Source organism: Sedimentitalea sp. XS_ASV28, assembly GCF_041224545.1.
Taxonomy (GTDB): domain Bacteria; phylum Pseudomonadota; class Alphaproteobacteria; order Rhodobacterales; family Rhodobacteraceae; genus Sedimentitalea.
Genome location: NZ_JBGFGP010000167.1, coordinates 1 through 81,220, shown reverse-complemented (window position 1 = coordinate 81,220; position 81,220 = coordinate 1). Strand labels below are relative to the sequence as shown.

The window sequence follows — 81,220 nt, the reverse complement described above, 5'->3', positions numbered from 1 at the left end:
GTCCACCACCTCGTCCACCAGACCGGCGGCCTTGGCTTTTGTCGGTTCGACCATCTTGCCTTCGAGCAGGAAGGGCGACGCGCCCATCGCACCCAGCTTGCGCACCAGCCGCGTGGTGCCGCCCGCGCCGGGAAAGATACCAGGAAGAGTTATCGACTGGGTCCACCCGGGGCGGACCGACCGCAAGCCGGCGGCTTATGCGTGACAGATGGAAAGCGGCAGCTTTATTTTTCCGGTCCCAGAGCAGACAGACCCTTGAGAATGTCGATGGCATAGGCCAGCTGGTAATCCTCTTCGCGCAGTTGGGCAGATTTCTCGGCCTTCTCGCGGTCTGCTTCGATCTGGCGGATTTCGTCTTCGGACAAGCTGTCATTGTTCAACCGCCCGCGCAGGTCCGCTTCCGACCGGATGCGCGCTGCGACGCTGGTCTCTTCCTCATCCTCGCTTTCGGGTTCCCGGCGGGGCTGGGCCACGACGATATCGGGAGAAACCCCGAGCGCCTGGATCGAGCGGCCCGACGGCGTGTAATAACGCGCGGTGGTCAGGCGCATGGCCCCGTCACCCCGCAGCGGCATCACGGTCTGCACCGAACCCTTGCCAAAGCTCTTGGTGCCGACGACAATCGCCCGGCGATGGTCCTGCAGCGCACCCGCAACGATTTCCGAGGCCGACGCTGAACCGCCATTGATCAGGACGACCATCGGCTTGCCCTCGATCAGATCGCCCTCGGTCGCGTTGAACCGCTCTCCATCGGCGACATTGCGACCACGCGTGCTGACGATCTCGCCCTCGTCCAGAAACGCATCGGAGACCGAGATCGCCTGAGTCAGAAGGCCTCCGGGATTATTGCGCAGATCCAGAACCACGCCATTGATATTGTCGAGGCCGCCTGCCGCTTCGATCTGCTCTTTCAGGCCCGCTTCGAGGTTCGGGGTTGTCTGATCGTTGAAGGTTGTCACCCGCAACACCACGCTCTCGCCCTCGATCCGCGTCCGCACGGCAGTGAGCTTGATGGTGTCGCGGATGATGGAAACGTCAAAGGGTTCGCTTTCGCCTTCCCGTACCACGGTGATCACGATCTCGGACCCCACGGGGCCGCGCATCATGTCGACCGCCTTGTCCAGCGTCAGGCCAAGCAGGCTCTCGCCATCCACATGCGTGATGAAATCGCCGGCTTCCATGCCGGCCTCGTCCGCCGGAGTTCCGTCGATCGGAGAGACGACCTTGACAAAGCCCTCTTCCTGCGTGACCTCGATCCCGAGTCCGCCAAATTCACCGCGGGTCTGAACCCGCATCTGGGTTGCATCGTCCGGCGACAGATAGCTGGAATGCGGATCGAGCGAAGTCAGCATGCCGTTGATCGCGGCCTCGATCAGCTCTGACTCGTCAACCTCTTCGACATATTGCGCGCGAATACGCTCGAAGATATCCCCGAACAGGTCGAGTTGCTCGTACACGTTTGCACTGCGCCCGCTTTCCTCTGCCACCAGCGGACCAGCGATCTGTGTCGTCGCCACAACCCCCGCAAGAGTGCCGCCCAGGGCAGCCATCACGAATTTCTTCATGTTCGTTTATCCATCCTTATCGGTTCGGAACCACGTTGCCGGATCAACCGGCCGCCCGCCCTCTCTGACTTCCATATAGAGCGCTTCTGAGTGCAGAGTACCAGTGGCATCACCGCTTAGTGACAGAATTGTGCCAATTTCCGGGGCGTTGCCGCCCATGAAACCGATTGGCGTCCCCGCAGATATCACATCTCCCGCGCGTCCCAGCACCTCCCGAAGACCGGCGATGACGATCAACATATCGGGCTGCGGCTCAAGTATCACGGCGTTTCCCATATCCAGCAACGGTCCGCGATAGCGTATCGTCGCAGAGACGGGCGATGTGACCAGGGCACGCGCGCGGGCCAAAACGATCACGCCGTCTTCGTCGCCGGCCTGTTGCATCTCGCCCTCGACAGGCAGGTCCAGCGCGCCCTTGCGACCGCTCGCGTCACCCGGATAGGGCGCAATCGGTTGCGCCGCAATCTGCGAAAGCCCGTCGACAAAGCCGTCAAGCGTATCAACCGATGAAACCAGGATCGCCGTTCGGACAGGGTCTTCGACGAAGTGGACAGGCAGGTCGGTCCGTTCTGACATGACCGTTGCCAGCATCGCGCGGGCCCGCTCGCCCCCTGTGAGCGCCTGTTGCAGGACGTCGGCGGCCTGCCCTTGCGCCCGTTGCAGGCTACGCAACTCATCCAGAGCGATCCGGAGCTCTGCCGCGCGTTCAGACAGCACCGGTTTGATCTCGGCGATCAGCATCTGCGCCCGCGCGGCACCGACCGGACCGGCCGGATGTGTCACGGTAAAGACCGGCGGCGCGGCTTCGGCGGCCTGCAATACCATGAGGAACCGCGCGATTTCTGCCTCTTGCACCACAAGCGCCTGAGTGAGTTGCGCCTCGCGGGTTGCCGCGGCTCGCAATCCGTCACCCATCGCATCCATCCCCGTTTCATAGGCATGGATCGTCCGCACCAGCGCCCCAACCGGGTCCGGGGCGCTTTCTGCCGCGTCCAGCGAGCGACCCGCCGCTTGCAGCCGCTCGATCGCCGCCGTCGCCGGATCGGTCTGTGCCGCAATTGCCGAGCCACAGAACATGCCGACACAAAGAGCAAGACGCAGAATCATTTGAGCAGGCTCTTGCCGGTCATTTCGGACGGTTGCGGCAACCCCATCAGCTCAAGCAGCGTCGGCGCTAGATCGCACAGGCGTCCGCCCTCGCGCAGCGCTGCACCCTCTGGCCCGTTGACCAGCACCACCGGCACCGGGTTGAGCGTATGCGCCGTATGGGGGCCGCCGGTCTTCGGATCGACCATCGTCTCGCAGTTGCCGTGATCGGCCGTGACGATCATCGCGCCGCCCTCCTGGCGCAGCGCATCGACCACCCGGGTCAACCCCCGATCAACGGCTTCGCAGGCCCTGATCGCCGCATCCAGATCCCCGGTATGCCCCACCATGTCCGGATTGGCATAGTTGGTGACAATCAGGTCATAGCCCGCGTGGATCGCCTCGACAAACTTGTCAGTCACCTCGCCCGCCGACATCTCGGGCTGCAGATCATAGGTCGCAACCTTGGGAGATTTCGGCATGAAGCGATCCTCGCCCTTTTCGGGCTGTTCCTTGCCACCGTTCAGAAAGAACGTGACATGCGGATATTTCTCGGTCTCCGCGAGCCGGAACTGACGCTTGCCCTGCGCCGCGACCCACGCGCCCAGCGTATTGACGATATCGGCCTTGGGATAGACGGTGGTCATGTAGGTGGCGTGCCTGTCCGAATAATCGACCATGCCCAGAAACGCCGCAAGCGCCGGGCGCGGGCCGGTGTCGAACCCGTTGAAATCTGGCTGGCCGATCGCCGCGAGGATTTCGCGGGCACGGTCGGCGCGGAAATTGAGACAGAAGAAACCGTCCCCCTCCTGCAGCCCCTCATAGCTGCCGATCACCGATGGCAGGATGAACTCATCGGTTTCGCCGCGCGCATAGGCATCGGTCACAGCATTTTCCGCAGTCGCCGCGACATGCCCCCGCGCCCGGATAATCGCATCATAGGCTCGTTTGACCCGCTCCCACCGGTTGTCGCGATCCATCGCGTAATAACGTCCCGAAACCGTGACGATCCGCACCCCGTCGGGCATCTTGTCTGATAAGATGCGCAGATAGGCCTCGGTGGATTTCGGGGCAACATCGCGCCCGTCGGTGATCGCATGCAGCACGACCGGCACGCCGGCATCGGCAATCGCCCTGGCGGCGGCGGCGATGTGATCGAGATGCCCGTGCACCCCGCCATCCGACACCAGCCCCATCAGGTGCGCGGTGCCCCCACTGCGCTTCATTGCTTCGATGAAATGCAGCAATGCGCGGTTCTCGAAGAAACTGCGGTCTTCGATCGCCAGATCGATCTGGCCAAGGTCCATCGCAACCACGCGACCGGCTCCGATATTGGTGTGACCCACCTCGGAGTTGCCCATCTGTCCGCTGGGCAGGCCGACGTCGGGGCCATGGGTGGTCAGAGTCGCGCGTGGCCCGTTCTGCATAATCGCATCAAAGGTCGGAGTCTCGGCCAGCCGCGGGGCATTGCCTTCGGTCTGATCCGACAATCCCCAACCATCGAGAATGCACAACACAACGGGTTTAGGGGCAGGCATGAGGTGGCTCCGGCGTTCTGAACATCTGGCGCCTTCTAGCGCCTGCATCCGGCGGGGTGAACCGGTAATCCGGCGAGAGTGGCAAAACCACGAAATACCAACAGCCATGCGGCATGGTTCCGCCAATTGTCCGGCACCCGCCCCCCTTGCGGATACCCTCGGGCGGTTTATGATCGAAACAGTTTCATCCGCAACAAGAGGCCGACCACATGGGGCTGACCCTCAGCGAATTCCTGCCCTACCGGCTGAACTGCCTGTCCGAAGCGATGAGTCAGGAAATCAAACCGATCTATCGGGATCATTTCGGTCTGAACCGACCTGAATGGCGTGTGCTGGTCGCGCTTGCCGATCTGGGAACGGCCACCGCCAAGGAAATCGGCGTCCACAGCGCACAGCACAAGACGCGGATCAGTCGCGCGGTCCGGGCGCTGGAACAACGCCGGTGGCTGACCCGGGATCCGGACCCCGAGGATCGCCGCTCGGAAATGCTGAGCCTCACGGCGGCGGGACATCGCGCCTATTGCGACCTGGTCGGCCCGATGCGCGACAGAGAGGCCCGCATTCTCGAGCGGCTGAGCCCGGAGGAGCGACAAGCACTCGGCGAGGCGCTCGGCGCACTGGAAAGGGCGCTTGGTCTCGCACCGACGCGTGGCACCGATCCGTAGCGCGTCATTTCACGAACAGGGCGCGCCGCGTGTTGCAAAAGCACTCGTGGCCCTCCTCGGTGATCCGGATCGGCTCGGTGATCTCCAGACCTCCGTCGTCGAGCCATAGCGCCGGCATGAAGTGGAATGTCATGCCGGGTTCCAGCACCGTCATGTCGCCGCGCCGGAAAGAGATCGTGCGTTCACCCCAATCCGGCGGATAGCTGATGCCGATGGCATAACCGCAGCGGCTGTCTTTGGTGAACCCTGCCTTGTTGAGTGTCGCATTGAATGCATTCGCGATGTCTTGTGCGTGGTTCCCCGGACGCGCCATTTCGAGCCCTGCGTCGATTGCATCCAGAACCGCCGCTTCCGCATCGCGGTATTTCTGCGGCACCTTACCAAAGAACAACGTGCGCGATTGCGGGCACTGATACCGGCGGTGCGCCCCCGCGATCTCGAAGAATGTCGATTCACCCGAAACCATGGGCCGGTCATCCCATGTCAGGTGCGGGGCGGTGGCATCCATGCCCGAGGGGGCCATTGGCACGATCGCAGGGTAATCGCCCCAATATCCATCCGCGCCCCGAATGCCCGCCGAATAGATCTCGGCCACGAGGTCGTTCTTGCGCATCCCCGGTTCCGCGACATCGAGAATATGCTCGTGCATGGCCTCGACGATCCGCGCGGCGCGCTGCATGTATTCGATCTCGCGCTCGGACTTCACGGCCCGTTGCCAGTTGACGAGCCCGGTGGCGTCCTGAAACGACGCTTCGGGCAGATGGCTTTCAAGCGTGCGATGCGCCGCCGCCGAGTAATAGTAATTATCCATCTCGACACCGATCCGTGCCTTGGCCAGCCCGAGTTCATCAAGCAGGCGCGACAGATCCTGCATCGGATGCTTGTCCGGGTTCTGAACATAGCTGTCGTCATAGCCGCGGATACAGTCGTCCTGCATGAACACGGTGCGCCGCGCCCCGAGCGCATCCATGCCCCGCCCCCACCACACCGGTTCCCCCTCTTGCGAGAGGATGACGCATTGATGCACGTAGAACGACCACCCGTCATAGCCGGACAGCCATGACATGTTCGACGGATCGCTGACCACGATGGCATCGAGCCCCATCACCGTCATCTTGGCACGGGTCTTGTCGATCCTGCGCAGGTATTCTCCGGTGGTGAAATTCGCCTCGAACGTGGTCATGCGCCGCTCCTGTGGCTGCTGGATTGTCGTCGGACGACCCTCCGCCCGAATGTTCATCCGGTCAAGCCCGCTGCCGCGCAATCGACAAACGGCACCGAGATGTTTGCACCGCTGCTTCACTGTGCCTAACACTTGCCATCGGAACGTCCGAACCGACGCGAAACCCGAAAAGGAAAGATCATGCTCAGAAACGACCAACTGGAACAATGGGACCGCGAAACGTTCTTTCACCCTTCGACCCATCTGGCGCAGCATGCGCGCGGCGAAACCCCGACACGGGTCGTGACCGGTGGCGAGGGCTGCCACATCACCGACCGCGACGGCAACCGGCTGCTCGATGCCTTTGCCGGGCTTTATTGCGTCAATGTCGGCTATGGCCGTCCCGAAATCGCCGAAGCAATTGCCGAACAGGCGCGCGAACTGGCCTATTACCACGCCTATGTCGGGCATGGCACCGAAGCGTCGATCACCCTCGCCAAAATGATCCTCGACCGCGCGCCCCAAGGCATGAGCAAGGTCTATTTCGGCCTGTCCGGTTCGGACGCCAATGAAACCAACGTCAAGCTGATCTGGTACTACAACAATATCCTCGGCCGTCCGGAAAAGAAGAAGATCATCAGCCGCTGGCGCGGCTATCACGGCTCGGGGCTGATGACCGGGTCGCTGACCGGGCTGGATCTGTTTCACAGGAAATTCGACCTGCCTCTGGCACAGGTGATCCACACCGAGGCTCCGTATTACTTCCGCCGGCCCAAGGCCGAGATGACCGAAGAGGCATTCACGGCGTATCTGGTCGCGGAGCTTGAGGCGCTGATCGACCGCGAAGGCGCCGACACCATCGCCGCCTTCATCGGCGAGCCGGTCCTGGGCACCGGCGGCATCGTACCGCCGCCCGCCGGATATTGGCCGGCTGTGCGCGACGTGCTCGACAGGCATGACATCCTGCTGGTCGCGGACGAGGTCGTGACCGGGTTCGGACGGTTGGGAAGCATGTTCGGGTCCGATCACTACGGCATCCGGCCCGACCTGATCACCATCGCCAAGGGCCTGACTTCGGCATATGCGCCGCTGTCGGGTTCAATCGTCGGAGACAGGATGTGGAGCGTTCTCGAACGGGGCACCGACGAGAATGGCCCGATCGGCCACGGCTGGACCTATTCGGCGCACCCAATCGGAGCCGCCGCCGGGGTGGCCAATCTGAAGCTGCTCGATGATCTGAACCTGATTTCCAATGCCGGGGAAACCGGTGCCTACCTGAACCGGCAGATAAAAACCGCGCTGGCCGATCATCCCCATGTGGGTGAGATTCGCGGCGAGGGCATGCTCTGCGCCGTCGAACTGGTCGAAGATCGCGAGGAGCGCCGGTTTTTCGACCCGGCGCGCAAGGTGGGGCCGTCGGTCGCGGCGGCAATGGCGAAGCGCAACGTGATTGCGCGCGCGATGCCGCAAGGCGACATCATCGGCTATGCCCCGCCCTTCTGCCTGACGCGGGACGAAGCCGATACGATCGTGACCGCAAGTGTCGAGGCCCTGACCGAAGTGCTTGGTTAACGCCTCTGGAAGGCAATCATCACCAGCGCCAGCAGCGATGATCCCACCATCAGCAAAAGCGACACCGCGTTGAGCAGCGGTGTCGACCCTTCCTTGAGCCGGTCGAACATCGTGATGGTCAGGGGCGCATCCGAGCCGACGAGCATCAGCGTCGTGTTGAAGTTTTCGAAACTCATCAGAAAGGCGACAACTCCTGCCCCGATCAGCGCCGGTGCAAGATAGGGCAAGGTGATCGTGCGGATCGCGGTCAACCGGTCCGCCCCGAGGTTCAACGCCGCCTCTTCCAGCGTGCGATCGAACTTCTGCAGCCGCGCGGAGATCACCAGCGTCGCGATCGTCGTGACAAAGGAGAACTGCCCCAGCACGACCAGCACCAGCCCGGGGCGCAGGATCTCCGCGTCATACTGCATACGATCCCAAAGGCTGTTTGCGACATTCGAGGAAAACACCAGGATCGAAATGCCCAGCACGATGCCCGGAATGACCAGCGGCAAGAGCATCAGTACGTAAAGCACGCTGCGTCCCCGGAACTGGTAGCGGTTGAACAGGAAAGCGTTCGCCGTACCCACCGCGACCGACAGACCCGCCACGCAGACCCCGACCAGCGCCGATGTCCCGATGGAGCGCAGGATGCTGCGGTCGTGAAAGACCCCGATCATCGGGCGTTCGTCACCAAAGAACCAGTTCCAGGTAAAGCCCTCCCACGGCAGCGACGGGAACTGGCTGTCATTGAAGGCAAATACCGCGACCACGGCCAATGGCAGCGCGAGATAGAAAAAGAACAGCGCGACATAGGCATTGTAGAGCAGCCGCACCGCGCGGGGTCGGGGAATGGACGGTATCATCAGGACCCCATCGTCTTTTCGAGAGTCTGACCGGTCAGGCGCAGCGTCGCCCAGACGATCAGCGATGACAGGATCAGCAGCATGAAACCAAAGGCCGCGCCCAGCTCCCAGTTGAAGCGTACGATGAACTGCGAATAGATCAGTTCGGTAAACCACAGACTGTCCTTGCCGCCCAGCATCGTCGGCGTCAGGTAGTTGCCCAGCGACAGCATGAACACCACGATACTGCCCGACACGATACCCGGCATGGCATGGGGGATCACGATTTCACGCAAGACGCTGCCGCCGGACCCGCCCAGGTCATAGCCGGCCTCGATCACCGCATCGTCGAGGCTTTCGAGCGTGGTCACAAGCGGAACCACCATGAACAGCATCGAGGTATAGACCAGCCCCACCATCATCGCGACGTCGTTGTAAAGCATCTCGACCGGTCCATCCGCCAGACCGACCCATTGCAGCAGGGAAGAAAACAACCCGGTTTCCCGCAACAGGATCATCCAGCCGAACGTGCGCACCAGTTCGGAGACCCAGAACGGCACGAGGCACAGCAGGAAGAGCACAGACTGCACCCGCCCCTTGGCGATCTTGGCGATATAATAGGACACCGGAAAGGCAATGATCAGCGTCACAACCGTTGCCAGCATCGACATCATCGCGGTGCGCAAAAAGGTCCACATGTAGATGGGTTCGCCAAAGAAGCCGCGATAATTGGCAAGGCTGGTCGCGTATTCACCCACTCCGACACGCTCGCGCAGCGACAACAATGCCATGTCGATATGCGGGATGATGATGAGCAGGCTCAGCCACAGCACCAATGGCGTCAGGAGCAGGTAGAACCCCAGTTTCGTTCCCTGCGCCATCGTTCAGGACCCGGTCGCGAAACAGGCGGTTTGATCCCCCGACCAGCCGATATGCACCGGCGCGCCCTTGGTCAGGTCGGCAAATTCGCCCGATTGCGGCAGCGTCACCTCGATTTCCTGACCGCTCTCGCCGCGCACCAGAACACGGCTCGCGGCCCCGTTGAACAGAAGGCTGCTGACCTGTCCGCTCAGCCGATTGTCGAAATGGGCAAGATCGGCGGCATCCTGCGCGACCCGAACCGCCTCGGGGCGCAGGAAGATCTCGGCGGCGCTGCCGGTTGCGAGCGGCGCGCCCTGTGTCGCGCCCGCAATCAGCATTCCATCCGCCGTACGAAGCACGATGCGGTTGCCGTCGGCGCGCTCGACCGTCCCGCGCCACCGATTGCTGTCTCCGACAAACCCCGCCACGAACGCGGTTTTCGGCCGGTAATACAGGTCGCGCGCGCTGCCCACCTGTTCGAATTGCCCGGCATTCATCACCGCGATCTGATCCGACATCACGAGCGCCTCGGACTGGTCATGGGTGATATAGACAAATGTTGTGTCGAACTCGGCCTGAAGAGATTTCAATTCGATCTTCATCCGCTCGCGCAGCTTGAGATCGAGCGCGCCAAGCGGTTCATCCAGCAGCAACACATCGGGCTCCAGCACCATGCAGCGCGCGATCGCAACGCGCTGTTTCTGGCCGCCGGACAATTCGTCCGGCTTGCGGGTCTCGATCCCCGGCAAGCCGATGCGATCCAGCACCTCGCCGACCTTGCGGGCGATCTCCGATTTGCTCATCCCCTTGCGGCGCAACCCGTACCCGATGTTGTCAGCGACATTCATCATCGGGAACAGCGCGAGATGCTGGAACACCATATTGACCGGTCGCTTGTTCGGCGCGACGTTCAGCATGGACTTGCCCTTGATCCGGATATCGCCGCCGGTGGGTTCAAGGAACCCCGCGATCATCCGCATGATGGTGGTCTTGCCACAGCCGGAGGGACCGAGAATCGAAAAGAACGATCCCGGCGCAACCGAGAAGGAGACCCCCCTGACGGCGGTGGTTTCGTCAAATCGTTTGGTCAGGCCCTGGCATTCCAGATCTGGTGTCATGTTGGTTACTGCTCGCCTCAAATGACGGCGGCACCCGCAAGCCTGCGGATGCCGTCCCGGTGTTTCATCGCTCAGTTGGCGGCCTTGATCCGGTCGAGCACGCCACCTTCAATGGCTTCCAGACCGGCGGGCACCGGGGGATACCACTTGATGTTGTCGATCGCCTCGGGCGGAAAGCTGTTCTGGAACCGCGCCTTGAGCGCGTCGGACGCGAATTCATCCGCGCCCAGTGAGGCGGTGAAATTGCCGGATGCTTCGGTGATCTTTGCCGAAACCTCGGGGCGCATCACGAAGTTGATCCAGTCATAGGCCGCATCATCCGCCTTGCCCTTGGCAGGCAGCACGAATGTATCGATCCATCCCAGAGCCCCCGATGCCGGAGCCACGAAAGTCACGTCCGGATTGTCGGCGTTCAGCTTCCAGCCGCCGGTGTCCCACGCCATTGCCGCCACGACTTCGCCAGAGCGCACGAGACCCATCAGTTCGTCGCCACCGCCCCAATAGGTCTTGACGTTGGGCTTGCAATCGATCAGCGCGGTTTCGACCTGGTTCATGATGTTTTCGTAGGCAACCGGGTCGCCATAGGCCGCGAACGGATCCATTCCCATCGCAAAGGCGAACCCGATCAGCGTCGGACGCTTGAGGCGATAAGACACCTTCCCCGCAACCTCGTCACTGCACAGATCGGTGTAATCCTGGACCATCCCGGCCTTGACCGTATCGAGCACCAGCCCGCTTGTGCCCCAGACATGCGGCACGCCATAGACCTCATCGCCAACAGTCGTATTTAGTTTGGTTGCGGTCAGCATCGATTCGATGAATTGCGAAGCGTCGATTCGATTCAGGTCGATCGGCTTGTAGATACCGAACTCGGCCTGCGGACCGGCAATACGGTCCTGGCTCGGCTGGGCAAGATCAAAGCCACCGCCCCCTGTCGCACGTAGTTTGGCGATCATTTCCTCGTTGTTCGAAAGGGTCACTTCGACCGTATGGCCGGTCTCTTCCTCGAACATCTCGATCACGTCGTCCGGCGCATATCCCCCCCAGGTCAGCAGCCGCAGCGTATCCGCGGACACCCCGCTAGCCAGCCCGCCGAGCGAGACCGCAACCGCAGCGCCGATCATCCAATTGTGTGTCATCTGATTCCCCCATCCTGATTATGTGAAGCACGGCCCGACACCTGCCAGTGCCGCGAAACAGATTTGCGACAGCGACGCCGCACCCGTTTTCGTTTTTGTTCCTTTTCACAGGAAACGCGCAACTTGCAGGTACTGTCAACCGTCACTCGTGCTCTCCCGTCATGTGAACTTGCGAAAGAACCGGGTACGGTCAAACATCTCTTCCAACGCCTCCATCCGGTCACGCGTCGTATCCCAGGTTCGTTCCTGAACGTCGGCAACCACCGTTTCCAGCATCAACAGCAGCGTCACCGAGGAATCCCAGGCCGAGGGCACCACGATGCGCCCGCAGAACGAACAATCGGCGAGATCATGCACGGGTGAGCGCCATTGGTCGGTAAACAGCACGATGACCGCCCCCCGCTCGCGCGCCATCTCGGCAAGTTTCAGCGTCGAATTTTCATAGCGGCGCACATCGAAGATCACCACTACGTCATCCTTTTGCACGTCCAGCAGATAATGCGGCCACGCGTTCGAAATGGACTGGATATGGGTCACATCGGCGCGCAAAACCTGCATGTGCAGGAAAAAGTGCTCGGCAAGCGAACGGGTGATGCGCCCGCCGACCACGTAGATCGACCGGTCGGGATCGGCCAGCATGGCACAGCAGCGCTCGAACATTTCGAGGTCGATCTGGGTGAGTGTTTGGCGGATGTTGCCGATCACCGCATCGGTGAACCGGTTCAGGATATGCGCCTCGGGCGCACGTTCGGACCAGGTGTTCCGCTTGCTGATCGGATCGGAAATCCGGGCCTCCAGCTCATCCCGAAGCGCCGCCTGAAACGCCGGAAATCCCGAAAACCCCAGTTTCTGCACCATGCGCACGACGGTCGGTGTCGACACGTCGGCATTCTGCGCCACCTGCGTGATCGAACTCAGACCCGAGACCGGATAGCCCTGCAACAGGGAATCGGCCAATTGCTTTTCCGCCCGCGTCAGCGTGTCGAACGCCGCCTGCAATCGTTCCGCGATGGTTTCCGATGCCTCCGACACCCGCTGCGCCCTCCGTTTTGCTTACAATATCAACAGCCCCGCAAATCGTGAAGAAATAATTTCAGAGTTTGATTGACAGAACACCTGTCCGTGAAGAAAAGTTTTCACCAAAGGAACCAATGAACCAGATTTGAACATGCCGGGAACGGATACGGATCAGAACGAGACGGCGGTGACCGTGCAGAATCGCGACGGGCGCGGTCCCGTTCTGATCGTATGCGAACATGCCTCCAACGCGATGCCGGCGCGGTATGGCAATCTGGGTTTGCCTTCTGACCTGCTGGACAGCCACATCGCGTGGGATCCGGGTGCACTGGCCATCGCACAGTCTCTGAGCGGGGCGATGGACGGCCCTCTTGTCGCAGGTGGATTGTCGCGGCTCCTGTTCGATTGCAATCGCCCGCCCCACGCGCCGGATGCGATGCCGCAGAGAAGCGAGATACACGACATTCCCGGCAATCGGAATCTGAGCGAAAACGAGCGCGCGCACCGCATCGAGACCATTCACGATCCTTTTCGCAAAACCCTTCAACAGGTGCTCGCCGGTTTTGCGCGCCCCCCTGTCATGATCACGGTGCACAGTTTCACGCCCGTCTATCGCGGACGCACGCGCGATGTGGAAATCGGTCTGATCCATGACAGCGATGATCGGCTGACCCGCGCCATGATGTCTTGCGTCCGCAATCATACCGACCGAACGGTGCGGGTGAACGACCCCTACGGCCCGCAGGACGGCGTCACCCATACCCTGCGCGCGCATGCGTTGCCGATCAACGCGTTCAATGTGATGCTGGAAATTCGCAATGACCTGATCCGCGACCCTGCGGCACAGACGGCGATGGCGTCCCTGCTGACCGGCTGGATCGCCGCTGCCTGCGCCGAACTGGACGTGGACCTGCCGCTGGTGGAGCCGACATGATCGCCGCGCTCAGAACCTATGTCCGCGTGATCGACGCGATCAACTACCGGCTCGGCCGGATCGTGATGTATGGCATCTTCGTGATGGTTGCGATCCTGCTCTGGTCGTCAATATCCAAGACATTCAGCGTCCCCTCGCTGTGGACGCTGGAGATGGCGCAATTCGCGATGGTGGCCTATTACATGCTCGGCGGGCCGTATTCGCTCCAGCTTGGCTCGAACGTACGGATGGATCTGCTCTATGGCGAATGGAGCGAGCGCCGCAAGGCGGCGACCGACGCGATCACCGTGCTGTTCCTGATCTTCTACCTCGCCATCCTGTTGTGGGGCGGTATCGACAGCACGATCTATTCGTTCAAATACGGCGGCGAGCGCAGCCCGACGGCCTGGCGCCCCTATCTGTGGCCCATAAAAGTCATCATGATCACCGGTATTGCCCTGATGCTGCTTCAGGCGATCAGCGAACTGTTCAAGGACATCCTGCGCCTACGCGGAGAAGACATGGGGGACAAGACCTGATGTCTTACGAGCTGATCGCCGCGCTGATGTTCTCGACGATGATGCTGATGCTGCTCACCGGACAGCGTGTGTTCGGCGCGATCGGCTTTGTCGCCGTGGTGGCCGCGCTGCTGCTCTGGGGGGACCGGGGCGGCTATGACCTTGCGTTCTCGGCCGCGATGAAGCTGATGAAATGGTATCCGCTGCTGACCCTGCCGATGTTCATCTTCATGGGTTATGTCCTGAGCGAGTCGCGGATCGCGGACGATCTTTACAAGATGTTCCATGTCTGGATGGGCGGCTTGTCCGGCGGCCTCGCGGTGGGCACGATCGGATTGATGGTGCTGATCTCGGCGATGAACGGGCTGTCGGTCGCGGGCATGGCCATCGGGGCGACAATCGCCTTGCCGGAACTTCTGCGCCGCAACTATGACAAGCGCATGGTCACCGGCGTCATACAGGCGGGGTCTTCGCTCGGGATCCTTGTGCCGCCATCCGTCGTGCTGGTCTTGTACGCAATGATTGCGCGCCAGCCCGTCGGGCAGCTTTGGCTTGCCGGAGTGGTTCCCGGGGTGATGATGGCGATGCTGTTCATTCTGTATATCGTCATCCGGTGCAGGATCAATCCGGCGCTCGGGCCCGTCCTTCCGGCCGAAGAGCGCAACATTCCGATGGCCGAAAAACTGCGGCTGCTGCGGGCCGGGTTGCTGCCCTTCGCGATCTTTTTCGCAATGATGGTCCCGTTTGTGAACGGCTGGACATCGCTTGTGGAAAGTTCGGCAATCGGGGCAATGACGGCATTTGGCGCCGCCGTCCTGAAAGGCCGGATGACGCGGCAGGTGTTCGAGAACTCGGTGCGCAACACGCTGGGCATTTCCTGCATGTTCATGTGGATCATCCTCGCCGCGCTGGCCTTTGGCGCGGTGTTTGACGGGCTCGGCGCGGTCAAGGCCATCGAAAGCCTGTTCACGGAGAAACTGGGCCTGAACCCGTGGATGATCCTGATCCTGATGCAGCTCAGCTTTATCCTGATGGGCACGTTTCTGGACGACACCGCAATGCTGGTCATCGTGGCGCCGCTCTATGTGCCTCTGGTCGGCGAACTCGGGTTCGACCTGATCTGGTACGGGGTGCTTTACACGATCACCACACAGATCGCCTATATGACCCCGCCGTTTGGCTATAACCTGTTTCTGATGCGCGCGATGGCCCCACCGGAAATCACGCTGCGCGATATCTACGGATCGATCCTGCCGTTTGTACTGGTGATGGTTCTGGCGCTGACGCTGATCCTGTGTTTCCCGCAGATTGCCCTGTGGCTGCCAGATTATGTTTACGGAAAATAACCCTCCGGCGAAGAGAGGGAAAACAACGAACCACAACCCACAAGGAGAGACCCAATGACCACAAGACGCAAGTTCCTGACCACATCGGCCCTTGGCGCCGCGGCGGCTCCGCTGGCCACTCCTGCGCTGGCGCAATCCACGATCAAGTGGCGCATGCAGACCTATGCCGGCCCCGCACTCGCCGCGCATGTGATCGACCCCGCGATCGAGATGTTCAACAAGATCGCAGGCGACCGGATGCAGATCGAACTGTTCTACGCCGATCAGCTGGTGCCCACCGGCGAGCTGTTTCAGGCGATGCAGCGCGGCACCATCGATGCCGTTCAATCGGATGACGACTCGATGGCGTCACCCACCGAAGTCACGGTGTTCGGAGGCTATTTCCCCTTTGCCAGCCGCTACAGCCTGGATGTGCCGGTGCTGTTCAACCAGTATGGCCTGAACGAAATCTGGGACGCGGAATATTCCAAGGTCGGCGTCAAGCATATCAGCGCCGGATCATGGGACCCCTGCCATTTCGCAACCAAGGACCCGATCCGCAGCCTTGAAGACCTCAAGGGCAAGCGTGTCTTTACCTTCCCCACCGCCGGGCGCTTTCTTTCGCAATTCGGCGTCGTGCCGGTGACGTTGCCGTGGGAAGACATCGAGGTCGCAGTCCAGACGGGCGAACTCGACGGGATCGCCTGGTCTGGCATCACCGAGGATTACACGGTCGGCTGGGCCGATGTGACCGATTATTTCCTGACCAACAACATCTCTGGCGCGTGGGCTGGATCGTTCTTTGCCAACATGGAGCGCTGGAACGAACTGCCAGAAGATTTGCAGGCGCTGTTCCGGGTCTGCTGTGACCAGTCCCATTATTACCGGCAGTGGTGGTACTGGGGCGGCGAGGCTTCGCTGCGGGTCAATGGCGACAAGATGCAGTTGACGTCGATCCCCGATGCGGAATGGGCGACGGTCGAGGAAGCCGCTCTTGAATTCTGGGACGAGATCGCCGCCGAATCCGAAACCAAGGCCAAGGTTGTCGAGATCTTCAAGCAATATAACGCCGACATGCAAAAGGCCGGCCGCCCCTATCGCTACGGCTGAGGCCCGCTGACATCTCAACGCGTGGCGGCCCCGGTCCCGGATCGGGTCTGCCGCGTCCATACGAACCATAACAACAAGGGGCGGATCATGCCGGGATTGATGACATTTGAGGCGTTGAAATCGGCGGTGGACGACGGCCGGGTCGACACGGTACTGGCCTGCATCGTCGATATGCAGGGACGCCTGATGGGCAAACGGTTCCATGCACGGCATTTTGTCGACAGCGCGTGGGAAGAAACCCATTGCTGCAACTACCTGCTTGCCACCGATCTCGAAATGGCCACACCCGATGGCTATGCCAGCACCAGTTGGCGGACCGGCTATGGCGATTACGTCATGAAACCGGACCTTGGAACCATTCGCCCCATGCCGTGGCTGGACGGCACGGTCATGTTGCTCTGTGACGTGCTGGATCATCACGGCCACGCCGCTGTCAGCCATTCGCCGCGCGCGATCCTCAAGCACCAGATTGCACGCTGCGAAGCGATGGGACTCGCGCCGGTCATGGCGACAGAGCTCGAGTTCTTTCTGTTTCAGAAGTCCTATGCCGAGATCGCCAACGGCGGATATCGCGACCTCACCCCGATCAGCGCCTACAACGAAGATTACAACATCCTGCAAACCAGTCGCGAAGAACATGTGCTGCGCCCGCTGCGCAACCATCTTTATGCCGCTGGTATCCCGGTCGAGAACTCCAAGGGCGAAGCCGAGGCCGGGCAGGAGGAACTCAACATAAAGTATGCCGGGGCGCTGGACACGGCGGATCACCACACCATAGCCAAGCACGCAACCAAGGAAATCGCCGATCAACAGGGGCACGCCGCCAGCTTCTTGCCGAAATGGCACCCCGAGCGGGTCGGCAGCTCGGCCCATGTGCACCAATCGCTGTGGCGCGACGGCGACAACGCCTTTTGCGATCCCCAGGGCGATCACGGGATGTCCGACCTGATGCGGCACTATATGGCGGGTCTGATCAGGTATGCGCCTGATATGACCGTGTTCATGGCGCCCTACATCAACAGCTACAAGCGCTTTACCAAAGGAACCTTTGCTCCCACCAAGACCGTGTGGTCGGTCGACAACCGCACCGCCGGCTTCCGCCTGTGTGGCGCGCAGACCAAGGGCGTGCGGGTGGAATGCCGGATACCCGGCTCGGACATGAACCCCTATCTTGCCCAGGCCGCCATGCTCGCCGCCGGACTCGCCGGGATTGAGGAAAAACTTGACCTGCAAGCGCCCACCACCGGCGATGTCTATGAAGACGAACAGGCAAACGAAATCCCGCGCAACCTGCCCTCGGCCCTCGAGACGCTGCGCGGCTCCGCCATGCTGCGTTCGGCGATGGGCGACGAGGTGATCGACCATTACTGCCGGGCTGCGGAATGGGAGATCGAAGACTTCGACAAGGCCATTACCGATTACGAGATTGCCCGGGGATTCGAGCGGGCCTGACCCCGCCGGACCCGGCTCTTTCCAGGAACATCCGGAGACCAGATATGACCACTCAGGTGCAGTGCATCTCTCCCATTGACGGCGCGGTTTACGCATCGCGTGACTGTTTGTCCAAACCCGAAGCAGCCGACGCGGCAACGCGCGCCCGTGCCGCACAAAAGACATGGGCCGCCAAACCGATGTCCGAACGGATCGAGCTGGTGCTCAAGGGCGTCGCAAATGTCGGTGCGATGAATGACGAAATCGTGCCCGAACTCGCCCGGCAGATGGGCCGGCCGGTCCGGTATGGCGGCGAATTCGGCGGTTTCGAGGAACGCGCCACCCATATGGCCCGGATCGCCGAAGAGGCGCTTGCCCCGATTGCAGTCGAGGACAGTGGCGATTTCAAACGCTACATCACCCGCGAGGCACATGGTGTCGTTCTGGTGATCGCCCCGTGGAACTATCCCTACATGACCGCGATCAATACCGTTGCGCCGGCCCTGATCGCGGGAAACAGCGTCGTTCTGAAACATGCCAGCCAGACCCTTCTCGTGGGCGAACGCATGGCCGCCGCCTTCCACGCGGCGGGAATCCCCCGGGACGTGTTTCAGAACGTGTTTCTCGACCACGCTACCACTTCGGCCCTGATCGGTGCGCGTGCCTTTGACTTTGTGAACTTCACCGGATCGGTCGCCGGCGGTCGCGCCATCGAACAGGCGGCGGCGGGGACCTTCACCGGGCTGGGTCTCGAACTGGGTGGCAAGGATCCAGGCTATGTCGCGCAGGACGCCGATCTGGACGCCGCTGTCGAAACGTTGATCGACGGCGCGATGTTCAATTCCGGACAATGCTGCTGCGGGATCGAGCGCATCTATGTGCATCAATCCCTGTTCGACGCCTTTGTCGACAAGGCCGTGTCGATCGTGCGCGGATACCGTCTGGGTAATCCGCTCGACCCGGAAACCACGCTTGGCCCGATGGCGCAGGCACGGTTTGCCGACCTCGTACGCGAGCAGACCCGCGAAGCGATTGCCGCCGGGGCAAGGGCGATGATCGACCCGGCCTCGTTTCCGGATGATGGCGGGGCCTATCTGATGCCCCAGATCCTGACCAACGTGGATCATTCCATGCGCGTGATGCGCGAAGAGAGCTTTGGGCCGGTCGTCGGGATCATGCCGGTTACCGACGACGCCGAGGCCATCGCCCTGATGAACGACAGTGACTATGGGCTGACCGCCTCCATCTGGACCGCCGATACCGCGCGCGCCGAAGCCATAGGCGCCCAGATCGAAACCGGTACGGTTTTCATGAACCGCGCCGATTACCTCGACCCGGCGCTCTGCTGGACCGGTTGCAAGGACACCGGACGCGGTGGCGGATTATCGGTAATCGGCTATCATAACCTGACGCGACCCAAATCCTACCATCTGAGGAAACTGCCATGACTGCGACCGTGAACTGGTCATATCCCACCGCGATCCGATTTGGCGCGGGCCGTATCTGCGAACTGGCCGAAGCCTGCAAGGCAAGCGGGATCAAACGCCCGCTGCTGGTCACTGATCGCGGGCTTTCCAACCTGCCGATAACACAGCAGGCTCTGGATGTTCTGGACTCGGCGGGGCTGGGTCGAGAGATGTTTCATGACGTCGACCCCAATCCGAACGAGGTCAACCTCGCCGCTGGCGTTGCCGCCTATCGCGAAGGCGGTCATGACGGCGTGGTGGCCTTTGGCGGCGGCTCCGGGCTGGATCTTGGCAAGCTCGTGGCCTTCATGGCGGGTCAGCGCCGCCCGGTTTGGGATTTCGAGGATGTCGACGACTGGTGGACCCGGGCCGATGCCGATGCCATCGCACCGATCATCGCCGTCCCGACCACCGCCGGGACCGGGTCGGAAGTCGGACGCGCCTCGGTCCTGACCAACTCGGAAACCCACGAGAAAAAGATCATCTTTCACCCGAAAATCCTGCCCGGCGTGGTCATCGCCGATCCCAGGCTGACCGTCGACATGCCCCGCGCGATTACGGCGGGTACGGGGATGGATGCCTTCGCCCATTGCCTGGAGGCCTTCTGTTCGCCGCATTACCACCCGATGAGCCAGGGCATTGCGCTGGAAGGAATGCGGCTGGTGAAAGAGAACCTTCCGGCAGCCTATTCGGATGGCACCGACCTGTCGGCACGGGCCGAGATGATGAGCGCCGCGATGATGGGGGCCACCGCGTTCCAGAAAGGTCTGGGCGCAATCCATGCGCTTTCGCATCCGATCGGGGCCGTCTTCAACACCCATCACGGCACCACCAACGCGGTGGTGATGCAACCTGTCCTGCGCTTCAATCGGCCCGCCATAGAAGACCGGCTGGCCATGGCGGCAGCCTATCTGAACATCAAGGGCGGCTTTGACGGCTTTTACGACTTTGTCGGCGACCTGACCGAGCGGCTCGGCATTCCGACGACACTGACCCAACTGGGGGTCACGGATCCGGATATCGATGCGCTCGTCGTTTCGGCGCTCGCCGATCCCAGTACAGGCGGCAACCCGGTAAAGATGACAACCGAGAACACCCGCGCGCTTCTGTTGGAGTGCCTCTGACAAAAACACCCACCGCGATGACGCGATGGGTGCGGGAAATCCAGTCTGTGCCGTCACCCGTGACCGGGTGACGGCATCTGTCACGAACGCCCGATCAGGCGCCGATTTCCTCGTTGCATTTGCGGCTTTCCTCGATGGCCTTGTATGTGCCGTCGAGGTTGATGATGAATGCGCCCTCGTGCTCAGGCATCACCACCATTTCGTATTTCTTCATGATATCCGTCACGAAATCAGCGTCGCTCGATACCACGTATCCACCGGTGTAGCCGTCGGCCAGATGCTTGCTCTTCTGCTGGGCCTCACCCTCGTAAAGGTCGCCGTCGATCGCGATCAGCAGCTTTTCCTTGCCTTCGGACAGGCCGATATCCGCCTGGGTGAACACCCCGATATAGCCAAGTGTGTGCTCTGCGGTCAGCCCCATTTGCAGGACGTTGCCGGCTTCGTCGACGCGCTCGGCCAGGCAGGATTTGCGTGTCTCGTCCTTGTAGATCGTCCAGCCCTCGGTTTCGCCCCACTTTGTGAACACGCTGTCGCTCGACGGCAGAACGCCATCCGACGCCAGCGCGGCGCTGGCAGACAGGCAGAACGCGGCACAGGCGGTTGTCACAGTTCGCGAAATATTCATTTGAACCTCCATGAGATTTCTTACGTTTCCAGACGCTGACAAGCAACCGGCTCGCTTATTATGGCTCGCACCTGATCGCCTTCAACATGAATCAAAGGCAAGTCACTCGCCATTTGCGTCACTCGTGCAACATGCAGTATTGGCGACGAATTGAAAGGTGAAATGCGAAATATTTCACCTCATCATCAAGATTGTCCGCTTCACCGAAAAAATTGGCGCAAAAACGAAAAACCCCGGGGCCATGACACCACCCCGGGGCCTCCCTGTCGGCAAGATTACGCGGATCGGGTCAGCCTTTGCCCTTCCACGGCACGAGGATGCGTTCGGCCCAGCGCATCAGAATATCGATGCCAAAGCCGATGATTCCGATCAGGATTATACCCATGATGACGATATCCGTGTTCTGGAACTTGGACGCGACCATGATCATCATGCCGGCACCTTTTTCAGCGGCCACCAGTTCGGCGGCGACCACCGTGCCCCAACACACACCCATCGCGACCCGTGCACCGGTGAAGATTTCGGGCAACGAGTTGGGCACGATCACAAAGCGCATGATCTGGCTCTTGCTTGCTCCGAGCGAATAGGCCGCGTGCACCTTGGAAATCTTGACGCCAGATACCCCGGAACGCGCCGCGATCGCCATGATCCAGAGAGCCGCGAGGAACAGCAGGATGATCTTGCCTGTCTCGCCGATGCCCGCCCAGATGATGACCAGAGGGATCAAGGCAAGCGGCGGCACCGGGCGCATGAACTCGACGATCGGATCGAACCAGCCCCGGAACCAGTCCGACAGCCCCATCGCATATCCCAGAGGAATGCCAACCAGCGCCCCGAAGAAAAAGCCGACCACAACGCGGAACAGCGAATAGCCCAGATGCTCCCACAGGGTTGATCCGCGAAACCCTTCCCTGGCGATTTCAACAACCCGCGCCACGACATCCTCCGGCGCGGGCAGCCAGATCGGTTCCATCTGCCAGCCCTTGGCCGGCTCGAAATTGAGCGTGCCCTTCGGACTCATGCCGACGCGCCCATACTCGATCTCGACCTCGCCGCCCGGCGCGATGGGTGTGCCGTTGACGGCGACGACCTCGGCACCTTCATCGCGGCCGAATTCATCGTTGCGGTCGACACGGATCAAGCCGCTGCGCCAGACGCCGATGGTCGCGGAATCGTTCTTGGCCCAGCCTTCGCCGGGCTCGACCTCGGGCTCGGTCGCCTCTTCATCCACCGGATGCACCAGCACCGTCACCGTCGCGTTGTCGCGATCTCCGTCAGGCAGTTGCGCCGTGTATTCAAAGGTCGCCGTCCCCTCGAAGGGACCCGGCATGTGCAGGAATTTTGGCAGCAAGGCCGAGCCGGTGAACATCCCCCACAACAGGAACAGAGTCAGAACCGAAATGACCGATGCCGCCCGGTTCGGGGTCACGGCACTTTCGTCGCCGAATGTCACGGTCTTGAGCGATGTATAATCGCTGCGTGCGGCATGGGGGATCAGCTTGGTGAACACGAGATAGGACACCACGAAGATCGCGACATATATCAGCAGGGGGATCATGCGCTTGCCTCCGTGCGTCCCATGATTTCTTCCTCCATATCCCAGATCATGCCGAGAATTTCCTCGCGCTTGACCGCAAAGTCAGGGTGTTTTTTCACCTCGCGCAGATCCTGACCGACGCCGAGATCTGCAAAGGGAAGGCGGTATTCCTTGTGAATGCGACCCGGACGCGGTGCCATCACCAGCAACCTCTCGCCCAGCAACAGTGCCTCTTCGACCGAGTGGGTAATCAGGATGATCGTCTTGCCGGTTTCCTTCCACAGCTTCAGAACCAGCGACTGCATCTTTTCCCGAGTCAGGGCATCGAGCGCCCCCAAGGGTTCGTCCATCAGGATCACGTCGGGATCATTAGCCAGACACCGCGCCAGCGCGACCCGCTGCTGCATGCCGCCGGATAGTTCGTAAACCGCCTTTTCCTTGAAATCCTGCAAGCCGACCACGTCCAACAGATGATCGACCGTCTCATTCATGTCTTTCCTGGGCATGCCTTTCATGCGCGGGCCGAACCCGACATTCTCGCGCACGCTCATCCATTCGAACAGCGCGCCCTGCTGGAACACCATACCGCGCTCGGCGTCGGGGCCTGTCACGGTATGCCCGTTCATGACGATCTGCCCCTCGGTCGGGGCCAGAAACCCGGCGACGATGTTCAGGAGCGTCGTCTTGCCACAGCCTGACGGACCGAGCACCGACAGCAATTCGCCCTGACTCAGGTTCAGTGATACATCCTTGAGCGCCTGAACCGAACCGCCGTTCGGTAACTCAAAGCGCATGGACAGGTTTTCAATGGCAAGTCCGGTCATGGGATAGGCGTTTTCCTTCTGGCTCTGAAAACCGGTTCAACCGGCAGGAACGGCGCGGGTCCGGGCATGCGGAGCCTGTGCCGGCGAGGGCGTTGTCGCGACGCGACTGGCCAATCCGGCCCTTCGCGCATGGGCGTGGCCCGGATCAGGACGCGGTCAACACATCATGCGGGTCCTTCGGGCCCCGACGTCTGCGGTCAAAAAGGTCGCAATGGAGCCAGGCACAATTCCGCGCCCGGCTCCGGATGGCGTTCCTACGATCCGGACGCCGTTTGAAGCGGCCCGATATTGATCGCGTTCTCATAGGTGTCCTTGGCGGCATCGATACTGCCGGAAGCCACAAACACGTCCGCGACGCCCTTCATGAAGCCCTGCGCACCGCCGCCGAGCCATTTAGCGGTCAATTGTTCGTCGACCGACGGAAACTCGAACGTGGCCATGGTCTCGGCAGTGGCTTCGACATCCATGCCCGCATCCTTGGCAATCACCGGCAACATCATCTCGCGGTTTGCTTCGTCCGCCCACATCGCATTGGCATCGGCCGTAACCTTGAGGAACTTGGCAACAAGGTCCGAATTCTCCGCGACCCAGTTCGCCGGACCCGAGGTGACGTCAAACACCAGAATACCCAGTTCTTCCTTCTCCGCACCGCTCAGCAGGACATTGCCATGCTCCAGCATCCGGCGCAGCGATCCGCCCCAGCCGCAGGCCATGTCAACAGCGCCCTGCGCCAGCGCGGCCGCGCCATCCGGCGGCGCCATATCGACCACTTCGAGGCTGTCGAGCGAGACGCCGAAATGATCCATCTGCTTGAGGAACCCGTAATGCGCCGCGGTTCCCAAAGGCACGGCCACCTTCTTGCCCGCGAGTTCGCCAGCGGAGTCCTTGTCGATCTCGAGATCGGAATGAACCACGCAGTTGTCATTCTCGGAATAGCTGATTGCCACATCCAGCGCCTGAAGGTCCTGCCCGGCACTGACGGCGACGACAAAAGGCGGCACGCCCTGGCTGACGCTCAGTTGAACATCGCCAGAAGCCATCGCGGCGCTCATCGCGGTGCCGGTATCAAAGCTGACCCAGTTGACCGTCACACCCATCTCTTCGTCATAGGTGCCCATTACCTTGGCATATTCAAACGGCATGGGCCATTCGAGAAAATAGCCGACGGTAATCTCTTCGGCAGCGGCGACCTGTGCCGCGCTCAGAGCGGCAACGCCAGCCACGGCACCCATCAGTCTGGACTTCAATTTCATGCAATATCTCCCGGTTGCCTGCCATATCGGCAGATTGTCGAATTTCGGGCGGTCAGCCGCCTCTCGTTTGAGACCGTCAGCGCGCGCGGGTCGGTCTCCTGCGACCAATCGGAACCCGATTCCAGTTCTCGATCAATGCTTTTATGTGCGGCAGATCCGTGTGATGACAACGCTCAAATTCACAAGCGCCCCGAATGCGGCTCAATTTAACGTTATTATTCAGCGCGATAATCAGCATCATGGTTCCGACCGATGACTTTGGGTGCGATTTCTGGACTTAATCCGCATCGAAATCTGGACCTACGAACTGCGCGCGATTTGCGCTCATGCTGGATTGATGACGACTCTGGCATCCCAAGCCAGCCTTGTCGTGCGCTCTTCTTTGTTCCCTGAAAGGACATGCCATGGACGGTACGTTCAATGAAAATGACATTTCTCGCGTCGTCGAGGCCGACAAGGCGCATATCTGGCACCATCTGAGCCAGCACAAGCCCTATGAGACGACCGATCCAAAGATCATCGTCGAAGGCAAGGGCATGCGTGTCTGGGATCAGAACGGCAAGGAGCACCTGGATGCCGTGTCCGGCGGGGTCTGGACCGTGAATGTCGGCTACGGGCGCGAATCCATCGCCAACGCCGTGCGCGATCAACTGATCAAGCTCAACTATTTTGCCGGTTCCGCCGGTTCGATCCCAGGAGCGACCTTCGCCGAAAAGCTGATCGAAAAGATGCCGGGCATGAGCCGGGTCTACTACTGCAACTCGGGCTCTGAAGCGAACGAGAAAGCGTTCAAGATGGTGCGCCAGATCGCGCACAAGAAATACGGCGGCAAGAAGCACAAGATCCTGTACCGTGAACGCGACTATCACGGCACCACCATCAGCTGCCTGTCCGCCGGCGGCCAGGACGAACGCAACGCACAATACGGGCCATTCACTCCCGGCTTTGTGCGGGTGCCCCATTGCCTCGAATACCGCGCCTTCGAGCAAGACGGCGCCCCCACGGAAAACTACGGCCTCTGGGCCGCAGACCAGATCGAGGCCGCAGTGCTGCGCGAAGGTCCGGACACGGTTGCGTCCCTGTGCCTTGAACCGGTCACTGCCGGCGGTGGCGTCATCGCCCCGCCAAGCGGCTATTGGGAGCGGGTGCAGGAAATCTGCGCGAAATACGACATCCTGCTGCATATAGACGAGGTCGTCTGTGGCGTCGGCCGCACCGGCACATGGTTCGGTTATCAGCATTTCGGCGTCAAACCCGACATGGTGACGATGGCCAAGGGCGTTGCCTCCGGCTATGCCGCGATCGCATGCCTCGTGACCAACGAGGGAATGTTCGACAAGTTCAAGACCAACGCCGATGATCCGCTCGATTATTTCCGCGACATCTCGACCTTTGGCGGATGCACGGCCGGGCCCGCAGCGGCGATGGAAAACCTGCGCATCATCGAAGACGAGGACCTGCTCGACAACACCACCCGCATGGGCGAGCACATGATGGGGAACCTGAACGCGCTGATGGAAAAACACGCCGTGATCGGCGACGTGCGCGGAAAAGGGCTGTTCCTCGGGGCCGAGCTGGTACAGGATCGCGAAAGCCGGGCACCGATGGCCGAGAAAAAGGTTCAGGCTGTGGTGGCCGACTGCATGGCGCAGGGCGTCATCATCGGCATGACCAACCGCTCTGTTCCGGGCTACAACAACACGCTTTGCTTCTCGCCCGCCCTGATCGCCGGGACCGACGATATCGACCAGATCACCGACGCGGTCGATGGCGCACTGGGCCGGGTCTTCGGCTGATAGAAAACGGACTGGCGCGGGTGCTTTCCCGCGCCATATCCCCATAAGTCCAGATTGCAAGCGCGCTAGGTCCAGTCTATCCTGCGTCATGGCAATCTCGGTCGACACCTTCTTCTTGAACCCCGATGCACAGGGCACGTTGCAGGCCCAGATTCAGCAGGTTGTCGCAGAGGGCATCCTGTCGGGCCGGTTTCATCGTGGCGAAAAGTTACCGTCTTCGCGCAAGCTGGCCGGGCATCTGGGCGTCAGCCGGATTACCGTGACGCTCGCCTATACAGAACTGCTGGCCAACGATTACCTGACATCGCGCGGACGATCCGGGTATTTCGTGTCGGACAACGCGCCGGTGCCGCCGGTCTATGCCCCGTCGCACAGCACACAGGATCGCGTCGACTGGGAGCACGCGCTCTGCCGCAGGTTTACCGGCGGGGACACGCCGCAAAAGCCGGCCGACTGGCACAGCTATCGCTACCCTTTCATCTATGGCCAGGCCGATCCGACGCTGTTTGATCACGCCAATTGGCGGCTCTGCGCGCTGCGCGCATTGGGGCAAAAGGATTTCACGTCGCTGACCGGTGATTATTTCGATCGGGACGATCCGTTGCTGGTGGAATTCATCGCGCGCCACACCCTGCCCCGTCGCGGTATCGCGGCGCGACCGGAACAGATCCTGATCACGATGGGGGCGCAGAACGCGCTCTGGCTGACCGCGCAGGTCCTGCTTGACCCGACCCGCAAAGCGGCGGTCGAGGATCCGTGCTATCACGCCCTGCGCGACATCCTGCGACAATCGCGATGCGCGATGGTTCCGTTGCGGGTCGATGCAGACGGGCTGCCCCCGGATGAGTTGCCCGACGATACCGACGTGATCTTTACCACCCCCAGTCACCAGTCGCCGACCACCGCGACCATGCCGCTGGCGCGGCGGCGCGCGCTGCTCGACCGCGCTCGTGATCTGGATGCGCTGATTGTCGAGGATGATTACGAATTCGAACTCGCTTTTCTCGCCGCGCCCTCCCCGGCGCTCAAGTCGCTCGATCGCGACGGACGGGTGATCTACGTGGGCAGTTTTTCGAAATCGCTCTGCCCCGGGCTTCGGCTCGGCTATATCGTTGGCTCCGAGCCCTTCATCGAGCAGGCCCGCGCGTTGCGCGCCAGCGTCTTGCGTCACCCGCCGGGCCATTTGCAGCGCACCGCCGCCTATTTTCTCAGCCTTGGTCACTTCGACGCCCAGATTCGCCGCATGTCCAAGGCTTTGCACGACCGCAGGCAGGTCATCGAGCAAGCCGTGAGCGATCATGGCCTCACCATCGCAGGGCGTGGCGTCTATGGCGGTTCGTCCCTGTGGATGCGCGCCCGCTCCGGCACCGACATGACCGCGGTCGCGCAGGAGCTCGCCCGCAACGGCGTGGTGATCGAGCCGGGCGCCCCGTTCTTTGCCGGATCGGAACAACCGCGCAACTACTACCGGCTGGGCTATTCCTCGATCCCGGCATCCCGGATCCCGCCGGGTATCGAACTGATCGCGCGTTGTCTGGCCGCATGACGACCGCTGGATATAAACCGAGCTTCAATCTGGACCTAACCGCCGTTCTGCACGGTCCTTAAAACCGCAACCAAGCTGGCACCCGATGCCGTATCCTGTTTTTTTCGGAGAATCGCCCAAATGAAAATGACCACCGAGGAATGTTTCGTCAAAACGCTGCAAAAGCACGGCATCGAGCATGCGTTCGGCATCATCGGTTCGGCCATGATGCCGATTTCCGACCTCTTCCCAAAGGCCGGCATCACGTTCTGGGACTGCGCCCACGAAGGCAGTGCCGGCATGATGGCCGATGGCTACACCCGCGCCACCGGCAAGATGAGCATGATGATCGCCCAGAACGGCCCCGGCATCACCAATTTCGTTACCGCCGTGAAAACCGCCTACTGGAACCACACACCGCTGTTGCTGGTGACGCCGCAGGCGGCCAACAAGACCATCGGTCAGGGCGGGTTCCAGGAAGTCGAACAGATGAAGCTGTTCGAGGACATGGTCGCCTATCAGGAAGAGGTGCGCGACCCCTCGCGCGTGGCCGAGGTCCTGACCCGCGTGATCGCCCAGGCCAAGCGTCTGTCGGCCCCGGCACAGTTGAATATCCCGCGCGATATGTGGACACAGGTTATCGATGTCGAAATCCCCGAACCGATCGAGTTCGAACGCTCGCCCGGTGGAGAAAACTCGGTCGCAGAGGCTGCCCGGCTGCTGAGCGAGGCAAAGAACCCGGTCATCCTGAACGGCGCGGGCGTGGTGCTGGCCAAGGGCGGGATCGAGGCATCGCGCCTGCTTGCCGAACGTCTGGATGCACCGGTCTGTGTCGGCTATCAGCACAATGACGCCTTTCCCGGCAATCACCCGCTGTTCGCGGGGCCGCTGGGGTATAATGGGTCCAAGGCGGGTATGGAACTGATCCGCGATGCGGATGTGGTGTTGTGCCTTGGAACACGGCTGAACCCGTTCTCGACCTTGCCCGGCTACGGCATGGAATACTGGCCCGCCGACGCAAAGATCATCCAGGTCGACATCAACCCCGACCGTATCGGCCTGACCAAGAAAATCAGCGTCGGAATCGTCGGCGATGCCGCCAAGGTCGCCAGCGGGTTGCTTGCGCAGCTTTCCGATGACGCGGGCGATGCCGGGCGCGCCGAACGCAAGGCGCGGATCGCGGAAACCAAGTCCCGCTGGGCACAGCAATTGTCGTCGATGGATCACGAGGATGACGATCCCGGCACCACCTGGAACGAGCGCGCCCGCGCCGACAAGCCCGATTGGATGAGCCCCCGCATGGCATGGCGCGCGATCCAGTCGGCCCTGCCCAAGGACGCGATCATCAGCTCCGACATCGGCAACAACTGCGCCATAGGCAACGCCTATCCGAGCTTTGAAGAGGGCCGGAAATATCTGGCGCCGGGCCTGTTCGGCCCATGCGGATATGGCCTGCCGGCGGTGATCGGCGCCAAGATCGGATGCCCGGACGTGCCGGTGGTCGGCTTTTCCGGCGATGGTGCCTTTGGCATCGCGGTCAATGAATTGACCGCGATTGGCCGCAAGGAATGGCCCGCCGTGACCCAGGTGGTGTTCCGCAACTACCAATGGGGCGCGGAAAAACGCAATTCGACCCTGTGGTTCGACGACAACTTTGTCGGCACCGAACTCGACACCGAGGTGTCTTATGCTGGCATCGCCAATTCCTGCGGCCTCAAGGGCGTCGTCGCGCGCACCATGGAGGAACTGACAGAGGCGCTGAACCAGGCGATGGTCGATCAGAAGGCGGGCATCACGACCCTGATCGAAGCGATGATCAACCAGGAACTGGGCGAGCCGTTCCGCCGCGACGCGATGAAAAAACCGGTCGAGGTTGCCGGGATCAGCGCGCAGGACATGCGGCCACAAACCGTATGATCGCAGCCCAGGCCCTTTGCGCGGCGCCGCATTTCCCCTCGGAGATCCGGCGTTCGGTGCTGGCGTGAGGCAAATGCCAGCCTGCGCTGGCGCGCCTTATGCCAGGGCCAGCGTCACCGTCGTGGCGGCGATGATGTCCGCCACCGTGGCGCCCCGGCTCAGGTCGCAGACCGGTTTGCGGAACCCTTGCAGGACCGGCCCGATCGCCTGCGCCCCGGCGAGCTCTTGCGCCAGCTTGTACGCGATATTGCCGGCATCGAGATCGGGAAAGACCAGCACGTTGGCATCGCCCTGCCCCACGCCCTTGAGCGCGGCCACCGCCGGGTTCAGCGCCGCGTCGCCCTGCACAGGCCCGGCGAACCCTGTTGCCTCTGCCGCCGCGCGCACCTTGGCCACGCTCTCTCCTGCGCCGGATGTACCAGTGGAAAAGGACAACAACGCCACCCGCGCCTGCCCCAGCAACGCCCGTCCGGTGGTTTCCGACGCCCGCGCGATTTCGGCCAATGCGTCCGCATCCGGCGCAACGTTCAGGGCGCAATCGGCAAAGATCAGATCGCGCCCGTCCGGAAAGCGCATCAGGAAGAACGACGAGGGCAGCTTCACCCCGTCGGCCAGCCCGATAGCGATGCTTGCCGCTTCGATCACCTTTTTCGACGGGCTGACCGCCCCCGCCACCATCGCGTCCGCCTGCCCGGCGGCAACCATCGCCGCCGCACGGTACAACGGGCGTGACAACATGCGCCGGGCCACGGCCTCTTTTACGCCGCGCGCCTTTACCAGTGCGGCAACGAGTGCGTCATCGGAGTCGGCAAGCGGGATCGGCGTGCAGAGCCCCTCGGCCTGCATCTGCGCCACCGCCTCGGCGATGCGCGAGTCGTTCAGTTCAGGAAAGACCACCCGCGCGCGGTCTTTTCTTGCCCGATCCATGGCGCGTTCCAATGCCGACATTCCAATCCCCGTTTTGCTACGAAGGAGACAGCGATGACCGAAAACGTCAAGATCAACCGTGGCCTCAAAGGCGTCTATTTCGAACGGTCCGCCGTCAGCGACATCGATGGCGCGGCAGGTGAGTTGACCTATCGCGGTTACTCGATCCACGATCTCGCCACGCAATCGAACTTTGAAGAGGTCTGTTATCTGCTGATCCACGGCGAGTTGCCAACGGCCTCCGAGCTTGCCGATTTCGATGCGAAACTGAAAGCCGCGCGCAGCTTGCCACCGCAGATCTTCGAGATCATTTCCGCCTGCCGGCAGGGCCATCCGATGGATGTGTTGCGCACGGCGGTATCGGCGCTCGCGGCTCTTGAACCAGACAGCCAGCAGGTGGGCGAAGACGCGTTTGTCGCCAACGGCATAAGGCTGACCAGCCAGGTGCCGATGATCATCGCCGCCCACGAGGCGATCCGCAGCGGGCGCGATCCGGTTGCGCCGGACGCCACCCTGGGTCATGCGGCCAACTGGTTGTGGATGCTGAAGGGCGAGAAACCCAGCGACGAGGCGGCGCGGCTGGCGGATGTCGATTTCATCCTTCATGCCGAACACGGCAGCAACGCGAGCAGCTTTGCCGCCCGCGTCACGATCGGTACCGAAACCAACCTGCATGGCGGCATCGTGACGGCGCTGTCGACACTGGCCGGGCCGGCGCATGGCGGGGCCGCAGAGGACGTCATGAAGATGGTGCACGAGATCGGCAAGCCCGAGAACGCTGCCGCCTATGTCAAGGCCAAGCGCGGCGCGCGCGAGGCGGTCACCGGGTTCGGCCATCGGGTCTATCGCAAGGAAGACCCGCGTGCGCGGCATATGCGCGAAGGGGTGCGCAAACTCGGCGAGGAAATGGGCGCACCGGAATGGTATGAGATCCTTCAGGCCGTGGTCGAGGCAATGAAACCCTATGCCCGTCACGGGTTGAATGTGAATGTCGATTTCTATTCCGGCGTGATCTATCAGCTGCACGGAATCGCGATGGACCTTTACGTGCCGATCTTTGCCATCGGTCGCATGCCCGGCTGGGTCATCCAGTGCATCGAACAGCAACGCGGCAATATCCTGATCCGGCCTCTGACGCTCTATAACGGACCCGAGCCCCGCGATTTCGTACCGATGAACGCGCGCGGGTGACCCCGACACTGTTCCGCAATCAGGTCACTATCAGGAACTTCGTCTTGATATACCTTCGCAATACGGAACATCTTTACCGGAACGACGCCGCTCCCTAGTGTGTGGGAAATCAGGAAGAGACCATATGCCTCATACCCAGCCGTCGCTTGATCTGTCGCCCCCGGTCTCTGACGAGATCCGCAAGACAACCTGCTACATGTGCGCCTGCCGTTGCGGCATCAACGTGCATATCAAGGATGGAAAGGTCGCCTATATCGAAGGAAACCGGGATCATCCGGTCAACAAGGGCGTGCTCTGTGCCAAGGGATCGGCGGGTATCATGCAGCACAACGCGCCCTCGCGCCTGCGCAAGCCGCTGCGCCGGGTGGGACCGCGCGGGTCGGGCGAGTTCCAGGAAATCAGTTGGGACGACGCGCTATCGATCGCCTGCGGCTGGCTTGAGAACATCCGCCACGATGCCCCTGAAAAGCTCGCCTTTTTCACCGGGCGCGACCAGAGCCAGAGCTTTACGAGTTTCTGGGCACAGAATTACGGCACACCCAACTACGCGGCTCATGGCGGCTTCTGTTCGGTTAACATGGCGGCAGGCGGCATCTATACGATGGGCGGAGCGTTTTGGGAGTTTGGCCAGCCCGACTGGGATCACACCCGGCTGTTCATGCTCTTTGGCGTCGCCGAGGATCATGACAGCAATCCGATCAAGATGGGGCTTGGCAAGCTGAAGGCCCGCGGGGCCAGGGTGATCGGCGTCAACCCGATCCGGTCCGGCTATAACGCCGTCGCGGATGAATGGGTGGGCATCACGCCGGGGACCGACGGGCTGTTCGTTCTGGCCCTGATCCATTGCCTCATCAAGGCCGGCAAGATCGATCTCGACTATCTGTCACGCTACACCAACGCACCGGTGCTTCTGGATCGGGAAACCGGTCTGTTCCTGCGCGACGATGACGGAAAACCGCTGGTGAGAGATCGCAAGGGCGGCGCGGTCTGCGCCTTTGACACGCCCGGCATCTATCCCGATCTCAACGCCAGCCATGACGGGCACCGCACCGTATTCCAACACATGGCCGAGCGCTATCTTTCGCCCGAACACGCCCCCGAGGCTGTCGCCGCGCAATGTGGTATTCCGGCAGAACGCATTCGCGCCATTGCCGGAGAGCTTGCCCGCGTCGCCTTTGACGAGGCATTCGATATCGCGTGCGAGTGGACCGATTTCCGAGGCGAAACGCATAGCAGCATGACCGGACGCCCGGTCTCGATGCATGCCATGCGCGGCGTTTCGGCCCATTCCAACGGATTCCAGACCTGCCGCGCGCTGCACGTTCTGCAAATCCTGCTTGGCACCGTCGAAGTGCCCGGCGGCTTTCGGTTCAAACCCCCCTACCCGAAACCTGCCGAAGCCCATCCGACCCCGCATTGCTGGGCCCGACCCGATGCCCCGCTGGATGGCCCGCATCTCGGGTTTGTCCGGGGTCCGGAGGATCTCGCGCTCAAACCCGATGGCAGCCCGGCACGCATCGACAAGGCCTTTACCTGGGAAAACCCGATGAGCGCCCACGGTCTGATGCATATGGTCATCTCGAACGCGCATGCGGGCGACCCTTACAGGATCGACACGCTGTTTCTCTATATGGCGAACATGTCCTGGAATTCGTCGATGAACAGCGGCGGCGTCATGGAGATGCTAACCGATACCGATGAAAACGGCGACTACGTGATTCCGCATATCATCTATTCCGACGCATATTCCAGCGAGATGGTGGCCTATGCCGACCTGATCCTGCCGGACACGACCTATCTTGAACGGCATGACTGTATCAGCCTTCTGGATCGCCCGATCTGCGAGGCCGACGCCGCCGCCGATGCGATCCGCTGGCCCGTGGTGCAGCCCGACCGCGACGTTCGCGGGTTCCAGACGGCATTGATCCAGCTCGCCAACCGGATGAAGCTGCCGGGATTTACCAACGACGACCGCAGTCCGAAATGGAAAGACTACGCGGATTACATCGTGAACCACGAGCGCCGTCCGGGCATCGGACCGCTTGCAGGGTTTCGGGGTGATGGATCGCAGTCGGGACGGGGCGAGGTGAACCCCGAGCAGCTGGACCGCTATATCGAAAATGGCGGTTTTTTCGTCAACCACATTCCCGAAGGCGCCGAATACTACAAGCCCTGGAACACCGCCTATCAGGAGTGGGCGGTCGGCATGGGCCTGTTCGACAGCCCGCAGCCCTATCTTTTCCAGCTTTATGTGGAACCGATGCGCAAGTTCCAGCGCGCCGCCGAAGGCCATGGAGAGCGCCAGCCCCCGGACCACCTGCGCCAGCGGATCATCGAGACAATGGATCCGTTCCCGATCTGGTATCCGCCCTTCGAGGATGCCAATGTCGCTCCCGAGGACTTTCCCATACATGCCCTGACACAGCGCCCGATGGCCATGTATCACAGCTGGGGCAGTCAGAACGCCTGGCTGCGGCAACTGCACGGGCACAATCCGCTCTATCTGCCGACGAAGTTGTGGCAGCAGCACGGGTTCCAGGATGGTGACTGGGCACGCGTCACGTCGGCGCATGGATCGATCGTGGTGCCGGTGGCGCATCATGGCGGGTTGAACGAGAACACGATCTGGACATGGAACGCAATCGGCAAGCGCAAGGGCGCCTGGGCCTTGTCCGAAGACGCACCCGAGGCCACCAGGGGTTTCCTGCTCAACCACCTGATACACGAGTTGCAGCCGCCCAAGGGGGACGGGCTGCGGTGGTCCAACTCTGATCCCATTACCGGTCAGGCGGCATGGTTCGACCTGCGGGTGAGGATCGAAAAGGTGGCGGCACCCGCCGAATGCGCCCCCGCGTTCCCGCCCCTGCGCTCACCGGTGGGACAAGGCCCTGCCGAACTGACATGGAAGGTAGGCAAATGACCACGCTCCCCACCAGCACGGACAGGAAACTGGGTCTGGTCATCGACCTTGATACCTGTGTCGGATGCCACGCCTGCGTGATCAGTTGCAAGGGATGGAATACCGAGAATTACGGTGCGCCGCTTGCCGACGAAGACCCGTACGGAGCCGATCCGGCGGGAACCTTTCTCAATCGCGTCCACAGTTACGAAGTGCAACCTGAAACCGGTGCGACCCAACTGATCCATTTCCCGAAATCCTGCCTGCATTGCACCGATGCACCCTGTGTCACGGTCTGCCCCACGGGGGCGAGCTACAAGCGGGTCGAGGACGGTATCGTTCTGGTCAACGAAAGCGATTGCATCGGGTGCGGGCTCTGCGCCTGGGCGTGCCCATATGGCGCACGCGAACTCGATGCGGCGGAAGGCGTGATGAAAAAATGTACGCTCTGCGTCGACCGTATCTATAACGAGCACCTGCCCGAGGAAGACAGGGTTCCGGCCTGCGTGCGCACCTGCCCCGCCGGGGCCCGGCATTTCGGCGATTTTGCCGATCCTGACAGCAATGTTTCGCGGCTGACGGCGGAACGTGGCGGCATCGACCTGATGCCAGAACAGGAAACCCGGCCGGTCAACAAATACCTGCCCCAGCGCCCCAAGGACCGGCTGCAGGAGCAGGTCGATATCCTCGCACCGCTGCTGGCACCGGTTTCCGAAGATTCTGCGGGATTTTTCGGATGGCTGGACAAGGCGCTTGACCGCTTGCCCGGCGCGCCGTCAAAAGACGAGGCACGTTGATGCATCCGGCTCCCTCCGTCATCCTGTTCACCGTGATGTCCGGCGCCGGGTTCGGTATGCTGGCATTCCTTGGCATCGGCCTGCCGGACGTCGCCGGCTGGGTCGCTTTCACCTTCTTTGCCATCGCCTATGTGCTCGCCGTGGGCGGGCTGCTGGCGTCGACTTTTCATCTTGAGCACCCGGAGCGCGCGATCAAGGCGTTCAGCCAGTGGCGCACCAGCTGGCTGAGCCGCGAGGGATGCTGCGCGGTATTTACCCTGATTGTCATGGCCGTCTACGGTGCCGGATTGGTGTTTCTGGGCACGAGATGGACCGCCCTCGGCCTCGTCGGCTCGGTCGCCAGCGTCCTGACCGTGTTCACGACCTCGATGATCTATGCCCAGCTTCGCACCGTCCCGCGTTGGCATTCGCCACTTACGCCTGCGCTGCTGCTGTCCCTGTCGCTTGCGGGCGGCGCGCTGTTGACGGGTCAGGAGAAGGCCGCGATTGCTCTCCTCGTCGTGGCCGGCGCGATTCAAATCATGACGTGGATGAAGGGGGACGGCGCGTTGACCGCCTCTGGCAGCACCCTCGCATCCGCGACCGGCCTCGGCACGGCGTCAACCGTGCGCGCGTTCGAGCCGCCCCACACGGGCACCAATTATCTTTTGAACGAGTTCGTTTATGTCGTCGGCCGCAAACATGGCCTCCAACTCCGGGTGATCTCGTTCTTCCTGATGATCTTGCTGCCGATCGGGATGCTGTTGCTGCCATTCAGCCACATGTTTGCCGCGCTGGCGGTATTGTCGCATCTTGTCGGCGCGGTGGTCTCGCGCTGGCTGTTCTTTGCCGAGGCGGAACATGTTGTCGGGCTCTACTATGGCAAGCGCACGACTTGACGCGGCACGCCGCCCAGCGATGACATATAGCATTTCGCGATGAACCTGAACCACCTGACGCTGCCTGAAATCAAAGATTTCAACGCGTTAGGTGATACCAGATGTTCCAAGTCAATCGCGAAACGCTTTAATCGGAAAACAGGTGATCCATGGCAATGATCTGCGCCGCCGTTTCATAGGGCACGGACAGGAAATTCTGCAACACACGTGTATTCTCGTCGCGGTCAAACCGCTCGGACATCACCATATGGGACGAAAACCCGGCGTCACGGATACGGTCGCTTTCATAAAGTATATCGTTGCGGATGGTCGGCAGGATGCGGGCCAGCGCGCGATCTTTGGCGAGTTGCCCCAGCAAGCCCACGCGTCTCGCGTGACCGATCAGGTATTGATCTGAAAACCGGCAGGATACTTCCAGAATACGGGTCCTGCACCGATCCTCGTAAAAATCCCGGATCAAGTCGATGCTCGACGGGTCCATGCATACGATCATCCGGTCGGTGCCGAACTCTTCGAACAGCAGCCGGGTCAGCGTCCGGCGATGCCTTGTGCGTTTTTCAAGACTGCTCTGGATGCCGCCAAGGTCGGGCAGCGGCGTATTCTCTTCGTTGAAAAGATATTCGACCGCAGGCAGGTCGGTGACCGTCCGGATACGCTCGATCAGGCGCTTGGCCACATGCCATTTCTTGCAGACCACGATCATAAGCTCCCGGTCACGCCCCAGCGTGCTCCCCGTTTCCCAGGCGCGCGCGCCGAACCGGCGTCCGACGCGGCCCTTGCCAGTGAGGAAACCGAACAGCTTGCGCCCTTCGTTGCTGATCTGGAACTCGACATCGCGACTCGCGTACAACTCACCCAGCCGCGCCCTGAGATCCTGCGCCTCCGGGCTGATCTTGCGGGCAAAGAGAAAATCCTGACCAAGAAGCAGATCGTATTGATCGTTGTAGAACGTGACCGGCATGCCGTAATCCGAAAACATCAGAAAGGTCAGCGTGCGCCCCTCGATCTCGGTTTCGGGCACCAGGTGGCGCACAAGCGTCTGGAAAAATGTCTCGTCCGGGATCCACGTGGTCCTGAAAAACCGCATGACATCGGGCCGATCCTCTATGAAGCTCAGAATCGCCTCAATCGTGCGTCGTCTCAGGCACCACCACTGGCTGCCGATCTGGATTTGCAGATCGTCGGGAATCGCGCGTTGCAGCCCCAACCGACGTTGCAGGTTTACAGATGCGTAGAACAACGTCTTCTGCGTGCGCTCATTGAAGAAATGCCGGAAGATCAGCCTGTCTTCCCTCATGCCCGTCTTGATCCAGTTGCTCTGAAAGAAATCAAAGCTCTCGATGTAATCGGCATCCCGCCCGTCGAGAAACTCATGGGCGTATTGCGCTGTCTTGATCGCCATGCAATCGCCCGACAGCATATAGAAATGGGTGGCGCGAGGAAACGCCCGTTCGGCGGCCTGCACTGCGTAGAGGGTGGCCTGCACCAATGACCACTCACCCCAGCCGCACTTGATGCGCTTGTCCGCGAAAACGACGTTGTCGTTCCCGGCAAGCGCCGTTCGGATTCGTTCGAAATCGCCATTGCCTGAACGGGCGTCAAAATGAATCGATGTGAAATCGCCCGCCGCTGTCAGGCGCCGGGCCTGATCAATGATCGCTTCGGGCTCCTTGTGGCATAGCAGGATATACGCGATTTTTGCCATTCAGCTTGCACAATGTCCGTCTGTCCGCTCTGTCATTCGACTGTTAAAGGTCATGGCGGATTGAATAAACCTGCATTCTTTGCTTTCTTGTCGCGAAAATGCCTGCGTGCCGGCTGGGACACGCAGACCGCAGGAGGCAGCATATGGGGTTTCCCGGAACCTGGATGACCGAATCCGAGAGCATGGTGTACCGCGTCGTGCCGAAATGCGCCTGCTCGACCATCGGGCAGATCATGTATTATTCGGATCACGGCACCTATTACGACGGTGACATTCACGACGCCAAATCGGGCATTCACAAATGGGCGCTGGACGACAGTCAGGATGCCATAACGCGCAATGTCCAATCACACCGATCCTATGCCTTTACCAGCGTGCGCAACCCCTACACCCGAATCCTCAGTTCGTTCTTCGACAAGATCTGCGGCATTCAGCGCAACGGCAAACGCTATCGGGGGAATCTCGTGCCGATGCTCGCGGCGCGCTATGGCATCGAATACGGTGGCGAGGACGGCAAGCAGGAGTTCGACCAGATTCGTGCGTTTCGGCGCTTCCTGTTGTTTGCGCGCGACACCATACGCTGGCGTCGCCCGATGGATCCGGACATCCACTGGTCCGCGATGTCAGGGCATATATCGACTTTTATCGTCAATGGCGGCACCTATGACAAAATCCTCTGGACCGAACGTTTCGACGAGGGGATGCAGCAGGTTCTGGACACCATCAGCACGCCGCACAAAATCGACCTCGGCGCCATCCCGCGCTTTAACGAAAGCGAGAACCACGGCCCAAAACGCGCCCATCCCGTCGCCGATTATTTCGACGATCTGTCGATGCATCTGGTCTATGAAATCTACAAGCGCGATTTCGAACTGTTCAAGTACGATTTCGACAATCCGGGCAACAAGATGCCAACGGGCGAGATCGACCTGGACGAGGTTCACGCCAAGCTTGGCGACTGAACCTCGCCCAGTGCAGCATTGGCCCGGTGCAGGATTACCCGCCAAGCCGGCGCAGCAGATCCACCGACGGCCGGCCTGTCACCGGCAGTCCGACGCTGCGCTGATAGGCGCTGATCGCGGCTTCGGATTTCGACCCGATGACGCCATCGGCCCCGCCGGTATCATATCCGGCAGCGGTCAGGCGGCGCTGCAACGCCTTGCGATCCGCCAGCGTCAGACCGTCAGCATCCGGCCCGAATGACGCCTTGAGCGGTCCGCCCCCGGCGATACGGTCAGCTAGATGTCCGACACCCAGTGCGTAGCTGTCGGAATTGTTGTAGCGCTTGAGCACCGAGAAATTCTTGAACACCGCGAATTTGGGGCCGGGCACCTGTGGCTGGATGATCGCCAGCGGGGTTGCGGAGGATGCGGCCGCCGATCCGACCTCGCCCCCCCAGGTCTGCCCTCGGACCCAGCCGTTCTTCGCCAGGTAGGCGGCCGCCGAAGCAAGCGCATCGCTGGGGTCGTCATCCCAGATATCGCGCCGCCCGTCGCCGGTGAAATCGACCGCAAAGGCAAGGTAGGAGGTTGGGATGAACTGGGTATGGCCCATCGCACCGGCCCAGCTCCCGGTCATCCTGTCGGGCGTGGTATCGCCGTTTTGCAGGATCTTGAGCGCCGCGATCAGCTGGCTTTCGAAAAACGATCCGCGCCGCCCGTCATAGGCGAGCGTCGAGAGCGCAGAGATGACCTGCACGTCTCCGCGCCGGGTCCCGTAACGGCTCTCCAGCCCCCAGATCGCGGTCACGATATACTTGCTGACCCCGTACCGTGCCTCGATCTGAGACAGCGTCGCGTTGTATCTGCGCAGCATCGTCTTGCCGTCGCTGACACGCTCGTCGGAGGCGGCGATGGCAAGGTAATCTTCCAGGGTGCGTTTGTATTCCGGCTGATTGCGGTCGCGCTCGATCACCTCGGGCAGATACCCTGCCCCGCGAAACGCGCGATCGATGGTACTCTGGCTGATCCCCTTGGCCGCAGCGCGCCCCTTGAACCCCGCAACCCAGGCATCATACCCTGCGTTCGGCACCGTTCGCATGCGCGACACCGGTGCCCCCGTCAGCCCGCTATTGGCACCCGAGCATCCGGCCAAGGCCGCCGCCGCAAGTCCCAATGTCATCGTCCGTCGCGTGATCTGCATCTGTCCTGCCCTCTACGTTCGTTTTCCAAGCCATAGCGCAGCGCGCAGCGCAGGCAAACAGGCCACGGCGGCTTTGGCGGAAAAATGACCATCACGCCCGCCTTGCGCAGGCAGGGCCAAGCGCCTACATCTGCGCGTCATGGCACAGACGAAATCAGATCCCAATTACAAGGTGATCGCCGAGAACCGGCGGGCGCGCTTCGACTATGCCATCGAGGACGATCTGGAATGCGGCATGCTGCTCGAAGGGTCCGAGGTCAAATCCCTGCGCGCCAATGGCGGCAATATCGCCGAGAGCTATGCGGCCGTCGAGGACGGCGAATTGTGGCTGGTGAACAGCTATATCGCGCCCTATGGACAGGCCAAGACCTTTCGGCATGAGGAACGGCGGCGGCGCAAGCTTCTGGTGTCACGCAAAGAGCTCTCTGATCTCTGGACAGCGACTCAGCGCAAGGGCATGACGCTGGTGCCGATCGTGATGTATTTCAATCATCGCGGGCTGGCCAAGCTCAAGCTGGGCATCGCCAAGGGCAAGAAGAACCATGACAAGCGCGAGAGCGAGGCCAAGCGCGACTGGTCACGCCAGAAACAGCGCCTGCTCAAGGACAATCGCTGAACTGCGCCCGACGCGAAGCAGGAACGCCGAACAGGAAAGCGCACGGCTCTTCCGATGCCCGGTTGGCACGGTCTTGCAACGCTCGCGTCGCCCGCGTAGCAAGGGTGCGGATGAACAAGGGGCCCACCGACATGCAGGACGATCCGCGTACTCTGGTTTCCACCGAATGGCTGGCAACGCATCTCAAGGATCCGGATCTACGGATACTGGATGCGTCCTGGTACTTGCCGAACGCGAACCGGGACGCCCGTGCCGAATACGATGCCGCGCACATTCCCGGCGCGCGCTTCTTTGACATCGACGATATTTCCGACCATCGCTCGGACCTGCCGCACATGGTGCCCCCGGTGGAAAAATTCATGTCACGCCTGCGCGCGATGGGTGTCGGCGACGGCCATCAGGTCGTCATCTACGACGGTGCGGGCCTGATGTCGGCGGCGCGTGTCTGGTGGTTGTTCCGGCTGATGGGGCAAAACAACGTTGCCGTGCTCGATGGCGGCCTGCCCAAATGGCAATCCGAAGGGCGCCCGCTCGAGGACCTGCCCCCGGTTGTGCGCGACCGACACATGACGGTCCGGGTTCAGAACGGTCTCGTGCGGGACGTGACGCAGGTCAGCCAGGCCAGCAAGTTGGGGGATCACGCGATCATCGACGCCCGCTCTGCCGCGCGTTTTCGTGGCGAAGCACCCGAACCGCGCGAAGGCTTGCGGGGCGGGCATATTCCCGGCGCGAAAAACGTGCCCTTTGACAGCCTGCTCAACGAGGACGGCACCATGAAAACACCCGAGGAGTGCCGCGCCATCTTCGAGGCAGCGGGCGTCGATCTCGACAAACCCGCGATCACGACCTGCGGTTCCGGCGTGACCGCCGCCATTCTCAGCCTCGCGCTCGAACGCATGGGCAAGGCGGACCATTCGCTCTATGACGGGTCCTGGGCTGAATGGGGCGCGTTCCCGACCCTGCCAATCGCAACCGGAGACGCATGATGTTCGAAAATCTCAAAGCGCAGCCTGCCGACAAGATCCTTGCGCTCATGCAGGCCTTTCGCGACGATCCGCGCGCGGACAAGGTCGATCTTGGCGTCGGCGTCTACAAGAACGCCGAGGGTGTCACACCCGTCATGCGCGCCGTCAAGGCGGCCGAACAACGGCTGTGGCAGGAACAGGAAACCAAGGCCTATACCGGCCTGACCGGCGATCCGGCATTCGCGGACGCGATGATTTCTCTGGTGCTGGATGATGCAGTTGCGCGTGAAAACATCGCCGCAGCGGCAACGCCGGGCGGCACCGGGGCCTGCCGGCAGGCCTTTGAACTGATCCGCATGGCAAACCCCGATGCCCGCGTCTTTGTCTCCAACCCGACCTGGCCCAACCACCTGTCGATCCTGAGCTATCTCGGGATCGAAACCGTCGCCTATCGCTATTTCGACGACGAAACCCGGAGCGTGGATTTTGGCGGGATGATGGAAGACCTCGGCACCGCCCGCGCCGGTGACGTGGTATTGCTGCATGGCTGCTGTCACAATCCGACGGGTGCCAACCTGAACGCCGTCGAATGGCAGGCGGTGATCGACCTGTTGAACGACAGGGGCCTGATCCCGATGATCGACATCGCCTATCAGGGCTTTGGCGACGGGCTGCAAGACGACGCCAAAGCCACGCGGATGGTCGCGTCGCAAGTGCCTGAATGCCTGATCGCGGCGAGTTGCTCCAAGAATTTCGGCGTCTATCGTGAACGCACGGGCCTCTTGATAGCCATCAGCCAGACCACATCGCAACAGGGGCTGAACCAGGGCACGCTGGCCTTTCTCAACCGCCAGAACTATTCCTTCCCGCCCGATCACGGCGCGCGGCTGGTGACGATGATCCTCAATGACGACGCGTTGCGCGCCGACTGGGCTTCCGAGCTCGAAGAGGTGCGCCTGTCGATGCTGGACCTGCGCAAGTCGCTGGCGAGCGAATTGCAGAAACTGTCCGGATCCGACCGTTTCGCCTTTCTCGCGCAACACCGCGGCATGTTCTCGCGCCTCGGCACGACACCGGACAAGGTCGAGAAACTCCGCGCGGATCACGGGATATACATGATCGGCGACAGCCGGATGAATATTGCCGGACTAAACGCCAAGACAGTTCCCGTGCTCGCACAGGCCATCATCGACGCCGGAGTCTGACGTCGGCGACCGGATGCTATCCGATGGAAGACACCATTCCGGGGCTGCATCGCAGCCCCTTTCCATCTGTTGCAAACTGATGTATGGGCGAGCGATCTGAGACGTTGCGCCCGGACCCCGGCGCTCGGAAAGATGATTGAAGGGGTCGGCGGCAATGGGGCCGCTATGCAAACGGGAGACCCGGAGGGCCGGGAGTGCTCCCTAAAGGATACGATATATGTTCAACGTAACGACGAAAACGATGGAGTGGGGCGAAGAAACCCTCACTCTGGAAACGGGCAAGATTGCCCGCCAGGCCGATGGCACCGTCATCGCGACACTGGGTGAAACCTCGGTCATGGCCAACGTGACCTTTGCCAAGAAGCAAAAGCCGGGGCAGGATTTCTTTCCGCTGACCGTGCATTACCAGGAAAAATACTACGCTGCGGGCAAGGTGCCCGGCGGCTTTTTCAAGCGCGAAGCACGCCCGACCGAAAAGGAAACGCTGACCGCGCGCCTGATCGACCGTCCGATCCGCCCGCTGTTCGTGCCCGGCTTCAAGAACGAAGTGCTGGTCATGTGCACCGTGTTGTCGCACGATCTTGTCAACGACCCTGACATCGTCGCGATGATCGCCGCCAGCGCCGCCCTGACCCTGTCCGGCGCGCCGTTCATGGGCCCGATCGCCGGCTGCCGTGTCGGTTTCGAAGATGGCGAATACGTGCTGAACCCGACCGTTGACGACATGCAGGACCTGCGCCTGAACCCGGAACAGCGTCTGGATCTGGTCGTGGCGGGCACCAAGGACGCGGTCATGATGGTCGAATCCGAAGCCTACGAGTTGACGGAAGCGGAAATGCTGGGCGCGGTGAACTTTGCGCATGCGCAAATCCAGCCGGTGATCGACCTCATCATCTCGCTGGCCGAAGATGCCGCCAAAGAGCCGTTCGATTTCCAGCCGGTCGACTATTCCGAGCTTTACGAAGCGGTCAAAGCCGCCGGTGAAACCGAGATGCGTGCCGCCTTTGCGATCGCCGACAAGCAGGAGCGCACCACCGCCGTGGCCGCAGCCCGCGACGCGATCCTGGAAAAGCTGAGCGAAGAGCAGCAGCAGGACGAGAACCTAGGTTCTGCCCTGAAGAAACTCGAAGCCGGCATCCTGCGCGGCGACGTGGTGAAAACCGGCAAGCGCATCGACGGCCGCAAGACCGACGAAATCCGCGACATCTCGGCCGAGACCGGCCTGCTGCCACGCACCCACGGTTCGGCGCTGTTCACCCGCGGCGAAACCCAGGGTCTGGTCGTGACCACTCTGGGCACCGGCGACGACGAACAGTTCATCGACGCGCTGCACGGCAATTTCAAGTCGAACTTCCTGCTGCACTACAACTTCCCGCCCTACTCGGTGGGTGAAGTCGGTCGTGTCGGGTCGCCCGGTCGCCGCGAAATCGGCCACGGCAAGCTGGCATGGCGCGCCCTGCAGGCGGTTCTGCCCGCAAGCACCGATTTCCCCTATACCATCCGCGTGGTGTCCGAGATCACCGAATCCAACGGTTCGTCCTCGATGGCATCGGTCTGCGGCGGTTCGCTGTCGATGATGGATGCGGGTGTTCCGCTCAAGGCGCCGGTTGCCGGTGTGGCCATGGGCCTGATCCTCGAAGACGACGGCTCCTACGCGGTCCTGTCGGACATTCTGGGTGACGAAGACCACCTTGGCGACATGGACTTCAAGGTCGCGGGCACTGAAAACGGCATCACGTCGCTGCAGATGGACATCAAGGTCGCAGGCATCACTCCCGAGATCATGGAAAAGGCGCTGGCCCAGGCCAAGCAAGGCCGCCTTCACATCCTGGGCGAGATGAACAAGGCGCTGTCCGGTGCCGCGGAATTCTCGATCCACGCGCCGCGCATCGAAACCATGCAGGTGCCCACCGACAAGATCCGCGAAGTGATCGGCTCGGGCGGCAAGGTGATCCGCGAGATCGTCGAGGTTTCAGGTGCCAAGGTCGACATCAACGACGACGGCATCATCAAGATCGCCTCGCCCGACGGGGAATCGATCAAGAAGGCCTATGACATGATCCACGCGATCGTGGCCGAGCCCGAAGAGGGTGCGATCTATACCGGCAAGGTCGTCAAGATCGTCGATTTCGGCGCATTCGTGAACTTCTTTGGCAAGCGCGACGGGCTGGTTCACGTGTCCCAGATCGAAAACCGCCGCCTGAACCACCCTTCGGACGTTCTGAAGGAAGGTCAGGAAGTCAAGGTCAAGCTCCTTGGCTTTGACGATCGCGGCAAGGTCCGCCTGTCGATGAAGATGGTCGATCAGGAAACCGGCGAAGAAATCAAGAAAGAAGAAGCCGCGGACTAAGGGTTACCGCGTGCTTGGCATGGGCCTCGCCGGTAACGGCGGGGCCTTTTCTATGTTTATTGCCTTTTTCATGTTAGGTTTACCCTACGATATTACGTGAGAAAGGATTTCGAAATGAGCATTGCAAAAAGTGCATTTATTGCGGTGGCAATCACTGTGTTTTCTATGACAGCGTATCCATCCGAAGCTGACAGTTTCAAGAAGATCAAGTCAGAAGGCGATTTCAACGCGAACATAGTTGGGAAAACGCTGACGAGCGGAAAGACGACATTGGTCATACAACCCGACGGATCAATCACGGGTTCTGCGCCAAGTGGAAAAGTCGTCGGGAAATGGAATTGGCAGAAGGGATATTTTTGCCGTGCCCTGCGCGTTGGAAAAAAGGATTTTCCGTCTGACTGCCAGACCGTCTACTTCGATGGCGGTGAATTCTATACCGTAGCGCAGCAGGGCAAGGGTGATAAATCCCCGATGTTCTCGGCCAAATAGCCACGCGACTTCTGAAACCATGAATTGGATGATCTTCACGCGACGAACCCTTTCGAAGGGAAGCCTAACTCTGTAGTCAACAGACATGCAGTCGCTCATCATTCATATGTCCTCCAGTATCGCGCGCCGCGCCAATGCGGAACGCTTGCGCGACATGTTGCCCGAGGCCGAACTGATCGAGGCGGTCGATGGTCGCGATCCGCACCGTGTTCCCGATGTAGAGCCACAGGATGGCACCCTGCACCGGCCGCATTACCCGTTTGCGCTGCGCCCCGCAGAAATCGGCGTGTTCGAAAGTCACCGCCGCTGCTGGCGAAGGATTGTCGAGTCGGGATGGGATTACGCCCTGATCACCGAGGATGACCTGCAGGTCGATCCGGCGCGGCTGCAACGGGCGCTGAACATGATCCGTGACCACGGCAGCCCCGAAATGTACATTCGCCTGCCCGTAAAGCAGCGAGAAATGGCCGCAGACACGTTGGCGACGGATGGCGACATGGCCCTGATCCTGCCACGTGTGATCGGATTGCAATGTATCTGCCAGATCGTCGGACGTGGTGCCGCCGAGCGTCTGCTGGGCGCCACGGACCGGATCGACCGCCCGGTGGACACCCTGCTGCAGATGCACTGGATCACCGGCCAGCCGGTGCACACCATTCTGGGCGCCGGCAATGCCGAGATCGCGGGCCAGATCGGAGGGTCAACCATCCAGACGAAAACGCGCGCCAGCGGGAAACTGGCACGCGAGTTCAAACGTGCGGCCTACAGGACCCGGATCGCCCTGCGCCCGCAGCGCCCTTATAGCGTTTCGCGATAAGCCTTAGTCACCTGACGCTGCCTGAAATCAAAGATCTCAACACATCAGGTGATGTCAGATGCTTCAAGTTAATCGCGAAACCCCTTAACCGGGCAGTTTGGCGGTGCGCAGATAGGGGAAGTGGGTGGTGAACTCACCGTATTTCGCCTTGGCATCGTCATCGTTGACCGCCGTGGGGATGACCACGTCATCACCGACATTCCAGTTCGCGGGGGTCGCGACGTTTTCCTTGGCGGCGGTCTGCAACCCGTCAAGCGCGCGCAATACCTCGGCAAAGTTGCGGCCCACATTCATCGGGTAGGTCATCGACAGTTTCAACTGCTTGTCGGGACCGATGATAAAGACCGAACGCACCGTCGCACTGTCGGCGGGGGTGCGGCCATCGGGCAGATAGGCCTCGGCGGGCAGCATGTCGAACGCCTTGCTGACCGCAAGACCGTCATCCGCGATGATCGGGAAACCTGCGCTGGTTCCGGCGAATTTCTCAATGTCGCCTTTCCACTTCTTGTGATCCTCGACCCCATCGACGGAAACACCGATCACCTTGGTGCCGCGCTTGCTCCATTCATCGGACAGCTGCGCAACCGCGCCGAATTCGGTGGTGCAGACCGGCGTGAAATCCTTGGGATGCGAGAACAGGATCGCCCAGTTGTCCCCGATCCAGTCATGAAACTGGATGGTGCCCTGATCCGTCTCGGCGGTGAAATTCGGAACCGTATCGTTGATGCGCAAACCCATGGCGCTTTCCTTTCGTGAATTCTGGTGGCGACTCGCGTCACGCTTAACCTAGTGGCTTCGCCGCTGTCTTGCATCCCCTCCCTTGCCCCCAACCGACAGCAGTGACAGAGTGCGCCCAATCCATGACCCTATGGTCAGGGTTATGCAGAAGTGGGAGTTCTGAAACATGATCGAGAAACGTGAGTTCTATATCAACGGGCAATGGGTCGCGCCGTCCGCCGCGCGCGATTTCGAGGTCATCGACCCCTCGACCGAAGAGCCCTGCGCCGTCATTTCACTTGGCGATCAGGCCGATACCGATGCCGCGGTGGCCGCCGCCAAGGCCGCATTGCCGGGCTGGATGGCCACGCCGGCCGCTGACCGCATTGCGCTGGTGGAAAAGCTGGTCGATATCTATCAGAACCGCGCCGAAGACCTCGCCAAGGCCATGAGCACCGAGATGGGCGCGCCCATCGACATGGCGCGCAGCCAGCAGGTCGGCGCCGGCATCTGGCACCTGAAGAATTTCGTGAGTGCAGCCAAGGACTTTGAGTTTGACCGTCCGCTCGGCGACCACGCGCCCAATGACCGCATCATTCACGAAGCGGTCGGCGTTGCTGCGCTGATCACGCCGTGGAACTGGCCGATGAACCAGATCACGCTCAAGGTCGGCGCCGCAGCGGTGGCGGGATGCACGATGGTCCTGAAACCTTCCGAGCAGAGCCCGCTCAACGCGATGATCTTTGCCGAGATGATGGATGAGGCAGGTTTCCCCGCCGGCGTATTCAATCTCGTCAACGGGGACGGCGCCGGCGTCGGCAGCCAGTTGTCGTCGCATCCCGACGTCGACATGGTAAGCTTTACCGGTTCGACCCGCGCGGGCACGGCGATTTCCAAATCCGCCGCGGACACGCTCAAGAAGGTGCATCTGGAACTTGGCGGCAAGGGCGCCAACGTGATCTTTGCCGATGCCGACGACCAGGCCGTGAAGCGTGGCGTGTTGCACATGATGAACAACACTGGTCAGTCCTGCAACGCCCCCAGCCGGATGCTGGTTCAGCGTGAGATCTACGATCAGGCCGTCGAAACCGCCACTGCCGTCGCGCAAAAGGTCAGCGTCGGAAACGCCCACGAGGAAGGCCGCCATATCGGCCCTGTTGTGAACGAGACCCAGTGGAACAAGATCCAGGACTTGATCCAGAAGGGCATTGACGAAGGCGCTCGTCTTGTCGCGGGAGGCACCGGACGGCCCGAAGGGTTCAACAAGGGCTACTATGTCAAGCCGACGGTCTTTGCCGACGTGACGAACCAGATGACCATCGCGCGCGAGGAAATCTTTGGGCCGGTTCTGTCCATCATCCCCTTCGACACCGAGGAAGAGGCCATCGAGATCGCCAACGACACGCCCTATGGTCTGACCGATTACGTGCAGACCCAGGACAGCGCCCGCGCCAATCGCCTGGCCCGCGTCCTGCGCGCCGGCATGGTCGAGATGAACGGCACCTCGCGCGCCGCCGGCTCGCCCTTTGGCGGCATGAAGCAATCGGGCAATGGCCGCGAGGGCGGTATCTATGGCATCGAGGATTTCCTCGAGGTCAAAGCCGTCAGCGGCTGGACACCCGCATAAGGTACCTATCTGCCGGCCCCCGTTCCGGGGCCGGCAGACGGCGGCGCCATCCGTGCAATCCGCCGGCGCCGGCAATATCCCTTCCCGAGGCAGGACCGATGATCACCACCCGCCTGCACGGCCGTCTTGGCAACCAGATGTTTCAATACGCGGCCGCACGCGGGCTGTCTGCACGGCTTGGCACCAGCGTCGCGCTGGACACACGTCTGGCATTGTCACGGGGCGAAGGGGTTCTGACGCGCGTCTTCGACCTGCCGCTGGACGACCCCGACGCGCTGCCGCCGCTCAAATCCGAAGCCCCGTTGCGCTATGCCGCCTGGCGCCTGACCAGTTCACGGTTCCGTCGTGAAAAGGGTCTGGGCTACAACCCGGAATTCGAACGGTTCACCGATGGCAGCTATCTGCACGGCTATTGGCAGAGCGAGCGCTATTTCACCCATGCCGCGGCGGATATTCGCCGCGATTTCACCTTTCCCGCCTTCACCACATCAGCGAACGCCGATATGGCCGCCCGGATCAAGGACGGGCTGGCGATCGCATTGCACGTCCGGCGTGGCGATTATCTCGCCCTCGGCGCACACACCCTGTGCGATCAGGCCTATTACGATGCCGCGCTCGCCCGCATCATCCAAGGGCTGACCAAAACCCCCACGGTGTTCGTTTTCTCGGATGACCCGGACTGGGTGCGCGACAACCTGCCGCTGCCCTGTGCCCGGGTGGTGGTCGATATCAACGGTGCCGAAACCGATTTCGAAGACATGCGCCTGATGAGCCTGTGCGATCACAACATCATCGGCAACTCATCCTTCTCGTGGTGGGGCGCCTGGCTGAACGCCAACCCCGACAAACGGGTGGCGGGACCCGCCCGCTGGTTCGGGGATCCCAGGCTGGTCAACCCCGACATCCTGCCGGATCGCTGGATGAAGATCGCCGCCTGACCGTCTCAGAAATCCGGCCGCGCGCGAAATTTCATCGACGCGCCGCCATCCGGATGTTTGAGCCGCAACTCCTCGGAATGCAGGTACATGCGCGGATGCGCCGCCGCTGCCCCCGCAGCATATAACGGATCGCCCAGTATGGGATGCCCGAGCGACAGCATATGCACCCGCAGCTGGTGACTGCGCCCGGTCTTGGGCATCAGCCGCACCCGGGTCGTCGCGCCGTCATGGCGCAACACCCGCCAACCGGTTTCCGCGTGCCGGCCGGTGTCATGACATACCTTCTGTCGCGGCCGGTTTTCCCAATCGACGACCAGGGGCAGATCGACCGTCCCTGTTTTCGGTTCCAGCTTGCCGTCAAGCCGCGCGACATAGGTCTTGCGCGTCTGCCGCTTCTCGAATTGCAGTCCCAGATGGCGCTGTGCATGCGGGGTCAACGCAAAGACCATGACGCCGGACGTGTCGCGATCCAGCCGATGCACCAACAGCGTTTCGGGAAAGACGGCCTGCAGGCGCGACAACAGGCAATCGGCAAGATGCGCGCCCTTTCCCGGCACGCTGAGCAGGCCCGCGGGCTTGTTCACCACCAGAAGCTGCGCGTCGTCATGTAACACCTCAAGGGGCGTGTCGGGCGGGGTGTATGCGCTGGAAACGGCCATGCGCCTGCCTATCCCCCAGCGGCGACGAGGACAAGCTCCCGTAACGTCCGGCTTGCGGGATGCCCGGCCATCGGCGACGGTTGCGTATCCACGACCAAGGAGCAAGACCATGCACCCGACCATCACTCGCATACAGGAGGTCGTTGCCAAGGGCGACGATACCCTGATCGCCGAGCTGCTCGCCGAAGACATCCGGTTCATGCCGCCGACATACTACGCCACCTGGACCGGACGCGCGCCGGTCGCTGCCGTGCTCGGCCATGTGGGTCAGGTGTTCAGAGATTTTCACTATCGGCGCATCATGGGGTCAGGCGTTGACTGGGCCCTCGAATTTCAATGCAGGATCGGCGATCTCGACGCGGTTGGCGTGGATCTGATCACCCTGAACGATGACGGTCTGATCCAGGTCTTCGAGGTCGCCATGCGCCCGCTCAAAAGCGTCAGCGCCCTGCGCGAGGCGATGAACGCACGCGTCGGCACCGACCCGCGTTTTCTCGAATTCCGCAAGGCCTTGTCCTGATATCTTTTTTTCCTGCTGAAAATATCCCCGCCGGAGGCCGTCCGGCGTTCCCTGAACGCCGGACCATGAAAGACTCGAACGAGTTACATCCGCACCCGCTTCGATCCGGGGTCGTACATCGGCTTCAGAGACGCCTCCGCCGCGACCCGCACGCCGGCCACGTCGATCTCGTAGCGCGAGGCCAGCACATCCGCTGCGGTTTCCCCCCGGCACGGCACATACCCCAGGCCCATCGCCGCCCCCAGGTGATGACCGTAGGCCCCCGAAGACAGGTAGCCGACGATCTCGCCATCGCGCAGGACCGGCTCGTTGTGATAGAGCAGCGGCTCGCCGTCGCGCAGCTTGAATTGCAGCATCCTGCGGCCCAGCCCCTCCTCTTTCCTGGCCAGCACGGCGTCGCGCCCCACGAAACCGGGCTTGGCGGTCTTGACCGCAAAGCCCAGCCCCGCTTCGAGCACATGATCCTCGCAGGTGATGTCATGACCGAAATGACGGAAACCCTTTTCGATCCGCGCACAATCCATCATGTGCATCCCGCACAGGGTCAGCCCGAAAGACTCGCCCGCGCGGGAAAGCGTTTCAAAGGCATGGGCCGCCATGTCGGCACCGACATAAATCTCCCAGCCCAGCTCGCCCACGTAAGACACCCGGTGCGCCCGCGCCAGCCCCAGGCCCAGTTCGATCTCGCGCGCGGTGCCAAAGGGGTGCGACTCGTTGCTCATGTCGCTGGGCGACACCGCCTGCAGCAGCTTGCGTGCGTTTGGTCCCATCACCGCCAGCACGCCCTCTGCCGCCGTGACATCGGTGATCACCACCGCCCTGTCACCCACATGCCGCCGCATCCAGGTTTCATCCGCCAGCCGGGTCGCGGCGGGTGTCACCACGAGATAGGCGGTTTCCGACAGGCGGGTCACGGTCACATCCGCCTCAATCCCGCCCCGCACGTTCAGGAATTGGGTATAGACGATGCGCCCCACCGGCACCGACATATCCGCCCCGCAGACATGGTTCAGGAACGCCTCGGCATCCCGCCCCTCGACGCGCAGCTTGCCAAAGGACGACATATCATACATGCCGACATTGATCCGCACGGCGTTGACCTCGGCAGCGACATTCTCAAAGAAGTTCTGTCGTTTCCACGTATACTGGTACTCCGCCGGCTGATCGTCGCGCGCGAACCAGTTCGCCCTCTCCCAACCCGCCAGTTCGCCGAACACCGCGCCACGCCCGGCGAGATGCGCATGAAACGGCGAGCGCCGAACCCCGCGCGCGGTGGCCTTTTGCCGATAGGGGAAGTGATCGGCATAGAGCAGGCCCAGCGTTTCCGTTGCGCGCTCGGTCAGGTAACGCGTGTTGCCCTGAAACGGTTGCATCCGCGAAATGTCCACATCGCCAAGGTCGAACGGTTTCTCTCCGTCCTCCATCCACTGCGCCAGTGCCATGCCCGCGCCACCCGCGGACTGGATCCCGACCGAGTTGAACCCCGCGGCGACCCAGACATTCTCCATCTCGGGGGCCCGCCCCAGATGATAGGCGTCATCCGGAGTAAAGCTCTCCGGACCGTTGAAGAAGGTGTGGATCCCTGCATTGCCCAGCAGCGGCAGCCGGTTCACCGCCATCTCCAGAATGGGTTCAAAGTGATCGAAATCCTCGGGCAACTGGTCAAATTCGAAATTCTCGGGGATCGGCCCCCATGGTTTGGATACCGGTTCAAACGCGCCCAGCATCATCTTGCCCGCGTCTTCCTTGTAATAGGCGCATTCATCCGGCACCCGCAGAACCGGCAATTGCGTCAGCCCGTCCACCGGTTCTGACACGATATAGAAATGCTCGCACGCTTGCAGCGGGACGTTGGTGCCCAGCATCCGGCCCACCTGATGACCCCACATGCCGGCACAGTTCACCACATGGTCACAGGCGATATGCCCGCCGCCGGACGCGTTTTCATAATCGACCCCGGTGATCCGCCGCCCGTCACGCCGCACCCCCGTGACCCGCGTATGTTCGGCAATAACCGCTCCGCGCTGGCGCGCGCCCTTGGCCAGCGCGAGCGCGATATTGGCCGGATCGCCCTGACCGTCCTTGTCAAGGTAGACCCCTGCCACCACGCCATCCAGATTCAGATGCGGATAGCGTTCACCGACCTCCGACGGGGTTATCTCTTCGATATCGACGCCAAAGGCGCGCGCCATCGCCGCCGAGCGGAACAGTTCCTCGCGCCGCTCGTCGGTCAAGGCAACGGTGATGGACCCGACGCGCTTGAAGCCTGTTGCCACGCCGGTCTCAGCCTCGAGCTTTCCATATAGCTCCTGGCTGTACTTGGCCAATCGCGTCATGTTCGCCGTGGCCCGCAATTGCGCGATCAATCCGGCCGCGTGCCAGGTTGTGCCGCTGGTCAGTTGCTTGCGTTCGAGCAGCACGATATCGGTCCAGCCAAGCCGCGCCAGATGGTAGGCGACGGAACAGCCCACGACACCGCCACCGATGATAACGACGCGGGCCGCGTCAGGAAGTTTGGTCATTGATGGTTTCCCCAATTAGGTAAGATGCGCCCCGGTCGGTTCCGGCTCAGATGATGGTGTGCCCGTCCGCGCGCAGCCGACGGGACAGTTCCGCGACGTGATCCGGCCCGACTTCACAGCAACCGCCGACAATCGTGGCCCCCTGCCCGATCCACCGCATCACATGGTCCGCATAGGCCTCGGGGCCGAGGTCCACCCGTTGCTCAAGGGCGTCCACCGTCGGCGCATCCCTGAGAAACCCCTCGGAAATCCGCGTGAAGCCGTTTGCATAGCCACCAAACGGCCGACCGAAGCCTGCCAGTATCGGCATCCCCTGCGCGAAAGCTTCCGGGCGGGAGCAGTTGAGCAGGACCGCCTGCGGATCGAAACGGTCAAGCAAAGGCGCGATATCGGCAAGCGGTTCGCCGGATCGCAGGCATGTCCCGTCATCATCGTCGACCGTCATCGACAACCATACGGGCCGGGTTGATTTCGCCGTCGCGCGCAAGATGCCTTCGGCTTCGAGCAACGATGACACGGTTTCGATCAGAAACAGGTCGACGCGGTCCTCCATCGCCCCGATCAACGCGCCGAATTTCTCTTCGGCCTCGGCCGGATCGGGTCGCAAATCCGGCCGGTAGGTCGCAAGCAGCGGCCCAAGCGACCCCGCGATGCGACCGTGTCCGTGGGCGTCCCGCGCCCTCGTTGCCTGCGTCAGAGCGACATCGATCAGCGGCAGGACCTGATCCTGCAATCCCACCCGCGCGAGACGGCTGCGATGCACGGCATAGGTGTTGGTGGTGGCCACGGTCGCGCCTGCCCTGAAATAGATGCTGTGCACGTCCTCGACCAGCCCGGGCTTGTCGATCATCACGCGCGTGGACCAGAGTGGCGTTGCGCGATCTCCGCTGCGCCGCACCAGTTCCTGCCCGATCGCACCGTCAAGAAGGGTGATCTCGCTCATGCACGCAACCTTTCATTCCCGGGATCCCACAACGGCTGATCAGGTTGCACGGTGGCGGGCCGGCGTTCGCCATAGATTTCAACCTCGATCCGTGTGCCGGGCACGGCCAGGTCGCTGCGCAACATGCCAAGTGCGACCGATCCGCCAATGCGATAGCCCCACGCGCCCGATGTGGTCTCACCGACGACCTCACCATCATGCCAAAGCGTCGACATATAGGGGGCATCCGCGTCCCCTGCATCAACCAGCAGAGTGACAAACCGCTTGGCGCTGCCCCGCTGTTTCTCGGCCTGCAACGCCACCTTCCCCGGAAAGTCCTCGATCTTGTCCAGTTTCACGAAACGCTCAAGACCGGCTTCGAGCAGCGAGTAATCGGTCGACAAATCGCCCTTCCATGCGCGATAGCCTTTTTCGATGCGCAGGCTGTTCAGTGCGAACATCCCGAATGGCCGCGCGCCTGCGTCCAGAACCGCCTGATAAATCGCCGGGATGTGTTCGTTCGCGGCATGAATTTCCCAACCCAGCTCACCCGCAAAACTGACCCGTGCCAATGCGGCAGGTTGACCAGCCACCTCTGCCGGCTGATGCGAGAGCCAGGGGAGGGTCAGATCCGCGTCAGGGGCCAGCGCTGCAAAGAGCGCGCGGGAGTCGGGGCCGGTCACAATCAGCGCGGAATAGTCGCGCGTCTGATCGGTCAGATCGACACCGTTCGGCAAGGTCGATTGCAGCAGGTCCCAGTCGTGCCATTGCGCGCTGGCGGCGGTGATCAGGGTAAAGAAATCTTCGGAATGACGCATGACGCTCATCTCGGTGACGACGCGGCCGCGCTCGTCCGCGAAATAGGCCAGATTCATGCGTCCCGGCCGGGGCAATCCGCCGGCGATACGTGTGCGCAACCACTCTGCCGCGCCCACGCCACCCAGATTGAAGCGCGAGAAACCGGGCAGGTCCAGCACCCCCACGTGATCCCGAACGGCCTCGCATTCCTCGCGGATGCGCGCCTCCCACGGTCCCGCGCGATTCCATGTCTGGGTTGTCTCTTCGCTGGTGTCATCGCCCGGCTTTGCAAACCAGTTGGCGCGCTCCCAACCATTATAGGCGCCCATCACCCCGCCAAGTTCCCTGACCTTGTCATGTACGGGCGACAGTTTCCTGTCACGGCCAGCGGGCCATGAATGCCACGGGAAATGCATCGCGTATTCGTGGCCATAGGTCTCCATGCCCTTGGCGATGCAATAATCGCTGTCGGTATAGTCGGTATAGCGGCGCGGATCGACCGCCCACATATCCCATTCGGTCTGACCCTCGGTGATCCATTCGGCCAGCACCTTGCCCGCCCCGCCCGATTGGGCAATGCCAAAGGTAAAGACGCAGGCTTCGAACGCATTGGGCACGCCCGGCATCGGCCCGATCAGAGGCAAGCCGTCCGGCGCATAGGGGATCGGGCCGTTGATGACCTTGTTCACACCCACCCGCCCCAGCAGCGGCACCCGCGCCATGGCGTCTTCGATATACCATTCCAGACGCTCCAGATCGTCCGGATAGAGCTGAAAGCTGAAATCCTCGGGAAACGGATCGTCCGGGGTGATCCAGTGCGCCTTGCAGTTGCGCTCGTACGGACCAAGGTTCAGACCGGTTTTTTCCTGTCGCAGGTAATAAGAGCTGTCGACATCTCGCAGCAAGGGCAGCTTGCCATGATCCCGTGTGAACGCTTCGATCTCGGGTATCTCGTCGGTCAGCATGTATTGATGGCTCATCACCATCATCGGAACGGTGCGCCCGCCATAGGGTTTGAACCATTCGCCGACCTGCTGGGCGTAATATCCGGCGGCGTTGACCACGTATTCGCACCGGATGTCGCCCTTGTGGGTGTGTACGATCCATTCTCCGTTTTCGCGGCTGACACCGGTGGCCGGGCAGAACCGTTCGATCCGCGCGCCCATATCGCGCGCGCCCTTGGCCAGAGCCTGTGTCAACTGGCTGGGATCGATGTCGCCATCGTTGGGATCATAGAGCACACCCTGAAGGTCATGCAGTTCGAGAAACGGATAGATGTCCTGCGCCTCTTTCGGCGACATCATCTCGATATCCATGCCCTGATAGCGGCCCATGCCCTTTGCCCGCTCGAATTCCTGCACCCGTTCCCGGCTGTGTCCCAGCCGGATCGAGCCGGTGACATGGTAATTCATCGGATAGTCGACCTCTTCGGCCAGTCCTCGATAAAGCTCGGTCGAATAGCGCTGCATATTCATGATCGACCAGCTTGTGGAAAAGGTGGGCACATTGCCCGCGGCGTGCCAGGTCGATCCCGCCGTCAACTCGTTCTTTTCCAGCAGGACGCAGTCGGTCCAACCCGCCCTGGCAAGGTGATAGAGCGATGATGCACCAACCGCGCCACCGCCGATGATGACCACGCGGGCCTGCGTCGGAAACTCCGCCATATCGTGTTCTCCTCCTATTGCGCGCTTTGCGGCAGATCGTCGGTTATGTCGTAGTAATCGCCCTTGTCGGCGACAAAGATATGCCGGGCGAGGTGCAGGCCGGTCGGTGCCTCAAGCGCCCCCATCGCCACCGAAATCGTGTCTTCGTCATCGTGTTGCCAGAACAGGAATGCGCCACAGGTGCCGCAAAATCCGCGCCTTGCGCTGTCGCTGGCGCGATACCAGCGCAAGCTGTCCTGCGCGGCCAGCGAGAGGTCCGCCTGCTGCACCACCGCCGAAGCCCAGACATGGCCCGATTGTTTGCGGCATTGGCCACAATGGCAGACGCTCGGCGGTTGAATCGGCCCGTTGATCTCAAAGGCGACACCGCCACAGTTGCAGGATCCCTTGCGCATATCGTTACCTCCCGGCTTGCGGCGTGGTGCTGATGCCCAGCAGAACGCCATAGACGATGAAACAGACCGCCATCACCCGGCGCACCCAGACATTGAACACCGCCCCGAGCGCAGCGCGGCCAAGCACCGCCCCCAGAACGGTAAAACCCGTGTAGCTGAGCGCGGTGATCGTCAACGCGGTCGGGATGATGACGATCATCTGCTGCCAGATCGGCACGTCGGGCTGAACGAATTGCGAGAAGGCGGCCAGATAACCCGCAACGCTTTTGGGATTGATCGTGGCAATCGCCAGCGCGTGCAGATAGACGTGCCGGGAAGGCCGCTGATCGGCGTTCACCGGCAGACCGGCGCGCAGCCAGCCACGGACGCCAAGCCAGATCAGGAAACCCGCGCCGGTCAGCTTGGCAATCAGGAATCCCGTGGGCGACGTCGCGATCAGGGCGGTGACGCCCAAAGCGGACAGGACCAGAAACAGGCTCGCCTGGGTGAGGATCGCCAGCACCCCGATCATCGCACGGCGAAACGGCAGGTTCATACCATTGGTGATGCAGTTGACCGCATTGGGACCGGGCGTGGTCACGAACACCACCCAGAACAGCGCAAATATAGTCCAGGCCTGAAAGCTCATGGCGTCAATACACCGGCGGCGCGATCACCCAGATCGCAACGGCGGGCTCATCATACGGGTTGATCCATTCGAACGGTTCGCCACGGATGCGGAAACTGTCGCCCGGGTTCACCGTGAAACCCTGCCCCGAAATGACGAGGTCCAGCTTGCCCGAGATGACATAACCCACCTCCTGCGTCGCGCGCACGACGACCTCGCCAATGCGCGAATGCGGCTTGAAGGTCGAGTGCACCATTTCGAAATCATCGGTCAGATCAGGCGACAGGAGCTCTTCGACCAGCCCCGCCGCGCCCGAACCGATGGTGCGCCGCGCCCCTGCGCGCACGACATAACCGGCTTCCGCTGCCGGGGCCGGTGCATGACCGAACAACATCGAGACCGGTACGTCCAGAGACGCCGCGATGTGGCGCAGATCGGTGATCGACGGTTCGGACAGGTCGCGCTCGACCTGCGACAGCCAGCCCACCGAACGTCCCAGCGACTCCGCAAGCTCGGCGAGCGTGATGCCCCGCGCCTTGCGCAGCGCCCGCAGATCGGCTCCAAGACTCTGTGGATGAAGGGTGTCGGTCTGAAGCATCGGCCTGCCGTGAAAAAATGATCGTGTTTTTCACGGTGCGTCGAGCGGATGAAAAAATCAACCATAATTTCACGCCAAAGCGTGAATAGTCCCTATCCCGCGAACACCGAGGTCAGAATCCTGCCCAATTCCGTGGCATCCTGCTGCGTGAAGGCGTCGGGCCGGTCGCTGTCTATGTCGAATACCCCGATCAGCCTTCCGTCGCCGGCGCGCACGGGAATCACCAGTTCCGAGCGCGTTGACGTTGCACAGGCGATATGGCCGGGAAATGCCTCGACATCGGGCACCAACTGAGTCTCGCCCGTGCGCGCTGCCGCCCCACAGACGCCCCGGGAAAACGGGATCACGAGACAGCCATGCCCACCCTGATAGGGACCGATCTTGAGCAGTTCCGGTGCCACAACCCGATAAAAACCCGTCCAGTCAAAGCGATCATCCGCATGATGCACCTCGCAGGCCACGGTCGCCATAAGCGCGATTTCGTCGGTTTCCCCGCGTGTCAGCGAGTCGATTGTCGTTGCGAGCGCGTTGTAATCCAGTGCCATGGCCATTCGATTTCCCATCAATGCTTTGGCCCGATGCAACAACAGCACGGCATGTTGTCAACCCGGGCCCGCACCAATGGACGCGCAAATTTCGCGCAAATGCCATGCGGACGCTGTTGCATGGCGCGCGGGATGGTATAGCTGCGCGCATGGCAAAGACAGCAACCAGGAAAAAACCGAAAAGCAAAAGTCAGGGGCGCATGCGCGCGGGCCTTGGGCAACTGCGGACGCGCCCGCTGGCGGTTCTGCGCAGTCTGGTGCTGCGTGCGGCGCTGGTTGTGATCGCCGTGATTCTGTTCCTCGTCGTGCTGTTTGCCTTTGTGAATCCGCCGACGACACAAACCATGTGGAGCGAAGGACGCAGGCTCGGTCAACCGGTCCGGCAGAACTGGGTTCCGATCGAAGACATTGCGCCGGTGATGGCCCGCTCGGCCGTGGCAGCGGAAGACGCCAATTTCTGCCTGCACTGGGGGTTCGACGTGGCCGCGATCCGCGCCGCGATTTCCGAAGGCAGCACGCGCGGGGGATCGACCATTACGCAACAGGTGGTCAAGAACGTCTTCCTCTGGCAGGATCGTAATTGGCTGCGCAAGGCGCTCGAAGCGGCGATTACCCCCGCCGTCGAAGCGATCTGGTCCAAGAAACGCATTCTCGAAGTCTATCTGAACATCGCAGAGATGGACGAAGGCGTGTTTGGCGTTGGAGCCGCTGCAGCACATTATTTCAACGTCGATCCCGCCAAGCTCACCGCGACCCAGTCCGCACGGCTGGCGGCGGTGCTGCCCTCGCCCAAGACCCGGTCCGCGGGCAAGCCTTCCGCAGGTCTGCGCCGCCGCGCCGCGCAGATCGCCGACGGTGCGGCAACCATCCGCGCCGATGGCCGGGTCCGGTGTTTCGAGTAAGGCCAAGCGACGCGCACGGGCGCCGGCCAGTTGCACGAGCCGATTTGTGCCAACCCTGTGGCCCCTGACGACACAGGCGCGCGTGAAGGATTGAAAATCCCGCACGGGCGGGGCATTGAGATGCGACATATCCCCATCACCCGGATCATCATGGCTCGCCTCTTTCACGTTCCCCTTTCCCCGTTTTGCCGCAAGGTCAGGCTCTCGCTGGCCGAAAAGAAGATCGAAGTCGAACTGGTAGAAGAACGGTATTGGGAAGCAGATGCCGACTTTCTGCGCCGCAACCCTGCCGCAAAGGTGCCGGTTCTCAAGCTCGACGGGCGGATGATGGCCGAAAGTACGGCGATCTGCGAGTATCTCGAGGAAACGCGCCCGGAACCGGCGCTGCTGCCGACATCGCCCGAAGACCGCTATGAGGTCCGCCGGCTCGTGGGATGGTTCGATGACAAGTTTCACCACGAAGTGACATCGAAACTGCTCTATGAGCGCATCAACAAGAAGGTCACGGGGCAAGGCTATCCGGACAGCCGCAATGTCAAGGCCGGGGCAAAGGCGATCAAGTACCACCTGGATTACATGGCATGGTTGCTGGATCATCGTCGCTGGCTGGCGGGGAATGTGATGACGCTGGCGGATTTTGCGGCAGCCGCACATCTGTCGGCGCTGGATTACATTTCCGACGTGGACTGGAACCGGTCCTCGGTCGTCAAGGACTGGTACGCCAAGATCAAATCCCGTCCGGCGTTTCGATCGATCCTGGTCGATCAGGTTCCCGGCTTTCGACCGCCGCCGCATTATGCAGATCTGGATTTCTGATCTCTGGAGGTGGCGCGGGGACGCTGCCTGTGTGGTGCCCTAGGCGCTCAAGATTGCGTGGCCATTGGCACTTTGGCAAACTATCGCGGTGATCGGGTGCGCGTTTTGCGTTTGTCGGAGCTTACCACCATCGACAATCTCACCGGAGAAACGGTTGTCACGGTCTGGCAGCGGGCGAGTGATCGCCACGCCTTTGCCCTGACGCTCGCGCGGCGCACCCTGGCGATCATGGGCGCGCTGATGGCGGTCTTGGCCGTTGTCGTCTGGTTCGGCGTCCAGCTTGGCTTGCGCCGCTTGCGCGGATTGCAGGATGCCATCGAGCAGCGGTCGCCAGACGATCTCAGTCGCATCAAACGGCCGGTGCAATCTGAGGTCTCAGGGATCGTGGAAACGCTGAACGGTCTGTTGAAACAGGTGGAAGACAGCATTCAGGCCCATCAGGCTTTTATCTCGGACGCCGCGCACCAGTTGCGCAATCCGACGGCGGCCATGCTTTCGCTGGCGGAAACCCTGCCCGATGTTCAAGAACCCGAGCAGCGGCTGGTACGTGAACAGGAACTGATCGCATCTGCGCGCGCAACAGCCCGGTTGGCGGAAAGTCTGCTTTCGCTCGAACGCTTGCGCTATGACGGCCTCAGGACACCCGAACTCATCGAATTGAACCAAGTCGCGGAACGGGTCTGTTCAGATGTTGGGCCCGAGATCCTGTCGCGAAACATCGATTTCGAATTCGACGCCACGCCCGAAAGGCTGCCCGTGATCGGCGACGCCGTGCTCCTCGGAGAGGCGATGACAAACCTGATCGACAACGCATTGCGGCACGGAGGCCCGCACCTGTCGCGCATCAGCGTGCGAACGCGCCGCGATGACCGGGCCGCTCACCTTATCATCGAAGACGATGGATGCGGATTGCCATTGAACAAGGTCGAGCTCGCCTTTCGACGCTTCAGCCAGCTTGAATCCGGAGAAGGCAGCGGGCTGGGCCTGTCGATCGTGGAAGAGATCCTGAAAAGTCACGGCGGCTGCGTAAGGGTGAACGCCGTCGAGCAGGGAACATCCATATTGCTGGGCATTCCTCTGGCGCTGACGAATGAAAACGCGGCGGCACCGAATCGCATTGCGTAAATCGGACCAGGGCCAAAGGGACCAATTTCATCGCCCACCACGCGATGCGCTTTTTTTAGATGTCGGGATATGGGGGGCATATCGCCCCCCGGCCCCCTTACGCTCAGAGACGTTCGATCGCCAGCGCGATACCCTGGCCGCCACCGATACACATGGTGATCAGCCCCTTGGACCCGCCGGTCCGTTCGAGTTCGTAAAGCGTCTTGATGGTGATGATTGCCCCCGTTGCACCGACCGGATGACCCAACGCGATTGCCCCGCCATTGGGGTTCACCCTCGCTGCATCGAGTCCGAGTTCCTTGTTGACGGCCAGCGCCTGCGCGGCGAACGCCTCGTTGCTCTCGATCACATCGAAATCGTCCACGCTCAGTCCGGTACGCTTGAGCAGGTTTTGCACCGCCGGCACCGGCCCGATCCCCATGACCTCGGGGCGCACGCCCGCATGCGCATATCCGAGAATGCGCGCCTTGGGCTTCAGCCCCGCCTTCTCTGCCGCATCGGCCGTCGCCAGTACGATCGCGGCGGCACCGTCGTTGATACCGCTGGCATTCCCGGCAGTGACGCTGCCATCCTTCTTGAACACGGCCCGCAATCCAGCAAGCGCCTCGATCGTGGTGGTCTTGGGGTGCTCGTCCACCTTGAAATCAACCGTATCGCGGCGGACCTTGACCTGAACCGGGACAATCTGGCTCTCAAACAGCCCTTCTTCGATGGCCTTGGCGGCGCGCTGCTGGCTCAAGAGCGCGAATTCGTCCTGCGCTTCGCGGCTGACCTGATGTTCTGCGGCGACGTTCTCGGCAGTGACCCCCATATGTCCGGTTCCGAACGGACAATTCAGCGCGCCCAGCATCATGTCGAGTGTCTTGATGTCACCCATCTTGGCGCCCCAACGCTGCTGGGGCACGATGTAGGGGCTGCGCGACATGCTCTCGGCACCGCCCGCAAGAGCAAATTCCGCGTCGCCCAGCATCAGCGATTGCACGGCGGATACGATGGCCTGCGCACCAGACCCACAAAGCCGGTTGACGTTCATTGCCGGCGTTCCCTCGGACACACCGGCCTGCATCGCGGCAACGCGCGACAAATACATGTCGCGAGGTTCGGTGTTGATCACGTGACCAAACACGACATTGCCGATCTGTGCCGCCTCGACACCCGACCGTTCCAGCGCGGCTTCGCTGGCGACCGTGGCCAGATCGATGGGTGCCGTGCTGGCAAGCGCGCCGCCAAAGGTTCCGATGGCGGTACGTGCACCGTCCAGAATTACGATATCAGTCATTACAGGTCCTCTCCTATGGCCAATGTCCCGATTGCGGTACGGCACCAATATTCTGCCGAAGTTGCGACTCCCGGGATGACAATCACGTATGTTTGGTACACCGACATTGATCTGCTGCAATGCGGCATAGCGCTGGCAAGCATCCAAAACCCTTTGAACCGTATTGACAAGTGTCACCCTACGTCGGAATGAATCCGCCATGACGGAAAAAATGGACGATATCCTGACGTTGTTGCCGGCGCGGCTGAAAGAAGCGCGCCGGGAGCAGGGCCTGTCGCTTGAAGCAGTGTCAAACCTGTCGGGTGTGTCACGCTCCATGGTCAGCCAGATCGAACGTGGCGAAAGCAGCCCGACCATCGCCACGTTGTGGAACCTGACGCGCGCCCTGCAGGTTGATTTTGCGGGGCTCCTGGATGCCGACCCTGCCAGTGACCGGATCGACCTGCTGCGCGCCGACGACGTTCCCAGCATCGAAAATATGGGCCAGGGATGCCGCATCCGTATCCTGTCGCCCCCCGAAGAGGCCGGTGGACACGAAGTCTATGACATCACGTTCAAACCCGACGGGGCCTTGCGCAGCCAGCCGCACGCGCGCGGCGCGCGTGAACAACTGACCGTGCTGGAGGGCGCGGTGCGGGTCACGTCGGGCAACGCCTCAAGCATGTTGCATACCGGAGATACCGGCCGCTATGCGGCGGATATCGAACATGCCATCGTCGCCGAGAGCGGCGCGGCGCGGGTGTTCCTTATCGTCAAGAACGCCTGAGCCGGGCACCCGCGCCCTCACTCCGCCCCGCGCGCTTGCTCCGGATTGTCTTCACCCAGTTTCGGGGCAGGCCGATGCAGCGCCAGTTCCGCGTCGGAAAAGCGGAACGGCGCGCGAATGCCCGGTATGCCGTCAAGCTCGATCTGCATTCCGCGGGCCACGACTTGCGGATCCGCCAGGACCTCTTGCAGATCGTTGATCGGGCCGGCCGGAATGCCCTGCGCTTCGCACCCCGCCAGCAGGTCCGCCTTGGTCCAGCCGGCCGTGGCCCCGTTGAGACGGGCAATCATCACCCGGCGATTGGCCAGCCGGTCCTTGTTGCGCAGAAATTCCGGCGCCTCGGCCATGTCATCCAGTCCGAGCAGGCGGCAGAGGCGCTGGTATTGCGCATCGTTCCCCGTGGCGATGATGATATGACCGTCGGCACAGTCAAAGGCCTGATAAGGGGTCAGGTTGACATGGCCGTTGCCCATACGCTGTGGTGCCTTGCCGGTCGTCAGATAGTTCAGCGCCTGATTGGCCGTCACCGCCACCGCGACATCCAGCAGCGCCATGTCGATATGCTGTCCCCGTCCCGTGCGCCCGCGTTGATGAAGGGCCGCGAGAATCGCGGTCGTTGCATAAACACCGGTAAAGATATCGGTGATCGCGACGCCGGACTTTTGCGGCTGGCCATCGGGCTCACCGGTGATCGACATCAGACCGGACATGCCCTGGATGATGAAATCGTACCCGGCGCGATGCGCGTAGGGTCCGGTCTGTCCAAACCCGGTGACCGAGCAATAGATCAGGCGCGGGTTAACAGCGGACAGGCTGTCGAAATCCAGGCCGTATTTCTTCAGACCGCCAACCTTGAAGTTTTCGATGAAGATATCCGCATCCCGGATCAACTCGCGCAGACGCGCCTGCCCGTCCGGTGTCGAAAAATCGACGGTGACAGAGGCCTTACCACGATTGGTCGAATGAAAATAGGCGGCGCTTTCATCGTTGCCGCGCGTGACAAAGGGAGGCCCCCAGGCCCGCGTATCATCGCCGGCGGGCGACTCGACCTTGATAACATCCGCGCCCAGATCCGACAGGGTCTGACCCGCCCAGGGGCCCGCCAGTATGCGGGCCAGTTCAACGACCTTCAATCCGGCCAGCGGCGCTGTCATTGCTTGGCAAGCTCCGCTTCGAACAGCTTTTCGAACTCAGCATAGCTCTGGTTCGCGACCTTTTCTCCGTTGATCACGAAAGACGGTGTGCCGGTCACCTCATCTTCGGTCGCGTTCTGCTGGTACCATGCGACAAGGGTCTGCGCCTTTTCACCATCTTGCAGGCAGGCGTCGAGCGCGGCCTCATCGATCCCCGCCAGGCGGCCGATCTTGCGGAATTCGCCCACGATCTCCTGCGCGCCGCCCATCTTGGACCATTCCGGCTGGCCCTTGTAGATCAGATCGGAAATGCCAAAGAACTTTTCCGCACCGCCACAGCGGGCCACCATCGATGCCCAGAGACCGAATTTGTCGAAATAGACCTCGCGGTAGATCAACCTGACCTTGCCGGTATCGATATAGTTCTTCTTGATCTCCTGATACGCACCCTGATGAAAGTCGGCGCAGTGCGGACAGGTATAGGACGCATATTCGATCATCGTGATCGGCGCGTCTTCGGCACCCTGTACCATTTCGACGATCGTCGAGATATCGACCTCGGCGGCATCCTGTGCATTGGCCGCTCCGATAAAGGTCTGGGATGTCAACGGGGCGCGCTCGTCAGCGAAAAATGCGGCACCGACAGCCAGAACGGCCGCCGCGCCAAAAATCGCGAAATGTCGGGTCATGAGAACCTCTTCATTGATGTTTGGATTTGCTTAGAACGTTGCGCCCAAGTCTTTCAAGGGCCTGGCGCAAATCGTCGTTTTCAATCGGGCTGGCAGCCTGGGAGGCGCTGGCCAGGATTTCTGGGGCCAGTGTCGGCTCACTGGCAGGTTTGGGGGTCTGGAACAGTGCCTGGCCCTCGGCAAAACCGGTTGCGGCGGTCTGGGTAATCCGCACGCGGCTGATCGCGTTATAGCCGTAAACCGCATTCACCTTGGTGCGCAGGGCTTCTTTCTGCATTTCCAGCATAGGCGCCTGCGCACCGGTGGTCAGCAAGGTCAACGTCGCGCCGAACCCGCCACGCCCATATGTGACATTAACCGGGCGCGCGATGCTGGCCACGTCCGGGCCGGCAATTTCAGCCCAATGTGTCAACAGCCGCGATACGGCAAATCCCCGGCTCTCGCCGGCCTTGCGAATCCGGTCGCTGAGCACGCTGGCGGTTCGCTTGAACCCTCGGGTTGTGGATTTCCGTTCTGCCATGACTGGTTTCCGCTTCGGTTGCGCCTATTGTAAAGCCCGCACAGGCAGGTGCCAGCGAAACCGGAGGCCATCGGCATAAAGAATGCGTGACGACGAAACCACTGCACCCGGTCCGACCGCGGGGATCGCGGACAGCCTGCTGGACTGGTATGACCGGCACGCCCGGGTTTTGCCCTGGAGAGTGCCCCCGGGCGACACGCGCGCGCCCGATCCTTACCGCGTCTGGCTGTCGGAAGTGATGCTGCAACAGACCACGGTTGCCGCGGTCAAGGACTATTTCCACCGTTTCACCGAACGCTGGCCCACGGTCAGCGATCTTGCGGCGGCAGAGGATGGCGCGGTGATGGGGGAATGGGCCGGCCTGGGGTATTACGCCCGCGCACGGAACCTGCTGAAATGCGCGCGCGTCGTCACCGCCGATCATGGCGGGCGATTCCCCGACACCCATGACGCGCTGCTGTCGCTGCCCGGAATTGGCCCCTACACGGCCGCCGCGATTTCCGCGATTGCGTTCGGTCGCCCCGAAACAGTGATGGATGGGAATGTCGAACGGGTCATGGCGCGCCTGTACGATATTCACGCGCCGCTGCCCGGTGCCAAACCCGAACTGCGCGCGCACGCTGCCGCGCTGACACCCGGCGAGCGACCGGGTGATTATGCCCAGGCGGTGATGGATCTGGGCGCAACGATCTGCACGCCGAAATCACCGGCTTGCGGCATCTGCCCGGTCTACGCGCCCTGTGCCGCGCGACGGAAAGGCACCGCCAATCTGCTTCCACGCAAATCCCCCAAAAAGGCGAAACCCACCCGCTACGGCATCATCTATCTGGTGCGCCGGACGGATGGCGCCTGGTTGCTGGAACGTCGGCCCGACAAGGGATTGCTGGGCGGGATGCTTGGCTGGCCCGGATCCGACTGGGCCGCGACCCCGGCAGAGACGCCGCCGCTCGATGCCGAGTGGGATACGCTGCCCGCACAGGTGCGCCATACCTTCACCCACTTCCATCTCATTCTTACGGTTCGCACCACGGTCGCCGCCATCGACGCACGGCCCGCAACGGGAAGTTTCGTTACCTCCGCCGATTTCCGGCCCTCGGATCTACCCACAGTGATGCGCAAGGCTTTTGACCTCTGGCGCGGTGCGTGACACAGATAACCGATGGCTTCGGCAGCATGGACAGACCGATGATCTCAAATGCAACGCTCAGGAAATGGCAGACTGCGATCCCTTTCTGGATATCCTTCGCGCTGGTTCCGATCGCCTGGATCAGCGCGATCTGGGGCGGCTGGACCGTGCTGCTGTTGCCGCTTGTCACCTGGTATGCATTCGCCGGGCTGGACGGGCTCGTCGGCCTGGATCTTGAAAACGCGGATCCCGACACGCCTGACGCGGATCTGGCGTGGTACAAGGCCCTGACCATCCTTTGGGTGCCGGTGCAATTCCTGACCGTGTTCGGCCTGATCTGGTACGTGCACGGTGCCGATCACCTGTCGCTGCCGGAAAAGCTCATGGTGTTCTTCGGGGTTGGCGTGATCACGGGCACCATCGGCATCAATTACGGTCACGAACTGATGCACCAGCGCAGCCGCGCCGAGCGGATGCTCGCCGACATCCTGCTGGCGATGGTGCTCTACTCGCACTTCCGCTCGGAACATCTGCTGGTCCATCATCGCTATGTCGGCACGCCGCGCGACCCGGTCACGGCGCGCTATAACGAGGGCTTCCACCGCTTTTATCCGCGCGTTCTGAAGCAAAGCCTGATCTCTTCATTCCGGGCGGAGCGCGACAAGCTGGCCCGCAGGGATCTGCCCTGGACCCACCGGTCCAACCCCTTCTTCAGATACTGGGCGTTGCAGGCCGCAATGCTTCTCCTGGCCTTCCTGCTTGGGGGGTGGGGCGGGATCGGTCTTTTCCTGATGCAGGCCGGTGTCGCGATCTGGCAACTGGAACTGGTGAACTATGTCGAACATTACGGGCTGACCCGAAAACACCTGGGCAACGGAAAATACGAACATGTGCAACCCCGGCATTCCTGGAATGCGGCACAGAAGGCCTCGAACCGGCTGCTCATCAACCTGCAACGCCATTCCGACCACCATTACAAACCCGACCGCCGGTTTCCCCTGCTCCAGAATTACGGCACGTCACAGGCTCCGCAACTGCCTTACGGCTATCCCGTCATGACCATCGCGGCGATGATACCGCCCCTGTGGCGGCGCGTCATGAACCCGCGCGTCAGACGCTGGCGAGAGACCTATTACCCCGAAATCAACGACTGGCGCGCCTATAACAAGGGCGTCAATCCACTGCCACGATAGGCACCAACGCTTCCTTAACGCTTCTGCGGCGGGTTGGGCACGCAACATTTGGGGACCATTGACACGCAATGCCGTAGCCTACCGGCGACGCCTCCGTGCTGTCTGATCGCCAAAGATTGCACGCGCTTTTCCGTTGCACACCGGTCATCATAGCGACGGATTTGCCGTCGCCTTTCATGCGGTACAAGGCAAGGCGGGCGGGAGTATGCCATGTGGTCGCAAAGGGCGAAATCGCGCCCGTGCTGATTCGCGATATTCTGGACATGAGCGGGGCCTGCGGCTGAGTTCCACAACTGCCACCGAAACAATCCGCCCTGAAAGATCGAATTGGCCGTCCACCGACTCAGGGTGATCCGAAGCGCCCGACGCACCTGTTGCGTCCCGGTATCGGACCAGAACAGCTCAATTTTTTCGTCAAAAGGGGCGACGGACCCGATTTTGCCCGATCATCTGCACCGGCAAGCGCCAACCCTTGCCGGAGCGTCATGGATATGCGCCCCGAAAATCAATAAATCCTTACTTTTTCAACAGCAGTGCAGTAGGCTCTAAGCGTAGTTGCCAGTGAACATGCCAGAGACCGATGCCCACATCATATACAGATCAGTTCTGGACGCTTGATCCCTTCTCTCCACCGCCCGCCGGCACGTTGCTGACTGTCAGTGAATACACCATCACCGATCAGAACGACGATGACTTTCTGACCGGCTTTGGTACCGACAGCATCAACGGCATCGACATTACCCAGACCTATCTGGGCGACACGGTAACCGTAACGATTGGCGGCACCAACACCACGATCGTCGGCGCGACCTTCTATCTTGCAAATGGAACCGTGGTCTTTACACCGACCGACGGGACGGTCCTGCGAGATGCCGTCATCGTCACGGGCAACGGGGTTCCGAACCAGTCGCCGATCCCGACGGCCAGCCTGGGGCCGCCCTGTTTCACGCAGGATACCATGATCGCGACACCTTATGGAGAGTGCATGGTCCAGGATCTGCAGGCGGGCGACACCGTGCTTGACAGCGATGGCGTGGCGATGGTTCTGCGTTCATCGATGAGCAGAAAGATAAGCGGGCAGGAATTGCGCGCCTGTCCCAAGCTGCGCCCCGTGCGGATCTGCGCCGGCGCCCTGGGCAATGGCTTGCCGCGGCGTGACCTGCTGGTGTCGCGACAGCATCGCATGCTCGTGGCATCAAGAATCGTCGAACGCATGTTTTCCGCGAGCGAGGTATTGGTCCCCGCGATCAAGCTGACCGCCCTGCCCGGCATTTTTGTCGATCACAGCGTCGAGACCGTCGAGTATTTCCATCTGCTCTTTGACCGGCATGCGGTGATCCTCGCAGAATCGGCACCGACCGAAAGCCTCTATCTCGGGCACGAGACACTCAGATCGGTTTCGGTAGAAACACAGCAGGAAATCTATGCGATCTTTCCCCATCTGAAGGATGCCGAAACCGATCCGCTTCCGGCTCGCCCGATCCCGTCGAGCAAGCGGCAGAGGAAACTGGTCGAGCGACATGCAGCCAACCGAAAGCCACTTTTACAGGGCGAAATGGCGCTCCACTGACACGGCGCGCTATTCTGCGGCCAGCGGCATCCTGTCCTGACCGATGGCCGTGATTTCCGCCACCACCCCGCGCATGACGGTCCTGAATGCTTCGAAATCGGCATGCGGGCGTATGCGCCGTTCATCCATGTAGAGTTTCCGGTCAATCTCGATCTGCACGGCATGTTGGCGGCGTGACGGCCTGCCATAGGCTTGTGCGACATAGGCACCGGCAAACGGAGCATTGCGCGCGACACGCAGTCCGGCGGCGGCAAAGGCCGCTTCGATCCTGTCGACGATTTCCCCGTCCGCGGCCGCGCCGAACCGATCCCCCAGCACGATGTCGGGCGCACGTCCGCGGGTCCGGACGGCCCCGTCCATGGCCTCGTGAGGCATGGAGTGGCAATCCACCAGAATCGCCTGGCCAAAGGTCAGATGCGCGGATTCAAGCAACCGTTGCACCGCATCGTGGTAGGGACGCCAGTAGCGATCGATCCGCGAGCGCACCTCGCCCATTGTCAGCTTTCTTGCATAAATGGCACGCCCGTTGGACACCACACGTGGAATGACCCCCAGCCCCGAAGCCACACGCGGGTTCTGTCCGCGCCGCACCGCGCCCTGGATGAGCGCGGGATCAAGCTCATCCGGACTGCGGTTCAGGTCGACATAGGCGCGGGGCACCCCGGCAACGAGCAGCGGAACGCCGAACTCGGGCGCCGAATCAATGAGTTCATGGACAAAAGCATCTTCCGACGACCGAATCGTGTGCGGGTCGAGAATACTCTGGTTCAAGAATTCGGCCGGATATGTGCGAGCACTATGGGGGGACGCAAAAACCACGCTGGAAAGGCGTTGTTTCGGTTCGGTCAGGTGAAAGGGCGGGTAGTCCATCGCGTCTCCTCGTTCTCTTCAACATAAACAGGAAAACTCTCTTGCCAAAAGCCCTTGATCACGCTGACGACTCCTTTTATAGACCCCGCTACCGGCGCGGGTTTCCGCGCCCCATTTTATTGGGGCAGACGATGCGCAGGTATTCATGGGCGCTTAGCTCAGCGGTAGAGCACTTCGTTGACATCGAAGGGGTCACAAGTTCGAACCTTGTAGTGCCCACCATGAATTCACTGTTTCGGAGCGATCCGAGGCACCCGTAACACCGGCGCTGGCCCGCGCCACAGGAACAGGAGATAGGCCATGAAGGTCAAGAACTCGCTCCGCTCGCTCAAGAACCGGCATCGCGATTGCCGGATCGTGCGTCGCAAAGGCCGCGTGTATGTGATCAACAAGACACAGCGCCGGTTCAAAGCCCGCCAAGGCTAAGCCGAGCATCGCACAGGAAACCAAAACTGGTTTTCAGGCACATGAGATACCTCAAACCCGGTCCCGTGACCGGGTTTGTTTCGTTTGGGCCTCCGATCCCCCGTCGACCTCCACGGCGTGAAACCGGACCGCCTGCGTGCCGGCGAATGCCCGGATAGGCCCCGAGCGTCCCATGCCGTCGTGGCGAACAGACAACCAATGCAAATCCCGGTGCCTGTAACTTCCGGGGCAGAAACGACACCAAAGATCGCACGTGCGTCGGCAATTTCATCTGGTATTTGAGAATTATGGAAATCGTCGTTGTCACCACAGTCATCGCCGCGCTCTTTCTCGTGATCGGCGCTGCCGAACCGCTCGCAGAGCGGTTGCGCCTGCCGTATAGCGTGATTCTCGCCGTGCTCGGCGTGTTGATCGGCGCCGGCGCGATTTTCTTCCTGCAGACCGATCTGACCGACGCGCTGAACCCGGTGGCCGAAGCGATCCTTGGCCTGCCTATCCGATCGAACGTTTTCCTGTATGTGTTTCTGCCGACCCTGCTGTTTCAGGCCACTCTGGGCATGAACCTGCGCCGGATGCTCGACGATTGGGTGCCGATCCTGGTGCTCGCGGTGGTGGCGGTAGTCGTTGCGACGCTGAGTGTCGGATATGCCCTGTCCTGGGCGAGCACGTTGCCGCTTGCCGCGTGCTTGCTGATCGGCGCCATCGTGTCGACCACCGACCCGTCGGCGGTGGTTTCGATATTCCGCTCAATATCGGCGCCGAGACGACTTGTCCGGATCATCGAGGGCGAAAGCCTGTTGAACGACGCCGCAGCCATTGCGTTGTTCGGCCTGTTCATGGGGTTCGTCATGCTCGGCATCCCGGATCCCGACCTCGGCACGGCGCTTGCACGCTTTCCGATGTTGATCATCGGCGGCGCCGCAACCGGCTGGATCGCGGCCCGTCTCGCGGTCTGGATCATGGCTCTCTTCCGCCGACATGAACTGGCGCAGGCCTCGATTTCCGTCGCGCTGCCCTACCTTGCCTACATCATCGCCGAGCAGATCATCGGAGCCTCCGGCGTGATCGCCGTGGTCGCTGCCGGGTTGACGATGAACCTGACGGCACCGGGCCGGTTGCCGCCACAAGCCTGGACCAAGCTGCGCGAACTCTGGGATGTGCTCGCGCATTGGGCCGGCGCGCTGATCTTTATTCTTGCCGCGCTGCTGATCCCTCGGCTTCTCGAAGATGTCGTGATCGGGGATTTCCTGCTCATCATCGTGGTGATCATCGCGGCTGTCGCCGCCCGGGCGATCATATTGTTCGGGCTGCTCCCGCTCTTGACGCTGTGCAAACTGTCGCCCGCCGTCGATCGCCCCTACCGCGTCGCGATCCTGTGGGGCGGTCTGCGCGGAGCGGTGACACTGGCGTTGGCGCTTGCCGTGACCGAGAGTTTTCGCGTGCCCGACGGGATCCAGCGCGTTGTCGGCATTCTCGCAACCGGCTTCACGCTTTTTACCCTGCTCGCCCAGGGTACCACCTTGCGTTGGGTAATCGGTCGGCTTGGTCTCGACCGCCTGTCGCCAATCGACGAGGCGCTTTCGAAACAGGTGGTCGCCGTTGCGTTGCAGACGGTGCGCGAAGATGTGGCCAGCACGACCGAAAACTATGACCTGAACCACGACACCATACGGTCAGAGGCAAAGAACTTTGCCGAGCGCCTCGATGCGGCGGTGAAAATGGCCGAGGAAAGCGCCGATATTCTCGATCGCGACCGGATCACACTTGGCCTGATCGCGCTTGCCGGTCTTGAGCGCGACACCATTCTGTTTCGCGTACGCGAGCGGACGATTTCGGCACGAATGGCCGAACAGGTCCTGTCGGTCGCGGACCGGCTGATGGAAGGCGCCCGAACCCAGGGGCGCAGCGGTTATCAACGCGCCGCGCGCCGCAGCTCCGCCTATGGTCCGGCATTTCGCGTCGCCGTCCTTCTGCATCGCCGATTTGGGATCTCGCGAATGCTCGCCCGGATCACCGCCGACCGGTTCGAACTCCTGCTGTCGCAACGGCTTATCCTTCGCGATCTGGGCAGCTTTATCGACGGGCGAATCCGCCGAATTCATGGGCGGCGTGTCGCAGAATTGCTGCATGAATTACTGTCGCGCCGGATCGAGAACGTGGAAACCGCGCTCGAAGGGCTGCGGCTGCAATATCCCGGCTACGCCGAGAAACTGGAACGCCGTTTCATACGCAGAACGGCGCTTCGCCTTGAAGAACGCGAATATACGGTGATGCGTGAAGACGGGCTGATCGGCTCCGAAGTCTACACCTCGCTCATGCAGGATCTCAACGCCCGCCGGGCTGCCGCCGAGATCCGCCCGCACCTTGATATCGCATTGCAAAAAGCAGCCCTTGTCCGACAATTCCCGCTCTTTGCGAGCCTCGACGACAAGGCGCTGAGACGTCTGGGGCGTGTTCTGGAAACCCGGTATGTCGATGCAGATGAGGTCGTGCTGCGCAAGGACGCCGCCGCCAGACGCGTGTTCTTCATCTCGTCGGGCGCGGTCGAACTGGAAACCGCCGGGCAGACCTGGCGGCTCGGGCGCGGCGAGATGTTTGGGCAAATGGCGATCCTGATGCAGAAATTGCCGCGCGCCGAAGTCCGTGCCATCGCACCGACAACGCTTCTGGTGCTGGACGAAGACCGCTTTCGCCGACTGCTCGGCCGCAGCAAGGCCCTTCGCAAAGCCGTTCGCGAGAGCGCCGAAAAGCGCGGCATCGAACCGTCACGGCTTTTCCCCGCGACTGCAGACGGCAGTTAATCGCTCCGGAGCCCGCCACCCTGCCCCGGCTCAGTATTTCGTCGTCATCCGATGCCCGGGACGGAAATACAGCCGAACGAAGGTAATGGCCCGTGTTTCCCACCACGTCGAGCGTTCGATCGTGAAGAGCGGTTGCCCTGCCGAACATCCCAGATATTCTGCGAGCCTGTCATCGGCGATCGATGCCGAAAAGCTGATCTCTGCATTCGAGAACGGTATGGTGGCAACCAGCCATTCATTCGGCCCGGTCGCCGTAAAATCGGCGTTTTCGGCCGCCGGCAGAACGTCAAGGTTGATCCAACGATCCTCGTATTGATAGGGCGCACCATCAGCGTAATGCATGCAGGTCAGGTGGATTGCCCGCGTGTCCGGCTCAAGTGACAATTGCGCCCTGAGCCAGTCGGGCGCGCGTTCGACCTTGCGACTGACAAGGGCGTAACGGTACTCCGAGTTGCCGCGTTCGATCTCGTCCCGCACCACGGGAATATCAAAACGCGCCTGCCGGATCGGGGCGCTGCGCACCCGCGTGCCGGCCTTGCGCCGACGCTCGACAATTCCGTCATCCGCCAGTTCACGCATCGCGCGGTTGACCGTCGCACGCGCACAACCGTAGGTCTCGGCCAGATCGACTTCGTTTGGCAACAGCGTCCCCGGTGCCCACTCGCCCAGCGTAATTTTGGCAAGAATGTCAGATTTGACATCTTTGAACGTCGTTCCCATGCGCGGCAGGCCCTGAATAAAACGCAAACATAATAGTTCCAAGTACAGTGTATAAGAAACAAGCGTGCAAGTCGACGCAGCAGCCTCGGGCGGACAACGTTATACCGACGATGCTGCGCTGTCGTACGGGGGGACAACATCCGCCAATCCGAGATCAGGCAGGTCGCGCAGAGTTTGCAGATCGAATGTCGATAAAAAGACCGGCGTCGTCACGAAGGTATGCGGGGCGCCGGGCCTCGGTGCGCGCGGCCCGGTTGCGATCAACTCGCGAAGCCGCAGGCGCGTCAGCAGATCACGGCTGATCTCCTTGCCAAAGATCTCAGCCAGCCCGGCGCGGTCGATCGGTTGATGATAGGCAATCGCGCAGAGGACGGCCATTTCCGTCTCGCTGAATTCAAGCATCCCGTCATCAAGATCGGCGGCTGCCCTGATCGCGTCGGCAAATTGTCTGCGGGTCCGCAACATCCACCGACCCGCAGTCTCGACCAGTTCGTAGGGACGATTGGACAACTCCGCCCTGACATCCGCGATCACAAGGTCAAGCGAAGCCTCTGCGCCGATGACCCGTGCAAGACTGTCACGGTCAACCGGAGACGCGCTGGCAAACAGCACCGCCTCGACGCGCGCCATCCACTCTCGCCAGCGCAATTCGGCGGGAAGATCTGCCAGTTCGCGGTCCAGCCCCTGATCCCGGCGTGGCGATTTCGCGCTCATGGGCCAATTCCGTAGAGCCGAAAGGTTGAACGCCCGGTCAGTTCCCGTGCCACCCCCAGTTCGACCAGACGACTGCAAAAGCGCCGGGCCGCACGATCCGTCATCGGGATGCTGGTACCGTGTATGCGCGGTGAAAGCATGGACGAGGGCGCAACCGCATCCTGCGTCAGAAACAGGTCGACCGCCGCCTGCGCCCCCTTGGTTCGCAGCTTTGGCGCAACGGTGGCCAGCGCCCGTGCCCGCGACGCCAGATCACGGGCCAGCAGCGCGGTCTCCTGAATCGCATCGAGCAGACGCGCCTGAACGGCGATTTCAGCGGCAGCACCCTCGGTGGTCAACGAACGCAATCCCGATCTCGTCACACGCTGCGCCGTCACCGGCAGAGGGCTCGTCCAGTTGAGCGACCGCGCCAGAACCACATCTGACAGGAAACAGGCCAGGCGTTCGGCCCGGTCATCCGCAGTCAGGACCAATTGCAGCATCCGGCTGCACCCACCCAGCGGCCCGCGAACGCGCGCCCGCTCCTGTGCATCCTCCAGCCACGCGTCGATCTGGGCGCCCTGATCCTGACCCGCGATATCCCTGATCCTGCCCTGCCAGTCCGGGCCATTCAATACAGGCCGCACAGAGGCGCGCCAGAAAGCCAGCAACTCGCCATCCGGTCCGCGCGCTTCACCCGGTGGCGTCAGGTGATAGGCGTCGCGAATATCGCCTTCACGCGCCAGTCGGCCTTCTAGCCTTGATATCGCCGTCGCAGCCCGCAGCGCCATGATATTCGCCAAAAGCCCGCGCGGCACGGCGACCACGGGATCGCCAAGCGCCGCATCCAGCATCGCAAGGCGCGCGCCCGATGCAAAGGCAATGCTTTCGGCGGTCGGCGGCTTGGCCAGGCGCACCCATGCGGGAGTGCTGGGAAACCCGGGGGCCTCGGCGCCTATCTTGCTCTTCTGCGTCATGAGCAGGAGTGTAAACCGCCCCGCCGGACTTGACCATAAACGACAGGCGATCGAACGCCTGTTCCAGCGGGTCGCGCATCGCTTATGGGCCGATCATGAAACAGGTGACGTTGCGCGCCTTGAGACGACGGCAGGCGAGGTCGGCGGTTTCGCGGGTCATACCGACGAAATTCGCATCGAAACCGGAAGATGTCTGGTTCACCTTGCGCAACGTACCGTCAAGCGTGGCCATCTCTGCAAGTGCGGTGCGAAGCAGTACCTTTTCCGCCTGGTAGCGGCTGCCATAGCGACCGACATTGATACCCCAATACTGTCCCCCGGACGTCGACAAGCGGGTCACGACCTCGGGCTCCTCGGGTTCTGGCGGAGCGCTCGGCTTGGCCAGCGCCACGGTCAATTCGGCAGGGCGGACGGCGGGTCTTGGCACCGACATGTCTGTCGAGGTCAGCTTGGCGTTGGAGACTTCGACCTTCGGTGCCTCCCTGGCTGCGGAAGCAACGCTTTGCGCGGCTGCCGCGATCGCGGCGTCGACGCTGGCCTGCACCTTCTCGTCGGTCTCGGTGACGGCGGCGGTCACGATGGTTTCCGCCACTTCCCGCGAGGGGTTTGGCCGCACGCGCGGCCTCAGGCTCTTCTGGATGGATGCGACAACCCTAACGGTCTTGGCTGCGGGTTCCCCGCCCGATGCGACGTTTCCCGAATAGGGCGGAAGCGCGGGCTTGCGCAGTGCCACGCGAGATGGTGCCCGCCGAAAGCCAAGGTCAAGCAGTTCCGCCACCTGGGCATTGCGGGATGCTGTGGATTTTCCGCCAAACACGGTCGCGATGACGCGCTCGTTGCGACGTTGTGCGGAGGCAACGAGATTGAACCCGGCGGCCCGGGTGTAGCCCGTCTTGATTCCATCCGCACCCTTGTAAGATTGCAGGAGACGACGGTTTGTGTGGCTCACCGTCTTGATTCCCGCATCCGCCGTCTGGCGCGAGAACAGATTGTAATACTGCGGATAGTCGTAAATCACGTGCCGGCCCAGAATCGTCATGTCGCGTGCCGTCGACAGGTGCCCGCTCTCAGTCAGACCATGTGCGTTCTTGAACGTCGTGCGCGACATTCCCATCGCCTTGGCAGTGCGGTTCATGCGCCGTGCAAACGCTGCTTCGCTGCCACTGATCGCTTCGCCGATTGCCGTCGCCGCGTCGTTCGCCGACTTCACGGCCGCAGCCCGGATAAGGTAGCGCAGGGCAATTTTCTGCCCCGCCCGCAGACCCAGTTTGGACGGCGGTTCAGACGCTGCAAGTTTGGAGATCCGCACCTTCGTATCAAGTGTGATTTCACCGTTCCTGACCGCTTCGAACGCGATATAGAGTGTCATCATCTTGGTCAGCGACGCCGGGTGCAGGCGGGTGTCGGCGTTTCGCGAATGCAACACCTCGCCGCTGCGGGCATCCATGACGAAGGCCGCATAGGGGGCAGCCATTGCGCCAACGGGCACCAGCACCGACAACCAGAAAGCGAGTAAAATAGAATGGCCCCTCTGGGCCGGACGCCTACGCCGAACCTGCACGATCATTGCCTCTGTCTGCCTCGGGCCGCCGGTTTTCCGGCTGACACTTTCATTGTTGCGGATAGGCTAACACAGGAGTCGGCTAAAATAAACCCATTGGTTGCAACCGTTTATCGACGCGAACTCATCCGGATTCCGCTAGATGTAGTGGTCGACCGGCGCCTCGCAACTAAAAAGGCGATTCATGGAATGGTTACTGTTTTGCTAACCGATCTGCGCCACCAGCCAGGCGAGCCCCTCCAGATCGTCCAGCGACCGATAGCGCGGCGCATCTACCGGCGGTTCGGCATGCTCAATCTCCCATGCCAGACCATGCGGAACGTAAACGCCCCAGCCACCGGCGGCGATCATCGGCACCACGTCCGAGCGCATCGAGTTTCCGACCATGAGCCCGCGTTCGGCACCCTCGCCGTGACGCGCAAAGATCGCGGCATAGCTTTGTGCGGTTTTTTCCGACACGATTTCGACCCCGTCGAACAGATCGCCCAATCCGGACTGGGCCAGCTTGCGCTCCTGATCCAGCAAATCGCCCTTGGTGATGAGCAACACACGATGAGTTTCCGCAACCGACTCGACCGCTTCGCGGGCGAATGGCAGCAATTCGATCGGATGGGCCAGCATCTCCCGCCCCGCGTCCATCAGCCGTGCAATCACGCTGGCCGGCACCCGCTGGTCGGTCACCTCGATTGCGGTTTCGATCATCGACAGTACGAACCCCTTGATACCATAGCCATATTGCCCGATGTTGCGCTTCTCAGCTGCCAGAAGGCGCTCTGCCAGCTGAGCGGGGTCCGCATAATCGGCGAGCAGTTCCGCGAACTGTGCCTGTGTGTCGTGAAAAAAGCGCTCGTTGTGCCAAAGCGTATCGTCGGCATCAAAGGCGACAGTTGTCAGTGTTTTTGTGTAAACTGGGTTTGTCACTGGCTCTTTCCGAATCCCGCAGGAAGGTTATATAAGCCATGAACGTTGAGAGAAAATCGCGAAAACCGGACTGCCTTCTGCAATGACAAAAGTGCCTGAAACCTTGTCGGACAAGACGGATGACGATTCTGACACATCGGTCCTGCTAGAGACGCGCCCCAAGACCAAGCGCCCGCCGCTCTACAAGGTGCTTTTGCTGAATGACGATTATACTCCGATGGAGTTTGTCGTGCATGTACTGGAGCGGTTCTTTGGACTGACGCATGCCCAGGCATTCGAAATCATGCTGACAGTACACAAGAAGGGTGTTGCCGTGGTCGGCGTGTTCAGCCACGAAATCGCGGAAACCAAGGTGGGTCAGGTCATGGATTTCGCCCGCCGCCATCAGCATCCGTTGCAATGCACGATGGAAAAGGAAGACTAGGGTACATCCATGTCCGCCCGGCTGCCTCTGGCGATTGAAACAGGCGGACTCGTTCTGCCCGAAACAGGGGTGATATCGGTCCTGCATCCCGTTGCGTCGACGGATCTGACGGCGTTGCCCAGCGATCGGGTAGAGGTTGTTCAGCCGTTCAAGCCCGATTTCGATCATTTTCAGGAACTCGGCTATTCCTGTGTCGCCTCCGGCGACAGCCCGTGCTCTGTTGCGATGGTCATTCTGCCGCGTGCCAAGGCGCTTGCCCGCGCACTTATTGCCTCCGCGGCAGCGCGCAGCAGCGGCGTGGTTATCGTCGACGGCGCCAAGACCGACGGCATCGACAGTATGCTCAAGGACTGCCGCAAGAGGGTTGAGGTATCGGGATCGATCTCGAAAGCACATGGCAAGCTCTTCTGGTTCGTGGCCGCTCGCGACGCCTTTGCAGACTGGTCGGCGGCTGCCCAGCAGCTTGTCGATGGCTATGTAACTGCTCCGGGTGTGTTCTCAGCAGATGGAACAGACCCGGCCTCGGACCTCCTTGCGCGGGCGCTCCCCTGGGCGCTCGGAAAACATGTGGTCGATCTCGGGGCCGGCTGGGGCTACCTGGCGCGGCGCGTTCTGAAGGACACTGCCGTTCAGCGGCTCGATCTGGTCGAGGCCGACGCCATCGCGCTGGACTGCGCACGGCGGAACGTGACCGACCCGAGAGCCCGGTTTCACTGGGCGGACGCCACGCGCTGGAACCCAGAGCAGCGGGCGGACACGATTGTCACGAACCCGCCTTTTCACACCGGACGGGCGGCGGATCCGTCGCTGGGGCAGGCATTCGTTGCTGCGGCGGCACGCATGCTCGCGCCCTCCGGACACTTGTGGATGGTAGCCAACCGGCACCTGCCTTACGAGCGCAGGTTGGATGAGTCCTTTGCCAGGGTCGAGGATGTGGGCGGCGACAACCGATTCAAGATCTTTCACGCCACACGCCCCAGGGTGTCGGGCAAACCCGTGCCGACGCGCACGCGGCGCTGAGCCACACACTCCCCTGCACAAGGAGCAATCCAATGTCTTTTTCCATCGCCGGCAAGACCGCCATCGTCACCGGAGCCGCAAATGGCATCGGTCTCGCAATCGGACGGCAATTTGTCGAAAAGGGTGCGAATGTCATGTTCGCCGTGACCTGCCCCCCGCGAAATCCCTCATCATGATGTAGAGTCTGCCCAACCTTGAAGGAGCAGACGAATGCGAAAGAGCCGTTTTACCGAGGCGCAGATTATCGGGATGATCAAGGAGCAAGAGGCGGGCATGCCGACGGC

The 81,220-nt window shown here is 61.6% G+C and carries 73 protein-coding genes, 1 tRNA gene and 1 pseudogene; 39 read left to right on the top strand and 36 right to left on the bottom strand.

Going from position 1 to position 81,220, the window contains the following annotated elements; translation table 11 throughout:
* From AB9K34_RS21280 to gpmI, 4 genes are all read right to left on the bottom strand, one after another.
* Positions 1–186: enoyl-CoA hydratase-related protein (locus AB9K34_RS21280; RefSeq protein ID WP_369956583.1), on the bottom strand; the 186-nt coding region annotated here is incomplete at its 3' end.
* A 38-nt stretch (positions 187–224) separates the two neighbouring features.
* Positions 225–1,565 (bottom strand): S41 family peptidase, encoded by a 1,341-nt coding sequence (locus tag AB9K34_RS21275; RefSeq protein WP_369956582.1) that lies wholly within the window; start codon positions 1,563–1,565, stop codon positions 225–227.
* A gap of 6 nt (positions 1,566–1,571) precedes the next feature.
* A complete protein-coding gene (locus AB9K34_RS21270) occupies positions 1,572–2,672 on the bottom strand; it encodes a murein hydrolase activator EnvC (RefSeq protein WP_369956581.1) in 1,101 nt (366 codons plus the stop codon).
* Positions 2,669–4,189, bottom strand: a complete 1,521-nt coding sequence (gene gpmI / locus AB9K34_RS21265) for a 2,3-bisphosphoglycerate-independent phosphoglycerate mutase (RefSeq protein WP_369956580.1) — start codon at positions 4,187–4,189, stop codon at positions 2,669–2,671. The genes AB9K34_RS21270 and gpmI overlap by 4 nt, the downstream gene beginning before the upstream one ends.
* 209 nt (positions 4,190–4,398) lie before the next feature.
* Between gpmI and AB9K34_RS21260 the strand changes: the two genes are divergently transcribed.
* Positions 4,399–4,854, top strand: coding sequence for a MarR family winged helix-turn-helix transcriptional regulator (locus AB9K34_RS21260; RefSeq protein ID WP_369956579.1), 456 nt, complete (start codon positions 4,399–4,401; stop codon positions 4,852–4,854).
* Between the two features lie 4 nt (positions 4,855–4,858).
* Here AB9K34_RS21260 and doeA read toward each other — a convergent pair whose 3' ends face one another.
* Complete coding sequence (gene doeA, locus AB9K34_RS21255; RefSeq protein ID WP_369956578.1) at positions 4,859–6,037, bottom strand: ectoine hydrolase DoeA; 1,179 nt, start codon at positions 6,035–6,037, stop codon at positions 4,859–4,861.
* 180 nt (positions 6,038–6,217) lie between these two features.
* Here doeA and AB9K34_RS21250 point away from each other — a divergent pair, with 180 nt between their 5' ends.
* A complete protein-coding gene (locus tag AB9K34_RS21250) occupies positions 6,218–7,588 on the top strand; it encodes an aspartate aminotransferase family protein (RefSeq protein WP_369956577.1) in 1,371 nt (456 codons plus the stop codon).
* On the opposite strand, the gene AB9K34_RS21245 is transcribed toward AB9K34_RS21250, so the two are convergent.
* The 5 genes from AB9K34_RS21245 to AB9K34_RS21225 form a co-directional block, all read right to left on the bottom strand.
* Positions 7,585–8,433 (bottom strand): ABC transporter permease, encoded by an 849-nt coding sequence (locus tag AB9K34_RS21245; protein WP_369956575.1) that lies wholly within the window; start codon positions 8,431–8,433, stop codon positions 7,585–7,587. The two genes, AB9K34_RS21250 and AB9K34_RS21245, sit on opposite strands and share 4 nt — an antisense overlap.
* Entirely contained in the window at positions 8,433–9,293 is an 861-nt protein-coding gene (locus AB9K34_RS21240) for an ABC transporter permease (RefSeq protein ID WP_369956574.1), read from the bottom strand. Before AB9K34_RS21240 ends, AB9K34_RS21245 begins: the two co-directional genes overlap by 1 nt.
* Positions 9,294–9,296: 3 nt before the next feature.
* Positions 9,297–10,391, bottom strand: coding sequence for an ABC transporter ATP-binding protein (locus tag AB9K34_RS21235; protein ID WP_369956573.1), 1,095 nt, complete (start codon positions 10,389–10,391; stop codon positions 9,297–9,299).
* A 71-nt stretch (positions 10,392–10,462) separates the two neighbouring features.
* Positions 10,463–11,515 carry an extracellular solute-binding protein gene (locus AB9K34_RS21230; protein ID WP_369956588.1) on the bottom strand — a complete coding sequence of 351 codons (1,053 nt, stop codon included), beginning with the start codon at positions 11,513–11,515 and terminating at the stop codon, positions 10,463–10,465.
* 174 nt (positions 11,516–11,689) lie between these two features.
* On the bottom strand, positions 11,690–12,562 hold the full coding sequence (locus AB9K34_RS21225) for a MurR/RpiR family transcriptional regulator (RefSeq protein ID WP_369956572.1): 873 nt from the start codon (positions 12,560–12,562) through the stop codon (positions 11,690–11,692).
* A 136-nt stretch (positions 12,563–12,698) separates the two neighbouring features.
* Here AB9K34_RS21225 and AB9K34_RS21220 point away from each other — a divergent pair, with 136 nt between their 5' ends.
* The 7 genes from AB9K34_RS21220 (at position 12,699) to AB9K34_RS21190 (ending at position 20,434) form a co-directional block, all read left to right on the top strand.
* The gene (locus AB9K34_RS21220) at positions 12,699–13,481 is read left to right on the top strand and encodes an N-formylglutamate amidohydrolase (protein ID WP_369956571.1); all 783 of its coding nucleotides are present in this window, start codon (positions 12,699–12,701) and stop codon (positions 13,479–13,481) included.
* Positions 13,478–13,999, top strand: a complete 522-nt coding sequence (locus tag AB9K34_RS21215) for a TRAP transporter small permease subunit (RefSeq protein ID WP_369956569.1) — start codon at positions 13,478–13,480, stop codon at positions 13,997–13,999. The genes AB9K34_RS21220 and AB9K34_RS21215 overlap by 4 nt, the downstream gene beginning before the upstream one ends.
* The gene (locus tag AB9K34_RS21210; protein ID WP_369956568.1) at positions 13,999–15,324 is read left to right on the top strand and encodes a TRAP transporter large permease subunit; all 1,326 of its coding nucleotides are present in this window, start codon (positions 13,999–14,001) and stop codon (positions 15,322–15,324) included. Before AB9K34_RS21215 ends, AB9K34_RS21210 begins: the two co-directional genes overlap by 1 nt.
* Positions 15,325–15,378: 54 nt before the next feature.
* On the top strand, positions 15,379–16,413 hold the full coding sequence (locus AB9K34_RS21205) for a TRAP transporter substrate-binding protein (RefSeq protein ID WP_369956567.1): 1,035 nt from the start codon (positions 15,379–15,381) through the stop codon (positions 16,411–16,413).
* 87 nt (positions 16,414–16,500) lie between these two features.
* Positions 16,501–17,865 carry a glutamine synthetase family protein gene (locus tag AB9K34_RS21200; protein ID WP_369956566.1) on the top strand — a complete coding sequence of 455 codons (1,365 nt, stop codon included), beginning with the start codon at positions 16,501–16,503 and terminating at the stop codon, positions 17,863–17,865.
* A 44-nt stretch (positions 17,866–17,909) separates the two neighbouring features.
* Positions 17,910–19,292 (top strand): aldehyde dehydrogenase family protein, encoded by a 1,383-nt coding sequence (locus tag AB9K34_RS21195; RefSeq protein WP_369956565.1) that lies wholly within the window; start codon positions 17,910–17,912, stop codon positions 19,290–19,292.
* Positions 19,289–20,434: an iron-containing alcohol dehydrogenase gene (locus AB9K34_RS21190; RefSeq protein WP_369956564.1), complete on the top strand. Its 1,146-nt coding sequence runs from the start codon at positions 19,289–19,291 to the stop codon at positions 20,432–20,434. The genes AB9K34_RS21195 and AB9K34_RS21190 overlap by 4 nt, the downstream gene beginning before the upstream one ends.
* 94 nt (positions 20,435–20,528) lie before the next feature.
* Here AB9K34_RS21190 and AB9K34_RS21185 read toward each other — a convergent pair whose 3' ends face one another.
* From AB9K34_RS21185 to AB9K34_RS21170, 4 genes are all read right to left on the bottom strand, one after another.
* Positions 20,529–21,059, bottom strand: coding sequence for a hypothetical protein (locus AB9K34_RS21185; RefSeq protein WP_369956563.1), 531 nt, complete (start codon positions 21,057–21,059; stop codon positions 20,529–20,531).
* Between the two features lie 289 nt (positions 21,060–21,348).
* Positions 21,349–22,617, bottom strand: a complete 1,269-nt coding sequence (locus AB9K34_RS21180; protein ID WP_369956562.1) for an ABC transporter permease — start codon at positions 22,615–22,617, stop codon at positions 21,349–21,351.
* On the bottom strand, positions 22,614–23,420 hold the full coding sequence (locus AB9K34_RS21175; protein ID WP_369956561.1) for a taurine ABC transporter ATP-binding protein: 807 nt from the start codon (positions 23,418–23,420) through the stop codon (positions 22,614–22,616). Before AB9K34_RS21175 ends, AB9K34_RS21180 begins: the two co-directional genes overlap by 4 nt.
* 254 nt (positions 23,421–23,674) lie before the next feature.
* Positions 23,675–24,673, bottom strand: a complete 999-nt coding sequence (locus AB9K34_RS21170; RefSeq protein ID WP_369956560.1) for an ABC transporter substrate-binding protein — start codon at positions 24,671–24,673, stop codon at positions 23,675–23,677.
* A gap of 404 nt (positions 24,674–25,077) precedes the next feature.
* Between AB9K34_RS21170 and AB9K34_RS21165 the strand changes: the two genes are divergently transcribed.
* The 3 genes from AB9K34_RS21165 (at position 25,078) to xsc (ending at position 29,911) form a co-directional block, all read left to right on the top strand.
* The gene (locus AB9K34_RS21165) at positions 25,078–26,469 is read left to right on the top strand and encodes an aspartate aminotransferase family protein (RefSeq protein ID WP_369956559.1); all 1,392 of its coding nucleotides are present in this window, start codon (positions 25,078–25,080) and stop codon (positions 26,467–26,469) included.
* 88 nt (positions 26,470–26,557) lie between these two features.
* Positions 26,558–28,015: a PLP-dependent aminotransferase family protein gene (locus AB9K34_RS21160; protein ID WP_369956558.1), complete on the top strand. Its 1,458-nt coding sequence runs from the start codon at positions 26,558–26,560 to the stop codon at positions 28,013–28,015.
* Between the two features lie 120 nt (positions 28,016–28,135).
* Positions 28,136–29,911 carry a sulfoacetaldehyde acetyltransferase gene (xsc, locus tag AB9K34_RS21155; RefSeq protein WP_369956556.1) on the top strand — a complete coding sequence of 592 codons (1,776 nt, stop codon included), beginning with the start codon at positions 28,136–28,138 and terminating at the stop codon, positions 29,909–29,911.
* A 96-nt stretch (positions 29,912–30,007) separates the two neighbouring features.
* Here the strand turns inward: xsc and AB9K34_RS21150 are convergent, their stop codons facing one another.
* Positions 30,008–30,859, bottom strand: a complete 852-nt coding sequence (locus AB9K34_RS21150; protein ID WP_369956555.1) for a phosphate acyltransferase — start codon at positions 30,857–30,859, stop codon at positions 30,008–30,010.
* Positions 30,860–30,892: 33 nt separating this feature from the next.
* Here AB9K34_RS21150 and AB9K34_RS21145 point away from each other — a divergent pair, with 33 nt between their 5' ends.
* The 4 genes from AB9K34_RS21145 (at position 30,893) to AB9K34_RS21130 (ending at position 36,603) form a co-directional block, all read left to right on the top strand.
* On the top strand, positions 30,893–32,029 hold the full coding sequence (locus tag AB9K34_RS21145) for a citrate/2-methylcitrate synthase (protein WP_369956554.1): 1,137 nt from the start codon (positions 30,893–30,895) through the stop codon (positions 32,027–32,029).
* A 124-nt stretch (positions 32,030–32,153) separates the two neighbouring features.
* Positions 32,154–34,949, top strand: a complete 2,796-nt coding sequence (locus AB9K34_RS21140; protein WP_369956552.1) for a molybdopterin oxidoreductase family protein — start codon at positions 32,154–32,156, stop codon at positions 34,947–34,949.
* The gene (locus tag AB9K34_RS21135; RefSeq protein WP_369956550.1) at positions 34,946–35,725 is read left to right on the top strand and encodes a 4Fe-4S dicluster domain-containing protein; all 780 of its coding nucleotides are present in this window, start codon (positions 34,946–34,948) and stop codon (positions 35,723–35,725) included. Before AB9K34_RS21140 ends, AB9K34_RS21135 begins: the two co-directional genes overlap by 4 nt.
* A complete protein-coding gene (locus tag AB9K34_RS21130; RefSeq protein WP_369956549.1) occupies positions 35,725–36,603 on the top strand; it encodes a dimethyl sulfoxide reductase anchor subunit family protein in 879 nt (292 codons plus the stop codon). Before AB9K34_RS21135 ends, AB9K34_RS21130 begins: the two co-directional genes overlap by 1 nt.
* Positions 36,604–36,730: 127 nt before the next feature.
* Here AB9K34_RS21130 and AB9K34_RS21125 read toward each other — a convergent pair whose 3' ends face one another.
* On the bottom strand, positions 36,731–38,308 hold the full coding sequence (locus AB9K34_RS21125; RefSeq protein WP_369956548.1) for a DUF5928 domain-containing protein: 1,578 nt from the start codon (positions 38,306–38,308) through the stop codon (positions 36,731–36,733).
* Positions 38,309–38,451: 143 nt separating this feature from the next.
* Here AB9K34_RS21125 and AB9K34_RS21120 point away from each other — a divergent pair, with 143 nt between their 5' ends.
* Positions 38,452–39,270 (top strand): sulfotransferase family protein, encoded by an 819-nt coding sequence (locus tag AB9K34_RS21120; protein ID WP_369956547.1) that lies wholly within the window; start codon positions 38,452–38,454, stop codon positions 39,268–39,270.
* Positions 39,271–39,304: 34 nt separating this feature from the next.
* Here the strand turns inward: AB9K34_RS21120 and AB9K34_RS21115 are convergent, their stop codons facing one another.
* The gene (locus AB9K34_RS21115) at positions 39,305–40,450 is read right to left on the bottom strand and encodes a lytic murein transglycosylase (protein ID WP_369956545.1); all 1,146 of its coding nucleotides are present in this window, start codon (positions 40,448–40,450) and stop codon (positions 39,305–39,307) included.
* A 139-nt stretch (positions 40,451–40,589) separates the two neighbouring features.
* Here AB9K34_RS21115 and smpB point away from each other — a divergent pair, with 139 nt between their 5' ends.
* The 6 genes from smpB to AB9K34_RS21085 all read left to right on the top strand — a co-directional run bounded on the left by smpB (position 40,590) and on the right by AB9K34_RS21085 (position 46,892).
* Entirely contained in the window at positions 40,590–41,066 is a 477-nt protein-coding gene (gene smpB / locus AB9K34_RS21110) for an SsrA-binding protein SmpB (RefSeq protein WP_369956544.1), read from the top strand.
* A gap of 131 nt (positions 41,067–41,197) precedes the next feature.
* On the top strand, positions 41,198–42,052 hold the full coding sequence (gene sseA / locus AB9K34_RS21105; protein ID WP_369956587.1) for a 3-mercaptopyruvate sulfurtransferase: 855 nt from the start codon (positions 41,198–41,200) through the stop codon (positions 42,050–42,052).
* Positions 42,052–43,236: an aromatic amino acid transaminase gene (locus AB9K34_RS21100; RefSeq protein WP_369956542.1), complete on the top strand. Its 1,185-nt coding sequence runs from the start codon at positions 42,052–42,054 to the stop codon at positions 43,234–43,236. Before sseA ends, AB9K34_RS21100 begins: the two co-directional genes overlap by 1 nt.
* Positions 43,237–43,453: 217 nt before the next feature.
* Positions 43,454–45,586 carry a polyribonucleotide nucleotidyltransferase gene (gene pnp, locus AB9K34_RS21095; protein WP_369956541.1) on the top strand — a complete coding sequence of 711 codons (2,133 nt, stop codon included), beginning with the start codon at positions 43,454–43,456 and terminating at the stop codon, positions 45,584–45,586.
* 114 nt (positions 45,587–45,700) lie between these two features.
* Positions 45,701–46,075, top strand: coding sequence for a hypothetical protein (locus tag AB9K34_RS21090; RefSeq protein WP_369956540.1), 375 nt, complete (start codon positions 45,701–45,703; stop codon positions 46,073–46,075).
* An 85-nt stretch (positions 46,076–46,160) separates the two neighbouring features.
* On the top strand, positions 46,161–46,892 hold the full coding sequence (locus tag AB9K34_RS21085) for a glycosyltransferase family 25 protein (RefSeq protein WP_369956539.1): 732 nt from the start codon (positions 46,161–46,163) through the stop codon (positions 46,890–46,892).
* An 84-nt stretch (positions 46,893–46,976) separates the two neighbouring features.
* Here the strand turns inward: AB9K34_RS21085 and AB9K34_RS21080 are convergent, their stop codons facing one another.
* A complete protein-coding gene (locus AB9K34_RS21080; protein WP_369956537.1) occupies positions 46,977–47,630 on the bottom strand; it encodes a peroxiredoxin in 654 nt (217 codons plus the stop codon).
* Positions 47,631–47,796: 166 nt separating this feature from the next.
* Here AB9K34_RS21080 and AB9K34_RS21075 point away from each other — a divergent pair, with 166 nt between their 5' ends.
* Positions 47,797–49,236 (top strand): aldehyde dehydrogenase family protein, encoded by a 1,440-nt coding sequence (locus AB9K34_RS21075; RefSeq protein WP_369956536.1) that lies wholly within the window; start codon positions 47,797–47,799, stop codon positions 49,234–49,236.
* A gap of 98 nt (positions 49,237–49,334) precedes the next feature.
* Entirely contained in the window at positions 49,335–50,174 is an 840-nt protein-coding gene (locus tag AB9K34_RS21070; protein ID WP_369956535.1) for an alpha-1,2-fucosyltransferase, read from the top strand.
* Positions 50,175–50,179: 5 nt separating this feature from the next.
* Here the strand turns inward: AB9K34_RS21070 and AB9K34_RS21065 are convergent, their stop codons facing one another.
* Positions 50,180–50,833: an RluA family pseudouridine synthase gene (locus tag AB9K34_RS21065; RefSeq protein WP_369956533.1), complete on the bottom strand. Its 654-nt coding sequence runs from the start codon at positions 50,831–50,833 to the stop codon at positions 50,180–50,182.
* Between the two features lie 109 nt (positions 50,834–50,942).
* Here AB9K34_RS21065 and AB9K34_RS21060 point away from each other — a divergent pair, with 109 nt between their 5' ends.
* Positions 50,943–51,353: a nuclear transport factor 2 family protein gene (locus tag AB9K34_RS21060; protein ID WP_369956532.1), complete on the top strand. Its 411-nt coding sequence runs from the start codon at positions 50,943–50,945 to the stop codon at positions 51,351–51,353.
* Between the two features lie 83 nt (positions 51,354–51,436).
* On the opposite strand, the gene AB9K34_RS21055 is transcribed toward AB9K34_RS21060, so the two are convergent.
* From AB9K34_RS21055 to AB9K34_RS21025, 7 genes are all read right to left on the bottom strand, one after another.
* Entirely contained in the window at positions 51,437–53,875 is a 2,439-nt protein-coding gene (locus AB9K34_RS21055; protein WP_369956531.1) for an FAD-dependent oxidoreductase, read from the bottom strand.
* Positions 53,876–53,921: 46 nt separating this feature from the next.
* Entirely contained in the window at positions 53,922–54,818 is an 897-nt protein-coding gene (locus tag AB9K34_RS21050) for a homocysteine S-methyltransferase family protein (protein ID WP_369956530.1), read from the bottom strand.
* On the bottom strand, positions 54,815–57,259 hold the full coding sequence (locus AB9K34_RS21045) for an FAD-dependent oxidoreductase (RefSeq protein ID WP_369956529.1): 2,445 nt from the start codon (positions 57,257–57,259) through the stop codon (positions 54,815–54,817). The genes AB9K34_RS21050 and AB9K34_RS21045 overlap by 4 nt, the downstream gene beginning before the upstream one ends.
* 14 nt (positions 57,260–57,273) lie before the next feature.
* Positions 57,274–57,654, bottom strand: a complete 381-nt coding sequence (locus tag AB9K34_RS21040; protein WP_369956528.1) for a GFA family protein — start codon at positions 57,652–57,654, stop codon at positions 57,274–57,276.
* Between the two features lie 4 nt (positions 57,655–57,658).
* On the bottom strand, positions 57,659–58,282 hold the full coding sequence (locus AB9K34_RS21035) for a LysE family translocator (protein ID WP_369956527.1): 624 nt from the start codon (positions 58,280–58,282) through the stop codon (positions 57,659–57,661).
* A 4-nt stretch (positions 58,283–58,286) separates the two neighbouring features.
* The gene (locus AB9K34_RS21030; RefSeq protein ID WP_369956526.1) at positions 58,287–58,859 is read right to left on the bottom strand and encodes a helix-turn-helix domain-containing protein; all 573 of its coding nucleotides are present in this window, start codon (positions 58,857–58,859) and stop codon (positions 58,287–58,289) included.
* Positions 58,860–58,951: 92 nt separating this feature from the next.
* Positions 58,952–59,404 carry a GAF domain-containing protein gene (locus tag AB9K34_RS21025; protein WP_369956586.1) on the bottom strand — a complete coding sequence of 151 codons (453 nt, stop codon included), beginning with the start codon at positions 59,402–59,404 and terminating at the stop codon, positions 58,952–58,954.
* Positions 59,405–59,553: 149 nt separating this feature from the next.
* On the opposite strand from AB9K34_RS21025, the gene mtgA reads away from it, so the two are divergent.
* The 3 genes from mtgA to AB9K34_RS21010 all read left to right on the top strand — a co-directional run bounded on the left by mtgA (position 59,554) and on the right by AB9K34_RS21010 (position 62,247).
* Positions 59,554–60,306 (top strand): monofunctional biosynthetic peptidoglycan transglycosylase, encoded by a 753-nt coding sequence (gene mtgA, locus AB9K34_RS21020; protein ID WP_369956525.1) that lies wholly within the window; start codon positions 59,554–59,556, stop codon positions 60,304–60,306.
* A 150-nt stretch (positions 60,307–60,456) separates the two neighbouring features.
* Entirely contained in the window at positions 60,457–61,122 is a 666-nt protein-coding gene (locus AB9K34_RS21015) for a glutathione S-transferase family protein (protein WP_369956585.1), read from the top strand.
* 57 nt (positions 61,123–61,179) lie between these two features.
* Positions 61,180–62,247, top strand: coding sequence for a sensor histidine kinase (locus AB9K34_RS21010; protein WP_369956523.1), 1,068 nt, complete (start codon positions 61,180–61,182; stop codon positions 62,245–62,247).
* 103 nt (positions 62,248–62,350) lie between these two features.
* On the opposite strand, the gene AB9K34_RS21005 is transcribed toward AB9K34_RS21010, so the two are convergent.
* Positions 62,351–63,526: an acetyl-CoA C-acyltransferase family protein gene (locus AB9K34_RS21005; protein ID WP_369956522.1), complete on the bottom strand. Its 1,176-nt coding sequence runs from the start codon at positions 63,524–63,526 to the stop codon at positions 62,351–62,353.
* 199 nt (positions 63,527–63,725) lie between these two features.
* Here AB9K34_RS21005 and AB9K34_RS21000 point away from each other — a divergent pair, with 199 nt between their 5' ends.
* A complete protein-coding gene (locus AB9K34_RS21000) occupies positions 63,726–64,292 on the top strand; it encodes a helix-turn-helix domain-containing protein (protein WP_369956521.1) in 567 nt (188 codons plus the stop codon).
* Positions 64,293–64,309: 17 nt separating this feature from the next.
* On the opposite strand, the gene AB9K34_RS20995 is transcribed toward AB9K34_RS21000, so the two are convergent.
* Genes AB9K34_RS20995 through AB9K34_RS20985 form a run of 3 tightly spaced genes read right to left on the bottom strand, consistent with a single transcriptional unit; the run spans position 64,310 to position 66,634 of the window.
* Positions 64,310–65,446 (bottom strand): CaiB/BaiF CoA transferase family protein, encoded by a 1,137-nt coding sequence (locus tag AB9K34_RS20995; protein WP_369956519.1) that lies wholly within the window; start codon positions 65,444–65,446, stop codon positions 64,310–64,312.
* Positions 65,443–66,114: a DsbA family protein gene (locus tag AB9K34_RS20990; protein ID WP_369956518.1), complete on the bottom strand. Its 672-nt coding sequence runs from the start codon at positions 66,112–66,114 to the stop codon at positions 65,443–65,445. The genes AB9K34_RS20995 and AB9K34_RS20990 overlap by 4 nt, the downstream gene beginning before the upstream one ends.
* Before the next feature lie 10 nt (positions 66,115–66,124).
* On the bottom strand, positions 66,125–66,634 hold the full coding sequence (locus AB9K34_RS20985) for a DUF721 domain-containing protein (protein ID WP_369956517.1): 510 nt from the start codon (positions 66,632–66,634) through the stop codon (positions 66,125–66,127).
* Positions 66,635–66,716: 82 nt separating this feature from the next.
* Between AB9K34_RS20985 and mutY the strand changes: the two genes are divergently transcribed.
* The 3 genes from mutY (at position 66,717) to AB9K34_RS20970 (ending at position 70,523) form a co-directional block, all read left to right on the top strand.
* Entirely contained in the window at positions 66,717–67,781 is a 1,065-nt protein-coding gene (mutY, locus tag AB9K34_RS20980; protein ID WP_369956516.1) for an A/G-specific adenine glycosylase, read from the top strand.
* 38 nt (positions 67,782–67,819) lie between these two features.
* Positions 67,820–68,953 carry an alkane 1-monooxygenase gene (locus AB9K34_RS20975; protein WP_369956584.1) on the top strand — a complete coding sequence of 378 codons (1,134 nt, stop codon included), beginning with the start codon at positions 67,820–67,822 and terminating at the stop codon, positions 68,951–68,953.
* A gap of 580 nt (positions 68,954–69,533) precedes the next feature.
* The gene (locus AB9K34_RS20970) at positions 69,534–70,523 is read left to right on the top strand and encodes a Hint domain-containing protein (protein ID WP_369956515.1); all 990 of its coding nucleotides are present in this window, start codon (positions 69,534–69,536) and stop codon (positions 70,521–70,523) included.
* A gap of 9 nt (positions 70,524–70,532) precedes the next feature.
* Here the strand turns inward: AB9K34_RS20970 and AB9K34_RS20965 are convergent, their stop codons facing one another.
* Positions 70,533–71,393, bottom strand: coding sequence for an N-formylglutamate amidohydrolase (locus tag AB9K34_RS20965; protein ID WP_369956514.1), 861 nt, complete (start codon positions 71,391–71,393; stop codon positions 70,533–70,535).
* Positions 71,394–71,540: 147 nt separating this feature from the next.
* Between AB9K34_RS20965 and AB9K34_RS20960 the strand changes: the two genes are divergently transcribed.
* The 3 genes from AB9K34_RS20960 to AB9K34_RS20950 all read left to right on the top strand — a co-directional run bounded on the left by AB9K34_RS20960 (position 71,541) and on the right by AB9K34_RS20950 (position 74,620).
* Positions 71,541–71,615, top strand: a tRNA-Val gene (locus AB9K34_RS20960).
* Positions 71,616–71,693: 78 nt separating this feature from the next.
* On the top strand, positions 71,694–71,819 hold the full coding sequence (ykgO, locus tag AB9K34_RS20955; protein WP_054004448.1) for a type B 50S ribosomal protein L36: 126 nt from the start codon (positions 71,694–71,696) through the stop codon (positions 71,817–71,819).
* A 287-nt stretch (positions 71,820–72,106) separates the two neighbouring features.
* Positions 72,107–74,620 carry a cation:proton antiporter gene (locus AB9K34_RS20950; RefSeq protein WP_369956513.1) on the top strand — a complete coding sequence of 838 codons (2,514 nt, stop codon included), beginning with the start codon at positions 72,107–72,109 and terminating at the stop codon, positions 74,618–74,620.
* A gap of 30 nt (positions 74,621–74,650) precedes the next feature.
* Here AB9K34_RS20950 and AB9K34_RS20945 read toward each other — a convergent pair whose 3' ends face one another.
* The 5 genes from AB9K34_RS20945 to AB9K34_RS20925 form a co-directional block, all read right to left on the bottom strand.
* Positions 74,651–75,340, bottom strand: a complete 690-nt coding sequence (locus tag AB9K34_RS20945) for a GntR family transcriptional regulator (RefSeq protein WP_369956512.1) — start codon at positions 75,338–75,340, stop codon at positions 74,651–74,653.
* A gap of 99 nt (positions 75,341–75,439) precedes the next feature.
* Positions 75,440–76,054 (bottom strand): SMC-Scp complex subunit ScpB, encoded by a 615-nt coding sequence (locus AB9K34_RS20940; protein ID WP_369956511.1) that lies wholly within the window; start codon positions 76,052–76,054, stop codon positions 75,440–75,442.
* Positions 76,051–77,010, bottom strand: coding sequence for a DUF1403 family protein (locus tag AB9K34_RS20935; RefSeq protein ID WP_369956510.1), 960 nt, complete (start codon positions 77,008–77,010; stop codon positions 76,051–76,053). The genes AB9K34_RS20940 and AB9K34_RS20935 overlap by 4 nt, the downstream gene beginning before the upstream one ends.
* A gap of 82 nt (positions 77,011–77,092) precedes the next feature.
* Positions 77,093–78,577 (bottom strand): D-alanyl-D-alanine carboxypeptidase family protein, encoded by a 1,485-nt coding sequence (locus AB9K34_RS20930; protein WP_369956509.1) that lies wholly within the window; start codon positions 78,575–78,577, stop codon positions 77,093–77,095.
* A gap of 198 nt (positions 78,578–78,775) precedes the next feature.
* Positions 78,776–79,492, bottom strand: a complete 717-nt coding sequence (locus AB9K34_RS20925) for an HAD family hydrolase (protein WP_369956508.1) — start codon at positions 79,490–79,492, stop codon at positions 78,776–78,778.
* An 82-nt stretch (positions 79,493–79,574) separates the two neighbouring features.
* Between AB9K34_RS20925 and clpS the strand changes: the two genes are divergently transcribed.
* The 3 genes and pseudogenes from clpS to AB9K34_RS20910 all read left to right on the top strand — a co-directional run.
* Positions 79,575–79,916 (top strand): ATP-dependent Clp protease adapter ClpS, encoded by a 342-nt coding sequence (gene clpS, locus AB9K34_RS20920; protein ID WP_369956507.1) that lies wholly within the window; start codon positions 79,575–79,577, stop codon positions 79,914–79,916.
* A 9-nt stretch (positions 79,917–79,925) separates the two neighbouring features.
* Entirely contained in the window at positions 79,926–80,936 is a 1,011-nt protein-coding gene (locus tag AB9K34_RS20915) for a class I SAM-dependent methyltransferase (protein WP_369956506.1), read from the top strand.
* 32 nt (positions 80,937–80,968) lie between these two features.
* A pseudogene (locus AB9K34_RS20910) lies at positions 80,969–81,079 on the top strand (SDR family NAD(P)-dependent oxidoreductase); the annotation flags it as partial.
* Between the last annotated feature and the right edge of the window lie 141 nt (positions 81,080–81,220).

Coding starts and splice junctions, on each gene's coding strand:
- AB9K34_RS21275 (WP_369956582.1), bottom strand. CDS start 1,565: ATGAAGAAATTCGTGATGGCTGCCCTGGGCGGCACTCTTGCGGGGGTT.
- AB9K34_RS21270 (WP_369956581.1), bottom strand. CDS start 2,672: ATGATTCTGCGTCTTGCTCTTTGTGTCGGCATGTTCTGTGGCTCGGCA.
- gpmI (WP_369956580.1), bottom strand. CDS start 4,189: ATGCCTGCCCCTAAACCCGTTGTGTTGTGCATTCTCGATGGTTGGGGA.
- AB9K34_RS21260 (WP_369956579.1), top strand. CDS start 4,399: ATGGGGCTGACCCTCAGCGAATTCCTGCCCTACCGGCTGAACTGCCTG.
- doeA (WP_369956578.1), bottom strand. CDS start 6,037: ATGACCACGTTCGAGGCGAATTTCACCACCGGAGAATACCTGCGCAGG.
- AB9K34_RS21250 (WP_369956577.1), top strand. CDS start 6,218: ATGCTCAGAAACGACCAACTGGAACAATGGGACCGCGAAACGTTCTTT.
- AB9K34_RS21245 (WP_369956575.1), bottom strand. CDS start 8,433: ATGATACCGTCCATTCCCCGACCCCGCGCGGTGCGGCTGCTCTACAAT.
- AB9K34_RS21240 (WP_369956574.1), bottom strand. CDS start 9,293: ATGGCGCAGGGAACGAAACTGGGGTTCTACCTGCTCCTGACGCCATTG.
- AB9K34_RS21235 (WP_369956573.1), bottom strand. CDS start 10,391: ATGACACCAGATCTGGAATGCCAGGGCCTGACCAAACGATTTGACGAA.
- AB9K34_RS21230 (WP_369956588.1), bottom strand. CDS start 11,515: ATGATCGGCGCTGCGGTTGCGGTCTCGCTCGGCGGGCTGGCTAGCGGG.
- AB9K34_RS21220 (WP_369956571.1), top strand. CDS start 12,699: ATGCCGGGAACGGATACGGATCAGAACGAGACGGCGGTGACCGTGCAG.
- AB9K34_RS21215 (WP_369956569.1), top strand. CDS start 13,478: ATGATCGCCGCGCTCAGAACCTATGTCCGCGTGATCGACGCGATCAAC.
- AB9K34_RS21210 (WP_369956568.1), top strand. CDS start 13,999: ATGTCTTACGAGCTGATCGCCGCGCTGATGTTCTCGACGATGATGCTG.
- AB9K34_RS21205 (WP_369956567.1), top strand. CDS start 15,379: ATGACCACAAGACGCAAGTTCCTGACCACATCGGCCCTTGGCGCCGCG.
- AB9K34_RS21200 (WP_369956566.1), top strand. CDS start 16,501: ATGCCGGGATTGATGACATTTGAGGCGTTGAAATCGGCGGTGGACGAC.
- AB9K34_RS21195 (WP_369956565.1), top strand. CDS start 17,910: ATGACCACTCAGGTGCAGTGCATCTCTCCCATTGACGGCGCGGTTTAC.
- AB9K34_RS21190 (WP_369956564.1), top strand. CDS start 19,289: ATGACTGCGACCGTGAACTGGTCATATCCCACCGCGATCCGATTTGGC.
- AB9K34_RS21185 (WP_369956563.1), bottom strand. CDS start 21,059: ATGAATATTTCGCGAACTGTGACAACCGCCTGTGCCGCGTTCTGCCTG.
- AB9K34_RS21180 (WP_369956562.1), bottom strand. CDS start 22,617: ATGATCCCCCTGCTGATATATGTCGCGATCTTCGTGGTGTCCTATCTC.
- AB9K34_RS21175 (WP_369956561.1), bottom strand. CDS start 23,420: ATGACCGGACTTGCCATTGAAAACCTGTCCATGCGCTTTGAGTTACCG.
- AB9K34_RS21170 (WP_369956560.1), bottom strand. CDS start 24,673: ATGAAATTGAAGTCCAGACTGATGGGTGCCGTGGCTGGCGTTGCCGCT.
- AB9K34_RS21165 (WP_369956559.1), top strand. CDS start 25,078: ATGGACGGTACGTTCAATGAAAATGACATTTCTCGCGTCGTCGAGGCC.
- AB9K34_RS21160 (WP_369956558.1), top strand. CDS start 26,558: ATGGCAATCTCGGTCGACACCTTCTTCTTGAACCCCGATGCACAGGGC.
- xsc (WP_369956556.1), top strand. CDS start 28,136: ATGAAAATGACCACCGAGGAATGTTTCGTCAAAACGCTGCAAAAGCAC.
- AB9K34_RS21150 (WP_369956555.1), bottom strand. CDS start 30,859: ATGTCGGCATTGGAACGCGCCATGGATCGGGCAAGAAAAGACCGCGCG.
- AB9K34_RS21145 (WP_369956554.1), top strand. CDS start 30,893: ATGACCGAAAACGTCAAGATCAACCGTGGCCTCAAAGGCGTCTATTTC.
- AB9K34_RS21140 (WP_369956552.1), top strand. CDS start 32,154: ATGCCTCATACCCAGCCGTCGCTTGATCTGTCGCCCCCGGTCTCTGAC.
- AB9K34_RS21135 (WP_369956550.1), top strand. CDS start 34,946: ATGACCACGCTCCCCACCAGCACGGACAGGAAACTGGGTCTGGTCATC.
- AB9K34_RS21130 (WP_369956549.1), top strand. CDS start 35,725: ATGCATCCGGCTCCCTCCGTCATCCTGTTCACCGTGATGTCCGGCGCC.
- AB9K34_RS21125 (WP_369956548.1), bottom strand. CDS start 38,308: ATGGCAAAAATCGCGTATATCCTGCTATGCCACAAGGAGCCCGAAGCG.
- AB9K34_RS21120 (WP_369956547.1), top strand. CDS start 38,452: ATGGGGTTTCCCGGAACCTGGATGACCGAATCCGAGAGCATGGTGTAC.
- AB9K34_RS21115 (WP_369956545.1), bottom strand. CDS start 40,450: ATGCAGATCACGCGACGGACGATGACATTGGGACTTGCGGCGGCGGCC.
- smpB (WP_369956544.1), top strand. CDS start 40,590: ATGGCACAGACGAAATCAGATCCCAATTACAAGGTGATCGCCGAGAAC.
- sseA (WP_369956587.1), top strand. CDS start 41,198: ATGCAGGACGATCCGCGTACTCTGGTTTCCACCGAATGGCTGGCAACG.
- AB9K34_RS21100 (WP_369956542.1), top strand. CDS start 42,052: ATGTTCGAAAATCTCAAAGCGCAGCCTGCCGACAAGATCCTTGCGCTC.
- pnp (WP_369956541.1), top strand. CDS start 43,454: ATGTTCAACGTAACGACGAAAACGATGGAGTGGGGCGAAGAAACCCTC.
- AB9K34_RS21090 (WP_369956540.1), top strand. CDS start 45,701: ATGAGCATTGCAAAAAGTGCATTTATTGCGGTGGCAATCACTGTGTTT.
- AB9K34_RS21085 (WP_369956539.1), top strand. CDS start 46,161: ATGCAGTCGCTCATCATTCATATGTCCTCCAGTATCGCGCGCCGCGCC.
- AB9K34_RS21080 (WP_369956537.1), bottom strand. CDS start 47,630: ATGGGTTTGCGCATCAACGATACGGTTCCGAATTTCACCGCCGAGACG.
- AB9K34_RS21075 (WP_369956536.1), top strand. CDS start 47,797: ATGATCGAGAAACGTGAGTTCTATATCAACGGGCAATGGGTCGCGCCG.
- AB9K34_RS21070 (WP_369956535.1), top strand. CDS start 49,335: ATGATCACCACCCGCCTGCACGGCCGTCTTGGCAACCAGATGTTTCAA.
- AB9K34_RS21065 (WP_369956533.1), bottom strand. CDS start 50,833: ATGGCCGTTTCCAGCGCATACACCCCGCCCGACACGCCCCTTGAGGTG.
- AB9K34_RS21060 (WP_369956532.1), top strand. CDS start 50,943: ATGCACCCGACCATCACTCGCATACAGGAGGTCGTTGCCAAGGGCGAC.
- AB9K34_RS21055 (WP_369956531.1), bottom strand. CDS start 53,875: ATGACCAAACTTCCTGACGCGGCCCGCGTCGTTATCATCGGTGGCGGT.
- AB9K34_RS21050 (WP_369956530.1), bottom strand. CDS start 54,818: ATGAGCGAGATCACCCTTCTTGACGGTGCGATCGGGCAGGAACTGGTG.
- AB9K34_RS21045 (WP_369956529.1), bottom strand. CDS start 57,259: ATGGCGGAGTTTCCGACGCAGGCCCGCGTGGTCATCATCGGCGGTGGC.
- AB9K34_RS21040 (WP_369956528.1), bottom strand. CDS start 57,654: ATGCGCAAGGGATCCTGCAACTGTGGCGGTGTCGCCTTTGAGATCAAC.
- AB9K34_RS21035 (WP_369956527.1), bottom strand. CDS start 58,282: ATGAGCTTTCAGGCCTGGACTATATTTGCGCTGTTCTGGGTGGTGTTC.
- AB9K34_RS21030 (WP_369956526.1), bottom strand. CDS start 58,859: ATGCTTCAGACCGACACCCTTCATCCACAGAGTCTTGGAGCCGATCTG.
- AB9K34_RS21025 (WP_369956586.1), bottom strand. CDS start 59,404: ATGGCACTGGATTACAACGCGCTCGCAACGACAATCGACTCGCTGACA.
- mtgA (WP_369956525.1), top strand. CDS start 59,554: ATGGCAAAGACAGCAACCAGGAAAAAACCGAAAAGCAAAAGTCAGGGG.
- AB9K34_RS21015 (WP_369956585.1), top strand. CDS start 60,457: ATGGCTCGCCTCTTTCACGTTCCCCTTTCCCCGTTTTGCCGCAAGGTC.
- AB9K34_RS21005 (WP_369956522.1), bottom strand. CDS start 63,526: ATGACTGATATCGTAATTCTGGACGGTGCACGTACCGCCATCGGAACC.
- AB9K34_RS21000 (WP_369956521.1), top strand. CDS start 63,726: ATGACGGAAAAAATGGACGATATCCTGACGTTGTTGCCGGCGCGGCTG.
- AB9K34_RS20995 (WP_369956519.1), bottom strand. CDS start 65,446: ATGACAGCGCCGCTGGCCGGATTGAAGGTCGTTGAACTGGCCCGCATA.
- AB9K34_RS20990 (WP_369956518.1), bottom strand. CDS start 66,114: ATGACCCGACATTTCGCGATTTTTGGCGCGGCGGCCGTTCTGGCTGTC.
- AB9K34_RS20985 (WP_369956517.1), bottom strand. CDS start 66,634: ATGGCAGAACGGAAATCCACAACCCGAGGGTTCAAGCGAACCGCCAGC.
- mutY (WP_369956516.1), top strand. CDS start 66,717: ATGCGTGACGACGAAACCACTGCACCCGGTCCGACCGCGGGGATCGCG.
- AB9K34_RS20975 (WP_369956584.1), top strand. CDS start 67,820: ATGATCTCAAATGCAACGCTCAGGAAATGGCAGACTGCGATCCCTTTC.
- AB9K34_RS20970 (WP_369956515.1), top strand. CDS start 69,534: ATGCCCACATCATATACAGATCAGTTCTGGACGCTTGATCCCTTCTCT.
- AB9K34_RS20965 (WP_369956514.1), bottom strand. CDS start 71,393: ATGGACTACCCGCCCTTTCACCTGACCGAACCGAAACAACGCCTTTCC.
- ykgO (WP_054004448.1), top strand. CDS start 71,694: ATGAAGGTCAAGAACTCGCTCCGCTCGCTCAAGAACCGGCATCGCGAT.
- AB9K34_RS20950 (WP_369956513.1), top strand. CDS start 72,107: ATGGAAATCGTCGTTGTCACCACAGTCATCGCCGCGCTCTTTCTCGTG.
- AB9K34_RS20945 (WP_369956512.1), bottom strand. CDS start 75,340: ATGGGAACGACGTTCAAAGATGTCAAATCTGACATTCTTGCCAAAATT.
- AB9K34_RS20940 (WP_369956511.1), bottom strand. CDS start 76,054: ATGAGCGCGAAATCGCCACGCCGGGATCAGGGGCTGGACCGCGAACTG.
- AB9K34_RS20935 (WP_369956510.1), bottom strand. CDS start 77,010: ATGACGCAGAAGAGCAAGATAGGCGCCGAGGCCCCCGGGTTTCCCAGC.
- AB9K34_RS20930 (WP_369956509.1), bottom strand. CDS start 78,577: ATGATCGTGCAGGTTCGGCGTAGGCGTCCGGCCCAGAGGGGCCATTCT.
- clpS (WP_369956507.1), top strand. CDS start 79,575: ATGACAAAAGTGCCTGAAACCTTGTCGGACAAGACGGATGACGATTCT.
- AB9K34_RS20915 (WP_369956506.1), top strand. CDS start 79,926: ATGTCCGCCCGGCTGCCTCTGGCGATTGAAACAGGCGGACTCGTTCTG.